The organism is Halolactibacillus halophilus (genome assembly GCF_900115605.1).
GTDB classification, from domain to species: Bacteria; Bacillota; Bacilli; order Bacillales; family Amphibacillaceae; genus Halolactibacillus; species Halolactibacillus halophilus.
Genome location: NZ_FOXC01000004.1, coordinates 1 through 94,460, shown reverse-complemented (window position 1 = coordinate 94,460; position 94,460 = coordinate 1). Strand labels below are relative to the sequence as shown.

General features: G+C 38.5%; 73 protein-coding genes, 1 pseudogene and 1 riboswitch. Of the genes and pseudogenes, 61 read left to right on the top strand and 13 right to left on the bottom strand.

Going from position 1 to position 94,460, the window contains the following annotated elements:
• Positions 1-190: 190 nt before the first annotated feature.
• Positions 191-691: an AAA family ATPase gene (locus tag BM098_RS02965; RefSeq protein ID WP_089830243.1), complete on the bottom strand. Its 501-nt coding sequence runs from the start codon at positions 689-691 to the stop codon at positions 191-193.
• Positions 692-909: 218 nt separating this feature from the next.
• Here BM098_RS02965 and BM098_RS02960 point away from each other — a divergent pair, with 218 nt between their 5' ends.
• Positions 910-1,494 carry a hypothetical protein gene (locus BM098_RS02960; RefSeq protein WP_089830241.1) on the top strand — a complete coding sequence of 195 codons (585 nt, stop codon included), beginning with the start codon at positions 910-912 and terminating at the stop codon, positions 1,492-1,494.
• 175 nt (positions 1,495-1,669) lie between these two features.
• Here the strand turns inward: BM098_RS02960 and BM098_RS02955 are convergent, their stop codons facing one another.
• The 4 genes from BM098_RS02955 to BM098_RS02940 all read right to left on the bottom strand — a co-directional run bounded on the left by BM098_RS02955 (position 1,670) and on the right by BM098_RS02940 (position 5,934).
• Positions 1,670-2,281 (bottom strand): YpmS family protein, encoded by a 612-nt coding sequence (locus BM098_RS02955; protein ID WP_234987391.1) that lies wholly within the window; start codon positions 2,279-2,281, stop codon positions 1,670-1,672.
• A 61-nt stretch (positions 2,282-2,342) separates the two neighbouring features.
• A complete protein-coding gene (locus BM098_RS02950; RefSeq protein WP_089830237.1) occupies positions 2,343-3,278 on the bottom strand; it encodes a GDSL-type esterase/lipase family protein in 936 nt (311 codons plus the stop codon).
• A gap of 198 nt (positions 3,279-3,476) precedes the next feature.
• Positions 3,477-5,153: an O-acetylhomoserine aminocarboxypropyltransferase/cysteine synthase family protein gene (locus BM098_RS02945; RefSeq protein ID WP_089830235.1), complete on the bottom strand. Its 1,677-nt coding sequence runs from the start codon at positions 5,151-5,153 to the stop codon at positions 3,477-3,479.
• A gap of 138 nt (positions 5,154-5,291) precedes the next feature.
• Positions 5,292-5,396: riboswitch (SAM riboswitch) on the bottom strand.
• A 109-nt stretch (positions 5,397-5,505) separates the two neighbouring features.
• A complete protein-coding gene (locus tag BM098_RS02940) occupies positions 5,506-5,934 on the bottom strand; it encodes a NusG domain II-containing protein (protein WP_089830251.1) in 429 nt (142 codons plus the stop codon).
• Between the two features lie 377 nt (positions 5,935-6,311).
• On the opposite strand from BM098_RS02940, the gene cls reads away from it, so the two are divergent.
• The 10 genes from cls to BM098_RS02890 all read left to right on the top strand — a co-directional run bounded on the left by cls (position 6,312) and on the right by BM098_RS02890 (position 19,623).
• Positions 6,312-7,754, top strand: a complete 1,443-nt coding sequence (cls, locus tag BM098_RS02935) for a cardiolipin synthase (RefSeq protein ID WP_089830233.1) — start codon at positions 6,312-6,314, stop codon at positions 7,752-7,754.
• A 129-nt stretch (positions 7,755-7,883) separates the two neighbouring features.
• Positions 7,884-9,764 (top strand): ABC-F family ATP-binding cassette domain-containing protein, encoded by a 1,881-nt coding sequence (locus tag BM098_RS02930; protein WP_089830231.1) that lies wholly within the window; start codon positions 7,884-7,886, stop codon positions 9,762-9,764.
• 74 nt (positions 9,765-9,838) lie between these two features.
• Complete coding sequence (locus tag BM098_RS02925) at positions 9,839-11,083, top strand: aminopeptidase (protein WP_089830229.1); 1,245 nt, start codon at positions 9,839-9,841, stop codon at positions 11,081-11,083.
• Positions 11,084-11,361: 278 nt separating this feature from the next.
• Positions 11,362-12,219: a PHP domain-containing protein gene (locus BM098_RS02920; RefSeq protein ID WP_089830227.1), complete on the top strand. Its 858-nt coding sequence runs from the start codon at positions 11,362-11,364 to the stop codon at positions 12,217-12,219.
• Positions 12,212-12,937 (top strand): polyphosphate polymerase domain-containing protein, encoded by a 726-nt coding sequence (locus BM098_RS02915; protein WP_089830224.1) that lies wholly within the window; start codon positions 12,212-12,214, stop codon positions 12,935-12,937. The genes BM098_RS02920 and BM098_RS02915 overlap by 8 nt, the downstream gene beginning before the upstream one ends.
• Positions 12,938-12,962: 25 nt before the next feature.
• Entirely contained in the window at positions 12,963-13,640 is a 678-nt protein-coding gene (locus BM098_RS02910) for a DUF4956 domain-containing protein (protein WP_089830223.1), read from the top strand.
• Between the two features lie 3 nt (positions 13,641-13,643).
• The gene (locus BM098_RS02905) at positions 13,644-15,083 is read left to right on the top strand and encodes a CotH kinase family protein (RefSeq protein ID WP_089830221.1); all 1,440 of its coding nucleotides are present in this window, start codon (positions 13,644-13,646) and stop codon (positions 15,081-15,083) included.
• Between the two features lie 20 nt (positions 15,084-15,103).
• The gene (locus tag BM098_RS02900) at positions 15,104-17,158 is read left to right on the top strand and encodes a hypothetical protein (protein WP_089830219.1); all 2,055 of its coding nucleotides are present in this window, start codon (positions 15,104-15,106) and stop codon (positions 17,156-17,158) included.
• Positions 17,155-18,216, top strand: coding sequence for a HEAT repeat domain-containing protein (locus BM098_RS02895; RefSeq protein ID WP_089830217.1), 1,062 nt, complete (start codon positions 17,155-17,157; stop codon positions 18,214-18,216). The genes BM098_RS02900 and BM098_RS02895 overlap by 4 nt, the downstream gene beginning before the upstream one ends.
• A 3-nt stretch (positions 18,217-18,219) precedes the next feature.
• Entirely contained in the window at positions 18,220-19,623 is a 1,404-nt protein-coding gene (locus tag BM098_RS02890) for a glycosyltransferase family 2 protein (protein ID WP_089830215.1), read from the top strand.
• Between the two features lie 60 nt (positions 19,624-19,683).
• Here BM098_RS02890 and recQ read toward each other — a convergent pair whose 3' ends face one another.
• From recQ to BM098_RS02875, 3 genes are all read right to left on the bottom strand, one after another.
• Positions 19,684-21,762 carry a DNA helicase RecQ gene (gene recQ, locus BM098_RS02885; RefSeq protein WP_089830213.1) on the bottom strand — a complete coding sequence of 693 codons (2,079 nt, stop codon included), beginning with the start codon at positions 21,760-21,762 and terminating at the stop codon, positions 19,684-19,686.
• Between the two features lie 236 nt (positions 21,763-21,998).
• Entirely contained in the window at positions 21,999-23,081 is a 1,083-nt protein-coding gene (locus tag BM098_RS02880; RefSeq protein ID WP_089830212.1) for an AI-2E family transporter, read from the bottom strand.
• Positions 23,082-23,239: 158 nt separating this feature from the next.
• Complete coding sequence (locus tag BM098_RS02875; protein ID WP_159430094.1) at positions 23,240-26,269, bottom strand: efflux RND transporter permease subunit; 3,030 nt, start codon at positions 26,267-26,269, stop codon at positions 23,240-23,242.
• A 291-nt stretch (positions 26,270-26,560) separates the two neighbouring features.
• Between BM098_RS02875 and BM098_RS02870 the strand changes: the two genes are divergently transcribed.
• From BM098_RS02870 to pta, 17 genes are all read left to right on the top strand, one after another.
• On the top strand, positions 26,561-27,529 hold the full coding sequence (locus BM098_RS02870) for a LacI family DNA-binding transcriptional regulator (protein ID WP_234987390.1): 969 nt from the start codon (positions 26,561-26,563) through the stop codon (positions 27,527-27,529).
• Between the two features lie 171 nt (positions 27,530-27,700).
• Complete coding sequence (locus BM098_RS13845) at positions 27,701-27,823, top strand: hypothetical protein (RefSeq protein WP_261766419.1); 123 nt, start codon at positions 27,701-27,703, stop codon at positions 27,821-27,823.
• 533 nt (positions 27,824-28,356) lie between these two features.
• Complete coding sequence (locus tag BM098_RS02865; protein WP_159430093.1) at positions 28,357-29,748, top strand: ABC transporter substrate-binding protein; 1,392 nt, start codon at positions 28,357-28,359, stop codon at positions 29,746-29,748.
• 30 nt (positions 29,749-29,778) lie between these two features.
• Positions 29,779-32,703 (top strand): extracellular solute-binding protein, encoded by a 2,925-nt coding sequence (locus BM098_RS02860; RefSeq protein WP_234987389.1) that lies wholly within the window; start codon positions 29,779-29,781, stop codon positions 32,701-32,703.
• Positions 32,704-32,783: 80 nt separating this feature from the next.
• Positions 32,784-33,590, top strand: a complete 807-nt coding sequence (locus BM098_RS02855) for a carbohydrate ABC transporter permease (protein ID WP_234987388.1) — start codon at positions 32,784-32,786, stop codon at positions 33,588-33,590.
• A 22-nt stretch (positions 33,591-33,612) separates the two neighbouring features.
• Positions 33,613-34,491 carry a carbohydrate ABC transporter permease gene (locus BM098_RS02850; protein WP_089830203.1) on the top strand — a complete coding sequence of 293 codons (879 nt, stop codon included), beginning with the start codon at positions 33,613-33,615 and terminating at the stop codon, positions 34,489-34,491.
• A 12-nt stretch (positions 34,492-34,503) separates the two neighbouring features.
• The gene (locus BM098_RS02845) at positions 34,504-36,525 is read left to right on the top strand and encodes a YIP1 family protein (RefSeq protein ID WP_089830201.1); all 2,022 of its coding nucleotides are present in this window, start codon (positions 34,504-34,506) and stop codon (positions 36,523-36,525) included.
• Positions 36,518-38,779, top strand: a complete 2,262-nt coding sequence (locus BM098_RS02840; RefSeq protein ID WP_089830199.1) for a DUF5696 domain-containing protein — start codon at positions 36,518-36,520, stop codon at positions 38,777-38,779. Before BM098_RS02845 ends, BM098_RS02840 begins: the two co-directional genes overlap by 8 nt.
• The gene (locus tag BM098_RS02835; protein WP_089830197.1) at positions 38,780-39,643 is read left to right on the top strand and encodes a carbohydrate ABC transporter permease; all 864 of its coding nucleotides are present in this window, start codon (positions 38,780-38,782) and stop codon (positions 39,641-39,643) included.
• A 13-nt stretch (positions 39,644-39,656) separates the two neighbouring features.
• Complete coding sequence (locus BM098_RS02830; protein ID WP_234987387.1) at positions 39,657-40,619, top strand: carbohydrate ABC transporter permease; 963 nt, start codon at positions 39,657-39,659, stop codon at positions 40,617-40,619.
• Positions 40,620-40,637: 18 nt separating this feature from the next.
• Positions 40,638-41,864, top strand: a complete 1,227-nt coding sequence (locus BM098_RS02825; RefSeq protein WP_089830195.1) for a glucoamylase family protein — start codon at positions 40,638-40,640, stop codon at positions 41,862-41,864.
• Positions 41,861-44,266: a beta-galactosidase gene (locus BM098_RS02820; protein WP_089830193.1), complete on the top strand. Its 2,406-nt coding sequence runs from the start codon at positions 41,861-41,863 to the stop codon at positions 44,264-44,266. Before BM098_RS02825 ends, BM098_RS02820 begins: the two co-directional genes overlap by 4 nt.
• Positions 44,267-44,347: 81 nt before the next feature.
• Positions 44,348-46,516: a beta-glucosidase BglX gene (gene bglX, locus BM098_RS02815; protein ID WP_089830191.1), complete on the top strand. Its 2,169-nt coding sequence runs from the start codon at positions 44,348-44,350 to the stop codon at positions 46,514-46,516.
• A 1-nt stretch (position 46,517) separates the two neighbouring features.
• Positions 46,518-49,844, top strand: coding sequence for a GH36-type glycosyl hydrolase domain-containing protein (locus BM098_RS02810; protein WP_089830188.1), 3,327 nt, complete (start codon positions 46,518-46,520; stop codon positions 49,842-49,844).
• Positions 49,845-50,280: 436 nt separating this feature from the next.
• A complete protein-coding gene (locus BM098_RS02805) occupies positions 50,281-51,240 on the top strand; it encodes an acyltransferase family protein (RefSeq protein ID WP_089830186.1) in 960 nt (319 codons plus the stop codon).
• Between the two features lie 347 nt (positions 51,241-51,587).
• Positions 51,588-51,911: a DUF5327 family protein gene (locus BM098_RS02800; RefSeq protein ID WP_089830184.1), complete on the top strand. Its 324-nt coding sequence runs from the start codon at positions 51,588-51,590 to the stop codon at positions 51,909-51,911.
• Between the two features lie 443 nt (positions 51,912-52,354).
• On the top strand, positions 52,355-53,326 hold the full coding sequence (gene pta / locus BM098_RS02795) for a phosphate acetyltransferase (RefSeq protein ID WP_089830182.1): 972 nt from the start codon (positions 52,355-52,357) through the stop codon (positions 53,324-53,326).
• Between the two features lie 93 nt (positions 53,327-53,419).
• On the opposite strand, the gene BM098_RS02790 is transcribed toward pta, so the two are convergent.
• Positions 53,420-54,247 carry a lipoate--protein ligase family protein gene (locus BM098_RS02790; RefSeq protein ID WP_089830180.1) on the bottom strand — a complete coding sequence of 276 codons (828 nt, stop codon included), beginning with the start codon at positions 54,245-54,247 and terminating at the stop codon, positions 53,420-53,422.
• Positions 54,248-54,490: 243 nt separating this feature from the next.
• Between BM098_RS02790 and BM098_RS02785 the strand changes: the two genes are divergently transcribed.
• Positions 54,491-55,810 (top strand): HD domain-containing protein, encoded by a 1,320-nt coding sequence (locus BM098_RS02785; RefSeq protein WP_089830178.1) that lies wholly within the window; start codon positions 54,491-54,493, stop codon positions 55,808-55,810.
• Between the two features lie 98 nt (positions 55,811-55,908).
• Here BM098_RS02785 and BM098_RS02780 read toward each other — a convergent pair whose 3' ends face one another.
• Entirely contained in the window at positions 55,909-56,625 is a 717-nt protein-coding gene (locus tag BM098_RS02780; RefSeq protein ID WP_089830175.1) for a GntR family transcriptional regulator, read from the bottom strand.
• Positions 56,626-57,134: 509 nt separating this feature from the next.
• On the opposite strand from BM098_RS02780, the gene uxaC reads away from it, so the two are divergent.
• From uxaC to BM098_RS02755, 6 genes are all read left to right on the top strand, one after another.
• The gene (uxaC, locus tag BM098_RS02775; protein WP_089830174.1) at positions 57,135-58,535 is read left to right on the top strand and encodes a glucuronate isomerase; all 1,401 of its coding nucleotides are present in this window, start codon (positions 57,135-57,137) and stop codon (positions 58,533-58,535) included.
• Between the two features lie 46 nt (positions 58,536-58,581).
• Complete coding sequence (gene uxuA / locus BM098_RS02770) at positions 58,582-59,631, top strand: mannonate dehydratase (RefSeq protein WP_089830171.1); 1,050 nt, start codon at positions 58,582-58,584, stop codon at positions 59,629-59,631.
• 36 nt (positions 59,632-59,667) lie between these two features.
• The gene (locus BM098_RS02765) at positions 59,668-60,519 is read left to right on the top strand and encodes an SDR family oxidoreductase (protein ID WP_373863174.1); all 852 of its coding nucleotides are present in this window, start codon (positions 59,668-59,670) and stop codon (positions 60,517-60,519) included.
• Between the two features lie 37 nt (positions 60,520-60,556).
• Entirely contained in the window at positions 60,557-60,694 is a 138-nt protein-coding gene (locus BM098_RS13395) for a hypothetical protein (protein ID WP_159430092.1), read from the top strand.
• Between the two features lie 265 nt (positions 60,695-60,959).
• Positions 60,960-61,184, top strand: coding sequence for a type II toxin-antitoxin system RelB family antitoxin (gene relB, locus BM098_RS02760; RefSeq protein WP_089830167.1), 225 nt, complete (start codon positions 60,960-60,962; stop codon positions 61,182-61,184).
• A gap of 1 nt (position 61,185) precedes the next feature.
• A complete protein-coding gene (locus BM098_RS02755) occupies positions 61,186-61,452 on the top strand; it encodes a type II toxin-antitoxin system RelE family toxin (RefSeq protein WP_089830165.1) in 267 nt (88 codons plus the stop codon).
• 218 nt (positions 61,453-61,670) lie between these two features.
• Here the strand turns inward: BM098_RS02755 and BM098_RS13655 are convergent, their stop codons facing one another.
• Positions 61,671-61,856 (bottom strand): hypothetical protein, encoded by a 186-nt coding sequence (locus tag BM098_RS13655; RefSeq protein ID WP_089830163.1) that lies wholly within the window; start codon positions 61,854-61,856, stop codon positions 61,671-61,673.
• Positions 61,857-62,127: 271 nt separating this feature from the next.
• Here BM098_RS13655 and BM098_RS02745 point away from each other — a divergent pair, with 271 nt between their 5' ends.
• The 17 genes from BM098_RS02745 (at position 62,128) to BM098_RS02665 (ending at position 84,002) form a co-directional block, all read left to right on the top strand.
• Positions 62,128-64,059, top strand: a complete 1,932-nt coding sequence (locus tag BM098_RS02745; RefSeq protein ID WP_089830161.1) for a fructose-1,6-bisphosphatase — start codon at positions 62,128-62,130, stop codon at positions 64,057-64,059.
• A gap of 326 nt (positions 64,060-64,385) precedes the next feature.
• Positions 64,386-65,207 carry a spermidine synthase gene (speE, locus tag BM098_RS02740; protein ID WP_089830159.1) on the top strand — a complete coding sequence of 274 codons (822 nt, stop codon included), beginning with the start codon at positions 64,386-64,388 and terminating at the stop codon, positions 65,205-65,207.
• Between the two features lie 14 nt (positions 65,208-65,221).
• Positions 65,222-66,094: an agmatinase gene (gene speB / locus BM098_RS02735; RefSeq protein WP_089830157.1), complete on the top strand. Its 873-nt coding sequence runs from the start codon at positions 65,222-65,224 to the stop codon at positions 66,092-66,094.
• Between the two features lie 222 nt (positions 66,095-66,316).
• Complete coding sequence (locus BM098_RS02730) at positions 66,317-66,751, top strand: YwiB family protein (protein ID WP_234987386.1); 435 nt, start codon at positions 66,317-66,319, stop codon at positions 66,749-66,751.
• Entirely contained in the window at positions 66,748-68,418 is a 1,671-nt protein-coding gene (gene argS, locus BM098_RS02725) for an arginine--tRNA ligase (protein WP_089830153.1), read from the top strand. The genes BM098_RS02730 and argS overlap by 4 nt, the downstream gene beginning before the upstream one ends.
• 571 nt (positions 68,419-68,989) lie before the next feature.
• Positions 68,990-69,349 (top strand): response regulator transcription factor, encoded by a 360-nt coding sequence (locus tag BM098_RS02720; RefSeq protein ID WP_089830151.1) that lies wholly within the window; start codon positions 68,990-68,992, stop codon positions 69,347-69,349.
• Positions 69,346-72,564 (top strand): ATP-binding protein, encoded by a 3,219-nt coding sequence (locus tag BM098_RS02715; protein ID WP_089830148.1) that lies wholly within the window; start codon positions 69,346-69,348, stop codon positions 72,562-72,564. Before BM098_RS02720 ends, BM098_RS02715 begins: the two co-directional genes overlap by 4 nt.
• Before the next feature lie 119 nt (positions 72,565-72,683).
• The gene (locus BM098_RS02710) at positions 72,684-74,333 is read left to right on the top strand and encodes a response regulator (protein ID WP_089830146.1); all 1,650 of its coding nucleotides are present in this window, start codon (positions 72,684-72,686) and stop codon (positions 74,331-74,333) included.
• 145 nt (positions 74,334-74,478) lie between these two features.
• Positions 74,479-75,066, top strand: coding sequence for a P-loop nucleotide/nucleoside kinase family protein (locus BM098_RS02705; RefSeq protein ID WP_089830144.1), 588 nt, complete (start codon positions 74,479-74,481; stop codon positions 75,064-75,066).
• A 148-nt stretch (positions 75,067-75,214) separates the two neighbouring features.
• A complete protein-coding gene (rpoE, locus tag BM098_RS02700) occupies positions 75,215-75,772 on the top strand; it encodes a DNA-directed RNA polymerase subunit delta (RefSeq protein WP_234987385.1) in 558 nt (185 codons plus the stop codon).
• A 302-nt stretch (positions 75,773-76,074) separates the two neighbouring features.
• Positions 76,075-77,682: a CTP synthase gene (locus tag BM098_RS02695; protein ID WP_089830142.1), complete on the top strand. Its 1,608-nt coding sequence runs from the start codon at positions 76,075-76,077 to the stop codon at positions 77,680-77,682.
• Positions 77,683-78,057: 375 nt separating this feature from the next.
• The gene (gene fba / locus BM098_RS02690) at positions 78,058-78,912 is read left to right on the top strand and encodes a class II fructose-1,6-bisphosphate aldolase (protein ID WP_089830140.1); all 855 of its coding nucleotides are present in this window, start codon (positions 78,058-78,060) and stop codon (positions 78,910-78,912) included.
• Between the two features lie 188 nt (positions 78,913-79,100).
• Entirely contained in the window at positions 79,101-79,469 is a 369-nt protein-coding gene (locus tag BM098_RS02685; RefSeq protein ID WP_089830138.1) for a hypothetical protein, read from the top strand.
• 374 nt (positions 79,470-79,843) lie between these two features.
• Positions 79,844-81,130, top strand: a complete 1,287-nt coding sequence (locus BM098_RS02680; RefSeq protein WP_089830136.1) for a UDP-N-acetylglucosamine 1-carboxyvinyltransferase — start codon at positions 79,844-79,846, stop codon at positions 81,128-81,130.
• Positions 81,131-81,483: 353 nt separating this feature from the next.
• A complete protein-coding gene (gene rho / locus BM098_RS02675; RefSeq protein WP_089830135.1) occupies positions 81,484-82,761 on the top strand; it encodes a transcription termination factor Rho in 1,278 nt (425 codons plus the stop codon).
• Between the two features lie 148 nt (positions 82,762-82,909).
• Positions 82,910-83,155: a type B 50S ribosomal protein L31 gene (locus BM098_RS02670; protein ID WP_089830133.1), complete on the top strand. Its 246-nt coding sequence runs from the start codon at positions 82,910-82,912 to the stop codon at positions 83,153-83,155.
• Between the two features lie 226 nt (positions 83,156-83,381).
• Complete coding sequence (locus tag BM098_RS02665) at positions 83,382-84,002, top strand: thymidine kinase (protein WP_089830131.1); 621 nt, start codon at positions 83,382-83,384, stop codon at positions 84,000-84,002.
• 135 nt (positions 84,003-84,137) lie between these two features.
• Here BM098_RS02665 and BM098_RS02660 read toward each other — a convergent pair whose 3' ends face one another.
• Together BM098_RS02660 and BM098_RS13310 are read right to left on the bottom strand one after the other, a co-directional pair.
• Positions 84,138-85,241: a Fic family protein gene (locus BM098_RS02660; RefSeq protein ID WP_089830129.1), complete on the bottom strand. Its 1,104-nt coding sequence runs from the start codon at positions 85,239-85,241 to the stop codon at positions 84,138-84,140.
• Positions 85,242-85,481: 240 nt separating this feature from the next.
• On the bottom strand, positions 85,482-85,715 hold the full coding sequence (locus tag BM098_RS13310; RefSeq protein ID WP_143423367.1) for a hypothetical protein: 234 nt from the start codon (positions 85,713-85,715) through the stop codon (positions 85,482-85,484).
• A gap of 331 nt (positions 85,716-86,046) precedes the next feature.
• On the opposite strand from BM098_RS13310, the gene prfA reads away from it, so the two are divergent.
• From prfA to asnB, 9 genes and pseudogenes are all read left to right on the top strand, one after another.
• On the top strand, positions 86,047-87,117 hold the full coding sequence (prfA, locus tag BM098_RS02655) for a peptide chain release factor 1 (RefSeq protein ID WP_089830126.1): 1,071 nt from the start codon (positions 86,047-86,049) through the stop codon (positions 87,115-87,117).
• A gap of 1 nt (position 87,118) precedes the next feature.
• Complete coding sequence (gene prmC, locus BM098_RS02650) at positions 87,119-87,976, top strand: peptide chain release factor N(5)-glutamine methyltransferase (protein ID WP_089830124.1); 858 nt, start codon at positions 87,119-87,121, stop codon at positions 87,974-87,976.
• 323 nt (positions 87,977-88,299) lie between these two features.
• Positions 88,300-89,325, top strand: a complete 1,026-nt coding sequence (locus tag BM098_RS02645; RefSeq protein ID WP_089830122.1) for an L-threonylcarbamoyladenylate synthase — start codon at positions 88,300-88,302, stop codon at positions 89,323-89,325.
• Between the two features lie 58 nt (positions 89,326-89,383).
• Complete coding sequence (locus BM098_RS13650) at positions 89,384-89,617, top strand: hypothetical protein (RefSeq protein ID WP_234987384.1); 234 nt, start codon at positions 89,384-89,386, stop codon at positions 89,615-89,617.
• Positions 89,618-89,705: 88 nt separating this feature from the next.
• Positions 89,706-90,167: a low molecular weight protein arginine phosphatase gene (locus tag BM098_RS02640; RefSeq protein ID WP_089830120.1), complete on the top strand. Its 462-nt coding sequence runs from the start codon at positions 89,706-89,708 to the stop codon at positions 90,165-90,167.
• A 122-nt stretch (positions 90,168-90,289) separates the two neighbouring features.
• The gene (rpiB, locus tag BM098_RS02635) at positions 90,290-90,730 is read left to right on the top strand and encodes a ribose 5-phosphate isomerase B (protein ID WP_089830118.1); all 441 of its coding nucleotides are present in this window, start codon (positions 90,290-90,292) and stop codon (positions 90,728-90,730) included.
• The gene (locus tag BM098_RS02630; RefSeq protein ID WP_089830116.1) at positions 90,730-91,284 is read left to right on the top strand and encodes a TIGR01440 family protein; all 555 of its coding nucleotides are present in this window, start codon (positions 90,730-90,732) and stop codon (positions 91,282-91,284) included. Before rpiB ends, BM098_RS02630 begins: the two co-directional genes overlap by 1 nt.
• 60 nt (positions 91,285-91,344) lie before the next feature.
• The gene (glyA, locus tag BM098_RS02625) at positions 91,345-92,580 is read left to right on the top strand and encodes a serine hydroxymethyltransferase (RefSeq protein ID WP_089830114.1); all 1,236 of its coding nucleotides are present in this window, start codon (positions 91,345-91,347) and stop codon (positions 92,578-92,580) included.
• 460 nt (positions 92,581-93,040) lie between these two features.
• Positions 93,041-94,381, top strand: a pseudogene (gene asnB / locus BM098_RS02620) (asparagine synthase (glutamine-hydrolyzing)); the annotation flags it as partial.
• Positions 94,382-94,460 lie beyond the last annotated feature (79 nt).

Genomic DNA, 94,460 nt, shown 5'->3' with positions numbered 1-94,460 from the left:
ACAAGCCTTCATGGCATCACTTATAAAAATCCAGAATTGAAAAGCTCGGCTAACCTCTAGCCCAAAAAGGGCGAGGCCTAGCCGAGCTTTTCTTATGACGGCGTTATTTGTTGTAGGTTCGTTAAGATACGGGTTGGCGAAGGAATATAAAAAAACATCAGCAGCAAAAAGGCGGTTAAGTAACAAAAGTTTAGCTTCTTAGTGATTGGAGAAAGACGTTTGTTTCTTTACGTGAATGGAAGAAATAGACCGGAACATTCGCTGACTTTAAATGCATAAATGTTTGGTTTCTTTTCTTAATTTTAAAGGTGAAGACATACCAAAGAAATGAAGGTTGAAGCTGTTCCTTACATCCTGGTGCCATATCAGGACGGGTCGTATGTTTATATTGGAGGTAACGTTTAATGACACCTAAGAGCGCAACGGGTGTCGGATAGTCTAGGTAAATGACGACATCAGCACGTATTAATCGTTCAGGTAGAGAAGAGGAATAATTGCCGTCGATGATCCATCGGTCTTGTTTTAGTATGACGTGTAGTTGTTTGTTAAACTTTGTCTTATTGATGACCCAATCGGCTTCAAAGAATAGCTGATCTAAATGATAGATAGGAATCTGTAGTGAATGACTTAGTTCGCGGCTCAAGGTGCTTTTACCGGTCCCGGGACTACCAAGAATAAGAATTCGCTGCATAAACAAACACCCCACTTCTTTCGGTTTTGATTGTTGGTTAGACACAAGGTTTGCTGACTGGAAAATTGTATGAAATAGACTTCTTTTTGATAATTTTATGCTATACTGAGAATATGTGATAAAGATTAGTGAATCAATTTTTATTATTTTATCATAAAAAAAAGTAACTTTCTACTTGTTAATGGTGTCTAAGTAGTAAGAAAAGAAAGGGGGCAACTATGAAAGAGACACGTACAATCTATTTATTATTTTTATCGACAGGTACATTATTATCTAAGGCGATTGATTTATATACTAAAACGAATTTAAATCATGTCTCAATTGCCTTCGACAAAGAATTAAGTGAGGTCTATAGCTTTGGTCGGAAACGTCCATATAATCCCTTTATTGGTGGGTTTGTAAAAGAAGCCGTCACCGAACCGTTTTTCAATAAGTCGATGTGTGCTGTGTATGAGTTGAAGATCTCTAATGAGCAATATTTAACTTTACGTCAGCACCTACAAATGATTGAATCGATGCAGCACTTATACCATTATAATTTTATTGGGTTATTCGGATTCTTTATTAATTATGAAGTAAAACGACCTCATGCTTATTTTTGTTCTCAGTTCGTCGCAACGATGCTTCAGGAAATTGATTTGTATCCGAAAGATATCCGCGCAGGTTTAACCCGACCAGATGATTTAAGGCAATGGGACAAGCTAGAACTTGTTTATATGGGGGCACTACAAGAGTATCTACAGTTGCCAGATAAACGACGGAATTTCCGTTTGCCGATTCGCTCATTCTTTCGCATGAGTTAATTATATTGTGACATTTTGTTAATATGAATCAAGATCAAAGCTTGCTATTATATAACTTATACCCAAAACCAATCTGTCTCGTTCAGATTGGTTTATATATTTTCTTTTTTAAAAATAGATAGAGAAACATAAAAAACAGCCGACTTCTAAAGAAGCAGCTGTTTTTTGGTTTATGCTAGTTATCAAAAGAGGTGGCGTCTTGGTCTACGCCGCTTTTTGGCACGGTAAAAGTAAAGATGATGGCGTCAGTTGATAAATCAAGCGCGTCGACTCTAAATCGAAGGTTACTGTCAACCTCAATCGACGTGACAGCTAAATAAATTTGTTCATTCTCTGAATCAAAATAAAGCCAGTCTGGTGTTTCGACTTGTCGGTTAATATAATGAAGAATCCGCCCTCTTGGTAAGTCAAGCAACCCGAGGGAGAGGTCATTCATTTTTAATACGAGGTCACCGTTAGCCATCACAACTGGGTCCATTGTGACGCGAAGTGGAATCGGTACACCGAAGGCGAGTAGTTCGCCATTTAATACGATATCTTCATCAACCGTAACATCAAAATTCGCTTGGTTTGTTTTTAGTACTTGATTAATATACGTATTAATTAAATCATTAAGGTCGTGTTTTGTTGTTTCTACTGTGAATTTAGCACCCGCTTCCTCTTGGTAGGTCGGATTAGGTAGCGTATCAGACACCGGCGGTGTCGCAAGGAGAAACACAAAGAAGGTAACGAGTAACACCCCGTTAATAACAGCGAGTAATATAAAGCGGCGTTGCCATGTCGTCATCTTCTTTATTGATTTGTTCAAACGTTCTTTCACTATCATCAGTCCATTCTGCAGTCTATATCTATTGGGATTCGGTTGATTCATTCTCACTATTCATCTCTGTTGTTAGTGGTTCAATCGTTTGTTTAATATGGCTATACACCCTTGCCCCAATTAACCTGTAACCTGTCTGATTTGGGTGGAAGTTGTCATCGGCGAGTAACGAGATATCTTTAAGCGCGAACAAGTCGTATACATCAATATGATGCCCATTTGGGTAAGATTCGATTACGCCCTTACCGGTTTGATTCCACGAAGTTAAAATCTCATTTAATGCGATCACATTATCAAAGTAGCCAAGAAACGGGTTGAATAAGCCGAGTAAATAAACCTCAGCACCAGGGTTATACTCATTAATTGTCTCGATAATTTCAGTGAGTCGTGTTTCAAAGGCTTGTTCTTCTTCGTTAAACACATCGAGATTTAAATTTAACGCATTATTTTTAACTACTTGCATTAAATCATTGGCCCCAATTGTTATGAGGACAATGTCAGTCTCTTCTATAGAGTCAATGATCGCTTCTTCTTCGGTTAACCGGGTGAGTAATTGATCAGTTCGGTTACCACGCTTACCAAAGTTATCAATGTCTACGCGCGTATTTGTTTGGTCAAAATAGTTATTTAAGACACCGATATAACCTTCGTTATTTGTTTCATCACCAACACCTTGGGTGAGGGAGTCGCCTAAGGCTGTTATTCTGACATCGGTTCGGGTGAAGATTTTTAACGTTTCTTCAACCGCTGTTTTTAAGTCAAGTGATATATCAGTCGCATTTGACTGGACCTCTTCATCCTTTTCATCGACTTGGTTAATCACAGCTTGAATATTATCCCCTTCAGGTTCAATAGATGTTGTCTCATAGATGTTCAAAGGTCTAAAAATAAAAAAGCCGATACTTAAAACAGCGACGACGCTGACTAATATAATGATAAGTAGTTTCTTGCGGTAAAAACTCATAAGACATCCATCCTTAAAAAAGTTCTTTTTGTCATATTCCCTTATCGGTAGTTTTAAAACAAGGGGCTTTCTTATTATAGTAGTCCAAAGCCAGCGTTTCAATAACAAATCAAACAAAAAATGACAAGAAAAATAGCTTGAGCTGTTAAAATGACAGCTCAAGCATATAAAAGAGAGTCGAAAGTATTAAAAACGTTATTAATCACGGCGTGGGTTTAAGCGAATTTTATTGGCGGTACCATAGAGGCACGCCCCTTCAACAACAACTTGATTGTTTGCTAATGCTTGTTGTTTTAACGCTTGGTAATCTACTTTTGTTTTAAACCAGACGATTTTCGCATGAGCTGGAATCTCATTTAATTGATCTGGCTCGGTCACAAACAAAATATCAATAAGATCGGTTTGTTCGGCAAAGGTTTTATAGTGGAAACCTAATTTTTTAATTTTCGTTAAGCAACCGTGTTGGGCCGGGTCACCAACGACGACAATTTCTTTTGGTCTAAGACCATCTTCACGCGCAAACGGTGACTGAAGTGCCCAGTAGACGGCGTCATCGGTTGACGGTGTGAGTGTTGGTTCTGTCTCTGTTGCCTTGGCAATGGCTTGGTCCAAGTCGGCAATAATATCTTGATAGGTTTCAAGGCCAATCGACAGTCGGATTAATTGTTCTGATACACCTGCTTGAGCTAAGCCTTCAGCTGATAATTGTTGGTGTGTTGTTGATGCTGGATGGATAATCAGCGACTTCGCATCACCGACATTCGCGACATGATAAAACAGGTTGACATTGTCAATTACACGTCTTCCGGTCTCGCGGTCACCTTTAATACCAAAAGTAATAACCGAGCCGTAGTAATCAATCAAGTATTTATTTGCGAGTGCGTGCCCCGGGTGATCTTCATTTCCAGGGTAGTTGACCCATTCGACTTGTGGGTGATTATTTAAATAATCAGCGACACGGATTGTGTTTTCATGGTAGCGTTTAATCCGTAAGTTGAGTGTTTCTAAGCCTTGTAGTAAGTTAAAAGCATTTTGCGGACTGAGTGATGGGCCGATATCACGCAACAGTTGGACGCGTAATTTAATCGCAAAAGCTGCTGGTCCTGCGTCAATGCCGTAACGAATACCGTGATACGACTCATCAGGTTCGGTAAAACCTTTAAAACGAGCGTTATTCCAGTTGAAGCGACCACCATCGACAACGACACCACCCATTGAGGTCCCATGGCCACCAATCCATTTCGTAGCTGAGTGAATGACGATATCAGCTCCGAATGTGAGTGGTTTAGCACCGTAAGGTGTCGCAAAGGTGTTATCAATAATAAGGGGCACATCGTAGCTATGAGCAAGATCACTAACGGCTTCAATATCAAATACATTCAGTGACGGATTCGTAATGGTCTCTGCGAAAATTGCTTTTGTTTTAGCAGTGATTGCTTGTTCAAAGTTCTCAGGATCGGTTCCATCAACAAAGATGACCTTAATCCCGTATTTCGGTAATGTCCGGGAGAATAAGTTATAGGTCCCGCCGTAGAGATTACTATCGGTGATAATTTCATCCCCTGCTTCAGCGACATTTAAAATCGCGAGGGTGATCGCTGACATACCTGAAGCGACTCCGACAGCTGCGACGCCATCTTCGATTGCGGCGATGCGCTGTTCAAAGGCATCAACGGTTGGATTCATTATCCGCGAATAAATATTACCAGGTTCTTTTAGCGCAAACAGGTTTTGCGCATGTTCTGTGTCTTTGAATGAAAAAGCGGTTGTTTGATAAATTGGGACAGCGACAGCGCCAGTTGTTGGATCGGTTTGTTGGCCAGCGTGAATCAGTTGTGTTTCAGCACCTTGAATGTGAAAGGGATTGTAAGTCATGAATGATTCCTCCTTAAGAATGGTTGATTTTTGTTTAACTGAATATAATAGTGGCATGGAAGCAATAAGTCATGGGCGGAATAAAAAACACCCACTTCTTAAAAGAATAAGAAGAGGGTGTTAACCGTGCGTGTCCTCCTCTTATCTCTCAGATATCACATCTGTAGGATTTAGCACCTTTCTGCATATGCAGGGGTTGCCGGGCGTCGCAGGGCCTATTCCCTCAGCCACTCGTAATAAGAGTTTTAAGTTGTTAGTATGGATTATAGTGAACTTCTACACATTCGTCAAGTGATTAATCGGAATTTTTTTAATTTTTTATCAATTTAAGTATGTAAACGAATATTTCCTGTTAGTAGGCGTTAATATCAGCAGGTTCGTCGGTACTGACTTCTCCTCTAATATCGATGATTAATTTATGTGGCAGACAAATACTTGTCTCACCAGGCCGCGAAATCCAGCCGGTTTTTACGGCAATCTGATCGGGTGAATTATCTTCTTTCACCCGAATTCGGGTACCGTCTACTTCAATGATGTTGTATTGATTGTCTGTTGGGTAATACGTCTTCAATTCATATGGTGTTGATTCGCTTAAAGTAAACACATCAACAACGTCACCATCAATGGAAATATAAGCAACCACGTCATCATTTGTAGATTGGGCGTAGCTATAGTGAAAGATGGCGAGAGGTGTGAAAGAAATGATGAGTAACATCAAAATGACAAGAGCATCTGTTAGAGTGATGATGTGTTTAAAGCTAGCGTATGATTTGAATGTCATGTGAGCCATTGTATTCGTTCCTTTATGTTACTATAATATGGATAATTCGATTAATTGTTAAATTGAAATACATTGATGTAGTCGCTTTTGTGTATATTAGTATCTTATTGTAAAACGAGTGGTAATGCAATAACCGGAAGCAGCTTATGCGTAAGTTTTTTTGACTGAGACTGCTGAAATAATAAGCTTAAAAAACGGCTCTGACGGGTATAACATATACGAATGAATTGGTTAGCTTACCCTTCTAGCTAAAGAGACCTAACTGCTAAAAAAATAGGTATGACTTTTCACATGGTTTAGGGTTCTTGTGTCTTGAAGTGTGCATGAGAGCACTTTGGTATGCTATATTATGGATAAGAGAGAAAAGAGGTGAGGAAATGACAGTTCCAACATTTTTACTTGGGGCCTTATTGGTCTTTAATATTGTATTAGCTTTCACGATTGTCTTCTTAGAACGCAAAAACCCTACATCAACTTGGGCTTGGTTACTTGTTTTAACCTTTATCCCGGTCGCTGGTTTTATTTTGTATTTAATCTTTGGGCGTAAGCTCAGTAATACCAAATTATTTATTTGGGATAATAAAAGTAAGTTAGGTGTTAAAAAAGCTGCGCATAATCAGCTGCAATTGCTTGAAGAAAATTCATTTCCGATTCAAAAAGGCTATCGCCATCATAAAGATTTATTTTATTTACATTTACGCAATAACGATGCAATCTTAACGCAACATAACGATGTGAAAATCTTTAATGACGGGAAGGAAAAGTTTGATCAGCTGTTATTTGATATTAAACATGCGAAGCACCACGTGCATCTCGTCTATTATATTGTCCGTAGTGACGAACTCGGTTGGAAAGTCGCCGATGCGTTGATTGACCGGGCTAAAAAAGGATTAGAGGTGCGGTTTTTATATGATGATATGGGTGCCAGACGCCTTAGTCGTAAATATATCCAAGCATTAAAAGCAGCGGGGGTACATGTTGAAGCATTTTTTCCTTCAATCATTCCGAAGCTTAATCTTAAAATTAATCACCGAAACCACCGCAAACTCGCTATTATCGATGGCCGGATTGGTTATATCGGTGGGTTTAATATCGGGGATGAATATTTAGGCAAGTTAAGAAAGTTCGGTTACTGGCGTGATACGCACTTGCGCGTCGTCGGTGAAGCGGTCCGAAATATGCAGACGCGATTTATTTTAGACTGGAATCAAGCGTCAAAAGAACAGGTACTGCAATACGACCCGGCCTATTATACTGCCACACCAAAAGGTAACGTCGGGATGCAGATTGTCTCAAGCGGACCGGATAATGACTGGGAACAGATTAAGTATGGTTATATGAAAATGATTATGGAAGCAGAAGAGTATGTTTACATACAAACGCCTTACTTTATTCCGGATGAATCACTGGCTGATGCTGTTCGAATTGCCTCGCTATCAGGGATTGATGTCCGGATTATGATTCCGAATAAGCCGGACCATCCGTTTGTTTACTGGGCCACCTATTCGTATGTTGGGAATATGTTAGAAGCCGGTGCCAAAATTCATATTTATGAAAACGGCTTTCTCCATGCGAAGACGATTGTCGTTGACGGCAAACTATCGAGTGTTGGTACTGCCAACATTGATGTGCGTAGCTTCCGGTTAAACTTTGAAGTAAATGCGTTTATGTACAGTGAACAAGTGGCACGTAAACTATTGAAGCAATATGAGTTAGATATGAAAGAGTGTTATACACTCTCACTTGATGATTATAAGAAGCGTTCGACTTGGATTCGCTTTAAAGAATCTGTCGCCAGATTAATCTCACCGATTCTATAAGATATTACGATCATAGACATTATAAAGAAAAAACACAGTCTTAACGCTCTGGTGCTGTGTTTTTTCTTGTTTAACAGACGGAAGTTATACTATACTAAACAGTAGCGACATGAGAAAAAGGAGATAATTATGGAAATTCTATCAGCACATCAATTACATAAAGCATTTGGTGAAAAAGTCTTACTAGGTGGGGTGAGTTTTTCCATCGAAACCGGCGAACGGATTGGCCTCGTCGGTGTAAACGGAACAGGTAAGTCAACCTTCTTAAAAATTGTTAGTGAGAAAGAAGATACCGACCAGGGTCAATTAAAACACCCGAAAGACTTTACCGTCAGCTATCTAGCCCAAGAAGCTGAGCTATCAGAAGATTTGACCGTCTTAGATGAAATCTATATGGGGGACTTACCCTTGATCAAGACACTTCATCACTATGAACAAGCCCGAATGCGTCTGGAACAAGACCCGATGAGTGAACAAAAACTAAAGACGTTCCAAAAAGCTCAAGAACAAATGGACCGGGAAAACGCCTGGGATCATGAAACGCAGGCGAAAACGATTTTATCTAAGCTAGGTATTCATGATTATCATCAAACGATTCACGCACTTTCGGGAGGGCAAAAAAAACGGGTCGCTCTCGCAAAAGCACTGATTCAACCCGCAGACTTGCTTATACTAGATGAGCCAACCAACCATCTCGATCACGATTCGATTGAATGGCTAGAACAATATTTACCGAGCTATAAGGGTGCGCTTATTATCGTGACCCACGACCGTTATTTCTTAAATCGGGTGACGAATCGAATCTATGAACTAGATAAAGGGCAGATGTACCGCTATGTAGGGAACTATGAAACGTATTTAGAGAAAAAGGCAGAGCGTCTTGCTTTAGCTGAACAAAGCAAACAAAAGCATCAAAACATTTTAAAGAAAGAAATTGCCTGGTTAAAAGCCGGTGTAAAAGCACGGACGACAAAACAAAAAGCGCGCATTGACCGAGTCCATGAAATGAAAAAGCAAACGTTTGAAAAGAAACAACGCGAAGTTGACTTAAACTTGCGCGGGACACGTCTAGGTGATGAAGTGTTTGAGTTAACAGATGTGACGAAAACGTTTGAAAAAACGCCGCTCTTTCAACCATTCAGTTTTTTAATTAAGCCTGATGACCGGATTGGGATTGTCGGTAAGAACGGAAGCGGAAAGTCAACGCTTCTCAATCTGTTGGCGGGACGAATGGCGCCGGATGCGGGTGACATTAGCGTTGGTGAAACAGTGAAGGTTGGTTACTACACGCAAGACCATTCAGAGATGGATGAAGCATTAAAAATCATCGACTACATCAGGAAGACAGCTGATGTGATTCATACGAAAAATGATCAAGTCATTACCGCTGAACAAATGTTGGAGCGGTTCTTATTTGATCGCGCTCAGCAACAAACCTTTATCCGCCGCCTGTCTGGTGGTGAGAAGCGCAGGCTTTATCTCTTACATGTGTTGATGCAGGAACCGAATGTGTTACTCCTTGATGAACCAACCAATGATTTAGATACCGAGACTTTGGCGATACTAGAAAACTACTTAGATGAATTTCCGGGTGTGGTCATTAGTGTCTCGCACGACCGTTATTTTTTAGACCGTACAGCTGATCAATTATTTGTCTTTACCGATGAGGGTGTGATTGACACGTTTTATGGTGACTATAGTGATTACTTAACGGACCGCAAAGAAGACCAGAAAGATCAAAAGGTGATTAAAAAAGAAGCGAGCGCACCGATCAAGAAGAAAAAGAAACTGTCCTATCATGAACAAAAAGAGTGGCAGACGATTGAAGATGACATCAGTGCAATCGAAGAAAAAATTGAGGCGAAAAAACAAGCGATCATTGATGCCGGAAGTGACAGTGAGAAAGTAAGACTGGCGTATGATGAACAACTCACACTTGAAGCAGCATTAGAAGAAAAAATGGAACGCTGGGAAGAGCTATCTCTCCTCGTTGAGTCACTTGACAATTAAATTATTTCAACTATCGAAATACTTTGTGTATAATAGACATGGAGAAACTTAGACTATATTTGGAGGGAAAACAAATGGCAGAACAACAGATGTTAGAAAAATATGCTGAATTGGCATTAAAAACAGGGGTCAACTTAAAAGACAATCAAGTCTTAATGATTAACTCTTCGATTGAAGGGGTTGATTTTACTCGTATTCTTGTAAAAAAAGCTTATGAATTAGGCGCGAAAGATGTTGTCATCAACTGGCAAGATGATGAGATTGCACTGGAACGTTACTTACATGCCTCAGAAGAAGCACTAACGACAGTCCCACAGTGGCTCGTTGATAAGTACTTACACTACGCAGAAGATGATGTCGCACTCTTATCCGTACGTTCAACGAATCCAGATTTATTAAAAGATGTTGATCCGGGACGTGTTGCCAAAGCAACAAAAGCAAGTGCTGAGGCCATGAAAGGTTTCCGTAAGTATACGATGAACGATAAAATTGCTTGGTCAATTATTTCAATTCCAACGAATGACTGGGCGATGAAAATCTTCCCAGGTAAAGATGCAGAAACCGCCAAGGAACTCTTGTGGGAACAAATCTTTAACATTGTTCGAGTGAATACAGATGACCCGATTAAAGCATGGGAAGACCATAATTCAACACTTAAAGCAGCCCACAAAATCTTAAATGATAAAAAATATACATCCCTTAAATTTACCGCACCAGGTACGGAGATTACGTTCGGTTTACCGAAAGGTCATATCTGGAAAGGTGGCGGCGCTTATACAGAAAAATCCCATCACTTTAATCCCAATATGCCGACTGAAGAAGTTTTTACAATGCCGGATAAATACCATGTTGATGGGGTTGTTTCAAGCACAAAGCCACTTATTTACGGCGGGAATATGATTGATAACTTCAAATTAACGTTTAAAGACGGTAAAGTTGTTGATTTTGAGGCAGAAACAGGTTATGACACATTAAAACACTTACTTGATACCGATGAAGGTGCCAAACGACTCGGAGAAGTTGCACTTGTGCCGCACCATTCACCTATTTCACAATCTGGTCTGATTTTCTATAATACGTTGTATGACGAGAATGCTTCTTGTCACATTGCCTTAGGCAAGGCTTACCCAACCAATATTGAGGGCGGAGCGAAAATGTCAGATGAAGAACTAGATGCGCATGGCGTCAACGATAGCTTAACACACGTGGACTTTATGATTGGTTCAGCTGAGTTAGATATTGATGGTGTGTTAGAGAACGGTGAAACAGAAGCGGTGTTCCGTAAAGGCGAATGGGCACTACCTGGTATGAACAACTAAATCATATAAACAGATACTATACCGCCACCCAGATGGTTCTAGTGGGTGGCGGTTTTTTTAAAATGAACTTACTTTTTTTACTTAAAGAGGTTCAATATGTGAAAAGAAGGGTATAAATAAATGATTCAGTCTATAAATAACAAATGGTTTAACTCAGAGGGTAAAAACTTATCTACCCTTGTAGATAACGAGCAAGTAGCGCAACTGTCCTAGCTGTTTTAGGGCAGTTTTTTTAAAAGGTGGCACCAGTCAACAAGCTGTTTAGGGGAGGTGAGTCATTGCGATATGATCTGATTAAATTAGCCATCATTATTACATTGATTATAGGAATCTGGTTTTATGTCACGAAAGATCCAACTGAGTCGAACATCGGTCTTTTTTCATGGGATAAAGAAACGGTGATTGAAAATGGCGAACCTACCTCTGATTTTCTGGAGCAATATCATATTACCCGATTATTTCAATCATTTTCTAGCGACTTATCGTTCGAAGAGATTCAATTGTTCTGTGAAGCGATTGGCGAAGATATTGCTGTCTACCAATTGATTGGGACACCGGAGTGGGCCCATGCTGAAAGTAGGGAGCGTTTACTTGAAGAAGCCGAACGGGTAGTTGACTTAAATCAACGACTACCTGCCAATCAACAGTTAAAAGGTCTAGTCGTTGATATTGAGCCGTATGGACTCGATGACTTTGACTGGGATGATGAAACGCTTCAAATGAGTTTTATGGCTAATATGAAAGCCTTGTATAAGTATGTAACTGCAAACGATTTAGAGATGATTACTGTCGTACCCTACTTTTACGATACAAAAGGCTATAAGGAAGTATTGGAGTTCTTAATCACCGAAGCGTCAACAGAATTAGCGATTATGAATTATTATCGTGATGATGAAATTGAACATATGATGTATGAAGCTGATATCGCTCAATCAGCTGGTATACCCGTCACAACCATCTATGAATTCAAACCACCAGGTGAGTATGGGTTAACAGAGCGCAATACGTATTATGGTGAAGGGCTAGAGAGGGCGCTTTCGAACTTAGAAACTATTAAAGCAACGTATGAAAATCAAGCTGTATACGGTGCCTTTCATGATTTAACGGCACTAAAGGAGGTGGTTGGGTATGAATAAAGTGTACCGGGAAGAGAAAAAGTATTTATTGGATTTAAAACAGTATTATCACTTTAGACACAACATCCAAAAGATTATGACCCGTGACAAACACAGTCTGAATAATCCATATGATGGAAAAAAAGGTGATGGTTATACGATTCGTTCGCTATATTTTGATTCGATTGATGACCGGGATTTTCTAGAGAAAGAAGACGGGATTGAGTTACGACGAAAGTTAAGGCTAAGAACGTATATGCATGATCCCAATTATTGTTTACTAGAATTAAAGAAAAAGCAGGGGCCATATCAACAAAAGACGTCTTATAAACTCACAAAACAAGAAGGTGAACAACTCATCGCTGGTAATTACAGCTTGCTTTTGGAAAAACAACACCCGTTTTTACTTGATTGTTACCAAATGATGATGACACATGTTTACCGGCCGAAGTCAATTGTCACGTATGAACGAGATGCCTTTATCGCTAAAGAAAATCAAATCCGAATTACCTTTGATCAAAAAATCCGAGGATCTGAAAGTGATTTTCATTTGTTTGATGAGAAGTTAATTGAAACGCCATTAATTGATGATAACTATGTCGTATTAGAAGTGAAATACAATGGCTTTTTACTCCAATATATAAAGGATCTCCTCATTCCACTTGAATCGTCACAAATATCAGTGAGTAAGTACAGTCTGAGTCGTAAAATTAGTAAAGATTATCAACTAGAAAAATAATTAGTGAAAAAAGGAGTGGGAAACGATGCGTGACTTTCTTTATCAATTAGCGGAACAGTCTCCAAATTTAAGTTTGAATGATATTCTCATAAATATTTTGATGGCGACAGCATTGGCTGTAGCGATTTATATTTCGTATTGGTACACCCATGTCGGCACTGCCTATAGCCGCAAGTTCAACGTCTCACTGATTACCCTTACCATTCTAACCGCAACGGTTATGACGGTCATCGGTAACAATATTGCTTTATCCCTTGGTATGGTAGGGGCACTCTCGATTGTTCGTTTTAGAACAGCAATCAAAGATTCACGTGATACGACTTATATCTTTTGGGCAATTATTGTTGGGATTGGGTGCGGGTCTGGAGACTATTTAGTCGCAACGATAGGATCTGCGGTTGTCTTTATCGTGTTATTGCTTCTCGGACGTGTGAAGAACAACAACCGAATGTTAGTCATTATTAAAGCCGACCGACAAGTGGAAATGCAAGTGGAAGGTACCGTGTTTAAGCAGTTCAATAAAAAAGCCGTTCTGCGGGTGAAGAATACGACTGAAAAATCAATCGAATGGATTTATGAACTGTCTCAAAAAGAATACAAACTAGAGAGTAAAAAAGACAAGACGATCACAGAGCTCCTTTATAAATTGGGAGGGATTGAATATGTTAACATTGTGGCGCAGTCGGATGAAATTAGTGGATAACTCATGAAAGCGCGAATCTTTTATTTGCTCGTACCTGTTATCATACTTGGTTTAGCGATTTTTGTGTCATTTAATCAATCAGAACGCTATTATAATCGAACCTTTCAACATGAGCTACCGAAAGAAACACGTACCATTCAAATAGATACAACGGAGTTTGAGACACATTTACCTGTTGTGTCAGTGCAGACTAACAATCAAACAATTCCAGGCGCTACAGTTCTGACACCAGAAAAGCATTATCAGCTATCAGAAGATGGTTCAACAGAAATAACCGTTGATGTCACGTTGTTTGATGAGAAACAAAAAGAAGCCAAAGCGCTCTTTCGTGTTCGTGGTAACTCCTCACGATTATTTGAAAAGACGTCGTACGCTCTATCATTTGTAAATGATGACGCTACAGACCGCGAAGTGCAAGTGTTTGGGATGGAGAAAGATAATAACTGGGCCTTACATGGACCGGCGCTTGACCGGACATTACTCAGAAATTATTTAGCGATGAATCTGTCGGGAGAATTGATGCCGTATGCTCCTGATGTCCGTTTTGTTGAATTAGTTATTGATGGGAGCTATGAGGGCGTGTACCTTTTGATGGAGACGGTATCAAAAGGCGAAGGAAGAGTTGATATTCCAACACCTGAACCGAATAGCCCGATGACCAGTTATATTGTTGAGATTGATCGTGCTGAAAAATTAGAATTTCCACTGAATGACTTTCTAGTAGATACGTTCCGTGTCTATCCGTCGGCAACGGAATTAACGTATCCTACTGATCAACAATATTCAGAGGCACGCTTCGAATTCGTTAATGAAGATTTCTCTAAGCTTTCAAAGGACTTGTATCAGATCCCTTACGCGTCAGATCATAATGAGTATAAAAACTTGGTGGATGAGACCGCCTTTTATGATTACTTTATTATTAATGAGTTGTTTCGTAATGTTGATGCTGGTAATTATTCCACTTATTTTTACCGGAACCTACGTGGGAAGTTGACCCCTGTTGTTTGGGACTTTAATAATAGTTTGAATAATTATCAAGAAGTGTTGTTTGATGAGACGGGTTTTTCCTTAGTTGAAGCACCGTTCTTTGAGCAATTACTGATTGAAGAGCGATTTGTAGAAGGTCTGATTGATCGGTACCGTGTACTAAGAGCATCGAAACTTAGTGATGACCGGTTAAAAAGCCTTATTGATGACAGTGTCGCTTATCTTGGCGAGGCTGTTACACGTAACAATTCACGTTGGAACTTATACTTTGATTTAAGTCGCTATAATACAGATGCCTTTTTACAGCCAATTGAACGCAATCCAACGTCGTATGAATTAGCCATTTCACAAATGGAAGATTATTTATTCCGCCGAAGTCAGTGGCTAGATGACCATATTGATGTGCTCTACCAATATAGTCACCCGTCTAGACACAGTTTTAGTTCCGTTAAATAGCGAAGAAAGGGGGACTATTTATGAAGCGATTTTTAATAGCTGCAATCGGTGTATCTGTACTTGTCTTTATTGGTCTTTACCTATACTTCGTGGAAGGTACTTATTTTGCCTTTCTATCAAAAGGAGAGCCCAAGGCTAATTTTTATACGTCTGATTCACAGTTCTTTATTGATGAGAATGGTGTTGAAAGGGCAATCGAAATTAAGGGAGTAGAGGTTGACAGCAGTTATGGTCCACAGCGAGGCAGTGACTTTACGATTGACTTTGATACATGGCAACGCTGGTTTGGATTGATTCAGGACATGGGGGCGAATACTGTTCGTGTCTCAACTGTTATGAATGATACATTTTACCATGCGCTCTACGATTACAATGAAGCAAAAAGTGAGCCGCTCTATTTACTTCAAGGGATTCGTGTCTCTTATGATGAAGTGAGTGGAGATCAAGCTGGCAAGCAGATGCAGTTTTATTCAATATTAAAAGAAGATGCCCGTGATGTGATTGATATTATTCACGGTCGGAATCTTATATTGACAAATGAGACAAAGGGCAGTGGTTTATATCGATATGATCTCTCACCGTATGTGATCGGATATTTGATTGGGGACGAATGGAATCAAGATATGATTAGTTATTTAGATCATACCTTAAACCAAGAGGATACGCACTATGACGGAGAGTATATTAAAACGTCACCTGAGGCAACAACTTTTGAAACGCTCATGGCAACACTTGTTGATGATATGATTCGTTATGAATCGAATAAATATCAAACGCAACGCCCTATCTCAGTCAATAGCACATTTGTGATGGATCCATTTGAGTACCCATCGCAAATTAAACAACAGCTCGGCAAAATTAATCGATTTACGATGGATCACCTTTTGTCTACTGACAAGCATCTTTCAGGTCTATTCGCAAGCTATAGTGATGAAGAATGGCCAGAAGAAGCTCTGCAGTTTATTGAACCAGAATCAACCGAAGTGACCATGAGTGATTATTTAAGTGAATTAAATAACACCCATACGATGCCCGTTATAATCAGTAGCTTTGGCTATCCTAGTGAGTCTTATATTAATCAGACATATAATCAAGCGGATCAATTGGTAGAGAGTCTTACGATGTATCAAGCGAGTGGTCTAAACGGCGCCATTATTCGATCATTTCAAGATGTCTGGGACCGGCGCAATGTAACGACTGCTTTTATGTATGATCTACAACAAATTTATGAATGGCCTGATGCCTTAACACCTAATCAGCATTATGGTCTGATTGGTTTTAAGCCCTATCGAGAGAATGTCTTAATGACGATTGATGGTGAGGACAATGACTGGGAAGACGTCGTTAATCTAAGTGAAACAGACGATGAGTCGATTAAAGTTACACGGGACCATGGTTATCTCTATCTCCTCATCGAATCGGATGATATTACAGCCAATAACCCACTTTATTTTGGTTTTGATTTTCACCCAGAACTTGGCATTCGTGAGATTGATCAAATAGATTTGTCTTTAACAGAACCCATTGAATTCCTGTTAGCTATTCATCCAGATATGGGTGGCGTGATGCACGTCGTTGAAAATTATCAAGCCTCACGTCAACAGTTTTTAGAACGCGTGAATGGTGTGAACCCGTATGTGACGTTACCTAAAGAACCAGTCACGTTTGAACGATTTATGATCGCGGAAAGCAATCAAAAACTGGCTGAGGAAAACGCGACGGAATATACGTATCCGTATAAATTTAGTGATGTTGATCCGCTTGTGTTAAATAGCACAGTCGATCAGTTAGATATAAGTTTAGTCGATCATCGCATAGAACTAAGAATACCTTATGGCCTACTTAATATGTATGACCCACTCAAACCAACCATCCACGATGACTATTATGTGAATGATGGTGTGGAACCTTTTCCAGTCGACGGCTTTCATTTAAGTGTGTTGACAGGTAACGGTGTAGCGACAGATTCAATTTGGCTACCACTTGATTTTTTATCCGGTGATGTGGCAGTTGAAGAGGTTATTAAGCCAAGTTACGAGCGAGTGAAAACCTACTGGGGAGGTGGAGATGAATGATTGTTGTGACGTATATTTATTTCTTTATTTGTCTGTTAATTATGCTCTTTACAGTTGGTTATATTATGTATCAATATTATCGCAAACAGACGGATAAAAAACGTATAGCTACGTTTAAAAGTATTATTGACAAACAGTTAAAAAGCATTCATCAAGACCGCCCTCTTGCTGAGAACCACCGAAAGTATTTGCTTGATAAGTTGAAACATCTTAACTACTTAATTGCTTATCATGATGCGCTTTTGAGCTATCAAAACCATGAAGATATTAAAGACTATAAAGGTGCGATTGAACCAGTCATAAAACAATTGGTAAGTTATTACGCGAAACGAGACGATATGGAAAAAGCCTATATCAGCCATTTTATCGCCACTCATGCTGCGGGTGTCTGGCAGGATGACGTCGTTTATCGTAAGCTGTTTCATTATTTAACTGAACCGAATGTTTACTTACGAGAGAATGTGTTAAAGGCTTTTTATCAACAAAATAATCCTGAGTGGATTGTAAAAGCATATGAGACTTTATCCAGTCAACACATCGACCATCATCAAAAATTAATTCAAGATGGATTAATGCGTTACCCGTATGATAAACGTAGTTTGATTGAACAACTCTATCTTAAACGTGGCTGTTTTAGTGAACCCATCCTCTTAGGTATTATTGGTTTTATCACTTATGAAACGAGTGATTATCAACAACTATTTTATGACTGGGTAAAAGAGGACAAATTACCGTTAGAAGTTGAACTAAAGTTGTACCGTTATTTTAAAAAGTATCCGACTGAGCAAGTCAAACCACATCTCTTGGCGATGCTGTCGTCTCAGCAAGATGAAAAGCGGACTGTTGTCGCTGATGTGTTAGCCGAGTATTGTTGTGACGATGTGATAAAAGCACTTAAAATAGCGGTCGCAGATTCAAATTGGTTTGTTAGACGGAATGCGAGTCGGTCTTTACTTAAAACAGACGTCAAGATTGATGATCTAATGGATATATTAACAGGCCCTGATCGTTATGCACGCGCGATGCTTAGGTATTATCTTGAAACGGAAGGAGGATAACGTATGAATCTCATCGTCCAACAATTCATGAATGGGATTGCACTATTTTTTATTGGTTATATGATTTTATATACGACATACTTGTTTCTTTCCGTTTTATTTGGGGCAATTAGATTATATGATAAAGACCGAATGATGCGACTCAATAATGAATTAAAACATGATTATTATTTACCTGTATCCGTTATTATGCCAGCGTATAACGAAGAAGTGACCATCGTTGATAGTGTGAAGAGCTTACTGAATTTAGATTATAAACTGTTTGAGATTATTATTGTCGATGATGGTTCATCAGATGAAACAACGGATGAGTTGCTTCGAGCCTTTAGGTTTCATCAAACTGATCGACCTATTCAAACAAAAATACCAACGAAAGCAATCGATGTGGTTTATGAGGCAAAGATCAATGGTATTAAAATCATGTTTATTCGTAAAGAAAATGGTGGAAAAGGAGATGCGTTAAATGTTGGCATCAATGCCAGCCGTTATCCGTATTTTGTGACACTTGATGCCGATTCATTACTTCAAAAGAATGCACTTGAAAAGATCATTCAGCCAGTACTCGCTGATGAAAGGGTTATTGCGGTTGGTGGTATGATTAGAATAGCACAATGTGTTAAGATGACAGATGGGCAGGTATTGGATTATCACATGCCATGGCAACCGATTATCGGCATGCAGGTGGTTGAATATGACCGATCATTTTTAGCATCACGAATCTTACTCGATCAATTTAGTGGGAATTTAATTATCTCAGGCGCCTTCGGACTATTTAAAAAAAGTGTTGTCTTATCAGCAGGGGGTTACCAGATAAATACTATCGGGGAAGATATGGAGCTGGTTATGCGGCTGCATACGTTTATGTTAAATAATAACCGACCATACAAAGTGAAGTACCAACCAGAGGCGATTTGTTGGTCTCAGGCACCTGGGTCGGTGCAAGATATTATGAGACAACGCCGTCGTTGGTATTTAGGATTATTTCAGTCCCTTACCGCATACCCAGAAATGTTAACACGGTTTTTAAAAAAGCCGGTAGGATTTATTTCTTATATTTATTACTGGGTTTTTGAATTATTAGCGCCATTTATAGAGGTGTTTGGAATTGTAACTATTGCCCTTGCCAGTGTTTTTGGCCTGTTGAATGTGCCCTATATGATTGAACTCTTTTTTATCTATACGGGATTTGGGGTTATTCTATCATTAACAGCTTTCTTTCAACGTGTCTTTACACAAGGATTAAAGCTACACGTGCTCGATATTATAAAAGCCTTTATTATGGTTGTTTTTGAGAATGCTATTTATCGCTATATACTATCATTCGTTCGGGTGACAGCCTTTATTGGTTATAGAAAAAAAGGAAAGCGTTGGGGTTCGATTAAACGCGTAAAGCAAAAAAATGTGTAAGTAGCTTAATCAGCCACGAGACATTAAAGGGGTGACCTTTGATGTCTCGTGGCTATTTGTTTAGTTAAGGGCACCGTGCTTAGTGAGGGTTAGTTTAATCATCCAGTAGTCTACCTCATCATAGACCATATCTTTAATCGCTTTAAGACGCGCTTCACCGACTTCTTCATACGCCTCTAGAATATGCGCTTCAACCTCTTCATCTAATACGTCTTTAAAATCAATTGCTTCACCGTCTTCGTAAGCGGTAATTAAATGATCATAGACAGTATCAAGTTTAATGTTGCGTAGTTTCGCAATTTTTTCTGGTGGAATACCTTGTTTATAAAAATGTAGCGTCAAGTCATGACTTTTTAAATCACTCGTTTCTTTCATGATCGCCGCTAAGAACAGCTCCCCGTATTGAGCGAATTTCCGTTCACCGACCCCTTTAATTTTAAGCATCGCTTGCTTGGTCTCAGGTAAGTGTCTAGCCATATCACGGAGTGTCGCATCTGAGAAGATCACGTAAGGCGGGACATGTTCTTCCTCACTGATTGCTTTTCTTAAGCTGCGAAATTGTTCGAATAAGCCCGTATGATAATCTTTCACTTCAGCTTCCTTCATCACTGCTTCGCGCAGCCACACTTTTTCTTTATTCTTTAACACGTCAGCAGCCTTACTGGTCAGCGTTAACACAGGGAAGCGTTGATCTCCTGTTTCAAGGTAACCTTCGGCGACGAGTAAGTGAATGAACTGGGTAATCTGTTTTTCAGTCAAATGTTTCATTAAGCCGTAAGTTGATAGCGTGTCAAATTTAAATTGTTTCACTTTCTGGTCTTTTGACCCCTTTAATACTTTGGCGGTAAGCGTCGCACCGAAGCGTTGGTTCATCCGCATCACACATGAAAGGACTTTTTGCGCGTCGACCGTACGGTCAATTTTTTCTGTGCCAGAGGTACAGTTTGTACACATGTCGCAGTCATCATAGGCATGGGTATCTTTAAAGTACTGCAACATATAACGGACAAGGCATTGATCAGTGTAACAATAGCTCGTCATGCTTTGGAGTTTTTTATACTCTTGTTGTTTTTTATCATCATCTAAGTTTGATTGTTCAATTAAGAATTTTTGCAGTTGAATATCTTGTGGTGAAAATAAGAGTGCACAGTCACTTGGTTCACCGTCTCGCCCCGCACGCCCTGCTTCTTGATAATAAGATTCAATGTTCATCGGCATCGAGTGGTGAATGACGAACCTCACGTTTGATTTATCGATGCCCATTCCAAAGGCATTGGTTGCGACCATCACCATCGCTTCATCGGCGATAAATTTATTTTGCTCTTTCACCCGCTTGGTTTCACTGAGGCCGGCGTGATAATAGGCGACTTTCACTCCTTTTTTTAACAACATCCCGTGCACAAGTTCGACTGTTTTACGCGTCGGACAGTAGATGATGCCAGAGTCATTCGGGTGATTGGTGACGTAATCTTTAATAAAGCTTTGTTTATCTTGTCCTTTCAACAAATGAAAGTGTGAGTTATCGCGTTTAAAGCCGGTATTAATGGTATTGTCAGTTGAGATATTCAACAACATTTGAATGTCACGAATGACTTCTGGTGTGGCAGTAGCGGTAAGAGCCATCACATAAGGGACTACTGGTAGCTGTTTAATCCGTTCAACAATCGACCGGTAACTTGGTCTGAAATCATGTCCCCACTGTGAAATACAATGCGCTTCATCAAAGGCGATAAAGCTAATATTTAATTGACTCGCCGCATTAAAAAAGCCATCGTGATCAAACCTTTCTGGTGCAATATAAATAAAGTCATACGCACCGCGGCGCATCTTGTTCATCCGTTCAATATATTCTTCTTTTGTTAGCGTACTATTGATAAAAGTCGCTTTAATACCAATGGTGTTAAGACTGTCGACTTGGTCTTTCATGAGTGAAATAAGCGGCGAGATAATGAGGGCTGTTCCCGTGTCTAGCATGCCAGGAATTTGATAACAAAGCGACTTCCCACCACCGGTTGGCATAATCCCGAGACTGTTTTGCTTGTCCAAGCTACGCTTAATAAGTTCTGCTTGTCCCGGTCTAAATTGGTCGTAACCGAAATAACGTTTTAATATGTCTAAGCTTTCTGTAAAAGTTGCCATCGTTCACCGTTCCTTTTAAGAGTTCTAAGAAGTCTATACTAACACAATTTTGTTTGTTTTGAGAGAAAGACAGTGATACTGATATCAAAAACTGACAGGGAAAAAGAAGTAAAAGGTTGAAGCAATAGCGCAAAGTAAAAAAACGACACAAATAACGTGTCGTTTAATTAATAGACTATTTCTGAAAGTACCTAACCGAACCCCATCCACGATAGGTGTGTATAAGTCGTAACGATTTAAAATATATTCTTCTGTCCAACGGGGCGTGAGTTCGTATAAACGCGATACAAATGTGTGATAATTGTTTTGGCGACCGCATAACTTGGGACGGCAAACAGTAAACCGACAAAGCCAAACATTGCACCTGCCGCTAAAATCACCGTAATAACTGTTAAAGGATGTAAGTTTAAGGCTTTTCCCATAATATTAGGAGAGATTAAATTACCTTCAATCTGTTGTGCCACGATCATAATCACCGCGGTCCACACCCCAATCATTGGGTCTTGAAAGAAACCGATGACGACAGCTGGGATAGCGGAAATCCACGGACCAATAAAGGGAATCAAATTCATAAATAAGCCAAAGATTGCTAACACAAGTGCATAATTTAAGCCGACAATGCTGTAACCAATCAAAAGAATGACTGCTACAAAAATACTTACAAGTACTTGTCCTTGAATAAATGACGTTAATGCTTGATTAATGTTTTTTAATAGTGTCTCAATACTGTTCGCTTTTTTCTCGCTAAAGAATTGCGTTATAAATGGTATTAATTTCTTACCATCTTTCAACATAAAGAAGAGGAAGAATGGAATCATAATAAATGAGAATAAAAAGCTAAATACGGAACTGATCATACTAAAGAGGTTGGTTACCACTTGTTCAGCATACGTATCTAAATTATCAATCGCATTTTGAATCGAATCTTCAAAGGCAGCGGGTAAATATTTTTGGCGATTTTGCCATAACTCCCATAGCTCTTCTAACCATTTAGCAATCGCTGGAACATTCTCGACGAGTCTTGCCGTTTGTTCTTGAAGAGGTGGGATTAAGAATAGGCTAATGAGATAAACAATCAATCCAATTAAGACAAAGATAATTAAGGTCCCAAAGACGCGTTTGACTTTATAACGTTCCAACAAATCAACAAGCGGATTGGTTATGTAGAAAAACAGTCCGGCACCGATGATTGGCACGGCAATCGAGGCTAGTAATAAGCCGATTGGAACAAAAATAAAATCTGATAAATGAACTAAATAGATCAGCGAAAAAGTTAAAATTAAATAGATTAAAATCCGAAACGGTTTTTGTTTGGTCATAAAAGATTCCTCCAGTTAATGAAACAATAGGTTTGTGGCTTTATCATATCATATGAGACGTCTTTGGTGGTAAAGATAACCTAAAAAAACAAACAGTCTCCCGATATAACTCAAGGAGACTGTTCGTTTAATCTAAAGGTTTTTTACTACCGTGTAACTTACGCTTCTTTTCTTAGTTTTAATAAGGCTAAGTAAAGCGGCGGAATTAACACGAGTGTTAACAGTGTCGCAAAGAAGATACCATACACAATCGCAACGGCAAGTGGCTTAAACAATACATCGCCGGTAATAATGACCGGAATTAACGCTGCCATTGAAGTTAAGGTTGTGAGTAAGATTGGTTTTAAGCGTAACCGACCTGCTTCAATAAATGCATCCGTCAGTGACTTATAGTTGTCACGGTTTTGTTCAATAAACTCAATTAAGAGAATCGCATTACGCACGATGACCCCGCTTAAGGCTACAATACCTAAAACCCCTAAGAAACTAAGCGGTTCACCAGAGATAAAGAGACCGACTACCGCCCCGCTTAAGGCGAGTAGGATCGTAAAACTAATTAGAATTGGTGTCGTTAATGAATTAAACTGTATCGCCAGTGTCGTATAAATAAGGAATAACACGACTAAGAATAACTTCCCGACTTCTAAGAAGAATTCGGTTTGAGTATCTTGTTCACCAGATTCAGCTAAACTAAAGCCATCCGGTAACTCACTTCTAACCGCTTCAATAATCGCTGACACATCACCGTCGTCTGTAGTAAAGATATCAAAAGAAATGAACCGGTCACCGTTTAAGTGATTAATCGCATTGACTTGTTCAACATTTGTTTTCTCGACGAATTGATCGAGTGACACGATGGTTGGCATGGGACTGTCACCAGAGAAACTCGCAAGTTCTAAATTGTCTAACGCCAAGCCAGTTGGATCAAAGTCATTGTAGCTTAAATTAATGGGTAAACGCATGTTGCCATCATCAAATATTCCAAGTGGTGCGCCAATCGAAGCGAGTTGCATAAGCCCGGTGACCTGTGTTTCGGTAAAACCATAAGCTAGCATCGCATCTTCATCAATGGTCACTTCGGTAAATGGTTTCGTCTGTGAGTTTGATGAGACAAATGAGACCGCATCTGAAGCTTGTAATTTTTCATTTAAGTCCTCGGAAATCCGCAGTAGTTCGGACAAATCTTCACCTGTTAGGGTTAAGCTCACATCAGCCGAAGCCGGTGGGCCTGAGACAATCGTATCAAGCTGCATCGTCACGTTAGGAAAGGTGTCTCTTACATCTTCTTCATACGTATCAATAAAGTCTAAAACTTTGGTTTTGTCTTGGTCGATACGAACGACCACATGTCCTGTGTTCGTACCACTATTTGGGATCGAAGCACCAAAGATCCCCGGTAAGCCTTCACCAGCATAGCTTACTGTTTCTCTAACAACATTCGTTTCTTTAAAGTAATCTTCAATCGCAATAAGTGTCTCTTGTGTCTCTTCAAGTGGCGTACCCGCTGGTAAAGTTGCGGTAATTGTGACTTCCTCGCGTTCTGCTGCTGGGAAGAATTCAATTGGCACGAGAAGAATCAGACTTAAGAAACTAATCATGATCACGAGACCACTCACAATCGTGAGCACGGGTCGTTTTAAACTAAACGGCACGATTTTGTCAGCGTAAACGTTACTGAGCTTTTCAAAGATAGGATTAAGCAACCCAGACCGTCGTTGCTTTTTCTTTGTCCGTAGTTTTTGTTCCTGGTAGCGGAAAGCGGGCATAAAACTTAACGCTAAAAAGGTTGATGCGAGTACGGTAAAGACAAGGGCGAGTGGTAACCCGCGAATAAAGTCGCCGTTACTTCCTGATAAGAACGTCAACGGAATAAAACTAAAAACAATTAATAGTGTGGATGTAATGATGGACACCCGAACTTCTTTCACCCCGTTAATAACACCCTCACGGGCGGAATCACCGAGCAAGAACCGCCGTTCAATATTATCGTTAACGACAATCGCATCATCGACTAAAATCCCAATCGCGACAATCATCCCGATAACTGAAATTTGATTTAAATCAACACCTGTGTAAGGCAGTGGGATCAGACCGATAATAATGGATAATGGAATCGCAAGCGCGACTAAGATAGCTGATGTAATAGGTAAGCCGAGTACCATAATCACAAGCACCGCAATCAGTGAAATGATAAGTGACTGAAGCAAACTTGAGTACACATCGTCAATAATAGTTGTTTGGCTAAAGTATGAGCTGATGGTAATATCATCACTAAATAGCGCATCAGCTGCTTGTTTGGCTTTCGTTAAAGGTGTTTCTAAGTTAAGAATATTAATACCGTCATCGGCTTGAACCGTCACCGAAACAACGGCTTGTCCGTCTTCATGAATCAGACTAGACGGGGTATCGGTAACAACATCAATCGAAGCAACGTCTTCAAGGGTTACGTTCTGACCATTTGTATTCGCAATAACGGTTGCTTTAAAGTCATCAAGGTCTTGATAAGACGTTAAGGTAAGGGTTCGAATTGTATCGTCAAGTTGATCGGTACCAAGAGGTGTTGGTTGAATTGTCTGTGAGATTGCTTCAATCACCTGGTTTGGTTGTAGTTGATAGCGCGCGAGTAAATCGGGTTCGATTTGAACCGATAAAGTCTCACCGGGTAACCCGCGAATATCGGTTGATTTTACCCCGGATATCTCCGTTAAGCTATCCGCAAATTGATGAATCGCCTCGCGGTTATCAAGTAGCGTCTTGTAGTCATCAGCTGCAATATGGAACGTTTCAACATTTGACTGAATCAGATCTGTGCTAATATTGACCGCTCTTACCTCATCAGGAAAGCTCGTTCTAACTGCACTGACACGTTGGTTAATGTTTTGGTACAATTGACTGGTGTCAGCTTCACCTGAGAGTACTAAGGTTAAATTGACAAAGCCGTTGAGTGAGGCTGACTGAATCTCGTCAATGCCATCAATTGTAAGCAGCTCTTCTTCTAGTGGTGTGGTAATCGCTTTTTCCATTGATTCAGGCGCAGCACCTGGATAAATCACTTGGATAGAGGCAAGGGGTTGAGTAATCTCCGGAATATCGCGTTTTGGTAATTGAACGTAGGTAAAGATACCGACAGACACGAGTAAGAGAATCAGGATCCAAAGAATCTTTCGGTATTTTAGTAATGTTTTCATCATGGTCATCCTTTCGTTTAACGGGTTTAGTTTAGAGATTATTGCGAGAAACATGTGCATGCGCAGTAACATAAAGTTATGTACAAGCTGGCTTTTTTAAGTGCTTTGTATAAGTATTGTATAATTAAAATGCATATTTTTAAAGTGATAAGTATCGAAAAAAAAGAGTGTTTTTTTAAAAAGAAGTTGAAAACGCTAACAAATTGATTTATAATAAATTTGTTGAATCGTTTCAATTGCTTTTAAAGACGATTTGAATCGTTTCAAAGAAAAATAGAGGAGTGAGTAATGTTGACAACTTTAAAAGATGTTGCAAAATTAGCCAATGTTGGAGTGTCAACGGCTTCTTATGCTCTAAATGGTAATAAATTAATTAAGGAATCAACGAGAAAAAAAGTGCTTCAAGCAGCAAATGAATTAGGGTACCATCCAAACGGTAACGCTAAAAATTTAAAAAGAAGTAAAAACGACATGATTGGTCTGTTTATTAGTGGTTTTACAGGGCCGTTTTTTAATCAGTTGTTAGAGGGTATTCAAGATGTTGTAGTGAGTCATGGCTATGAATTAGTTGTTTGCGCTTCTAATGAACGCCACCGAATGCTGACAGAAAGGTTGGTCGATGGCGCCATTATTTTGAATTATCATATTGAATCAGAACTTCTAAAAACGGTTGCTAGCGAAAAAATGCCGTTGATCGTGTTAGATAGAGAAATTGACCACCCGCATATTTATAAGGCGTTACTACCAAATGATAAAGGAATTAAACAGGCGTTAAAACACTTAGAGGATAAGGGGCATAAAGATATTGGCTTTATAGCAGGATCAACTGATTCCTATGATGGAGAAACACGTCTAAGTGCTTTCAAGCATTATATTAAAGAGCATAACTTTACAACCGAACAAAGTGCAATTCTACGAGCTGATTTTACTGAAGCTAGTGGTTATGAAACAATGAAAACTTTTTTAAAAAACAATCATCACTATCCAACAGCGTTTATTGCAGCAAATGATGAAATGGCAATGGGGGCTATTAGAGCTATTAAAGAAGAAGGGTTATCAGTTCCTACCGATATCGCGGTAGTGGGCTTTGATGACATTATTATTGCACAATATCTCCAACCAAGTATAACGACAGTTCGCGTTCATAAGAAACAATGGGGTGAGCAAGTAGCTGAGGCCATGCTTAATATTCTAAAGGGGGCTAATGCGGATCTTATCTTGCAACCGACGATGGAGCTTATTGAACGAGAATCTACTTAAGTAAGTAGAGGGAACCATCAGTTTAAAAAAGTTTTTTTCAAATATCAGCACATTAAATGTTTCGTTTGTCGTAAATACACATAGGTTTCATGATTTTGATGGATTTAAAGTTTCTCGTAGGGATATCTTAATTACGCAAAGTCAGTCAGAAAATAGGGTGGTTGTGGGTGAATGTTATGGCGATCAATCATGCCGACAAACGCATTCACAACTGCTATTCAGGCGAGACAAAAGCCGATGCAATCAGCAGAGATCCAAGGCAGAAAAGCTAAAAAGTTCCGCGATGACGACTAAAAACATGTGAGTTAACGATGAAGCTGTGCAGCAATGATAGGCACTTGTTAAGCAAAAGGGTCATACTAGCTTGTAGTATCAAGCGAAAGGGAAAGTGAATGATTCTTTTGAAACGTTTCAAAAGAATCATACAAATGAAGTGACACCTGACGTATCGATTAGGTTTCACCCAGATTATTCCGGCATTAACTGTAAGGGAATTAATAATTTTAGTATTTTTGAATCGTTTCAAAAATACTAATTGTATACGTTTACAAGACCGAGAGTTCGACAAGAACAGTCACTCAATTATACTGAGCGATTGGGGCGGTTATTTCCCCCTATAAGAGAATGTAGTGGTCGATTTTATAACAAGCAGTTGTAATCGATGAGGCTCACGAAATACGTGCGTTTGTTAACGTCACTACTGTCCTTGATGTAACTAACTGTCTATTAGATAGAACTTCTAAAGATACATCAAAAGTATTCATTCTATGATGATCACCTCACAAAAAGTGAGTGATATAAATAATAAAAAAGGGAGTGTAAGTGTGATGAAAAAATGGTTAATGTTGTTGTTTTCAGTTGTATTTGTTTTTGGTTTAGCAGCATGTGGAAGTAATGAGTCAGAAGATGCAGGAAATGATGCGAATGAGGATGAGAATAGTAGCGCACCGGGCGAAGCTAAAGAACTAACAATTGCAAGCTGGGGGTTTGGTGCTGAAGGAGATGAAAATCTTAATCGTTTAATGGTGGATGCGTTTAATGAACAGCATGAAGATATTCATGTCACAATTGATGAGTCTATTGATACATCTGATTGGAATGGTTCATTAGCTGCAGCCGCAAGTGGTGGGGTTATGCCAGATGTATTCATGTTAGCTCAAATTCCTACGGGCTTAGCTAATGATTGGCTATACGATCTTTCAGATATTGCTACTGCGGATGAAGAGTTTTCTCAAGTGCCAGAAGCGGTTGTTGATGCCGTCACTTATAGTGAAGGTATTTATGCGCTACCGGCTGGCCAACACTTACTAGGATACTTCGTAAATAAAGATTTATTTGAAGAGCAGAACTTAGATGCTCCAGCAATGGGAGTCACCATTGATGAATTTGTTGATGCGGTACGTGATGTGACAGATGTAAATGATGGCCGTGTCGGTTTAAATCATCCTTTTACTATTCCTGATTGGTACCCTATTGCAGCAAATCAAGATATGGGTTGGTTTACTTATTTAGATGGGTCATTCCAATTAGATAGCAATGAATTTATTACTGGGGTTAATTTAGCACAAGATATATTAACGAATGGTTATGCTTATGAAACGCTATCAGAAGACCAACAAGCGAATTTTAATGGTGAAAACCCAGAAGAAGTTTGGTTAAATAATCAGGTCGGTATTAAGTGGGATGGTACATGGATTACTGGTCACCTTGATAGTCAATCTGATTTTGACTGGGACTTTATTGGTATCCCAGGAGAACGCGTTGTTATGACACATGATTATTACGGTATTTCAAGTGCCACTGATCACCCTGAGGCAGCCTATAAATTAGCTAAGTGGATGTCATTTAGTTCAGAAGGTTTCCTTAAACAAATTGAAATTGCTGACGCAAGTGATAACTTAAATATTGCGAGTATGCCGGTAACAGCAAATCAAGAAGTGCTCGATACTTACTTCCAACGTTTTGATGCACCAGGCTTACGCCAAGCTTATGAAAATATTGATGAAGCAGTTGTAGAGCCAGTAAAAACAGTTCCAGGCTACAGTTTAGCGAGATGGGATGTACCAACGGGTATCGAAGTAGGTGATGATCCCAATTCAAATATGTCAGGTCTTGTTGATGCTGCTATTCGTGGCAACTTGAATATTCAAGATTACGTAAGTCAAATGAATGAGCTTGCGAATCAACAATATGAAGAAGGTCAAGCATCAATTCAATAAATGATGCAATCAAGCAAAGGGGGAAAAAGCATGATAAAGTCAATCATAAAGTGGTCTGTAATTGGCTTGCTGTTAGTTCCAACAACAGTAAAAGCGAATGAGGAGATAGAATTAGATTTACAAGAGGATGTTATTGAGCCTGATTATCATATTGTAAGTACTGAGTGGCAATCAGAAAGCCTTTCACGCGTTGATTCATTTGAACAACGCGTGTCCCCCTCTGCTTTTATTGTTGAGGAAAACAACGAAAATATAATCAATCAAAAATATAGCGAAGGGTATCATAGTGATGTTTTAGCGTGGGGTGATGATCAATCCGCTGTTGTGGAAGTGGATGTACCAGAAACCGGCTTATATCAATTGAATATTGATTATTATCCATTAAGTGATCCGCTTGTTGCTATTGAAGCTGCCATTACAGTCAATGGTGAATATCAATACCGAGAAAGTCGCCGCATTTCGTTTCCAGTAGATTGGAAAAGCGAGGATGATGAAGTGACATTAGATCGTCGTGATAATCAAGTCGTTCCAAGACAAGTAGCCATTGAAAAGTGGTATAACACATATGCTTTGGATGCAAATCATTATGAAGAAGAGCCATTAGAATTTTTACTGGAAGAAGGAAAGAATACAATAGAAATCAATGCCTTAAGAGGAGAGTTATTGTTAGGAGATATCACTCTATCTACTAAAGATCAGTCGAGAAGTTATGAGGATTATCTCGAGCAATATCAAGGAGAAGAAAAAGTCAACGATACGGTTATTTTAGAAGCAGAGTTACCCGCATATAAAAACAGCTCATACATTAGACCGATTAGAACCGCGAGCCCATCAGTAACACCATATGAAACAGGTGTAGGGTACTTAAATACATTTGGTGGTGAATCTTGGTCAGACGCCGGCCAAGAAGTAACGTGGAAGGTAGAGGCACCTAAAAGTGGTTTATATCAATTGAGCGCTAAGGTGATGCAATCTAATCCATCAGGAGATACCGTTTTTAGAACCGTATCTGTAAATGGCGAGATTCCTTTTGACGAAATGAAGCATTATCCATTTGAGTTAAAAGATGAGTGGTATGTTGAAACCTTAGGTAAAGAAGAGCCTTTCTATATATATTTAGAACAAGGTAATAACGAGATCAGCATGCGAGTAGATGTCTCACCATATGCACAAGTAGTAAGAACAATTGATCAAATGATGAAAGAGATTGAAGATCTGACTTTATCCATCAGACAACTTACTGGGAACAATCAAGACCCCAATCGAGATTGGAATATTGTTGAATACATTCCTGAAATTGAAGATACGCTAATAGAATGGGCCAAGTCCCTCGAGGATGAATTGGATTACTTATTAGCTTTAAATAATAAAGAGGAAACAACGACCGTTGTCTCTCTTAGAATTGCGGCGGATCGTTTGCGCTCACTTGCAAGTGAACCCAATGAAATTCCTAACCGTATTCATGAATTATCAGAAGGTTCAAGTTCAGCTACACAGATGCTAGGAACAATTATGATTGACTTACAAGACCAGCCGCTACTATTAGATCAATTATATTTACACGGTGAAACTAGCGATTTACCGAATGCTACTGCTGGTTGGTTTACAAAAGTATCAGATAGTATGAAACGTTTCTTTAATTCTTTTACTAATAATGACTATTCAGTATCAGAAGTAGATGATGAAACACTAGAGGTATGGGTAAATCGACCGCGGCAATATTTGGAGTTATTGCAGCAAATGACTGATCAATACTTTACGCCCGAAACAGGAATAAAAGTGCAGTACTCACTAATGCCTGATGAGGCAAAATTAATCTTGGCTAATGCTGCAGACTCACAACCAGATATCGCTTTAGGGATTAGTAACTGGTTACCTTATGAACTTGCTGTACGAGGGGCAGCTGTAGATTTACGACAGTTTGAAGATTTTAAAGAAGTCGGCCAGAACTATTCTCCGGGAGCATTTTTACCACTTGTCGTTGACGATGGTGTGTATGCCTTACCTGAGACCCAAGACTTCTATGTACAATATTATCGGATTGATATTTTAGAATCTTTAGATATTCCTGTTCCAAGTACATGGGATGACGTCATCGATATTTTACCTGAATTGCAGCGGTTTGGTATGAACTATTACACGCCTATTGCCGGGGCACAAGGGTTTAAGCCCTTCCAAACCACGGCACCTTATATTTATCAGCATGGTGGAGACTTATATGATTCAGATGGTTTTGGTACCCAGATTGATAGCGAAGCATCCCTTAAAGGCATTCAGCTTATGACAGATCTCAATACGATCTACAGTATGCCGCTTCAAGTGCCTAACTTTTATAATCATTTTAGATATACAACACTACCTATTGGTATCGCTGAGTTTGGTACGTATGTTCAACTAACAGCTGCCGCTCCAGAAATATCAGGTTGGTGGGATATTGCACCACATCCCGGGGTGGAACAAGAAGATGGCACAGTTGAGCGCTTTGCTACTGGATCGGGTCAATCGATGATGATGTTTGAAGGTAGTGGAAAGAAACACGAAGCTTGGGAATTAATGAAGTGGTGGGGAGCAACTGAGACGCAAACAGAGTTTGCAGCGACACTACAAACGCTATATGGTCCAGAATATATGTGGAATACAGCGAATGTGGAATCATTTAAACAATTGCCTTGGCCAGAAGAACATAAAGAAGTTATTTTAGAGCAGTGGGATTACTTGTTAGAAGTTCCGAAAACACCATACTCTTACATGGTTGAAAGAGAAATTAGTAATGTATGGAATAGTGTTGTGTTCAATGGTGAAATAACACGATCGGCAGTGGATGACAGTATAGTCAATATCAATCGAGAACTCAGACGAAAATTAGAGGAATTTGGCTATATTGAAGATGGAGAAAAGGTAAAACCATATCGAATTCCAACAATAGAGCTTATTGAAGGGTGGTTAGAAGAATGACATTTTTTAAAAAACACCATAGCACACTCGTATTTTTAATGCCCTATGTGCTAATGTTTTCTTTATTCATTATCATTCCTGTGGCAATAGCAATTGGACTATCATTTTCGTATTTTAATGCCATAGAACCACCTAGCTTTAATGGTTTAGAGAATTATGTAAATGTACTAACGCAGGATAGTGTATTTATGAGAAATGTGTTACCTAATACATTAATTTTCGCTCTTATTGTAGGGCCAGGTGGATATATTTTATCGTTTATTCTTGCATGGATGTTAGCCCAAATACCTCGGTTACCAAGAATTATTTTTGCTTTAGTTTTGTATTCACCATCTATGACAGCAGGGATAGCTATGGCAGTTGTATGGCGAATTATTTTTAGTGGTGATCAAACGGGGTACTTGAATGCATTGCTAATTAACTTAGGTGTTATTTATGAACCTTTACAGTTCTTACAGTCTCCCAATTACCTTATGACAATCATGATTGTTGTCACGTTATGGGGGAGTATGGGGGTTGGCTTTTTGGCCATGCTCTCAGGTGTATTAAATATTAATACTGAAATATACGAAGCAGGTTACATTGATGGTATTAAAAATCGGTTTCAAGAAATTATCTATATAACCATTCCATCTATGCGTCCGCAAATGTTATTTGGAGCAGTCATGGCAATTGTTACGACCTTTCAAGCTGGGGCAATCGGTGTTCAGCTCTCCGGGGCTAATCCGACACCACAATATGCAGGTCAGTTAATGGTGAATCATATAGAAGATTATGGATTCATTCGCTATGAGATGGGATATGCTGCTGCTATATCTGTGTTGCTACTGCTGTTTATCTATCTATTCTCTAAACTAGCATGGCGCTTATTTGGTGACAATGATTAAAAAGTGAAAAGGGGGAAGGAAAATGGCATCATCATTTCATGGATCAAAAATCAATCCTGACAGATTTGATCGCAGTCAGATTAAGTTCTTTTTATTTTTAATGCCAATGATGGTATTTATGGGGCTACCCATTGTTTATATTTTTTCACATGCATTTAAGCCAATTGACGAACTTTTTGCATACCCTCCACGTTTTTTTGTGGAGAAACCGACACTTGCCAACTTCGTCGACCTATTTAATATGTCTGATACAACAGGTGTACCAATGTCACGATACTTATTTAATAGCATTATCGTGACCGTCGTAGTTGTCGCATTAACTATTGCAATGAGTACGGCAGCGGCTTACGCGCTATCGAAAAAGAAGTTTAAATTAAAAGCGCTTCTTTTTGAGATCAATACGGTTGCACTAATGTTTGTTCCAATTGCTGTTGCGATTCCTCGCTACCTTTTGATAGATAATATTGGTTTACTCGATAGTTTTTGGGCGCATATCTTGCCGCTATTAGCCATGCCGGTCGGCTTGTTTTTAGTGAAGCAGTTTATCGATCAAATACCAGATTCATTAATAGAATCAGCCAGAATGGATGGCGCATCAGATTATATTATTTATTGGAAAATTATTTTACCGTTAGTCAAGCCAGCTATAGCAACGATAGCGATACTGTCATTTCAGGCCGTGTGGAATAATGTTGAAACCTCGACCTTGTTTGTAAATGATGAAAGCTTGAAGACTTTTGCCTTCTTTATGTCAACACTAGCCAGTCAAACTGGCAATAGTGTAGCAGGACAAGGTATGGCAGCTGCGGCATCGTTACTAATGTTTGTTCCAAATTTAATCATCTTTATTATCTTACAAAGCCAAGTAATGAATACGATGGCACACTCAGGTATTAAATAGGAGGGGAAACGAATGAAAAAAACCTTTTTACTCATATGTATCATGATGTTCTTGCTGAAGTTTCCAATCCAAATAATTGCCCAAGAGTCTGTGGCCTATAAAACAGAAACAATAACTTCAACTGGTGATATTATTGAAACACAATCGGCTTATTCACCCATCGGTTTATTTGGTAAAGACTATAAATTCCAGACACCTGAAGATGTTTACATTGATGAAAATGACAATGTCTATATTGCTGATTCAGGTACAGGTGAAGTTATTAAATTTAGATCAAATGGAGACATTGAACAAGTATATGGTCGGGATTTTTTAGGCTCACCTCAAGGTGTATTTGTCGACCATGACCAAAATATTTTTATAGCGGATTACCAACAATCGATGATTGTGAAATATAATCAGTCGGGTGATGAAATTAAGAGATTTGAGAAGCCGGACACGCCATTATTCGGTAGCTCAACCCCTTTTAAACCGCAAAAACTAGCTGTAGACCGACGTGGTAATCTTTATATTGTCAGTGAAGGGACTACAAATGGCATTATTCAGTTGAATGCAGCGGGTGATTTTTTAGGGTTTTATGGTGTTGGCTCAACCCAACCTTCTATAGGTAACGCTATTCAAGAACTCCTTACCTTTGAATCTCAACGAGAGTCACTTTTTAACCGAGTGCCATCTGCACCTAACAATGTATCGATAGGAAAACAAGGTTTAATCCATACAGTTACTTCAGGAACCTCATGGGAGGTAATTAGAAAATTAAATGTTGCGGGTGACAATATGTTACCATCTGATATTTCAACAATATTAAACTTAAAAGATTTAGCTGTGGGATTGATTGGTAATATCTATACAGTTGATAATGACGGTCTTATTTATGAATATGATCGTTTTGGGCATTTACTCTTTACTTTTGGTGGTAAAGACGACGGCAGTAATCGGTTAGGTCTCCTTCAGCAACCAACAAGTATAGAAGTTGATTCGGTTGGAAGGGTATTTATTAGTGACCGTGAAAAAGGAAACATTCAAATGTATGAACCAACGGCTTTTACTGGTTTGTTACATCAAGCTTTATCACTATATGGAGATGGCTTTTATATTGAAAGTGAAGCTTACTGGGATGAGGTCATCCGATTGAATTCTGCTTTTGGGCTTGCGCATAGTGCAAAAGCAGAAGCGTTATACAAACAACAACAGTACAATGAAGCATTAGAAGAATTTCGTTTAGCAAATAATCGCGCAGGCTATTCAGATGCTTTTTGGGAAGTAAGGTATCAATGGATGGAGCAGAATTTACAATGGTTTATTCTCGTACTTGTACTGCTTGTCGTTCTTAACGCTATCGTTAATCAATTAAGAAAACGCTCGATAAAAATCAACCGAGCTTTAACTATTCATCATCGGTTAAAAAAATATCGCTTGGTTAATGAGTTATTATATTTTAAAAAGTTTTTAACAGCACCCATTGATAGTTATTACTACTTAAAAGAAAATAAGCGTGTGTCAGTACGATCAGCGTCACTATTACTTGCTGCACTCGTGACTTTATACTTCGTTTGGTTTATATTTACTGGCTTTATTTTTAACACAAATCGGATAGAAGATATGAATCTACTGCTAGATTTAGCGTTATTAATTATTCCATTCGGACTATTTGTTGTTGCTAACTATATGGTGAGTACAATTACGGATGGTGAGGGCCGATTTAGTCATGTGTTTACTGGGACTGTTTATGCATTATCTCCCGTGCTAGTATTTTTGCTACCTATTACGCTAATATCAAATGTTTTAACGCTAAACGAAGGTTTCATCTACTACTTTGCTTTGCAAGTTATGGTTGTTTGGTCGTTAGTGATGCTGTTTATGATGATCAAAGAAGTCCATGACTTTACGGTAGCAAAAACAATCGGTAACATTTTACTTACAATCTTTACGATGTTTATCGCTGTATTAGTATTCTTTGTTTTATACGTTTTATTTGATCAAGTGTTTAACTTTGTTTATACAATGATTCAGGAGGTGATGTTACGTGTTTAAATCAAACAAAGTAATAATTAGTTTAGTTGTCATTGTTTTATGCGCCCTATCATTAACATTGCTAGCAAATGATGAAGAAAAACCGATCATCACTGATTCTTCACCTATAAAGTCAAACCAATCATTGCGCTATGAATCTATTCAATATACTAGTAAAGAACCAGAAATTGATACCATTGACCAATCAATTAGCTTTGTTGGATATGAAAAAGTTGCAGAAAACAATCAATTAGTCTTGTATGTAGAAAAAGAATCCTTAGCGATTAAAGTTGAAAATAAACAATCTGGTTACGTATTTGAGTCAGGCCTCTCACCAGATAAGGAATATAACCTTAACACGACTTGGACAAATCAAGCGCAATCAGCTTTAACTATTGATTATCAAGCCGCAGATGGTGGAAATGAAACAGAAAGTATTTTATCTGAGTCGTCAGAAGTTACACTGTCAGTTATTGATGATGGTTTTGAAGCGGTTGTCCATTTTTCTGCATCAGATATATCGCTTGCGCTTGAAGTGACGTTAGAAAATGATGATATTATTGTGCACATTCCTAACGAGAAGATAAGCGAAAATGAGAATAAATTAGTGACACTGATGGTTTACCCATTTTTAGGTGCTGTAGAAAAAGATGCGATTCCGGGTTACGCAGTCATACCTGATGGTAGCGGGGCATTAATGCGATTCAAGGAAGAGTATTCAGGGGTGAGCAATCACTTTAGCGCTGCTTTTTATGGAGAGGACTTAGGTTTTTCAAGACAACTTCAAAAAGAGACAGACGTAATTAATGAAACGAATCAGTTATCTTTACCATTGTACGGAATCGTTCATGGCGTTAGTCAAAACGGTTTTCTTAATGTGATTGAATCAGGTGCCCCGTTTGCACATCTTCTTGTCTATCCAGCGGGTGTATCAACAGATTTCAATTGGATAACAACAAGATATAATTATCGCTATAGCTATTTCCAGCCAACGAATCAAAATATGGAAGGCTACAATACGATTCAAGAAGACCGTAATCAATTTGATATAACAGAACGTATATCATTTGTTGAAGGTGAACGAGCATCCTATACCGGATTAGCAAATATTTATCAAGATAAACTCATTGAGCAAAATATTTTTGAGGACAAAGAAGATAGATTTGATGTGAGATTAGAGTTTTTGGGAAGTGAACATAAACCGGGGCTACTTTTTGATAGTGTATTCGAAATGACACCCATTTCTTCAATCCAGACAATGGTGACTCAACTCGAGAATGAAGGCGTCACAGATATCTTTGCCATTTACAAAGGGTGGTTTGATGGAGGTTTAACGAGTACCTTGCCAGAAAAGTTCCCAGTAGAGAACAAGGTTGCCACGGATGATGAAATCGAAGAAACCTTAGCATTTTTAAAAGATTTAGATATTCCTATGTATTTCCATACTGATTATTTAAAGGCATATCAAAACGCAGGTGGTTATTCTCCTCGACAAGATGTAGCTCGCAAAATTAATGCTGAAACAATTAATGGCACAGATGAGGATTATAATTACGTGTATTTATCACCTGAGAAAAGTAAAGATATGCTAGATTCAGATTTACTAGAGTATGAGGCGAACGGGATCCAGCATCTAGCGATTGATCATGCTTCAGCGCTATATTCTGACTTTAATAATGATTATATTACACGGCCGGATCATCAAGAAATATGGAATGACATGTTAACAAGTGTGGAGGAACAAGGGATCAAGACAGCTTTATATAAACCAAATGATTATTTATTTAAGTCAACAGAGCGCTATCTTGATATGTCTCTTTACTCATCAGGGTACTTCTTTACGACGGATACCGTACCCTTTTTACAAACAGTATTAAAAGGTTATATTCCTTACTACGCCCCGTTTAGTAACTTTAATGCCAACGGAACCGACGACCTTTTAAGAATGATTGAATACGGTGCTTATCCGTCTTATTATCTAACGGCCGCACCGTCAAACTTATTAATAAATTCTGGATCAAAAGATTTATACACGTCGGAATTCACTGACTGGAAAGATGAGATTGTGAGGAGTTATCACTTAATAGCTGAAGCGTTAGTACCCGTGCAGGGTGAAACAATTATAAATAGAATAGTACACGAAACAGGCTTAATTGAAGTGGCATATTCTAATGGCACAGCTATTATCGTGAACTATAATGATTCTCAAATGACAGTTGGTAATAGAACTGTAGCACCGAAAGATTTTATCGTTAGAGAAGGAGGTGAAGAATAAATGAAAGTTTCACTAAAAACCGGAAAACAATTAATCGGCATGTCATTTATTCTTCCTTGGCTTCTTGGATTTGCGGTATTTACTGCTTACCCATTAGGATATTCAATGTTTTTGAGTTTTCAACAAGTGCGTATTACACCTAAAGGTATTGTGACTGATTTCGTAGGCTTTGATAATTTCAGTTATGCTTTTACAGTAGACGCCTTATTCACTCAAGAGTTATTAACATATCTCGAAGAGTTATTTATCTCAGTGCCAATTATTTTAGTATTCTCACTTATTATTGGTTTACTGTTAAATCAAAACATTAAATTTCGTGGGCTATTTCGAACCATCTTCTTTTTACCGGTCATTATTACGTCAGGGCCAGTTATTGAGGAATTAATGGCTCAAGGTGTCACCGCTATACCATCAATTGAGGAATATGCGATATTTACTATCATTTTAAATAATAGTGAAAGTTTTTTTAACTCAACCATTATCTATTTGATGGACAATCTTATTTTCATTTTATGGTTTTCAGGTGTTCAAATACTCATTTTCTTAGCAGCACTGCAAAAGATTGATCGTCAAATATATGAAGCGGCAAAAATTGATGGGGCATCTAGTTGGGAATGTTTTTGGAAAGTAACGTTACCAAGTTTATCGCCAATTATTATCATCAATGTTATTTATACCGTCGTAACTTATTCTATTTTTGCGCTTAACCCCGTTGTAAATCATATTCAAAGTAATATGTTCCAAATTAATACAGGATTCGGCTATGCTTCGGCATTATCTTGGATCTATTTTGGAGTAATAGCATTGGTGTTACTGATCATTGTTGGTTTATTAACCTTAAGAGCAAAGAAAAAATATAGCTAAGGGAGTGAGAGATTTGAAGAAAAATGCAGTTGTTAATCAAAGAATGCCGAAGAAACAAAAGCAGCAAAGAATAAAACACCTCCTCTTCGGGTCAAATGTAAAGACAGGCATTATCACACAGCTGTTTATCTATAGTTTGCTTATTGGCATTGGTTTTGTATATCTGTATCCGATGATTCATATGGGGTCATATAGTTTTATGACTTTAGAAGATTTACTTAACCCATTGATTACGTGGTTACCTTCACAGTTTTATCTTGAAAACTATGAGACGGCCTATCGCGTTTTAAATTTCTCATCTACATTGGGTGTAACCCTTTATGTTACGGTACTGCCCGCGCTAGCTCAAACGTTAGTGGCCAGTTTAATCGGGTATGGATTTGCCAGATTTGATTTACCATTTAAACGGACATTATTTGGCTTAGTACTAGCAACATTTGTAATCCCACCACAGGTCCTAATGATACCGCGATATGTATTTTTTAATGACTTAGGCATTATTGGTAATATACAGTCATTCCTATTGCCAGCAGCATTTGGTCAAGGTTTGAACAGTGCGATTTTTATTTTAATATTTTATCAATTCTTTAGAATGTTACCAAAATCATTGGAAGAAGCAGCGTATTTAGATGGGGCTGGTTATTACAAAATCTTCATTCGAATTGCTGTCCCAATGGCGATTCCAGCGTTTATCATCTCATTTCTATTTTCATTTGTTTGGTACTGGAATGAAACAACTATGGCGGCAACTTTCTTTGGGAATGCACTGACAACCTTACCTTTAGAATTACAACGCTTTAATGCCTCATATGAACAGATGAATGCTCAAAACCTCGGGGGCTCTAATGTAAATATTAATGAAGGGATTAGCATGGCAGGAACGATGCTAAGTATCTTACCTCTGTTAGTTGTTTACTTCATTACCCAGCGCTGGTTCGTAGAAGGTGTCGATCGTTCAGGAATCACCGGAGAGTAATTAAAAAGGAGCTTATATATGGATGCAAGAGCAATATTGGAAGAAGAAGCGAGACGCAGCTTTCGATTCTTTTATGAAGAAGCAAATACAGATTTAGCGAGTCCTGGTTACGGATTAATACGAGATAAAACGAGTGCTAAAGCTGAAGATATTGCAAGTATTGCTTCAGTTGGTTTTGGTTTAAGCGCTTTTGTTATTGGTGTTGAGCGAGGATGGATCAGTCATGAAGTGGCTTTCAATCGTGTAAAAAAAACATTGCATAGTTTTTACCACAATGTCGAACACGTAAATGGATTTTTTTATCATTTTGTTAATATGACTACAGGTAAAAGGCACCGAGACTTTCACGATTGCGCGTCTATCATTGATACGAGTATTTTTCTAAATGGCGCTTTGACAGCAGCAAGTTATTTCGGAGGAGACGTCGAAAACTATTTCCAGAAAATTTATCAAAGAGTCGATTGGAGCAAGTATTACAATCAAGAAGAAAATGTGTATTACATGGGCTATCATAAAGAAACGGGTGGGTTTGGTCGCTGGGATATGTACGCAGAACAGATGATGCAATATTTTTTAGGGGTTGCTTCTCCTACGTATCCAGTGCCGGCAGATATTTATCAGGGATTTGAACGACGGCTGATGACGTATAAAACCTATACTTTTTATAACAGCCCGGGAGGTGCGTTATTCACACACCAGTTTTCCCACGCATGGTTTAATTTTAAATCCTATCTAGATCCGGATGGCATTGATTGGTTCAAAAATGCTACCGTTGCTTCAAAAGCAAGTCGAGCTTTTTCGATTGATCAACAAACTAACTTTAAAACGTACCATAAAAATGCATGGGGCTTAACAGCGTGTGAAGGGCCAAATGGCTATATTGTACCGGGTACGCCGCCGTATTATGACGAAGTAAAAATGACCTTAGATGGAACAGTACCGCCATGTGGTGCGATTGGTTCGATCGTTTTCACCCCTGATGTCGTAAAAGAGGCTGTTTATTATTACTATCATCAGCATCCTGATCTGTTTGGTAAGTATGGCTTTTTTGATGCTTATAACGAAGAGCTTAGCCCCACGTGGTATGCGGATATGGTGATTGGTATTGATAAAGGTATTTCTTTACTAATGATCGATAACTACTTGCACGGAACGACATGGAAATATTATATGCAGCACCCCATTATTAATAGAGCTGTGACTAAATTAGGCTTTCAAAAAAGAGAGGTGAGGGTTAAATCATGATTGAAATTAAACAAAAACAAATTATTATTGATGGTAAACCAGAACTTCTGATGATAGGAGAAATCCATTATTTTAGAATACCTCGTGATCAGTGGGAGAATCGGTTGGAGCAATTAAAAGAAAGTGGATGCAATGCTGTTTCTAGTTATATCCCTTGGGTTGTCCATGAAGAATTCTATGAAGATATTGACTTAGACGGCCGACAATTCCCTGAACATGATTTAGCCGCATTTATTGATTTAGCTAAAGAGCATAATTTATACTTCTTTGTTCGCCCGGGTCCATTTATTATGGCTGAAATGAAAAATGATGGTATTCCGTATTGGCTATATGAAAAATATCCAGAAGTCACACCAATAACATGGAATGGTAACCAGGCAACAACAGTGACAGTAGATTATCTTGCCCCTAACTTTCTAAAAGAAGTTAAGCGCTGGTATGAAGCGGTATTTAAAGTTGTTGTTCCTCGACTTCATGACCATGGCGGCAACGTCATCGCCATACAGCTTGACAATGAAATCGGTATGCTATCGTGGGTCAGTAATAATCCTGATTTAACGGACCAGATGCTAGAGCAATTTAAACGTTACTTAAATCAAAGCTATGATAAACAAACATTACTTAAGCGTTATCCTTTTATTGATGACGCATTCGATCAATTCAAACAAGAAATTAGAGCGCCAAAAAATGTAAATCCTCTCGATTTACATAAGGATTTAGGTTATTATATGCGTCAACGTTTTAGTGAGTATGTTCGCGTATTAAGAGCATTTGCGGAATCATGTGGCGTATCAGGCGTACCATTCATGGTTAATATCCACGGCACAGGTGGTGGTCGAGCGCTGACTTATCCTATTGGTATTAGTCAATTATATGAAAGTTATACGCAAGATACTGGCTATATTTCTGGGTCAGATCATTACTTTGGTAACTTAGATATGACAACGTTTCAAGATTTATATTTGATTAACGGTATGATGGATGCCGTTCATTCAGAGGATCAGCCACTCACATCAGCGGAGTTTAATTGTGGCGACGGTAATTTTGGTGAGACGTTAACTGGGCGCTATGACCCTTCAGCTGCAGATCTAAAGACAAGGATGAGTATCGCCCAAGGGAATCGATTGTTAAATTATTATTTGATGGCAGGTGGTTATAACCGACAATTACAGCGACCGACAGCTGATGGAAATAACCGTATTGCGACAACAGGAGAGCGTCATGGTTTTGCGGCGCCGATTTCACCTGAAGGCGAGAAAAATTATACTTTCGATCGGATGGCTACGTCGATAAAACGTATGTTAGCAGTAAAGGACAAGTTAGCTGTGATGAACGAAGAACATGATGATCTGCATTTTGCCTTTATTCCTGATTACTACATGACAGAGTATCATTATCCAGATTCAGAAAGTGAAAGAGCGTTTATCGGTAATTTAACGAGTAATAGAGCCCATGCTAGTTGGGAGTTACTAGCTAGAAGTATGTTGCTTGCCGGTTACAGATTTACTGGTATTGACATCCAAAATAAGCCGCTTGATGTTAAAAATGTTGGCGTACTTGTTGTACCTAGTGCTAAGTATATGAGCAGAGATATACAAGAAAAGTTGGTTGATTTCACCGCTGAGGGAGGTCGTGTGCTCTTATACGGAGAATTACCGCAGTATGATATGGAAGGCAATTCTTGCACCCAACTTATTCAAGCATTGGGTGTCACTTATGAAAAAGATTATGAAGCGAATCAACAGTTTTATTTATCGGTAAGAAGAGTTGACGATGTAAAGCAGAAGGAGTTAAGAACGTATTTTGCCCAAGGCTTCACACTTAATGGACAAACGCCGCTTATTAAAATAATTGGCACTGAGCATTATGCTGGATTTAAAACTAAAATAAAAAAAGGGGCTATAACAGTTCTTACGACACCTTACAAAACAGATCTTGATTTTTACCGCAGTATGTTAGCGGATTTGGGCGTTAAACCAGGTCTAACACATGATTATGACAATCATGGTTTATTTACAACATCAGTAAGAAATAGAGATGAACGATTTATTCATCTATTAAACCTTGAAGGATACGCTAAGACATGTCATGTATTAGAACGTGAAAAAATGTTATTCGATGGTGAATTGTTAAATCTAGCAGGTTATGAAGGGGTCATGTTACCGGTCGAGATCAACATAGATGAGACGACATGTCTTCATTATAGTACATGTGAAATAATCAGCTACGATTCACAACATGTTACCTTCGATACTAAATCAAAAAATATAAAACTAAAAATAACAACAACGAATAAAGTCAGTACGAGTACTGAAATGGAAAAGCAACAAACGGATAATGTATATATTTTTACGTTAAAGAACAATCATCATGCGGAAATATTGACGGTGTATTTTGAGTAAAATGAACAAACCTCTAAAGAACAGCTTTGGAGGTTTATCATGATATTAAATTTGAAACGATTCAAAAAGAGGAGGGATAAGATGGACATCGACGCGTTACTTAAACAAATGACATTAGATGAAAAAATTGATCAATTGATGCAATTAGCTGCATTTTTATTTGATGGCGCCAGTCATGAAGGAGAAATAACTGGTCCACTAAGTGATTTAGGTATTAGCTCGCAAACGATACACAATAGTGGATCAGTTTTAGGTGGGTCAGGTGCAGCTGAGATTAAGCGTATTCAAGAAGCACATTTAACAACCAATCGTCTAAATATTCCATTGCTTATAATGGCAGATATTATCCATGGGTATAAAACAATTTTTCCGCATAACTTAGCCTTAAGCTGTTCTTTTGATCCGGAATTAGTAGAAGAAACGGCTCGGATAGCAGCAAAAGAAGCGGCTGTTTCAGGTATACATGTAACATTTGCCCCTATGGTTGATTTGGTGAGAGATCCCCGGTGGGGAAGAGTTATGGAATCAACAGGAGAAGACCCCTATTTAAACAGTGAGCTTGCTAGAGCGTTTGTCAGAGGCTTTCAAGGACAAGATATCCAAACGTCTAAAGACTCGGTAGCTGCATGTGTCAAGCATTTTGCTGCGTATGGCGCTATTGAAGCAGGACGTGATTATAATACTGTCAATATGTCAGAAAGAGAATTGCGAGAGGTGTATTTGCCAGGTTATAAAGCCGCTCTTGATGAAAATGCTCAAATGGTCATGACGGCATTTAATACCATTGATGGTAAGCCGTGTTCAGGTAATAAAGCATTAATGCGCAATCTGTTAAGAGATGAATGGGGATTTAATGGTGTGGTCATTTCAGATTGGGGTTCTATACGAGAATTAATCCCGCACGGCGTAGCAGAAAATGAAAAGGAAGCGGCGGCTTTAGCAATTGAGGCTGGTGTGGATATTGAAATGATGACTAGCACGTATGTGAGTCATCTGAAAGAACTAATTAAAGAAGGAACAATAGAGGAATCCCGTATCGATGAAAGTGTTCGGCGCATATTGAAGTTAAAGCAGACATTAGGGTTATTTGAAAATCCTTATCGTTTCCTGGATGAAGACAAGGCAAAAGACGTCATTTTTTCAGAAGAACACCGTCTTGTCGCAAGGCGAGCCGCAGAAGAATCTATCGTTTTGTTAGAGAACGATGGGATCCTGCCAATAAATAAAGGGGATGATGTGGGGTTAATCGGTCCTTTTGCAGAAAGTCAAGATTTACTTGGGCCGTGGTCATGGATTGGTGATAAAAATGATGTGGAAACTTTAGCAATGGGAATAAAAAAAGTCTTTTCAAAACCCATTTCTATAAGTTCAATTCAATCCGTTCACGCTATTGAACAAGAGGAGTTAGTATCTGCCATCGAGGTGGCAAAAAAAGTTGATACAGTGATTTTAGCCTTAGGAGAAAGCTCTGATATGAGTGGTGAAGGTGGATCAAGAAGTAAGATTGACTTACCAGAAATTCAATTAGAGTTATTAAAGAAAATACATGAAGTTAATAACAATATTGTTGTCGTGTTAATTAATGGTCGTCCACTCGATTTAACACATGTCACGCCGTTTGCTAAAGCAATAGTGGAAGCCTGGTTCCCAGGGTCATCTGGTGGGACTGCGATTGCCCGGATATTGTCTGGAGATAAAAATCCATCAGCGAAACTAACAATGAGTTTTCCGGATACCGTTGGGCAAATACCTGTTTATTATAATCATCATAATACTGGTCGGCCTTTGGACCATAACAATCCGCACAATCGTTACGTTTCTAAGTTTATCGATGGACCTAATATGCCGCGTTATCCGTTTGGATATGGCTTAAGTTATAGTTCATTCGAATATAGTGAGCTTGAGTTATCGCAATCTGTGTTAAGAGATAGCAAAACACTTTATGTCTCAGTTAAAGTTAAAAATACAAAAGAGAGATCGGGTGATGAGATTGTACAGCTGTACACGAGAGACCATGTCGGTGAAGTTGTTCGCCCGTTAAAAGAATTAAAAGCATTTAAGAAAATCCACTTAGAGTCAGAGGAATCAAAGACGGTAACCTTTGCCGTTACAGAGGAAATGCTGCGCTATACCCATAGTGACTTAACGTGCTATACGGACCCTGGAGAGTTCACGGTCTTTGTAGGAACTTCATCAGCTAACACAATCGAAGCTTCATTTAAATATCAAATTGAAAGCGAGGAAAAATAATATGACACATCAACCATTACGATTAAAAAAAGGTGACATATCTTTTGAATTTTTAACAACGGGTGACATTAAGAAGGTTCAATACCAATCCATTATGATTAATCAATGGATTAGTAATCCTTTGGATGGAAGTTTAAATCAACTTTACCTTCGTATTCATGATGATGAAATTAAAAGTTATCCGCTTTTAGGTGTCAAAGCGGGTGCAACATTTAACTTAAGCGAAACGAAAGCAACTTATAAAGGTAAAGTCGAAGGACTAAATTATCAAGTGACTTTAGAAATAGGTGAAGAAAATACATGGTTTTATACAGTTGATGTGGACAACGATGGCCGCACGATTGATATGATGTATGGACAAGATATAGGGCTTGGAGACCCAGGAGCAGTGAGAAATAACGAAGCTTATGTATCCCAGTATATTGATCATTCTGTTTATGAAGTAGACAATAGTTACGTTGTTTGTTCTCGTCAAAATCAAGGTCAATCAACAGGACATCCTTATTTAGAACAAGGATCATTGAATAACCTTGTTGGTTATGCAACAGATGGGTTTCAGTTTTTCGGCTTAGATTATAAGGAAACAGATATTCCAATAGCTTTAACGAAAAGTTTACCTAACGACATATATCAATATGAATTTGCTTATACATCTCTACAAACTGAAAAAACAAAAACGAACGAAAGGACGGCATTTGTTTTTTATGGTCACATTCAAGGTGATCATCCTAATGCAGTAACTAAGCCACTTCAATCTGATAAAGTACAAGCAATTTACGACCGACGAAACACTCAAATCACATCCGCAATATATGATAGTTCACCAAAAGTAAATGAGCAAATAGGAAAAGTGATTGTAGGGGAGTCATTAACTAAAGAAGAAATCAATAAACTGTATCCAAATAGAATAGAAGAAGAATTTAATGAAGGAGAACTTCTTGCTTTTTTCACAAAAGATTATGAGCATGTCGTATTAAAAGCAAAAGAACGGTTAGTAGAGCGCCCACACGGTCACATACTTATGGGGAATCGGAATGATCATGTAACAGATGAGACACTAACATCAACAACATTTATGTATGGTTTATTCAATGCCCAACTTGTATTAGGGAATACGAGTTTTAATAAATGGATTTCAAATCAACGGAATGCACTTAATGTTATGAAGGCATCTGGACAAAGGATTTATATAAATGATGGAGAACACTATCGTTTAATGACAGTCCCATCCAGTTATCACATTGGTTTGAATTTCACTCGCTGGACTTATAAATTTAAGGAAGATGTCATTGTTGTCACCGCTTATACGTCGCTAAATGATAAAACCGTTAAGCTAGAAGTTACTTCTGAATCAGGAAAAGCTTATAAATATTTAGTGACTAACCAGGTGACAATGAACACAAACGAACATGATCAATCATTTATTATGAAAACACTGGAGAAAGAATTAATATTCAAAGCAACAGAAACCAGTGACAGTGCGCCGGTCTATCCGCAGCTATCATACAAACTTGGAGTGAAAGGCGCAGATTTTGATGTATATGATGGTCGATTCTTTGTAGAAAACAGTACAGCAAATGAGAGTTCACTCGTTGTATTAGAAATAACGGCAACAGATGCTCTAACCATTACTGTTCAAGGAACGTTAGACGACACGTTTGACTCTGTATCAAGTGATACGTTCGAGCAGGAAACAGCAACCTACAAAGCGTATTACAAACACTTATTAAATGACTTTGATTTAACGCTAAAGGGTGAACGACTAGATGAGATTGAGAAAGTTAATGCCCTCGCCTATTGGTATACACATAATATGCTAGTACACTTTTCTGTCCCACATGGGTTAGAACAATATAGCGGAGCTGCATGGGGCACGCGTGACGTTTGCCAAGGGCCGATAGAGTATTTCCTTGCGACTGAAAATTATAAAACAACAAAAGAAATTATTTTAAATATATTTAAGCATCAATTTGAAGACGATGGTAATTGGCCACAATGGTTTATGTTTGACCGGTGTCACCATATCAAAGCGGGAGAAAGTCATGGTGATATTATAGTTTGGCCACTTAAAGTTATGGGGGACTATTTAGAAAAAACAGGTGATTTTTCAATTTTAGATGAAAAGGTCCCGTATACAGTAAGAGGGGTTCATAACTTCACTGAAGAATCCTATTCAGTTATGCATCATTTAGAAAAAGAAATTGCATATATCAAAACGCATTTCTTACATGAAACAGCATTATCATCATATGGTGATGGTGACTGGGATGATACGTTACAACCGGCTAATAAACAATTAAAGCAGTACATGGTGTCAAGTTGGACGGTGGCATTAACCTATCAGGTTCTTGCTAAACTTGAGAAAGTATTTGATAGCCGTGATAAAGAAAAGGCAGTTGAATTAGGGCGTTTAGCTGATCAGATAAAAGCTGATTTTGAGCGATACATGTTAAACACAGATGTCATACCAGGCTTTTTATACCTTGAAGATTCAAATAATCCGGTACCTATGCTCCACCCAGATGATGAGGCAACAGGGATCCACTATCGCCTATTACCGATGCAACGAAGTATCATAAGTGAATTAGTGCCAAAGACAGTGGCTAATAGAAACTATCAATTAATTCAAGAGCATCTCGCTTGTCCGGATGGTGTGAGATTAATGAATCGCCCAGCTAATTATCAAGGGGGTGTGAATACTCATTTCCAACGTGCAGAAACAGCCGCTAACTTTGGTCGTGAAATCGGGTTACAGTATGTACATGCTCACATTCGTTACGCAGAAGCAATGGCGAAGTTAGGTAAAGAGGATGAAGTTTGGTCAAGTTTAGAAAAAATTAATCCGATTGGGATTCAAAAAATTGTGCCCAATGCTGAATTACGACAAAGTAATGCCTACTTTAGTTCATCAGATGGTAAGTTTAATGATCGCTATGAAGCACAAGCGAACTTTGCTGAGTTGAGAAATGGGAAACGTGCTGTAAAAGGTGGATGGAGAATTTATTCAAGTGGACCTGGAATTTATTTAAATCAACTTATTTCTCAGGCACTAGGCATTCGCCCAATGCACGATAGATTAGTTATTGACCCTATCTTACCAGATCACTTAGATGGTTTAGCGTTTCAATTTAATGTATATAGAACGCCTGTTGTTTTTAACTATCACTTACATGCGGATAAATCCGGTATCATCGTGAACAATCATGCGGTAGCTGTTGAAAAAGAACAAAGTCCATACCGCTCTGGTGGATTAATAGTAAATAAACAAGCGTTACTACCATTGTTGATGAAAGAAGATAATGTTATAGATATCTATATTCAGAGGTAGCAAAAAAGGAGCTTAGCTCCTTTTTTGCTTTCTAACCGATACCATAAATGTTAGTGATATTAGTCAATGTGGTAACAGGCAGACAAGAAAGATAATAGAATGAGTAATTCCTCCGAATTGCTGCTATCAAATATTAAACATCACTCACCAGCAAATGGTAGTTACGTTGCGGTTATATTCTTATGAAATCTTCTTCCTTAAACAATTGCTAGACTATTAAGTAAGGTAGTTTAATGCAATTTGATAACGAATATGACGAAGAAGTAATAAAACAAATTGAATGACGACAATGGTGTTACAGTTGACTAACAATCCTTCTAAGGTCATTTAATGATCTCTAAACAGGTATTATAATATAGGTAATGTGAAAGTACAGTTACCAAATGTCTTATCTGAACGAATAATGACACTAATTTGTTAATTAAGGGTGAAACCAATGAAACGTGACTACTTTTTTGATAATGCAAGAGTGTTACTCATTTTCCTCGTTGTCTTCGGACATGTCATCCAACCATCAACAGGTGATTCACAGCTGGTGATGGCGTTATATCAAACCATTTATCTTTTTCATATGCCCGCAATGATATTTGTGAGTGGTTTTTTTGCGAAAGGGAAATGGAATCTGATCTACCTCAAAAATCTAATAAAAAAATTAGTTGTTCCTTATGTCCTATTTCAACTGCTATATAATGTTATGAATTATTTTGAAGGTGAATCTGTCAAAATGATGTTGGAACCTAACTGGTCACTGTGGTTTTTGTTGAGTCTTTTCAGTTGGCATCTTTTATTAGCGTTATTTAAACGATTGCCAACAACGTTAGGGTTATTACTTGCTGTTGGCATTGGATTAGGTGTTGGTTATTTTGATATGATTGGCCATGAGTATAGTTTGTCGCGTACTTTTGTCTTCTTCCCATTTTTCTTACTTGGGTATCATGTCAACAAACAATGGCTCTTTTATTTACTTGACAGAACACATGCCAAACTCGCAGGTATACTGATTGTTAGTATTGTTGGGATCCATTTGTTTCTTGATTATCCCGTTAAGCTTTTGTTTGGTTCAGCCTCTTACGAGGCGATGGGTTCACCTGTAATGGGTGTTGTTTCCCGCGGTTTTATTTATTTAGGGGCCATTCTGTTAAGTTTGCTTTTCCTGGCAATTGTGCCTAAACAAGCAGTGACGTATTCAAAAATGGGCCAAAAAACATTGTATGTTTATTTACTACACGGCTTATTCATTCAAATAATGCGGCATTTAAACCTCTTTCAAATAGAAGGGTTAATGACATTTATAGGCGCGATTGTTATAAGTGGTGGTCTGGTTCTTTTATTATCCAGTCGAGTTGTGACAATTTTATTCAAACCTTTGCTTGAATTTAAGGCAGTGAAACAATGATAGTTATTCGGAATACGCTACTGATATTTTGATAAGCGAACTTAAGTCTTTTTGAAGCCAGACTAATAATGTGGAGCCGTTATCAAGGGCTTTTAAAAAACATGCTATAAGTATGGCTTTTTGTAATTAACAGGGAGCCATATTTATAAGTTCCATTGACCGCGCTCATGATTATAATCATGAGCGTGGTCTTACTTGTTTTATGACTGATTTTACAGTGACTGTAGCTCATTTCATCTTTTAAGTAGTCAAAGAATAATTTCTGTCTTTAGGAACCCGTTTGATTTTTAAAGTTTGTGTTAGAATAGCATTATCTAAACAGAAATAAACGTATAAGGGTGAAGCAAATGATTAATACAGACGATGTGATTCGTAAAATTATCACGCAAGCACAATCAGCATTAAACGAAACAAACGAAAAGAAAAAAGTAGCCTATCTTTACTCGATTCAGACGCTAGCTGAACTGGCCAGTGATGGTGATAGTGGAACTACTCAAGTAAATAGTCAGCCACAACCAAATCAAACCCCAAATGTAACGAACGCACAAGCAGAAGCGCTAGAATTACAGATGATGATGGGGGATACGTATCAGCCGAACCCCTCTTCTTCGGTTAAAACGAATGAAGATGATCAATTTGAGCAAGGTAGTGGGTCGTTACTTGATTTTTAAGTCAGCCGCTGAATGGTTTGATGATTTCATCGCACAAAGTCAAAAATAATAAAAAAGCCTACCAAACAACGCAACGTAGCGGAAGTTTTCCGAGTGTTGTTGCTGTATTGGTAGGCTTCTTTTCATTTTGCATAAAAAACAGGGTGAGTTAAAGACACTATTAATAGCTAACGAACCGGTTACTCGTCATTAAGCTTTAATAAGTGGCGGATTTTTCTCGTGTGCTAACATTCAGCTATAGGTTTTAAAAAACATATTAAACGAACTTGAAAAATGAGTAGGAGATTCCCTAAAAACGACTGGATATACTAGTGATTTTAGACGTAATTGTGAACAATCTTTTACGTAAATAAAAAGAATTTCAAGAAATAAGCCGAAACACTTTAAAATATAACAAAAATGGCGTAATATATATAACAGAATAATAGTTGGAGGGAATACACATGAGCAACTTATTTGATACATTGCAAGATCAATTGGCAGGTGGTGCTAAGAAAATCGTCTTTCCTGAAGGTTCTGACGACCGAATCTTAGAAGCAGCGAGTAAATTAGCAGCTGAAGGAATTATCACACCTGTATTAGTAGGTAAACGTGAAGAACTAGAACAGAAAGCGGCAGATTTAAACTCAACATTAAACAATGTTGAAGTGGTAAATCCGGAAGATTACGCTGATTTTGATGCGATGGTCGACAGCTTTGTGGAACGTCGTAAAGGCAAAGCAACAGTTGAACAAGCACGTGAAATGTTAAAAGATGAAAATTACTTCGGCACGATGCTCGTTTATATGGGAAAAGCAGACGGCTTAGTTAGTGGAGCTGCTCACTCAACAGCGGATACCGTACGTCCAGCGTTACAAATCATTAAAACAAAACCAGGTATTAAGAAAACATCAGGTGTGTTTGTGATGGTACGTGAAGAAGAAAAGTATGTATTTGCTGACTGCGCGATTAATATTGCGCCAAACAGCCAAGACTTAGCAGAAATTGCAATCGCTTCAGCTGAAACAGCGGGACTATTTGATATTGACCCACGTGTGGCAATGTTAAGTTTCTCAACTAAAGGTTCAGCTAAATCAGAAGAAACCGAAAAAGTATCAGAAGCGGTTAAAATTGCGAAAGGCTTAGCGCCTGACCTTGTCCTAGACGGGGAATTCCAATTTGATGCGGCGTTTGTACCAAGTGTTGCTCAGAAAAAAGCACCGGATTCTGACATCCAAGGTGATGCAAACGTATTTGTATTCCCTAGCTTAGAAGCGGGTAACATTGGCTATAAGATTGCTCAACGTCTTGGTAATTACGATGCGGTTGGTCCAATCTTGCAAGGGTTAAATGCACCAGTAAATGATTTATCACGTGGTTGTAATGCTGATGACGTGTATAAGTTAGCAATTATTACGGCAGCTCAAGCATTATAAATGATACAAGAAGTAAAGCTGGCTACTTTGCTTCTCATTTGATGAATTTCTCCTGAAAGTTCAATATAATAACACAAAGAAAAAGCACTGAGACTAAAATAAGGGTCCCAGTGCTTTTTTGTTGCGGTCAATCATTTGTTGTTCGCGCTTATCAAAAATTTGTTGTTCTTCCTTGGTGAGGGGTGTGTCACTGATTGTGAAATGTTCACTGAGCACAGTTTTAATCCGGTCGACCAATTGGTCGGTGTCGAGCGGCTCACCTACGATTGTTGTCAATGATTCCATCGTGTTAGGGTCAACGTCAGGATACGTAATACGGGTCGTTTCTCCTTGTTTTGCGTGCTGGTAAAACTGTTGAATCAATGTGGCTCGCTGCCCGTGATCGGCAGAAAGAGCTAAATAAATTTGAACACTGAGGCCACTTTTTACCCGGCGTTGTGAAATACCGGCAAATTTTTTACCACCAATGCTTAAATCATAGTCACCCGGACAATAAGAACCGACAACTTCAAAAGCTTCAATATTGTCTGTCCACGGCTTAAGTACTTCCTTTATAAAGGCGACCATTTTTTCGTAACCTTCATTGATTGACGTTGTCTTTGCTTCGGGTAAAATCAACGACAAGCTTAAAACACCGTTGTCAGCGATAACTGCTAAGCCTCCGGAATTTCTAACGACAACATTGTAGCTATTGTCATTTAAAAAGGTTACCCCGTCAGTTAGAAAGGGCAGCTTTGTATCGGCAATCCCTAAAATAACATAGGGGTGATGGCGCCATAACCGGATCACTGGTTGTGAGTGATCAATTGTTTCAATGAGCGCATCATCAACCGCAAAAGATTGATACGGTTTTAGTTCACTGTGGGTATCATCAAGAAACCGCACAGTTTCAGATGGGAAAATCGTTGTCCAATGTTTCATTTTATCACCTCTAAATTCGTCTGTTTCATTATACAAAAAACTAACAAAATAAGCGACCGGTTCGCTTTGTTTTCGCCTAAAAGGATAGGGGTATGCTATAATTAAGGAATATATCCCATTGAATTTAAAATGTGCTTCATAAAATTTGCAAAAGAAGACGGGTATAATAGAAGGACAAATAAAAGATTTAGCGTACAGGCAAAATGATTAGATATAAAGAGCTTAAAAAAGGAGGCAATAAAGATGAGCTATCGCTGTGAACAACTACCGGAAGAAAAAGTGTTCAAGGACCCAGTCCACCGCTATATCCATGTCAGGTATCAAGTGATATGGGATTTGATCGGAACAAAAGAGTTTCAACGCCTGCGCCGAATTAAACAACTTGGCACGAGTTACTTAACGTTTCATGGTGCGGAACATTCTCGGTTTAACCATTCGCTTGGTGTGTATGAGCTTGTCCGGCGAATCACGGAGAACTTTACTGGAAGAGAGGCGTGGAGTGAAGATCAGCGCTTATTAGCGCTGACAGCTAGCTTATTGCATGATTTAGGTCACGGACCGTTTTCACATTCGTTTGAAAAGGTGTTTGATTTAGATCATGAAGCTTTCACAAAAGCGATTATTTTAGGCGACACCCAAGTGAATGCGGTATTAAGAAAGGTGTCAGATACTTTCCCAGAAGAAGTGGCCGCTGTGATTAATAAAACCCATGACGATCAATTGGTTGTGAGCTTAATCTCAAGCCAAATTGATGCTGACCGGATGGATTATCTGTTGCGTGATGCGTATTTCACCGGTGTGAGTTACGGTCAATTCGACTTAGAACGTCTACTGCGTGTGATGCGACCAAAAAAAGAACAAGTTGTGGTTAAACAAACCGGCATGCACGCAGTTGAAGATTATATCTTAAGTCGTTACCAAATGCATTGGCAAGTGTATTTCCACCCGGTTAGCCGGTCGGCTGAAGTGATTTTATCGCGTATTTTTCACCGGGTAAAAGAACTGTATCAAGCGGGGTATCACTTTAAACAAACACCGGATCATTTCTTATACTTGTTTAAAAACGAGGTATCCTTAACGGATTATATTCGTTTAGATGAGACGATTGTTATGTATTACTTCCAGCAATGGATGGAAGAAACAGATGAAGTGTTAAGTGATTTATGTGACCGGTTTGTCAATCGTCGCTTATTTAAATTTGTATCTCACCACACGGACTTTGAGGCGGAAGATTGGCAAGCGTTGCGTGATGCCTTTCAAGCTGTTGGACTCGATCCAACCTATTATTTAGTCGAAGACTCAACGTCCGATTTACCCTATGATTTCTATCGCCCCGGCGAGATGAATGACCGGGTGCCAATTTACTTGTTGACTCCAGATGATGAACTGATCGAGCTGTCCCAGCTGTCGACGATTGTCGATGCAATTACAGGCAAAACCCGGTCAGATCATAAACTGTTTTATCCGAGAGATCTGATTGAAGCGCTACCTGAGTCTAAAGAGAAAAAACAAATTTGCTCAATTCTTAAAATGGAAGAACGTACAGGGGAAAATATTATTTAACTTAGAATAGTAAAATGAAAAAATAGCACCAAGTGAAGCGTCAATGCTTCGCTTGGTGCTATTTAAAATCAAGCGATAAACGAGTCAACGGGTTATTTTTACAAATAGTCAGGCGACTTATAAGCGTTATCAAAGTAATGATTAAACTCGCTGTCATCTTGATATAATTTATACCATTGTTTTGTCGGTGCTAAAATGTGCTCATCAATCATTGGGTTGACGAGACTAAGCGCTTTTGTATCAATAATCTCGACAATCCGTTTATGTTGTTTTAACGCATTTTCAAAACTAAATTCAATCTCTGATAATAATCGAATTCGGTTATAGTGGGTACTCAAACGAGTAATAGCTCCCCAAACGTGCTCCTTTTGTGCCCCTTTAAAAATAAGGTAGTGGAACGCTTTGTCTAATTCATGAAATTGTTGTTCAGTGCCTTGTTGTTTAAATAACTGTTCTTGGCGCATCAAACTAATTTTTAGCTCGGTTAAAATATCGTCTGGAAAGTCCTCACAAGCAAGCTTTAATAACTCACGCTCCAGTGTCGCCCGGGTAAAGACGGCCTCTTCAACGAGTTGTGGTTGAATCTTAGTCACGTAGGTGCCGACTTGAGGTGTCACTTCAACAAGATATTCTTCTTTAAGTCTAGCAATCACTTCCCGAATCGGAGTACGGGAAATACCTAGTTGTTCGGCAATGTCAATTTCACTGATTGGTTGGCCAGGTTCTAGCTCTAATGTCATAATGGCGCGTTTTACCGTACGATAAGCGAAATCACGGTTATTTTCGCTAGTATAACGTTTTAAGATAGTCATCATAATGGTTTCCCTCTTTCAATTTAGGTAGTATACAAATAGATGGTTTTTTATGGATTTTACAGTAATACTAGTATTCTACAATAATATGCGGGACATATCAACTCGATCCTATTTTTTGAATATAGGTTACAAAAGCTAAAAAAGAAATCAGCGTTTCAAGGTAAAGTGAGTAAAATCTATTGAAAACGTTTTACGTGTATGCTAGTATACAAGTGTAATAAGAGTTAAATAGCATGTAAATATAGCCAAATGAAAAGGGGTCAGCTGATGACGCATTTTCAATGCTTGATACTGAATGCGTGATTGAACACCCCTTCGTTTTAGGTGTTGATGCTATGCTTGTCAGAAGACGATGCAACATATCATTAGCTCGCATTTTAATAAGGATATTGTGATAGTTTGTAAGAGATATAGTATCCTTTAACTGAAGTAAAACAATAAAAATAGAGAATATTAACAATTAAATATGAGTAATTAATGCGTTAGTCATATAAGAAAGGATGTAACAGATGGTATTTATCCATAATGACTTTATGTTGAAAAATGAGGCGGCAAAACATTTATATCATAACTTTGCAAAAGATTTACCAATTATCGATTATCACTGTCACTTATCCCCAGAAGAGATTGCGACAGATAAACAATTTAAGAATATAACCGAGTTATGGCTCGCAGGTGATCACTATAAATGGCGTGCTTTACGTGCAAGTGGTATCGACGAATATTATATTACTGGTGACGCATCCGATAAAGATAAGTTTTTAAAATGGGCAGAGGTTGTACCTCAAACATTAGGTAATCCTCTTTACCACTGGACACATTTAGAGCTTAAGAAATATTTTGGCATAGAAGATTTACTTGGACCTGAGACCGCGGAAATGATTTGGGAAAAAGCGAATACGTTACTTAGTCAATCGGACTATAGCACAAAAAACTTAATCAAACGTTCGAATGTGATTTTAATCAACACAACCGACGATCCGACCGATGATCTTAAGTATCATAAACAACTTCAAACAGACGGCTTTGACGTAACGGTGCTACCAACCTTCCGTCCAGATAAAGGGGTAGAAATTAATAAACCTACCTTTCTTCCGTTTGTTGAATTGCTTGAAGAAGTAACCAATAAAACAATCAGTGACTACGACACCTTTATCACAGCGTTACTTGAACGTGTGGCATACTTTCATGACATAGGTGGTCGTTTAGCTGACCACGGACTAGGAGAAGTACCTTACGCGGAATATACCGAAGAAGCAGTCGATGTGGTATTTAAAAAAGCATTAGCGAATGAAGAAGTTTCTTCATTTGAAGAAGAACAATTTAAAACGGCGGTGATTAACCGACTAGCTCAAGCCTACACTGCACGTGGTTGGGTGATGCAAATTCATTTTGGGGCAATCCGTAACAACAATACAAAAATGTATGACAAACTCGGACCAGATAGTGGCTTTGATTCGATTAATGACCAAGCGAATATCGCCGCTAAATTAAATGGCTTATTAAATAGTTGTGAAGTCACAGGGCATTTACCGAAAACCATTCTATACAATTTAAATCCAATATATAACGACATCGTTGGGACGACGATGCAAAACTTCCAAACAGAAGCCGGCATTAAAGGTAAGATTCAATTTGGTTCGGGCTGGTGGTTTAACGATACGAGATACGGCATGGAACGCCAATTGAAATCACTAAGTGAAGCAGGGCTGTTGATGCACTTTGTCGGAATGTTGACCGATTCACGTAGTTTCATCTCGTATAGTCGGCACGAGTATTTCCGTCGCATTCTCTGTAATCTAGTCGGCGAATGGATAGAAGCTGGAGAAGTACCAAATGATGATACACTTGTTCAACCATTAATTGAAAATATTTGTTACTACAATGCGAAACGGTATTTTAATTTATAAACGAAGTGAAAGACACTTATCTTATAAAACAAAGGGGTAAATAACTATGGAAATGACATTTCGTTGGTACGGTAAAGAAGATCCAGTCACATTAGAAAAGATACGCCAAATTCCTGGTATGAAAGGGATTGTGTCAGCTATTTATGATATTCCAGTTGGGGAAGCATGGCCACTAGATAAAATCAAAGAATTAAAAGCAGAAATCGCAAAGCACAGCTTAGAATTATCGGTGATTGAAAGCGTACCGGTGCACGAAGATATTAAAATTGGTTTAGCTACGCGTGATAAGTATATCGAAAACTATAAAACAACCATTAAAAACTTAGGTGAAGCAGGTATTCCGGTTATTTGCTATAATTTTATGCCCATCTTTGACTGGACACGCTCATCACTTGATTATGAATTAGCAGACGGTTCAACAGCACTAATCTTTGAAGAGGATGTTGTGGATAAGATGGATCCTTTAACAGGTGAATTATCATTACCAGGATGGGATTCAAGCTATGAAAAAGCAGAACTCCAAACGCTGTTTGATCACTATAAAAAAGTAGACCATGAAAAATTATGGTCAAATCTTGAATACTTTATAAAAGCCATTATGCCAGTAGCTGAAGCAAGTGGTGTGAAGATGGCCATTCACCCAGATGATCCGCCATTTGATATCTTCGGCTTACCACGTATTATTACAAATAAGCTGAATTTAGAACGTTTTATTAAGCTATACGATTCACCTAATAATGGATTGACGATGTGTAGTGGTTCGCTTGGTGCAGTGCCGGAGAATGATTTTCCGGAAATGTTGCGCTACTTCGGTAAGAAAAATCGTGTAAACTTCATTCATGCGCGCAACGTAAAATTATCAGGCACCCGTTCATTCCAAGAATCACCACACCTTTCAGAAACCGGTTCAATTGATATGTATGAAGTCATTCGTGCCATGAAAGATTTTAATTATACTGGACCGATTCGTCCAGATCACGGTCGGATGATTTGGGGTGAAACAGGTAAACCAGGCTACGGCTTACATGACCGTGCACTAGGTGCAACTTACTTGAATGGTCTGTGGGAAGCAGAAAACAAGCGCAGAAAATATTAATACTGTGTACATGTATCAACAAGGGAGGAAATGAAGATGAAAGAACACAAATTTGATTTATCTGGTAAAGTCGCAGCAGTAACTGGCGGTGCTGGAGTCCTCGGCAGCTATTTCTGTAAAGCATTAGCTGAAGCGGGTGCTAGCGTTGTCGTCATGGATTTACAAAAAGATGCAGCCAACAATATTGCTGAAGAAATTGTCACAGAAGGTGGTAAAGCGATTGGGGTAGCGGCTAACGTACTTGACGTTGAGTCACTTAAAGCAGCGAAAGTAAAGGTTGACGAGGTTTACGGCGGGGTTGATATTCTTCTAAACGGTGCCGGAGGAAACAATCCAAAAGGGACATCAGACGATGAGTTCTATGATTCAGAAGCAGCAAAAGCGAATCCAGACCTTAAAACCTTCTTTGATTTAGATCCAAAAGGCATTGGCTTTGTGATGGATTTAAACTACTTAGGTACATTACTCCCATCACAAGTATTCGGTAAAGATATGGCTGAGCGTAAAGATGCAACAATTATTAACGTCTCATCAATGAACGCTTTCACACCACTGACTAAAATTCCAGCTTACTCTGGTGGTAAAGCAGCAGTTAGCAACTTTACTGAGTGGTTAGCAACCTATATGTCAAAAGCAGGCGTACGCGTTAATGCGATTGCTCCAGGTTTCTTAGTTACTAAACAAAATGAAAAATTATTACTCAATGAAGATGGTTCATATACAGCTCGTTCACAAAAAATCCTTAATGCAACACCGATGGAGCGCTTTGGTAACCCTGAAGAACTTGTTGGTGCGGTGCTATTTTTAGCCGATGCGAAATATTCAAGCTTTGTCTCAGGTGTTGTTTTACCAATTGACGGTGGGTTCCACGCATACTCAGGTGTGTAAAGCTTAGTGGGATTAATCACTCGGGGAGAGACCAATCATGGAAAAAAGAGTACACCGATTATGGGACGAAAATAAATATGATAAGAAACAACCGTCGCAAGTATTTGATATCAGTGATGTGTACGTTTTCACAAGTCCCTCGATCGACGTATTACTACGTCACAACCAAACGTGATAATCGAGATAAAGCTAGCACGCTGCATTTAAAACGCAAAAAAAAGAGCGGTTCGCCACATCATAAAGTGACGCACGTGCTAGTGGATAGGTTACACTAAACTGTCTAGTTTAGTGTAACCTATCCAAGTAATTTAACTGTGACAAAATGTTATATAAGGTTTCAACAAGAGGATATCAATGACCTTTATAGCAGTTTAAATTTATAGGGGATTTCTTTATTTTTGTAACACAATGTGCTACAATCTAACTAAGGAGTGATCAAAATGACGACAATTACTGTTCGATTGAATGATGAAGAACAAAAATCTTTTAATGAGTATGCAAAATTACATGATCTGCCTTTATCTACTTTATTAAAAAAAACCTTAGAAGAAAAAATGGAAGATGAAATGGATCTCAAACGTATTAAGGAATATGAAGCAGATCTTGAAGATGGAACTAGCGAAAGTTACGACCATGATACTGTGATGAAAATGTTGGATCTATAAGATGAAATATGACCTCGTTTATGAAAAAAAGGCTGTAAAAAGTTTAAAAAAATTAGATAAAGGGCAACAGCGTATGATTGCGGCTTGGATCGAAAAAAACTTAGTGCAGACAGATGATCCTAAAAGACATGGCAAAGCACTAAAGGGCGAATTGAAAGATTATTGGCGCTATCGTGTTGGAAATTACCGTTTATTAGCGGATATTAATGACGAAGAAATCAAGATTATTATTATCCATATTGGTCACCGAAGAGAAATTTATCGATGAAAATCATTCTTATCATTTTCAAATGGCAAGAATGATTTTTTAATTCTCTCTTTTAGCAGTTAGACAGAAGTTAGTTAGGATAGGGCTTATGAAAATTTTAAATGGTTCAAAGAATAAGGCGCAGCTCCAAAAGTGAGCGGCGCCTTGATTTAATCGTCTTTGTGCTCTTTTTTGAGTTTGTCATAATTAGCATTAAGACAAACGGGTATTTTGTAATATCATATATTTTTTCGGAAAATCGTAAAATTATAATATTGTCGATCATAAGCTTCTAAAGTCGATTTGATATCATCTTCTTCTAATAGATTAGAATGCTCTATTTCACTTAATTCATCAAATGTTTTATACATATCTTCTCGAACTTCACTTTTTGAAATATTACACTTTACTGCGTATATTGCCATACACATTAAATGAAAATAACGGTGTCCACCTTTAACCTTATAACTTTGCCCTAACTGCCAATCATAAAGATCTCTCTTTATCTACTTGAACAACAAATAGATTAAGACACTTGTTACAGTTAAGAGACTTTTTGTTTTAATTTTTAGAAAAATCATAAATCAACTAGCCATAATGGTAAATAGCCGGTAAAATAGAAGGTAATATTTAACGAAACATAAAGAAATAAACAAGGGGGGAAACACGCGGATAGTTTTATAAAGGGGGAAAACAATGGAACGGAAGTATTTAGAATTACTCGCAGAAAAGTATGACACCGAAGAAAAAGTGGCAACGGAGATTATTAATTTAGAAGCAATTTTAAATTTACCTAAAGGAACTGAGCACTTTGTCAGTGATTTGCACGGAGAGTTTCAAGCGTTTAGTCACGTCCTTCGTAACGGATCAGGGAAAGTGAAGGATAAGATCGAAGAATTGTTCAAAGATCAATTATCGAAAGAAGCGATGAATGATTTAGCAGCGTTTGTCTATTATCCGGAACAAAAGCTAAAGATGATGAAACAACAATTTGATGACCAACAAGAGTTGTATCAGTGGTATGAGGATGTGATTGAGAAGTTAATCAGTCTTACCTCGTATACATCGAGTAAATACACCCGTTCAAAACTGAGAAAAGCTTTACCAAAAGCGTTTATCTATATTATTGAAGAACTATTGTACAAGGTCGATTTACTTGAGAATAAGAAGGAGTATTATCGAAAGATTATCCAACAGATTATTTCACTTAATCAAGCCGATAAATTGATTGTTGGCTTATGTTACACCATTCAACAACTTGTCGTTGATCATCTCCACGTCGTCGGAGACATTTATGACCGAGGACCAAAACCGGATAAGATTATGGAAACATTAATTGATCACCATTCGGTTGATGTGCAGTGGGGCAATCATGATGTGTTATGGCTTGGTGCTTATAGTGGATCGAAAGTGAACCTGGCTAATATTATTCGAATTTGTGCCCGCTACAATAATTTAGATATTATCGAAGACCGGTACGGCATTAACTTACGCCCCCTACAGATGTTAGCGAATCGCTATTTCGATGATCATCCAGCCTTTCGACCAAAATTGCAGCCGGGAGAAGAATTAACGGATGATGAAATTTTAGAAATAACGAAGATGCACCAAGCGATTACTATGATTCAGTTCAAATTGGAGCTGCCGATTATTAAACGCCGGCCATCATTTAATCTTGAACATCGACGGGTGCTAGAGTTTATTGATTATGAGAAGGAGACGATTGAATTAGATGGTAAGACGTATCCTTTAAAATCACCCTGCTTCCAGACGGTGGACCCAGAGAACCCAAGTGCTTTACTTGAAGAAGAAGAACGAGTGATTAATCAACTATTATTTAATGTACAACACTCAGAAAAGCTCACGCGTCATATGGAATTCCTAATGAAAAAAGGTAACTTTTATTTGCGTTACAATGGGAATTTACTCATTCATGGCTGTATTCCTCTTAATGATGATGGTCGTTTCGCTTCATTTGAGATTGAAGGGAAGACTTATAGGGGGAAAGCATTACTTGATCAATTCGAATCGTTACTACGTGACAGTTATCAGAATAAACACATCACTGATGACCTTGCTACTGATATGGCGTGGTATATGTGGACCGGTGAACATTCATCGCTGTTTGGTAAAAAGGAGATGACAACGTTTGAGCGCTACTTTATCGAAGATAAAGCAACCCATAAGGAACGTAAAAATGCTTATTATTATTTAAGAGAAGATGAACAAGTAGTAAGGAATATCTTAGCGGCCTTTGGACTTGATCCGGAGACGGGACACATTATTAATGGCCATACTCCGGTGAAAGAAATTGAAGGAGAGAATCCAATTAAAGCGAATGGAAAAATGATCGTAATTGACGGCGGCTTTTCTAAGGCGTATCAAAAGACGACTGGGATTGCTGGGTATACGCTTGTTTATAATTCATACGGCATTGAACTCGTTGCCCATCACTACTTCCATTCAAAACAAGACGTCATTAAAAACGGGACTGATGTGCTATCGAAAAAGCGATTGGTCGATAAAGAATTACGTCGTAAAAAAGTCCGTGAGACAAATATTGGTGAGAAATTGATTCAAGAGATTGAGTACTTAAAGAAGCTTTTAGATGGTAAATATGTTAGGTAGAAAAAAGCCGCACACTGCTATTGTTGTGCGGCTTTTTTTGTTGGTTTATCTTGCTAATATTTTAACAGTTTCATATGTTAGGGTGCTTAATAGTTATAATTTTTAAAAATACATGATTGCTAGTAGCAAGCATATAAGTTAGTAGTTGTAGAAAGTATTTAAATACGTGAGAAAAAAACACTTGCTTTTTCCGAAAAAAACTCTAAAATTATCTTGTTTCCCTGTATTTATGATAACCTAAAAGTGATTGATTAAGAATAGCAGTAAGAATACAACAATAAATAATGAGAGCCTACGTGCTTAAATGACAAAAGGAGTCGATATACATGAGTTTATGGTTTACCGAAAAACAAACCGATGCATTTGGCATTACAATGAAAGTCAAACAAACATTAGAAACAAAACAAACGGATTTTCAAAAGTTAGATATGGTTGAAACAGAAGAATGGGGCAACATGTTGCTGCTTGACGACATGGTGATGACGTCTGAGCGTGATGAATTTGTTTATCATGAAATGATTAGTCATGTACCACTTTTTACTCACCCTAATCCAAAACACGTCTTAGTCGTTGGTGGGGGTGATGGTGGGGTTATTCGTGAAGTATTAAAGCACCCATCGGTTGAAAAAGCCGTACTCGCTGAAATTGATGGCGATGTGATTGAATCTTCAAAGAAATTTCTTCCGTCAATTGCCGGGATGTTAGAAGATCCGCGCGTGGAAGTGAAAGTAGGCGATGGCTTTATGCATATCGCAAAGAGTGAGAATATGTATGATGTGATCTTAGTTGATTCAACTGAACCTGTCGGTCCAGCGGTTAACTTATTTACGAAAGGTTTTTATGCCGGCATTAGTAAAGCATTAAAAGAAGATGGTATTTTTGTCGCACAATCTGATAACCCTTGGTTTAAAGCCGATTTGATTCAAACCGTGCACCGTGATGTAAAAGAAATCTTCCCGATCACAAAACTCTATACCGCCAACATTCCAACATATCCAAGTGGCTTATGGACCTTTACTTTAGGGAGTAAAACATATAACCCATTAGAGAACCAGCGTACAGCTGCGATTGATACAAAGTATTATACAAAAGATCTTCACGTGGCAAGCTTTGTCTTACCGAAGTTTGTTGAAGACTTAACGAAATAATAGAGGTGAAAGCGATGCGATTTGATGAAGCTTATTCTGGCAAAGTGTTTATTGCTAGTCAAAATGATTATGATAAAGCAGACGTTGTCTTATACGGCATGCCGATGGACTGGACGGTCAGCTTTAGACCAGGCTCACGGTTTGGACCAAACCGAATTCGTGAAGTCTCGATTGGCTTAGAAGAATACAGCCCGTACTTAGACCGAGAGCTAACCGACATTAACGTCTTTGATGCCGGGGATATCCCGCTACCGTTCGGTAATCCGGAAAAAAGCCTCAAGTTGATCAAGGATTATGTATCCACATTGACAAAAGATAGGAAATTACCTTTTGGTTTAGGCGGCGAACATTTAGTCACACTTCCTGTCGTTGAAGCAATTTACGACAAGACCAAAGACCTTACCTTGATTCATATTGATGCACATACTGACTTGCGTGATGATTATGAAGGTGAAGTGTACTCACACTCAACGCCAGTAAAGAAGATTTGTGAATTGATTGGACCAGAGAATGTGTACTCTTTCGGCATTCGTTCCGGTATGAAAGAAGAATTTATTTATGCCAAGACGAGTGGGATGCATCTTTATAAGTACCATGTCATTGAACCACTTAAACAAGTCCTGCCAACCCTCAGTGGTAAAAACGTGTATGTGACGATTGACATTGACGTACTCGACCCAGCCAGTGCCCCGGGGACAGGGACACAAGAAGTCGGTGGGATTACGTCGAATGAATTACTCGCGGCGATTCATGCGATTGCAGGGAGTAAGGTCAATGTTGTCGGTTGTGATTTAGTTGAGGTGTCACCGCCGTATGATAATAGCGACCAAACCGCGATTGCGGCAAGTAAGTTTGTGAGAGAAATGTTGCTTGGGTTTACCAAGTAACAAGACAATTTAAAGGTGTGAACGACATCATGCTCCCCGAGCGGTTTATAACTATGTTCCTAACATTATGCTTAAAAATAATGTTAGGAGCATTTTTTTAAGCTAAATAAGTTGATTAAAGAAACGAGAAAAGCGGAAAGTTTTAATTTTTACTTGAGTTTATCGCCAACTCTTTTTATACTTAGGGTTATTGATTATTTATGAAGGATGACTTTTATGACTTTGGCAAAACAACAGGTTTCTGTGATACTTGATACAACGATTACTGAAGATGGCCATACCCAAAAGGAATCGGTCCGGGTAATGGGTGAAGTTACGGGTCTTGGGATGAAGCGGATGATCAAGTTCACAGAAATAAACGACCAAAACGAAGCGATTGATACGGTAATGATGCTTGGTGATGATAAAGTGACATTAAAACGCACCGGCGCAATCAATATGTCACAACAATTTATTGAAAGTAAAAGAACCGAAAGCCATTATCACCACCCATTGATGCAATTTCGGATGGAGACGTATACGGATACAATTAATTACCGTTATAAAGAAAAAGATGCCACTCTATCATTAGCGATGCGTTATCGTACCGCAATTGCCGGAGAAGGCGAACGAAGACATACATTAAACCTACAAATAAAAGGAGAATCAGACGTATGAGTATTAGCCAACAAGTAAAACAGACGTTAAAAGAAGAAATTAAACAAGCCGTCATTCAGTCAAATCTTGCGACAGAGGATCAGATTCCTAATATTGTCCTAGAGAAACCAAAAGAAAAGAATCACGGGGATTATGCGACAAACGTTGCAATGCAGCTAGCGCGAGTGGCAAAAAAAGCGCCGCGTCAAATTGCTGAAGTGATCGTGGAACATCTGAATAAAGAAAAAGCGTATGTCACCGAGATTGAGATTGCAGGTCCTGGTTTTATTAACTTCTTTATGGATAACCGTTATTTAACACAAGTCATTACGGAAGTGTTAGACCAAAAAGAAACTTACGGTCGGTCTAATAGTGGACAGGGCGAGAAAATTCAAGTTGAGTTTGTCTCAGCCAATCCAACCGGCGACTTACACTTAGGTCACGCCCGCGGGGCGAGTGTGGGTGATTCGCTCTGTCACTTACTTGACTGGGCTGGTTATGATGTTGAACGTGAATACTATATTAATGATGCCGGTAACCAAATTAATAACCTGGCACTGTCAGTTGAAGCGCGATATATGCAAGCACTCGGTGAGGACTTCCCAATGCCAGAAGATGGGTATCACGGTAAAGATATTTTAACGATTGGTGATGAGCTTAAAGATGCTTACGGCGATAAGTTTGTGAAAATGGACCGCGAGGAACGTCTTGTCTTCTTTAGAGACTATGGTCTTAAAGTTGAACTTAAAAAATTAGAACAAGACTTAGCGGATTTCAGAGTACACTTTGATCACTGGTTTAGTGAAACGTCGCTTTACACCGATGAAAAGATTAAACCGACATTAGCCTTGCTTAAAGAAAAAGGCCATACCTATGAAGAAGATGGTGCCACATGGTTTAGAACGACTGACTTTGGTGACGATAAAGACCGGGTCTTAATTAAAAACGATGGCAGTTATACGTATTTAACGCCAGATATTAGCTACCATAAAAACAAGCTCGATCGTGGTTTCAATAAACTAATTAATATTTGGGGAGCTGACCACCATGGTTATATCCCAAGAATGAAAGCAGCAATTGAAGCGCTAGGTTACACACCGGATACACTAGAAGTAGAAATTATTCAAATGGTCAACCTATTTGAAAATGGTGAAAAAGTGAAAATGAGTAAACGGACGGGTAAAGCGGTAACGTTGCGTGAATTGATGGATGAAGTCGGTATTGATGCGGTACGCTATTTCTTCGTTATGCGTTCAAGTGATGCGCACTTAGACTTTGATATGGACTTGGCGAAATCGGAATCAAATGAAAACCCAGTCTATTATGTCCAGTATGCACATGCGCGTATTTGTACATTACTAAAACAAGCAGAAGAAAAAGGTTTTAGTATCGATGCTTCAAACGTTGAAGCAGAAATTCAGTCAGAAAAAGGCTTTGACTTATTGAAACATCTAGGTGACTTCGAAGAAGTCATCGCTGAAGCAGCAGCTAACCGGACACCACACCGTATGACAAGTTACGTGTTTGATTTAGCCCAACTACTGCACAGCTACTACAATCAAGAAAAAGTATTGGATGATTCAAATAAACAAAAAACTGAGGCGCGTCTTGCATTAATGGATGCGGTACGCATCACCATTAAGAATGCATTGGCGATCATCGGTGTGAACGCACCAGAACAAATGTAAGCAAATAAGTAGTTTTAAATGAAAAAGCATGTGTTGTATGAACGTATTCATATCAAACGCATGCTTTTTTAATTGTTCATGCAACAACGCGTAAATAAAAATAATAACAAAAGGCATGATAGTCTTGTTAAACAGTCCCAACGCTTAGTGCTGAAAAGTTGCGTGAGGTGTACCATATTTTGGTATTTCTATTCATGTATTCCGGAGCAGAAATAGTGTGGAGGTAATGACCGTAGAACACGTGCTTTTGGTCTGTAGATCAGAACGTTTGCATCCTATCAGACAGCATAATGTAATCCAAAATAATTTTACATATATTAAGAGAAAAGGTTTGAGAGTAGTTGCGTCATGAAAAGGAAATGTATGTTATAATTTACATAGTTAAGTATCAGTAAAAAAGTGTAACTATAGCACTTTATAGATTTTGATAATCACCTTAGTCTCTAGGAAATATCAGTACTTTTGTTCTTTATGACTAAAGACCTTGGAATGCTTTGATTTTTGAACAAAGACTTAAAAAATCGCAGGATAGTATTTGAAACGTTGAGCTATAAAAAAGGGAGTGCTGATGATGAACCGACTTTTAGTTGTAGATGATGAAGCTGTTTTAAGAATGTTGATTGTAGATAGCTTAGAAGATTTAGATTGCTCGATTGATGAAGCAGATAATGGACAGGATGCTTTAGCGTTAGTGAATCAACATATGTATGATGTTATCGTGTTAGATTATATGATGCCTGGAATGACAGGGATTGAGTTTTTAGAGAAAGTAGAGAAAGATCGGTTAAATACGACCACTGTCATCATGCTAACAGCCAAGACACAGGAAAAGGACCAGCAACAGGCGCACGAAGTAGGCGTAGATTTCTTTATGAAAAAGCCTTTTAGTCCAATGGAACTTTGTAGTGTTGTAGAGGGATTACTCATATGAAAGCGACGGGTAAAACAATAAAAATAAAGCGTAAATTTTATTTAATAACGTTAACTTTGTTAGCGCTTATCGTTACCATTATATCAGTTTTTACACTGACTTTAATCAGGTCTCAAGCAAACATTAACAATGAGTACGAAGAAAGTAATATCAAATATAATGCCATTAATCAGTTAGATAACGATTTAACGGCAGTATTATTCCGAGCAAGGGGCTATTATGCCTTTCAAAGCCAAATAGAACTTGATTTATTGTATAAAAACTTAACAAAATTAGATAACAGTATTACTTATTTTTCCACACTGGACTTAACCAAGGAGGAAAAGGAGTTACAGGTGGTTCTATTAGATTTTTATAATGATTACAGGGATAATATATTGCCTTTAGCGATAGAGCATGTGAATAATGATGACTACGTATCGTTAAGAGCACTCGCAAATAGTGGAGCGCATACAGATGTTAATCGATTTTTAGATTATACGCAACAGTTTAATGCTGAAACCACTGAAAATAGAGATCGCATTTATGAGGAGACGAGACAACTTAATACACAATTCACTGTTGGATTTATTATACTTGGAATTGTGAGTTTCTCACTTATAATTTTAATGGTTAACCGATTGTTAAAAGAAATTGTGAAACCATTAGAATTCTTCATTAAAGCAACAAATGATTTTTCAGAAGGGGAAAATTTGGTGTTAGATGCCGATTACCAATTAGATGAATTAAATCTACTCGAACGCTCATTTAATAAGATGGCTGTGAAGGTTCAAGAGAAAGAGGCAGAGTTGATAGCGCAAAATGAGGAATTACTTTCTCAACAAGATGAACTTGAAAACAGTCAAGAGCAACTACAAGCTTATATAACAGATATAGAGCATATTAATAAAGCACTTAATCAATCAGCCTTAATGTGTATTACAAACAGTGATGGTATGATCATTAGTGTTAATAAGATGTTTTGTCAGGTGTCGAAGTTTGAAGAAGCAGATTTGATTGGGAATACGACACGGATATTAAAAAGTGGACAACACGATGAAGCTTTCTATTCAGACATGTGGGGGACAATTTCTAAAGGTAAAATCTGGACGGAGAAACTAATGAATACCACAAAAGACGGGGAAACTTATTGGATTAATGCGACGATTGTGCCGTTTTTAACTGATGCAGGGAAAGTTTATCGATATATTCTGATTGGTATAGATATTACTGAAAATAAGCAAAATGAGGCAATGCTACAAAAGTTATTAGTAGAAGCGCAAGACGCGAAAGAAAAAACGGAAATTTACAGTGATTTAAATAAAGAATTAACGGTTACTGTCGACCGAGAACAATTCTTGCACCGTGTTTTCAATTATTTGGATTTTGTATTCACCTTTGATAAAGGTATTTTATTTAGTCCGCAAAACAAGCAATATGTGCATAAGCACTTATCAAAAGAAAAAATAACGTCACTTTTCTCAGACAGTGTGCTAAAAGAAGTGTTGGAACGCTTAAAAGAAAAGCCGTATTATGTAATTAAACGTTTGGCGAATGAAAAAGAAGTAGGCATTGCTGAGGGAACAGTCTATAGTTACGACTTATATGCAGCTGTTTTAAATGAAGCGGAATATGTCGATTTAGTATTTGCAGCTACACGCGTTGGTCAACCTTTTAGTCCGGAAGAAACAGAAAAAATACACGTGCTAATGAGCCAGCTAAATATTGCATTGAGTAGAATTGATATATATGAAGAAGTTCAACGCGAACGGGGCTTAAATGAAAGTATTATTCAAAATATCGATGAAGGACTGCAATTAGTTTCACTAGACGGTGAATTATTGCAAACTAACCATAAGTTTGTTGAATTTTTCCCGCAATCGCTTAAAGAAAAACATAAGCGTGAGCAGTGGCTAACTGATATTTCAATACAATTTAAAGATGCTGAAAGTATACAAGCGTTTTTTGAAAAAGGGACATCGCCTGATCAGATAACGGTGCTCGAAAAACGCGGTCAACTCATTGGTGAACAGCCAAGATATATCAAAATATACAGTTCACCGATATTTTTAAACGACATAAAGAAAGGGACGCTCTTTGTTTACCGTGATATAACAAAAGAATATGAAATTGACGAGATGAAATCGGAACTGGTGAGTACTGTCAGTCACGAACTACGTACGCCGCTTTCAAGTGTACTAGGATTTACCGAAATGCTATTAGCCAAGCAATTGCCACCTGATAAACAAAAACGCTATTTAAAAACAATATTTAAAGAGGCTAAGCGCTTAACAACATTAATCAATGATTTTTTAGATGTGCAAAGAATTGAGTCAGGAAAGCAAGAGTATAATATGGAAAAACTAGATCTTAGCGAGATAATTATGCAAGTAATCGAGCTATTTAATCACGATGTGCGTCATCCAATATATTTTGAAGATCAAGCTGTTCATACAAAAGTATTGGCAGATCAAGATCGTTTAGTTCAATTACTTACGAACCTCATTAGCAACGCGCTGAAATTCTCGCCAGATGGAGGGAATGTCGCCATAAAAATGATGAACGACAAAGAAATAGCTAGAATCAGCATTAAAGATGAAGGAATAGGTATTCCGTCATCAGAATTGCCGAACATGTTTACTAAGTTTAAACGTATTGATAATAGTGCGAGTAAAAAAATAGGTGGAACAGGTTTAGGATTAGCGATTAGTAAGGGCATTGTAGAAGCTCATGATGGTGATATCTGGATTGAATCGGAAGAAGGCGTAGGAACAACAGTGAATATTTCGCTTCCGTTAGCGGACTCAAATACTGTTGAGTCATTAACAGACTTGAGCGTTTCAGTGCCAAATAATCTGACTAAAGGAACAATCATTATCATTGAAGATGATATTAGCTTTGCTATGCTATTATCTGAAACATTAAAATTAACAGGTTTTAGTGTTATTCATGATCCAAGTGGTAAAAATATTGTTAAACTAGCAAAGGAAACAAATGTCTTAGCGATTGTTGTTGACTTGGTTTTAGCAGAGGATGTAAGTGGCTGGGATTTAATAAAAGAATTAAAGGCAAATCAACAGACGGCAGGTATTCCGTTGATTGTCTCCTCGGCGGTAGATAAATCCTCAGAAATTATAGAGAGTCAACAGGTGTTTGATTATCTCTTGAAGCCTTATTCACCCAATGTCTTAGCGGACGTGTTATTAACGCTGGTTGAAAATGATAGCGGCGAGTAGCTAAGTGGTTGGTTATTGCTTTGATTTTAGTGAACATCAAAAAAGATGGAGGAAGCTGCATTAAACGAGGAATTCGCTAGAGTAATTCACAATTTGAGCTTAAATAGGAGGGGTGTTTTGTGGATGTAAATAAAATGAGCGCATTGATATTAAAAGCTCAAAAAGCTTTCTTAGTTGAAAAAAACAAGGTTATGGGACATATAGCCAAGCAAGTCATTATGTTTATCTCCACGAGAGATAAAAAGTTATATGATGAATTATACAGATTTTTTCATAGCGCCAAAGGCACAGCAGGAACGATTGAACTCCCGGCTATAGAAAAAGTAGCCGCTGATAATGAAGCCTTATTAGTTAATCAATTAAACGATGATCAAACGGAGGAAGCTGCATTTCTTCAATTAATTTTCAATACAGGAGAGATGTTTCGTTTGATTAATCGTCATTTAGAAGCGGGGGTTCTAAATGAACATGATTCAATAGATCCGACTGAGATTGACCAACCTCAAGGAATGTCTCAGGGCAAGATTATGGTTCTAGATGATGACGTTCAGCTGCTTGATTATTTAAGTGATGTTTTGAAAAATGAGGGGTTTCAGGTATACATTACAAGTAACTCAAACGATGCCATTGATTTTATTAAAAATGAAGCTGTTGATTTAGCCATCATTGATATTGTTATGCCAGAAAAATCCGGGTTTGACATGTTTAATGATGTCATAAAAATCAATAAAGAGCTACCCATTGTATTTTTAACAGGTGTTGGTACACCTCATATAAGAAATGAAGCACTAAGACTAGGAGCAACGAATATTTTACGAAAACCTGTCGATGTTGACGAGCTACTAGCTCAAATTAAAGGGACATTAAAGAAAGTAGAAGCTAAAAATGAATTGTACTACGTGGATGAACTAACAGGAGCCTATACGAGAAAACGTTTTTCACAACAATTTGAACTGACTAAGACTAAGTATTTAAATGAAGGAGAAGTTTTTTCGGTCGCTTTCTTAGATTTAGATTATTTCAAAACTATTAATGATACGTATGGCCATCTTTTTGGTGATAAGATGCTAATTGAATTCACAAGTACTATTCGCCATCATTTGAATGAAACGGGCGATCTTTATCGATTTGGTGGTGATGAGTTTTTAGTCATTTTCCGAAATCTAAAAGCAAAAGCAGCCAAGGAACTTATTGAAGAAATCAGAACGGAAATTCAGTCAAAGCCTTTTGTAACTGAACAAAATGACCAAGTGGTTCTTTCTTTTAGTGCTGGTATCGCAGAATTTGGTGATAAGTCAGAGACAAAAACAATCCTACTTGAAAAAGCAGATAAAGCATTGTATATAGCGAAAGAAAAAGGCAAGAATCAAACATATATAAAAGAAATAAATGCATCAATTACAAAAGATAAGATTCTCGTTGTAGATGAGGAACCGATGTTGAGAAAGATTATTGAGACGAGGCTAGGTTATTTGGGATATACGATAGATTATGCAAGCGATGGACAGATGGCCATTGATAAAATGGCTGAGACACGATATGATCTTATCTTACTTGATCTTACGTTGCCAAAAGTAACAGGAATTGATGTACTTAAACAAATCAAGAACCGGCGATTTAATGACGATCAAAAAACGATTATTCTTACAGGGAATGCTCATGCAGCTATTAAGACAGAAGCATTACAACTTGGGGCAGATGATTTTTTGACAAAACCTTTCTCACTAGATATGTTAGAACATAAAATTAAAAAGATGATGACGACCTAAAAAAGAAATGTTTCGTTCATTGAGAATAGTTCAACATGCTGGATAAAGAGGCAACGGTTAGCTCAGTTTTTTGAAAAAAATGATGCATTCTTATCCTGTATGCGTTAACATAGAAGACAATAAATGAAGAAGTGAGGGAAGAAGAATGCAGAAAGTAGTGTTTTTTGTTGGAGTGGCAGGAACAGGTAAAACAACGGTCGCAGAAAAAACGGTCAAGCATATTCCCGCAGCTTTCCTAGATCGTGATACGATAGGCGGACGCTTCGTTGAAGCGTTTTTAAACAAGGAAGGCTTAGACCCAGATGATAGAGATTCAGGGTTCTATAAAGAAAATTTACGCGATTTAGAATATGATACGGCCAAAGATATTTGTGTGGAAAATATTCGTGTTGGTCAAAATGTCTTTATGATCTCACCGTTCACAAAAGAACTAAAAAGTAATCAGTGGATGGAAGACTTATTAAATAAGGCAGATAAAACAAAAGCGGACGTCGATGTGAAAGTTATTGTTGTGACACTTGACGATATTGACCAACAAAAGTCTCGTATTAAAGGACGTGGAACAGAAAGAGACTCGTGGAAATTAGAAAACTGGACAAGTTATGAGAATCGCGTCAATTTCGTGCCAGAAATCAACTGGGATATTAGTGATGAAAACATCTTGATCTTCGACAATTCTGGTGATTTAACGGATAAAAAGGTGAAATCTGTCGTTGAATTTATCCGGCGTTAAAAAAACTCCCTTTTTTCATCAATCAATTAGGTAGAACGGTTGCTTTTTGCTAATACTACCCCTATAATGTACTGGTGGTAAAACAAAACACAAATTTTAGGGTATTTAAAATTGTAATGACTATTTGAAATAAAGGGAGTGTACGACGGTGAGTGAACTAAATATCAACCGTGAGCAACTAGAGAAATATTCAATGATTGAAATGGCGGTCGCTTTATTAAAACAAGAGAAAAAAGCGGTGAACTATCGTGATATCTTTGAAGAAATTACTGAACTCAAACAATTAAATGGTGCAGAGCGAGATGAAGCTTTTGCCCAGTTCTACACAGACTTAAACTTAGACGGTCGTTTTCTTTATCTAGGTCAAGGCATCTGGGGATTAAAAGTATGGTACCCAGTCGATCAGATTGATGAAGAGATTACAGAAGAACCGAAAAAGAAAAAAAAGAAAAAGAAAAAAGCGAAGAAAAAAGAAGTTGAACCATCAATTGATCATCCAGCGGAAGAAGAGGAAGAAGATCTAACAGAAATCCCAATCGACTTTATTGCGAAAAAAGATGATGGGGATGACGATGACGATGATGACCTCGGACTTGATGAGTTGGATGATGATGATCTCTTTGACGACGATGAAGACGAAGAAGATGAAGATGACGATGAAAATGAAGATGAAGACGAAGCATCAGATGATGAGCAAGAAAAATAAGGGTCATGAAATTAATTAAACGACAGATACAGCAATGATTGCTGTATCTGTTTTTTTAATTGATTTTGTTTAGAAAAGAAAGAATCGATAAACAATATGAAGATAAAATGTCCTAGCGCATTTTGAGATTGTTTTAAGCCAAAAAAGGTATAACGGAAACCTTGATTTCATTCGTGTTTCACCGTAGAATTTTACTTGGGCTCAATCAAGATCTATATTTTCGTCTCCCGCAGTTTTGGGGGGCGATTTTTTTGTTTAATTGCCTCTTAAATAGACAGACTAACAACATGGAGGGAAAAACAATGACAAAGTATATTTTTGTAACCGGTGGCGTTGTGTCATCAATTGGGAAAGGAATTGTTGCTGCCTCACTCGGCCGCCTACTAAAAAATCGCGGGCTTAGCGTGACAATTCAAAAATTTGACCCGTATATTAACGTTGACCCAGGTACGATGAGTCCTTATCAACACGGTGAGGTTTTTGTGACTGATGACGGAGCAGAGACGGATTTAGACTTAGGCCACTATGAACGTTTTATTGACATTAATCTATCCAAACTTTCAAATATTACGACCGGACGCGTCTACTCGAGTGTGATTAGAAAAGAACGTCGCGGCGATTATCTTGGTGGAACCGTACAAGTTATTCCACATATTACAAATGAAATTAAAGACCAGGTGTTTAGAACAGGTAAACAAACGGGGGCTGATATTGTTATTACAGAAATTGGGGGCACGGTAGGGGATATCGAGTCGTTGCCATTTTTAGAAGCAATCCGTCAAATTAAATCAGATGTCGGAAAAGATGATGTGTTATATATTCATACGACGCTCGTCCCTTATATTAAAGCAGCTGGTGAATTAAAAACAAAGCCGACCCAGCACTCGGTAAAAGAACTTCGATCCCTTGGGATTCAGCCAGATGTGATTGTCTTGCGCTCAGAACATGAAGTCACTGCCGATATGAAAGAAAAGATTGCTCTGTTTTGTGATATTAACGTTAAAAACGTGATTGAGTCACGCGATGCGAAAACGCTGTATCATATTCCCCTTATGTTAAAAGACCAAGGATTAGATGATATTACATGTGAGCATTTTAAATTAACGACAGAAGAACCGGATATGACCGAGTGGATCCAATTAGCTGAAACAGTAGCGGGGTTAACGAACACAGTGCGGATTGCCTTAGTCGGTAAGTATGTTGAATTACCTGATGCGTATTTATCTGTTGTTGAGGCACTAAAACATGCGGGATATCCAAATGATGTGGATGTTGAGATTGACTGGATTAATGCAGATACCGTCACAAAAGACAATGCCAGTAACTTGCTTACATCAGCGGACGGCATCCTTGTCCCAGGTGGCTTTGGTGACCGGGGGATTGAAGGGAAAATTGAAGCGATTCGCTACGCACGTGAACAACAGGTGCCGTTTCTTGGGATTTGTCTTGGGATGCAGTTGGCGACCGTTGAATATGCGCGTCATGTATTAGGTCATGCGGATGCTCACTCAGCCGAGATCAATCCGCAAACGACGCATCCATTGATTGATTTACTGCCAGAGCAAAAAGATATCGAAGATTTAGGTGGCACGTTACGACTCGGTCTTTATCCATGTCAACTACAGCCAGAGACAAAAGTGAAAGCGGCCTACGGGGAAGATTTAATTTATGAGCGTCACCGTCACCGTTATGAGTTTAATAACACCTACCGGACTGAGATGGAACAAGCAGGCTTTGTGTTTTCAGGAACGAGCCCTGATGGACGTCTTGTTGAGACGATTGAACTAAAGAATCACCCGTGGTTTGTCGCTTCTCAGTTCCATCCTGAATTTAAATCACGACCAACCCATGCACATCCATTATTTAAAGGATTTATTGATCATGCGATGGTGTATCAACAACGGAGTTAGAAAATCTGAGAACCTAAAAGAATGATGACTAAAAACACTGCCGACAAGACAAAGTCGTCAGTGTTTTTAGGTGAATAGAAAGTGTGTGAGGACCGTGCCTTAAGTATCTCATAGTCACGTTACTGTCGGTTGGTAAAAAGAATGCGTAAGAGAAATGTTCGGAAATGGTATAAAATTATCGTCTATTTGATGAATTTTTAAAGAGTAAACGTTTACAACGACAAGCTTTGTCTTGCACCTTTGGCTTGAAATTGGTATGCTTAGAGTGTAACCAATCAAACGTTGTAATTGACTGGCTATACAAGTATGTTTAATTTGTTTTAGATATGCTTTATACTAAATTAATTTCTTAACTATTTTAAGGAGGAACAATTCATGCCATTAGTATCAATGACAAAAATGTTGCAAGATGCAAACAAAGACGGGTACGCAGTAGGACAATTCAACATCAACAACCTTGAGTATATCCAAGCAATCCTTCAAGCAGCTGAAGCTGAGAAATCACCAGTTATTTTAGGTGTTTCAGAAGGTGCAGGAAAATATATGGGTGGTTACGGTGTCGTAGTCGCTATGGTTAAAGCAGTAATGGAAGCACAAGGTACAACAGTACCAGTTGCAATTCACTTAGACCACGGTTCAAGCTTTGAACAATGTGCGAAAGCCATCCATGCTGGTTTCACATCAGTTATGATCGATGCTTCTCACGATCCATTTGATGAAAACATCGCGACAACTGCAAAAGTTGTTGAATTAGCACACTTAAACGGTGTATCAGTAGAAGCTGAGCTTGGAACTGTCGGTGGACAAGAAGATGACGTTGTAGGTGACATCATCTATGCAAATCCTGAAGAGTGTAAAGAAATGGTTGAGCGTACAGGTATCGATACATTAGCACCAGCGCTTGGTTCAGTACACGGTCCTTACAAAGGTGAGCCAAACTTAGGATTCAAAGAAATGGAAGAAATCAACACAATTGCAGGTGTTCCTTTAGTTCTTCATGGTGGTACTGGTATCCCAACTAAAGATATCCAAAAAGCGATTTCTTTCGGAACTTCTAAGATTAACGTGAACACTGAAAACCAAATCCAACAAACGAAAAAAGTTCGTGAAGTATTAGCGGCTAATCCTGATATGATTGATCCTCGTAAATACTTAGGACCATCTCGCGATGCAATTAAAGACACTGTTATTGGTAAAATGCGTGAATTCGGTTCTTCAAACAAAGCATAATAGTTTGTATATAAAAAAGCACTTATCCTTCCGGGGTAAGTGCTTTTTGCATCTTAAGAAACGAAATACATAATCAACGTATTAAAAATACGTCTTGCTAGTCAGGAAGGTAGAGATATAGTAGACTTAGAGTGAATAATGATCAGACTTTCACTATAGTAAAGGCTTAAAATGAGGGGGACATAGATATGTTAGATTGTTTTGAAATAGAAATCATTGGTGAAAATCGTCATCAACCATTTTATGAACAAATTAAACACGACATCCTGGTGCGTCTAGATGACCCGATTGATTCACTTCGGTTAACAGAAGCCGTAATCAAACGAACAAAACAAATGGCCACGTCATCGATTGTATTAAGGTACATTTTTAAAGAAACAATAGAAGAAGACCCAACAGCTGAGATGACGGAGTATTATCTTCTCCATTTCAAAGAAGGCGGGATTCATTGCAAGGTTAGTACAGACGGGGTTTACCAAACGACGCATGTGTTAGCTGATGAGGAGTTAGTCGGCTTTTTACATGGCCTGATTGATAAATTGTATGAGGCCTTTTAAGTATTGATTGAGTATTACATGAGAATGACACGTATACTAGCGATGAAAAAGCTGGAACAATTGGGTGATGTTCGTTGAGTGAATCAACAGCCGAAACAATATCAATTAACGGAAACTTTCTTAGATAAGTTGTTTATCTAAGTGTTAGTTAAAATGAAAACCACGTTGTTTTTCTGAAAAAACAGCAGTTTGCCTAGACAAATCATTAAAATGTTATGAGAAAAGCCATAATCACTAGCAACTTCCCCTGTTTATTTGTATAATGAAAATGTCATGGATTTTTCTGTGTCGTATGATATAAATAAAACCTTAAAAACTACTAACGAACAATATAAACATTAACGATACAATGGAACGTAAAGGGGAATATACAGATGGAAAAATTATTTGTTGAAGGTGGGAAGAAGCTAAAAGGTCGTGTGCATATTGGTGGGGCAAAAAATAGTGCCGTTGCTCTCCTTCCAGCCACGATCTTGGCAGATTCTGAAGTTACAATTGAAGGATTACCGAATATTTCAGATGTCGATACACTAAGTGCTTTACTTGAAGATATCGGCGGCGTCGTAACAAAGACCGATCATGCGGTGACAATTGATCCAAGTCAAATGGTTTCGATGCCATTACCGAACGGGAAAGTGAAAACACTCCGCGCGTCGTATTATTTTATGGGCGCCATGCTAGGGCGATTTAAAAAAGCAGTTGTTGGCTTACCGGGCGGTTGTCATTTAGGACCGCGTCCGATTGATCAGCATATTAAAGGCTTTGAAGCGCTTGGAGCCGAAGTGACCAATGAACAAGGGGCAATTTATTTACGTGCCGATGAACTGCATGGTGCACGGATTTATTTAGATGTCGTCAGTGTCGGTGCAACGATTAACATCATGCTTGCCGCTGTTCGGGCGAAAGGAAAAACCGTGATTGAAAACGCGGCTAAGGAACCGGAGATTATTGATGTTGCCACGCTTCTTACAAGTATGGGCGCTAAGATTAAAGGCGCCGGTACCGATGTGATTCGCATTGAAGGGGTCGACCAACTTTCTGGTTGTGTGCATACGATTATTCCTGACCGGATTGAAGCGGGAACCTATACGATTATGGCAGCAGCGCAAGGGGAAGAAGTGTATATTGATAACGTCATTCCTCAGCACTTAGAGCCTTTAATCGCAAAATTACGCGAAATGGGTATTGATATTACAGAAGGTGAAGAATCCCTTATTATCAGACCAAAACAAAACTTATCAGCGGTGGATATAAAAACGCTTGTGCACCCAGGATTCCCGACTGATTTACAACAACCATTTACGTCGCTGCTCACAAAAGCAGAAGGTACAGCGATTGTGACGGATACGATTTATTCTGCCCGATTTAAGCATATTGATGAATTACGTCGGATGAATGCCAAAATTAAAGTTGAAGGTGCCTCGGCAATTATCCAAGGTCCGATTCTGTTACAAGGTGCAAAAGTACGTGCAACTGATTTACGCGCAGGGGCCGCTCTGGTCGTGGCGGGATTAATTGCCGATGGTGTGACCGAAATTACGGGCCTAGAGCATATTGATCGTGGCTATGAAAACCTGATTGAAAAGCTTAAATCATTAGGCGCAAACATTTGGCGTGAAAAGATGTCAAAAGATGAAATACATGCCTATCAAGAAAATTAATAGATGTTAAAGTTGTATAAGTAAGACGTCCATTCTCAGGGCGTTTTACTTATTTATGCTTTACAAACATCGTGTGATTCTCTACAATATAGAGAAAAAGAGATAGCTTCGCTATGTATCAACGGATTAACAGCCTCTTATAAGACTACTCTTCTCGTTATTCATTTCATTTAAATGCATGATACGTGATATTTCATGTAACATCGGTGTTAATTGATACATATAGTCCCTTTAAAGGAAGACAGTGATAAACCGGTGTCATCTTCAGCAACATGATTGATTGAACAAGGAATATTAAATGTGTTGCGACGAAACATCCATATAAAAAATAAGTAGAATAGGTGATGATCAATGTGTCTGAAGTAACGATTTCAGAATTAGAAACAATGACACTAAAAGACTTATACGCCCATGCGCGAGAGTTTAAAGTGTCTTATTATGCAAAATTAACAAAACGCGAATTAATTTTTGCAATTTTAAAAGCCCAAGCTGAAAAAAGTGGCTTTTTATTTATGGATGGGGTATTAGAAATTATTCCATCAGAAGGCTTTGGTTTCTTACGTCCAATTAACTACTCTCCAAGTGCTGAAGACATTTATATTTCAGCCTCACAAATTCGCCGCTTTGACCTACGTAACGGTGATAAAGTCTCTGGAAAAGTCCGTCCACCAAAAGAAAACGAACGCTACTATGGTCTGCTTCATGTTGATGCGGTCAATGGTGAAGATCCTGAGATGGCGAAAGAACGGGTCCATTTCCCAGCGTTAACTCCGCTCTATCCCGATCGTCTGATGCATTTAGAACTTGAACCCAAACAATTATCAACCCGGATTATGGATGTAGCCACTCCGGTTGGCTTCGGTCAACGTGGTCTCGTTGTCGCACCGCCAAAAGCAGGTAAGACGGTGTTATTAAAAGAAATCGCCAATAGTATTTCTGCTAATCACCCTGATGTTAAACTGATTGTGTTACTAATTGATGAACGTCCAGAAGAAGTAACGGATATCGAACGTTCCGTCGCTCCGGGTGTGGATGTTGTTGCTTCAACATTTGATGAAGTGCCAGAAAATCATATCAAAGTATCAGAACTCGTACTAGAACGTGCGATGCGTCTCGTTGAACATAAAAAAGATGTTGTGATTTTAATGGATAGTATTACCCGGCTAGCACGGGCGTATAACTTAGTGATTCCCCCAAGTGGTCGAACGCTCTCAGGTGGGATTGACCCAGCGGCTTTCCACCGTCCAAAGCGTTTCTTTGGAGCGGCTCGTAATATTGAAGACGGTGGTAGTTTAACGATTCTTGCGACCGCACTTGTAGAAACAGGTTCACGGATGGATGACGTTATCTATGAGGAGTTTAAAGGTACCGGTAATATGGAACTTCACCTCGATCGTAACTTAGCTCAGCGCCGAATTTTCCCTGCGATTGACTTGGCTCGCTCAAGTACACGTAAGGAAGAGCTGTTGTTAACAGAAGATCAACTTGAAGCCATGTGGATGATCCGCAAAGCGATTCAAGATTCACCGGATTTCGTCGAGCGCTTTATTCGTCGCTTTAAACAGACGAAAACGAATGAAGAACTGTATGACAGTATTTTTGAAGAACTGAAACGCAAAAACAAAAACTAATCTTTTTAGTTTTTTTATTGCATTGGCTTCCTTAGGCTGTTATAATCTTAACGTATGAAAAAATGCCGTTTGGAGCACTGTTGTGTTGTAAGCGAGCGAAAATTTAACTCTGTTTCTAAGGATTCAGGGCAGAAGGAGTGTAAGAGACATGAGACAAGGCATTCACCCAGAATACCGTAAAGTTGTATTTCTTGATACAAGCTCTGATTACAAGTTCTTAACAGGATCAACAAAGTACTCAGAAGAGACTATTGAGTGGGAAGATGGTAACACTTACCCATTAATCCGTGTTGAGATCAGTTCAGATTCTCACCCATTCTACACAGGCAAGCAAAAAGCTGACAAAGCTGGCGGCCGTGTGGATCGCTTCAAGAAAAAATATAACCTTAACTAATCAAGCGACGTGTTCGCTAAAGAAGAGCCATCCTTTTTGGATGGCTTCTCTTAACTTAAAGGTAACGTATAAACAGGCAGAACGACTTTTGCCTGTTTTTATTTTGGGATGACGCTGCATCTTTAAAAAGTAAACGCGTCATGACTTAATTGTTAAATAGTGAAATAATGAATAAATAAAGGCAAGAAATAGCTGACAATCAACACGACTTTAGGAGGCATCCGGTATGTATATTATGAAACAAAGTGGTTGGGTAGAACTTATTTGTGGCAGTATGTTTTCAGGAAAATCAGAAGAACTCATTCGCCGAATTAAACGGGCGACGTATGGTAATTTAACGGTGCGTGTGTTTAAACCTGCAATCGATAATCGCTACCATGAGGAGTCGGTCGTTTCCCATAATGGTAACTCAATCCTTGCCCGTCCTGTTGAAAAAGCAACCGATATTTTAGACCATATCACCGATGATATTGATGTGATTGGGATTGATGAAATTCAGTTCTTTGATGAGGCGATTGTCTCGATTGTTGACCAACTAGCAGACCTCGGTCACCGCGTCATTGTCGCGGGTCTTGATACTGATTTTCGCGGTGAACCATTCGGCGTGATGCCAGAACTTATGGCGATGAGTGAAATGGTCACAAAACTAAATGCGATCTGTCCCCGGTGCGGGTCACCGGCCTCGCGTACTCAGCGCTTAATTGACGGCGAACCTGCCTCATATGATGATCCGATCATCTTAGTCGGTGCAAGTGAATCTTATGAACCACGTTGTCGACACTGTCACGAGGTGCCTAATAAGCCGGTTGAACATAAAATCATGAGGGAAGAAACAAAATCCAAGTAAGATGTATTGCTGATGCTTGATGTCTAACTAAACTTAGTCATTTTGAAAAACATCATAAAAACACCGCTAAATCTTGAGGGTCGGGATCCTTCATTTAGCGGTGTTTTTTGTATTAAAACGTGTTGGTGGTATTTTTTAGTCGTTGATAATTCGAATAAGGTCGTAATGAAAGAATCGTCGATTTCTTTTTTTATCATCTCCATAAATGAAGGATAATTCAATGAGTTGATTGAGACTTTTTCGGATGGTTACTGGTGCTAATTGTGTCTCCTTTTCTATTTGATGAACAGTTGCGATCGGATATTTAAATAGAGCACCCCAGACTTTTTCTGTAGAGGGTTGCTGTATCTTGTTTAATCCTTCTTCAAATAATCGTTCAGCTTGTTCCAGTTTGTTGATTTGTCTTTTAGCCATCCGAATAGTCGCTTCAAGAAAAAAAGTGATCCAACTATGCCAATCCGGCTCATGTCTATTTATCGCGCGGATACCGTTTAGCATACTATAGTATTTGAATTTTTCTTTTTCGAGTTCTTCACTTAGGAAAAAAGATGGCGAATCGATGATGTTTGAATGAAGCATATAAAGGACGATGAGGATTCTACCTAATCGTCCATTCCCGTCTAAAAAAGGATGAATAGATTCAAATTGTGCATGAATGATGGCTGCTTTAATTAAAGGATGAAGATTGTCTTTGTCTTCATCCATGTATGGATGGCCATTAATATATCGTTCTAAATTGGCCATATATTCGCCCATTAATTGTGGTTCAGGCGGAACGTATGAAGCGTCTTTTATGTCATTTGTAGGTCCGATAAAGTTCTGGATCATCCGATATTCTCCTCTAGCACTTGTAGAACCACGACCGTCATTCATTAGGGTGTTATGCATGTCACGAATTAAGCGTTCAGATAAGGGATAGCCTGCCTGAATCGTTTCTATTCCGATTGTTAAAGCTTTTTGATAATTTCTCACTTCTATCTTTTCCCAATCTTCTTTTTGATCGATCTCATCTTCAAGCATCTCGCTAAAAGTAACTTGTGTTCCTTCGATTCTTGTTGATTGAACAGACTCCTTTAGTGTGATCAGTTGTAGAAATGATTCACTGACTAATGAATAACGCATTTTTTGTTTTAGTTTTTCTAACATCGATGAAGCTTCAACGACCAACTTATAAAAACTAAGTTCAGTTTCTGCATCAAATGTGATAGGAAGAGGAGGTAACGTATATGACTTTCTCATTTTAACACCTCATTTAAGTTATAATATACTTATATTATAATCTAATTTAAGAAAAAGTAAACATTAACGATATATATATACTATAAAATATCGTTAATAATATTAAAAAATGACTTTAGGTGATTAATTTTCACTTAAAGTCATTTTCTATTATTGATGGGACGTTACAATTCAGGACAAAAAACCTTTATGAATGATAAGGAAGGTCCCTCAAAAGTTATACTAGACACGCTAACTTTTCTAAGTGATTCCTAAATATCCGAATAGAAACAAGGCTAGTAAGCTGAAAATCTGTAAGGACTGTTTGATTAGCTGACTAAAATCAATCTGATAGTACTCTGAAATAATCGGTAAACAAACATGGGTCGCTGTCGACATATTGCTGATATAGCCCATCCCTATGAGGAGAATAAAGAGTGGTAACCCGGCCTCTGGCATTGATAGAAAGACAAGCGGAATGCCGATTACGCCCATCGCCTAGGTTCCGCTGACAAGTGTACCAAAAAAGAAAATCAGGGAAGAAAATAATAGCTAAAAATAGTAATGGCATAATAGACTCCTTTTTTTGACACGACTGTGCCGAGTTAAGATTCTTATCCCGTGACATCACACGGGCGATAGGTGGTGTCTATTATTCCGGATGGAGATATGATACAGATAGGGGGAGTTAGTTTTTTAATAAGTTAACGACCTTAGGTGTTGTGGGACGAAAAAACAGGCAACGTTTTTTGACGGGGATACGATCGTGTTATATAATAAGGGGTGGACTAAATGACGGACATAAATATAAATGAGGTGAATCACCATGTTAGATAAATTACAAGCATTAGAAGCACGTTATGAAAAGTTGAATGAATTATTGAGTGACCCAGACGTAATTTCAGACACAAACAAACTCCGTGAGTATTCAAAAGAACAATCAGACCTCTCAGACATTGTGGCAACGTACCGTGAGTATCGCGACGTTAGTGAACAATTAGCGGATGCAAAAGAGATGTTGGACGGCGAAAAAGATCCGGATATGCGTGAAATGGTTCAGATGGAAATTGATGAACTTGCACCACAAATCCCGGAATATGAAGAAAAACTAAAAGTCTTAATGTTGCCAAAAGACCCGAACGATGATAAAAACGTTATTATGGAAATCCGCGGGGCAGCAGGTGGCGATGAAGCAGCGCTATTTGCGGGAGACTTATTTAGAATGTATACCCGATACGCTGAAGCCCAAGGCTGGAAAGTTGATGTAATGGAAAGTAGCGTCAATGGTGTTGGTGGCTATAAAGAAGTCATTATGATGATTAATGGTCGCGGAGCATATTCAAAATTAAAATTTGAAAACGGTGCGCACCGAGTGCAACGTGTACCTGAGACCGAATCAGGTGGCCGGATCCATACATCAACTGCAACCGTCGTTGCCTTACCTGAAGCAGAAGAAGTAGAAGTCGATATTCATGATAAAGATATTCGTGTCGATACGTTCACTTCAAGTGGACCGGGTGGACAGAGTGTAAATACAACGATGTCAGCCGTTCGATTAACACACGAACCAACCGGGATTGTTGTGTCGATGCAAGATGAGAAATCACAAATTAAAAACAAAGAAAAAGCGATGAAGATTTTACGTGCCCGTGTCTATGATAAGTTCCAACAAGAAGCGCAAGCCGAGTTTGACTCAAACCGTAAATCAGCCGTCGGGACAGGTGACCGTTCGGAGCGAATTAGAACCTATAACTTCCCGCAAAACCGGGTGACTGACCACCGTATTGGTTTGACGATTCAAAAGCTCGATCAAATTCTTCAAGGGAAGCTTGATGAATTTGTTGATGCGCTGATTATGGAAGAACAAACAAGCAAGATGGACCAGCTAGGTGAGTAAGATGAAACCGACTATACAAGAAGCCCTTAACTGGGCTTCTCTTTTTTTAAAACGACATAACCGCGAAGAAAAAGTGGGTGAGCTTTTACTCATCCACGTGTTAGGCCTTTCGCGCTTAGAGTTTTTAATGCGGCTACAAGACCCAATGGCACCTGAAAAATATGATATGTTTAAACAGATGGTGGAGTCACACGCAACAACGGGTATTCCGCTGCAGCATTTAACCGGAGAAGAACAGTTTTATGACCGGACGTTTACTGTGACTAAAGACACGCTTATTCCGCGCCAAGAAACAGAAGAGTTGATCTATTATTTATTAGAAGACTTAAATAAGCGCCCGCATCTTACTGATGTTGTCGATGTTGGAACAGGGACAGGAGTCTTAGGTATTACCTTAAAGTTAGAACGACCAAACCTTAATGTCAGTGCGGTTGACATTTCTGATGCGGCCCTTGGTGTCGCAAAAGCTAATGCCAAAAGGTTAGCGGCTGATGTTACCTTCTGGTCTAGTGACTTCTTATCGGCACTTATAGAAACGGGGCAGTCGGTCGATGTGATTGTATCGAATCCGCCCTATATTCCTTACAGTGACTTAGATTCGCTCAGTGATACGGTTAAAAATTTCGACCCGCACTTGGCCCTTTTTAGTGAAGAGGACGGGTTATATAGTTACCGCACCATTATTAATGAAGCTAAACAGGTGCTCAGACCTCACGGTCTCTTGGCATTTGAAATTGGCTACAATCAACAAGAAGCAGTTACCGCCCTTATCAGAAGTGCTTTTCCAGACGCCATCGTCGAAACAAAACAAGATATGTTTGGACGAGATCGGATGGTCTTTATGTATCAAGACGTTTAAATTTATCTTTTTTTACTTCAACGTTAATAGAGACAGCCTGACAGTGGCATACGGTAAAAACATATGATTTAGCTAAAACTGTATGATAGCTATGGCTATCCACAGGGTTAGTGGATAAGTTTGTGGATAACAGGGCAACTTACCCACATTCAGACTAGAAATAGTGGATAAGGCTGTGTATAATCAGAATGAGAAACAAAATCATGAACATGTGGATAAGTGGATAAAGATAGCCAGGTGGGATAAGACGTGAATGTAAACGTTGTCCACATATCGTGGATAACCTGTGAATAAGTTGTTAATTTTTAAAATGAGGTGTTAATATGTCAACATCATTTTTACTATGGAATGATGAGAATATACAAAAAGCGAGCGAATGGTTAAAGCAGGGAGAAGTCGTTGCCTTTCCAACTGAAACTGTCTATGGTTTAGGGGCCGATGCGACAAATGAAGCGGCTATTAAAAAAATATTTGAAGCGAAAGGTCGGCCGAGTGATAATCCACTTATTGTTCACTTAAGTGATGTTGAACAGATGTCACGTTATGTAACAGAAATCACACCGTTAGCGAAACAATTAATTGATGCGTTTATGCCTGGACCGCTGACAGTCATTTTAAAGAGTAATGGAAAAATCGCGAAAAATGTCACCGCGGGTTTAGATACGGTTGGCTTAAGAATACCAGATCATTTTGCGGCGCGGGAGCTGATTAAAGCATCTGATTTACCGGTAGCCGCACCAAGTGCGAACCTTTCTGGTAAACCTTCACCAACAAGTGCGGTGCACGTGTATCAAGATTTAAAAGATAAAATCTCAGCGATTTTAGACGGAGGACCAACCGGGGTTGGGGTCGAATCAACGGTCGTTGACTGTACTGGAAGTCATGCGGTGATTCTTAGGCCTGGTGGCATCACAAAACAAGATATTGAACACGTGTTACAGACGCCAGTTGAAGATGCGACGATCTTAGAGACAAAAGATAAACCAAAGTCACCTGGGATGAAATATACCCACTATGAACCTGAAGTACCGATGATTCTGATTGACGGGGACGATGACTACTTCAGAAAAAAAATCAAACAGTATCAATCGGAAGGGAAAAAGGTGGGCTTATTAGTCAGTGAAGAACTAGCAAGACAAGCTCAAGGTGATGTGGTGATCACTGTTGGGACAAGAGAAGATATTGCGACTGTCGCCAATCAACTCTATCACGCGCTTCGGTCGTTTAAAAAGACCGATGTCGATGTGATCTTAGCGGAAACATTTATTGAAGATGGGGTCGGTCAAGCCGTAATGAACCGGATGAAAAAAGCGGCTACGTATATTGATGTTGGAGCCAAGTTGAAATAGAAAATGAATATAAAAAGTCAGTAAGCAATAGACTTAAATGAACACTTCTTTATTGAATATGGTTAATTCCATATCGTTTAAGAAGTGTTTTTTAGGATTTCTTTTAATTGTTGGGTTTGTCGTCTATGAACGTACTTTACGACTTGCGCTAATGTTTAGTGTGATGAGTTTAAGTTTTTGTGTGACCGGTTTTTACATAGGCAAGCAAGTGGAAAAAATTATGGGACCGTTTTTTGATCTGTTACGTGGTGTGATTTTCATTGGCTGTGGTTCGGTAGTCCTTTTCTTCTAATGTGTTAATCTGCTTATACTTAGCAACAACAAGGGTAGATATGATAAAATGAAGGTAACACGTCATTTGGAGAAAGGACGAGAGTGTAGTGAATATCTTATTTGTTTGTACCGGAAATACGTGTCGTTCGCCGATGGCCGAAGCTATTTTACTCGATCATGTGAAGAAAACAAATCAAACGGACCGGATCTTTGTAAAGTCCGCTGGACTTTATACAACGGATGGTATTAAAACATCTGCTGGGACTCGGTATGCGCTGATGCAACATCAGATTGATTTTGATGGTGAGTCGAGCCAAATTACTGAAGATTTACTCGATTGGGCTGACCTGATTTTAACAATGACGGACAGTCATCAAGAGGCACTTCGTTCCTTTAATCCGGAACAAGGTGATAAAATCCATACGTTAAATGGCTACGTTTATCCGTCATTAACTGATAAGAAACGTCAAATTCAAGATCCGTTCGGGCAAGATGAAGCCGTGTATCTTGCTACTTTTGATGAAATTAATCAAGGTATCGCCGAATTAATCAAGCAAAACAACTTATAAACCGAACGAAGAAAGAATTTTCTAAAAAAACATCCGTAATACTTCACATTTAATAAAAATCAGTTACAATATGAAGTAAGTAATAAAAACGCAAGATAATAATCGATGGGAGTGTTTGAATAATGAAAGTCGTTTTAGCATCAGATCACGGTGGTTTTGAACTAGCAAAGGAAATTGAAGCATTTTTAGGAGAACTCGGTGTAGAGGTCAATAATATTGGCTGCGATTCAAAAGAGTCATGTGATTACTCAGATTACGGTATTCCAGCTGCTGAAAAAGTTGCTGCGGGTGAATATGACCGCGGGATTGTTATTTGTGGGACCGGGATTGGTATGTCGATTTCAGCTAATAAAGTCAAAGGGATTCGTTGTGCTTTAACGCATGATGTGTATACTGCACGCGTGACACGTGAACATAACGATTCAAACGTATTAGCACTAGGCGCCCGTGTTATCGGTGTCGATCTTGCGAAAGAAATCGTTAAAACATGGATTGGCGGAGAGTTTGAAGGTGGACGTCATGAGCGTCGCATCAACAAAATTCACGATTACGAGACAAAATAATGACGCATTTAGTTGATCAAGCGGTCTTAACGGAAACCATGGATCAGTTTGTCGATGAATGGGTTCAACTTGATATCTTAAATCCAGGTGATATTTTTGTTATCGGGACATCAACAAGTGAAGTGCTCGGTGAAAAAATTGGGACGGTTGGTAGTATGGATGTTGCGGAAGTGATTTTTACTTCATTACAACGTCTAAAAGCTGAAACGGGTGTTAAACTTGCTTTTCAGTGTTGCGAACATTTAAATCGTGCCCTAGTGGTAGAGAAAACAACCCAGAAAAGTTTAGGCAAACGTCCTGTCACGGTCATTCCGCATCCACATGCGGGTGGGTCAATGGCGACGTATAGTTATCAACACATGGACGAAGCGGTTGTGATTGAAACAATTGAAGCTGACGCAGGAATAGATATAGGCGAGACGATGATTGGGATGCATCTTTTACCGGTCGCGGTACCGCTTAGATTTCAGACGAAGTTTTTAAATCAAGCACGTTTAGCGGGTGCTTATAGCCGTCCAAAACTCATTGGCGGTGTGCGCGCAAAGTATGAATAAGTTGACTGTCTAGTCTTTCTTATAAAAAATAAAACCAATACTTTAGGGGGAACGATGTGGATGAAACATGTACAAGCAAATGATGTAGAGTTATTCGAAGCGATTGAATTAGAGCGTGGTCGTCAAAATGATAAGATTGAGTTGATTGCCTCAGAGAACTTTGTCACAGAAACAGTAATGGAAGCGCAGGGGTCGGTCTTAACAAATAAATATGCCGAAGGTTACCCAGAGAAGCGCTACTATGGTGGTTGTGAGTATGTGGATATCGCAGAAAACTTAGCGCGCGACCGGGCGAAAGAAATCTTCGGGGCAGAACATGCGAATGTTCAACCACACTCAGGCGCACAAGCGAATATGGCTGTGTATCATGCATTCTTAGAACCAGGCGATACGGTCCTTGGCATGAATCTATCACACGGTGGTCACTTAACCCACGGAAGTCCGGTGAACTTTAGTGGTAAGCTGTATAACTTCGAAGAGTATGGTGTAAATAAAGAAACAGAAATATTAGATTATGACGTTGTCCGCGAAAAAGCATTAGCGGTAAAACCTAAATTAATCGTTGCTGGTGCGAGTGCGTATCCACGTGAGATTGATTTTAGTAAGTTCCGGGAGATTGCTGATGAAGTCGGTGCTTATTTAATGGTTGATATGGCACACATTGCGGGTCTTGTCGCGGTGGGCGAGCATCCAGATCCTGTTCCCTTTAGTGATTTTGTCACCACAACCACACACAAAACATTACGCGGTCCTCGTGGCGGGATGATTCTTACAAAGGAAAAATATGCCAAACAAATCGATAAAGCGGTCTTTCCTGGTATTCAAGGTGGCCCACTGATGCATGTGATTGCGGCCAAAGCAGCAGCGTTTAAAGAAGCGCTTGATCCATCCTTTAAAGATTATGCGAAACAAATTAAATCAAACGCCAAAGCTTTTGCTGACTCACTAACAGCTGAAGGTGTGCGTCTTGTCTCTAATGGTACTGATAACCACTTATTGTTACTCGATGTTAAAAGCTTAGGCTTAACAGGTAAAGTCGCAGAAGAAGCATTAGATGATATTGGTATTACGACGAATAAAAATACTATTCCATTTGATACTGAATCACCATTTGTGACAAGTGGTGTCCGAGTAGGAACAGCGGCTGTGACAACACGAGGCTTTAAAGAAGATGAACTTAAAGAAGTGGGTCAAATCATTGCGCTTGTACTAAAAGATATTGAAAATGAAGCAGTGAAAGAAGAAGCACGCAAACGCGTGAAAGCTCTTACTGATCGTTTCCCACTATATAAATAATTTGTAAGGCACGTCCTATATGGGGCGTGTCTTTTTGATGTACTTTTAAAGTTAGAATCAATTTAACAGTTTTATTAATGATGACATATGCTAAAATCATTTCATTTGTACTAAGAGATGACAAAGTAATGAAAGAAGAAGCAAGCAAACGTCTTGCTGATTGTTTCCCGCTATATAAGTAATAGTTAGCCGACACGTCTCTACGATAAGGGCGTGTCTATTTGTATTTGCTTCAGTCGTACGCATTTCATCAAACCCTACTTCTGAAATAATTAAAAACAAATAATTTGTAAAAATATTGTTTTTTTATTTCAAAAGAATTAAAATAGAAAGGTCAAAAGTCCTGTTTTGTCATTAAAATGTAACAAAAATGAGGTGATTAACGTCTTGAAAAATAGATGGATACATAATATTGAAATGAATAATATAATAATGATATTCGGAAGGGGAAAGACGTCATATGTGCGGATTTGTGGGTGTGTTAAAAAATAAGGCAGGTATTTGGGAAGAGACAGCTCAAGAACAATTTAAAAACAGCAATAGAATGATTTTTCATCGCGGGCCAGATGATGAAGGGTATTTTGAAGATGATCAGGTCTTATTTGGCTTTAGACGGTTAAGTATTATCGATATTGAGAGTGGTCATCAACCATTTAGTTATTTAGATGAACGGTATTGGATGGTGTTCAATGGTGAAGTATATAACTATATTGAATTACGCAAGGATTTGCTAGAGAAGGGTTATGTATTTTCGACGGATTCTGATACAGAGGTGATTATTGCGTTATTTGATTATTACCGAGAAGAGGCATTTGAGAAGTTAAGAGGCATGTTTGCAATCTTAATTTGGGATACTAAGGAACAAACATTATTCGGTGCCCGTGACCCCTTTGGTATTAAGCCATTATATTATCGTGAAACCGAGCGTGGTCTTTATTTTGCCTCAGAGAAAAAGAGTATTATTGAACCGTTTACTGAATCAGTTAGTCATGACGCGCTGCAACACTATTTGAGTTTTCAATATGCACCAGAACCTTGTACGCTTAGTCAGGAGATTAAAAAGATAGAACCAGGCTATTATTTTACAAAAAAAACTGATCAACCACTTGATTTTAAACGGTATTTCCATGCGACTTTCCAACCCGTTAATTATGAAAAGTCGGCGTTTATTGAGAGAATTCGGTCAGTCATGTATGATTCGGTTAATGTCCACATGCGTAGTGATGTACCGGTCGGTTCATTTTTATCAGGAGGCATTGATTCAACGATCATTGCTTCAATCGCAAGAGAAATTCATCCGGATATTAAAACGTTCTCGGTCGGATTTGAACAACACGGTTACTCTGAAGTAGATGTGGCTAAAGAAACAGCTGAAGCTCTGGGTGTACAAAATTATGAATATATGATTTCACCGGAAGAGTTCGTAAGTAAAATTCCAAAAATCATCTATCACTTAGATGATCCTCTTGCGGACCCAGCGGCTATTCCACTTTACTTTGTCGCGCGTGAAGCGAGTAAGCATGTCACTGTTGTGCTCTCAGGCGAAGGGGCAGATGAGCTATTTGGTGGCTATAATATTTATCGTGAACCGTCATCATTAAAACTGTTTGAGTCGGTACCGACAATGTTAAAGTCCGCACTAAGCCAAGTCGCTAAAATTATTCCTGAGGGAGTCAAGGGTAAAAGTTTTATTGAACGCGGAACAACACCTTTAAAAGACCGTTATATTGGCAATGCAAAAATATTTGAAGAACGAGATAAACAAGCGTTATTAACTTTTTATAATAGTATAGGAAAGTATAAAATTTTCGTTGATATACCAAGGGTTGGAACGTTATGAAGAGTTGAAATTTATTGAGGAAAAGGGTTAAGATAATAGT

Coding starts and splice junctions, on each gene's coding strand:
- BM098_RS02865 (WP_159430093.1), top strand. CDS start 28,357: ATGAAAAAATGGTTAATGTTGTTGTTTTCAGTTGTATTTGTTTTTGGT.
- BM098_RS02860 (WP_234987389.1), top strand. CDS start 29,779: ATGATAAAGTCAATCATAAAGTGGTCTGTAATTGGCTTGCTGTTAGTT.
- BM098_RS02715 (WP_089830148.1), top strand. CDS start 69,346: ATGAAAGCGACGGGTAAAACAATAAAAATAAAGCGTAAATTTTATTTA.
- BM098_RS02680 (WP_089830136.1), top strand. CDS start 79,844: ATGGAAAAATTATTTGTTGAAGGTGGGAAGAAGCTAAAAGGTCGTGTG.
- BM098_RS02645 (WP_089830122.1), top strand. CDS start 88,300: ATGTCAACATCATTTTTACTATGGAATGATGAGAATATACAAAAAGCG.
- BM098_RS02685 (WP_089830138.1), top strand. CDS start 79,101: ATGTTAGATTGTTTTGAAATAGAAATCATTGGTGAAAATCGTCATCAA.
- BM098_RS02875 (WP_159430094.1), bottom strand. CDS start 26,269: ATGAAAACATTACTAAAATACCGAAAGATTCTTTGGATCCTGATTCTC.
- BM098_RS02820 (WP_089830193.1), top strand. CDS start 41,861: ATGATTGAAATTAAACAAAAACAAATTATTATTGATGGTAAACCAGAA.
- uxuA (WP_089830171.1), top strand. CDS start 58,582: ATGGAAATGACATTTCGTTGGTACGGTAAAGAAGATCCAGTCACATTA.
- prmC (WP_089830124.1), top strand. CDS start 87,119: ATGAAACCGACTATACAAGAAGCCCTTAACTGGGCTTCTCTTTTTTTA.
- relB (WP_089830167.1), top strand. CDS start 60,960: ATGACGACAATTACTGTTCGATTGAATGATGAAGAACAAAAATCTTTT.
- BM098_RS13650 (WP_234987384.1), top strand. CDS start 89,384: ATGGTTAATTCCATATCGTTTAAGAAGTGTTTTTTAGGATTTCTTTTA.
- argS (WP_089830153.1), top strand. CDS start 66,748: ATGAGTATTAGCCAACAAGTAAAACAGACGTTAAAAGAAGAAATTAAA.
- BM098_RS13310 (WP_143423367.1), bottom strand. CDS start 85,715: ATGGGCGTAATCGGCATTCCGCTTGTCTTTCTATCAATGCCAGAGGCC.
- BM098_RS13655 (WP_089830163.1), bottom strand. CDS start 61,856: ATGGCAATATACGCAGTAAAGTGTAATATTTCAAAAAGTGAAGTTCGA.
- BM098_RS02670 (WP_089830133.1), top strand. CDS start 82,910: ATGAGACAAGGCATTCACCCAGAATACCGTAAAGTTGTATTTCTTGAT.
- BM098_RS02705 (WP_089830144.1), top strand. CDS start 74,479: ATGCAGAAAGTAGTGTTTTTTGTTGGAGTGGCAGGAACAGGTAAAACA.
- BM098_RS02785 (WP_089830178.1), top strand. CDS start 54,491: ATGAGCTATCGCTGTGAACAACTACCGGAAGAAAAAGTGTTCAAGGAC.
- BM098_RS02810 (WP_089830188.1), top strand. CDS start 46,518: ATGACACATCAACCATTACGATTAAAAAAAGGTGACATATCTTTTGAA.
- BM098_RS02965 (WP_089830243.1), bottom strand. CDS start 691: ATGCAGCGAATTCTTATTCTTGGTAGTCCCGGGACCGGTAAAAGCACC.
- BM098_RS02915 (WP_089830224.1), top strand. CDS start 12,212: ATGAATAAAGTGTACCGGGAAGAGAAAAAGTATTTATTGGATTTAAAA.
- BM098_RS02835 (WP_089830197.1), top strand. CDS start 38,780: ATGAAAGTTTCACTAAAAACCGGAAAACAATTAATCGGCATGTCATTT.
- BM098_RS02900 (WP_089830219.1), top strand. CDS start 15,104: ATGAAGCGATTTTTAATAGCTGCAATCGGTGTATCTGTACTTGTCTTT.
- rpiB (WP_089830118.1), top strand. CDS start 90,290: ATGAAAGTCGTTTTAGCATCAGATCACGGTGGTTTTGAACTAGCAAAG.
- BM098_RS02950 (WP_089830237.1), bottom strand. CDS start 3,278: ATGAGTTTTTACCGCAAGAAACTACTTATCATTATATTAGTCAGCGTC.
- pta (WP_089830182.1), top strand. CDS start 52,355: ATGAGCAACTTATTTGATACATTGCAAGATCAATTGGCAGGTGGTGCT.
- BM098_RS02905 (WP_089830221.1), top strand. CDS start 13,644: ATGAAAGCGCGAATCTTTTATTTGCTCGTACCTGTTATCATACTTGGT.
- BM098_RS13845 (WP_261766419.1), top strand. CDS start 27,701: ATGTTATGGCGATCAATCATGCCGACAAACGCATTCACAACTGCTATT.
- BM098_RS02945 (WP_089830235.1), bottom strand. CDS start 5,153: ATGACTTACAATCCCTTTCACATTCAAGGTGCTGAAACACAACTGATT.
- BM098_RS02630 (WP_089830116.1), top strand. CDS start 90,730: ATGACGCATTTAGTTGATCAAGCGGTCTTAACGGAAACCATGGATCAG.
- BM098_RS02910 (WP_089830223.1), top strand. CDS start 12,963: ATGCGTGACTTTCTTTATCAATTAGCGGAACAGTCTCCAAATTTAAGT.
- BM098_RS02805 (WP_089830186.1), top strand. CDS start 50,281: ATGAAACGTGACTACTTTTTTGATAATGCAAGAGTGTTACTCATTTTC.
- prfA (WP_089830126.1), top strand. CDS start 86,047: ATGTTAGATAAATTACAAGCATTAGAAGCACGTTATGAAAAGTTGAAT.
- BM098_RS02695 (WP_089830142.1), top strand. CDS start 76,075: ATGACAAAGTATATTTTTGTAACCGGTGGCGTTGTGTCATCAATTGGG.
- speB (WP_089830157.1), top strand. CDS start 65,222: ATGCGATTTGATGAAGCTTATTCTGGCAAAGTGTTTATTGCTAGTCAA.
- fba (WP_089830140.1), top strand. CDS start 78,058: ATGCCATTAGTATCAATGACAAAAATGTTGCAAGATGCAAACAAAGAC.
- BM098_RS02780 (WP_089830175.1), bottom strand. CDS start 56,625: ATGATGACTATCTTAAAACGTTATACTAGCGAAAATAACCGTGATTTC.
- BM098_RS02665 (WP_089830131.1), top strand. CDS start 83,382: ATGTATATTATGAAACAAAGTGGTTGGGTAGAACTTATTTGTGGCAGT.
- BM098_RS02925 (WP_089830229.1), top strand. CDS start 9,839: ATGGCAGAACAACAGATGTTAGAAAAATATGCTGAATTGGCATTAAAA.
- recQ (WP_089830213.1), bottom strand. CDS start 21,762: ATGGCAACTTTTACAGAAAGCTTAGACATATTAAAACGTTATTTCGGT.
- BM098_RS02825 (WP_089830195.1), top strand. CDS start 40,638: ATGGATGCAAGAGCAATATTGGAAGAAGAAGCGAGACGCAGCTTTCGA.
- BM098_RS02800 (WP_089830184.1), top strand. CDS start 51,588: ATGATTAATACAGACGATGTGATTCGTAAAATTATCACGCAAGCACAA.
- speE (WP_089830159.1), top strand. CDS start 64,386: ATGAGTTTATGGTTTACCGAAAAACAAACCGATGCATTTGGCATTACA.
- BM098_RS02745 (WP_089830161.1), top strand. CDS start 62,128: ATGGAACGGAAGTATTTAGAATTACTCGCAGAAAAGTATGACACCGAA.
- glyA (WP_089830114.1), top strand. CDS start 91,345: ATGAAACATGTACAAGCAAATGATGTAGAGTTATTCGAAGCGATTGAA.
- BM098_RS02845 (WP_089830201.1), top strand. CDS start 34,504: ATGAAAAAAACCTTTTTACTCATATGTATCATGATGTTCTTGCTGAAG.
- BM098_RS02955 (WP_234987391.1), bottom strand. CDS start 2,281: ATGACGACATGGCAACGCCGCTTTATATTACTCGCTGTTATTAACGGG.
- bglX (WP_089830191.1), top strand. CDS start 44,348: ATGGACATCGACGCGTTACTTAAACAAATGACATTAGATGAAAAAATT.
- BM098_RS02930 (WP_089830231.1), top strand. CDS start 7,884: ATGGAAATTCTATCAGCACATCAATTACATAAAGCATTTGGTGAAAAA.
- BM098_RS02890 (WP_089830215.1), top strand. CDS start 18,220: ATGAATCTCATCGTCCAACAATTCATGAATGGGATTGCACTATTTTTT.
- BM098_RS02850 (WP_089830203.1), top strand. CDS start 33,613: ATGGCATCATCATTTCATGGATCAAAAATCAATCCTGACAGATTTGAT.
- BM098_RS13395 (WP_159430092.1), top strand. CDS start 60,557: ATGGAAAAAAGAGTACACCGATTATGGGACGAAAATAAATATGATAAG.
- uxaC (WP_089830174.1), top strand. CDS start 57,135: ATGGTATTTATCCATAATGACTTTATGTTGAAAAATGAGGCGGCAAAA.
- cls (WP_089830233.1), top strand. CDS start 6,312: ATGACAGTTCCAACATTTTTACTTGGGGCCTTATTGGTCTTTAATATT.
- BM098_RS02720 (WP_089830151.1), top strand. CDS start 68,990: ATGAACCGACTTTTAGTTGTAGATGATGAAGCTGTTTTAAGAATGTTG.
- BM098_RS02960 (WP_089830241.1), top strand. CDS start 910: ATGAAAGAGACACGTACAATCTATTTATTATTTTTATCGACAGGTACA.
- BM098_RS02895 (WP_089830217.1), top strand. CDS start 17,155: ATGATTGTTGTGACGTATATTTATTTCTTTATTTGTCTGTTAATTATG.
- BM098_RS02755 (WP_089830165.1), top strand. CDS start 61,186: ATGAAATATGACCTCGTTTATGAAAAAAAGGCTGTAAAAAGTTTAAAA.
- BM098_RS02940 (WP_089830251.1), bottom strand. CDS start 5,934: ATGACATTCAAATCATACGCTAGCTTTAAACACATCATCACTCTAACA.
- BM098_RS02790 (WP_089830180.1), bottom strand. CDS start 54,247: ATGAAACATTGGACAACGATTTTCCCATCTGAAACTGTGCGGTTTCTT.
- BM098_RS02765 (WP_373863174.1), top strand. CDS start 59,668: ATGAAAGAACACAAATTTGATTTATCTGGTAAAGTCGCAGCAGTAACT.
- BM098_RS02880 (WP_089830212.1), bottom strand. CDS start 23,081: ATGACCAAACAAAAACCGTTTCGGATTTTAATCTATTTAATTTTAACT.
- BM098_RS02660 (WP_089830129.1), bottom strand. CDS start 85,241: ATGAGAAAGTCATATACGTTACCTCCTCTTCCTATCACATTTGATGCA.